This window comes from Streptomyces sp. NBC_01433, from assembly GCF_026340105.1.
In the GTDB taxonomy this organism is placed as follows: domain Bacteria; phylum Actinomycetota; class Actinomycetes; order Streptomycetales; family Streptomycetaceae; genus Streptomyces.
The window spans coordinates 115,344-230,686 of record NZ_JAPEPM010000001.1 but is presented as its reverse complement, the minus strand read 5'-3'; the positions used below and the strand labels follow the sequence as shown (position 1 = coordinate 230,686).

The 115,343-nt window shown below is 69.8% G+C and carries 87 protein-coding genes, 1 tRNA gene and 3 rRNA genes (2 of these 91 cut by a window edge); 55 read left to right on the top strand and 36 right to left on the bottom strand.

All coding sequences use genetic code 11. The features are described from left to right. The 7 genes from OG413_RS00915 to OG413_RS00885 form a co-directional block, all read left to right on the top strand. On the top strand, positions 1–223 hold the end of the coding sequence (locus tag OG413_RS00915) for a nucleotidyltransferase family protein (RefSeq protein ID WP_266802374.1). 272 nt of this gene lie to the left of the window's left edge; only the last 223 of its 495 coding nucleotides appear in the window; its start codon lies beyond the left edge, outside the window; its stop codon occupies positions 221–223. 222 nt (positions 224–445) lie between these two features. Continuing rightward, positions 446–1,699: a 1-deoxy-D-xylulose-5-phosphate reductoisomerase gene (gene dxr, locus OG413_RS00910; RefSeq protein ID WP_266802373.1), complete on the top strand. Its 1,254-nt coding sequence runs from the start codon at positions 446–448 to the stop codon at positions 1,697–1,699. After that, positions 1,696–3,006 (top strand): RIP metalloprotease, encoded by a 1,311-nt coding sequence (locus OG413_RS00905; RefSeq protein WP_266802372.1) that lies wholly within the window; start codon positions 1,696–1,698, stop codon positions 3,004–3,006. The genes dxr and OG413_RS00905 overlap by 4 nt, the downstream gene beginning before the upstream one ends. Before the next feature lie 221 nt (positions 3,007–3,227). After that, on the top strand, positions 3,228–4,382 hold the full coding sequence (ispG, locus tag OG413_RS00900) for a flavodoxin-dependent (E)-4-hydroxy-3-methylbut-2-enyl-diphosphate synthase (protein WP_073726742.1): 1,155 nt from the start codon (positions 3,228–3,230) through the stop codon (positions 4,380–4,382). 181 nt (positions 4,383–4,563) lie between these two features. Next, complete coding sequence (locus tag OG413_RS00895) at positions 4,564–5,406, top strand: GNAT family N-acetyltransferase (RefSeq protein WP_266809794.1); 843 nt, start codon at positions 4,564–4,566, stop codon at positions 5,404–5,406. Positions 5,407–5,435: 29 nt separating this feature from the next. Continuing rightward, a complete protein-coding gene (locus OG413_RS00890; RefSeq protein ID WP_266802371.1) occupies positions 5,436–6,008 on the top strand; it encodes a GNAT family N-acetyltransferase in 573 nt (190 codons plus the stop codon). A 69-nt stretch (positions 6,009–6,077) separates the two neighbouring features. Next, on the top strand, positions 6,078–7,781 hold the full coding sequence (locus tag OG413_RS00885) for a proline--tRNA ligase (protein ID WP_266802370.1): 1,704 nt from the start codon (positions 6,078–6,080) through the stop codon (positions 7,779–7,781). Positions 7,782–8,015: 234 nt separating this feature from the next. Here OG413_RS00885 and OG413_RS00880 read toward each other — a convergent pair whose 3' ends face one another. From OG413_RS00880 to OG413_RS00870, 3 genes are read right to left on the bottom strand one after another with little or no spacing between them, the layout of a single operon-like run. Next, positions 8,016–8,939, bottom strand: coding sequence for an aminoglycoside phosphotransferase family protein (locus tag OG413_RS00880; RefSeq protein ID WP_266802369.1), 924 nt, complete (start codon positions 8,937–8,939; stop codon positions 8,016–8,018). Between the two features lie 29 nt (positions 8,940–8,968). Then, positions 8,969–9,478 carry a ferritin-like domain-containing protein gene (locus tag OG413_RS00875; protein WP_266802368.1) on the bottom strand — a complete coding sequence of 170 codons (510 nt, stop codon included), beginning with the start codon at positions 9,476–9,478 and terminating at the stop codon, positions 8,969–8,971. Beyond that, positions 9,475–9,990 carry a hypothetical protein gene (locus tag OG413_RS00870; protein WP_266802367.1) on the bottom strand — a complete coding sequence of 172 codons (516 nt, stop codon included), beginning with the start codon at positions 9,988–9,990 and terminating at the stop codon, positions 9,475–9,477. Before OG413_RS00870 ends, OG413_RS00875 begins: the two co-directional genes overlap by 4 nt. Positions 9,991–10,167: 177 nt before the next feature. On the opposite strand from OG413_RS00870, the gene rimP reads away from it, so the two are divergent. The 10 genes from rimP (at position 10,168) to OG413_RS00820 (ending at position 23,627) form a co-directional block, all read left to right on the top strand. After that, the gene (rimP, locus tag OG413_RS00865) at positions 10,168–10,674 is read left to right on the top strand and encodes a ribosome maturation factor RimP (RefSeq protein WP_266802366.1); all 507 of its coding nucleotides are present in this window, start codon (positions 10,168–10,170) and stop codon (positions 10,672–10,674) included. A 2-nt stretch (positions 10,675–10,676) separates the two neighbouring features. Beyond that, the gene (gene nusA, locus OG413_RS00860; protein WP_073726694.1) at positions 10,677–11,717 is read left to right on the top strand and encodes a transcription termination factor NusA; all 1,041 of its coding nucleotides are present in this window, start codon (positions 10,677–10,679) and stop codon (positions 11,715–11,717) included. 113 nt (positions 11,718–11,830) lie between these two features. Continuing rightward, complete coding sequence (locus OG413_RS00855) at positions 11,831–12,109, top strand: YlxR family protein (protein ID WP_266802365.1); 279 nt, start codon at positions 11,831–11,833, stop codon at positions 12,107–12,109. Between the two features lie 148 nt (positions 12,110–12,257). Beyond that, positions 12,258–15,419 carry a translation initiation factor IF-2 gene (gene infB, locus OG413_RS00850; protein WP_266802364.1) on the top strand — a complete coding sequence of 1,054 codons (3,162 nt, stop codon included), beginning with the start codon at positions 12,258–12,260 and terminating at the stop codon, positions 15,417–15,419. A gap of 173 nt (positions 15,420–15,592) precedes the next feature. Next, the gene (locus OG413_RS00845; protein ID WP_266802363.1) at positions 15,593–15,886 is read left to right on the top strand and encodes a DUF503 domain-containing protein; all 294 of its coding nucleotides are present in this window, start codon (positions 15,593–15,595) and stop codon (positions 15,884–15,886) included. Positions 15,887–15,923: 37 nt separating this feature from the next. Next, a complete protein-coding gene (gene rbfA, locus OG413_RS00840) occupies positions 15,924–16,421 on the top strand; it encodes a 30S ribosome-binding factor RbfA (RefSeq protein ID WP_266802362.1) in 498 nt (165 codons plus the stop codon). Beyond that, a complete protein-coding gene (gene truB, locus OG413_RS00835) occupies positions 16,418–17,320 on the top strand; it encodes a tRNA pseudouridine(55) synthase TruB (RefSeq protein ID WP_266802361.1) in 903 nt (300 codons plus the stop codon). The genes rbfA and truB overlap by 4 nt, the downstream gene beginning before the upstream one ends. A 205-nt stretch (positions 17,321–17,525) precedes the next feature. After that, a complete protein-coding gene (locus tag OG413_RS00830; RefSeq protein ID WP_266802360.1) occupies positions 17,526–21,347 on the top strand; it encodes a trypsin-like peptidase domain-containing protein in 3,822 nt (1,273 codons plus the stop codon). A gap of 43 nt (positions 21,348–21,390) precedes the next feature. Then, complete coding sequence (locus OG413_RS00825; protein ID WP_266802359.1) at positions 21,391–22,347, top strand: bifunctional riboflavin kinase/FAD synthetase; 957 nt, start codon at positions 21,391–21,393, stop codon at positions 22,345–22,347. Between the two features lie 116 nt (positions 22,348–22,463). Further along, positions 22,464–23,627: an XdhC family protein gene (locus tag OG413_RS00820; RefSeq protein WP_266802358.1), complete on the top strand. Its 1,164-nt coding sequence runs from the start codon at positions 22,464–22,466 to the stop codon at positions 23,625–23,627. 29 nt (positions 23,628–23,656) lie between these two features. Here the strand turns inward: OG413_RS00820 and OG413_RS00815 are convergent, their stop codons facing one another. From OG413_RS00815 to eccE, 8 genes are all read right to left on the bottom strand, one after another. After that, complete coding sequence (locus OG413_RS00815; RefSeq protein ID WP_266802357.1) at positions 23,657–24,655, bottom strand: ABC transporter ATP-binding protein; 999 nt, start codon at positions 24,653–24,655, stop codon at positions 23,657–23,659. Continuing rightward, the gene (locus OG413_RS00810; protein ID WP_266802356.1) at positions 24,652–25,806 is read right to left on the bottom strand and encodes an ABC transporter ATP-binding protein; all 1,155 of its coding nucleotides are present in this window, start codon (positions 25,804–25,806) and stop codon (positions 24,652–24,654) included. Before OG413_RS00810 ends, OG413_RS00815 begins: the two co-directional genes overlap by 4 nt. Beyond that, positions 25,803–26,723: an ABC transporter permease gene (locus OG413_RS00805; RefSeq protein ID WP_266802355.1), complete on the bottom strand. Its 921-nt coding sequence runs from the start codon at positions 26,721–26,723 to the stop codon at positions 25,803–25,805. Before OG413_RS00805 ends, OG413_RS00810 begins: the two co-directional genes overlap by 4 nt. Further along, positions 26,720–27,811 (bottom strand): ABC transporter permease, encoded by a 1,092-nt coding sequence (locus OG413_RS00800; protein WP_266802354.1) that lies wholly within the window; start codon positions 27,809–27,811, stop codon positions 26,720–26,722. Before OG413_RS00800 ends, OG413_RS00805 begins: the two co-directional genes overlap by 4 nt. A gap of 3 nt (positions 27,812–27,814) precedes the next feature. After that, the gene (locus tag OG413_RS00795) at positions 27,815–29,692 is read right to left on the bottom strand and encodes an ABC transporter substrate-binding protein (protein ID WP_266802353.1); all 1,878 of its coding nucleotides are present in this window, start codon (positions 29,690–29,692) and stop codon (positions 27,815–27,817) included. Between the two features lie 198 nt (positions 29,693–29,890). Then, positions 29,891–32,791: an SCO5717 family growth-regulating ATPase gene (locus OG413_RS00790; RefSeq protein ID WP_266802351.1), complete on the bottom strand. Its 2,901-nt coding sequence runs from the start codon at positions 32,789–32,791 to the stop codon at positions 29,891–29,893. A 393-nt stretch (positions 32,792–33,184) separates the two neighbouring features. Next, on the bottom strand, positions 33,185–33,907 hold the full coding sequence (locus OG413_RS00785) for a hypothetical protein (protein ID WP_266802349.1): 723 nt from the start codon (positions 33,905–33,907) through the stop codon (positions 33,185–33,187). Then, on the bottom strand, positions 33,907–35,271 hold the full coding sequence (eccE, locus tag OG413_RS00780) for a type VII secretion protein EccE (RefSeq protein WP_266802347.1): 1,365 nt from the start codon (positions 35,269–35,271) through the stop codon (positions 33,907–33,909). The genes OG413_RS00785 and eccE overlap by 1 nt, the downstream gene beginning before the upstream one ends. Before the next feature lie 222 nt (positions 35,272–35,493). On the opposite strand from eccE, the gene eccB reads away from it, so the two are divergent. The 4 genes from eccB (at position 35,494) to OG413_RS00760 (ending at position 39,282) form a co-directional block, all read left to right on the top strand. Continuing rightward, positions 35,494–37,038, top strand: a complete 1,545-nt coding sequence (gene eccB / locus OG413_RS00775) for a type VII secretion protein EccB (protein WP_266802345.1) — start codon at positions 35,494–35,496, stop codon at positions 37,036–37,038. Positions 37,039–37,084: 46 nt separating this feature from the next. Then, on the top strand, positions 37,085–38,314 hold the full coding sequence (gene mycP / locus OG413_RS00770; protein ID WP_266802343.1) for a type VII secretion-associated serine protease mycosin: 1,230 nt from the start codon (positions 37,085–37,087) through the stop codon (positions 38,312–38,314). A 259-nt stretch (positions 38,315–38,573) separates the two neighbouring features. Continuing rightward, positions 38,574–38,924, top strand: a complete 351-nt coding sequence (locus OG413_RS00765; RefSeq protein WP_073726642.1) for a hypothetical protein — start codon at positions 38,574–38,576, stop codon at positions 38,922–38,924. A 52-nt stretch (positions 38,925–38,976) separates the two neighbouring features. Further along, the gene (locus OG413_RS00760) at positions 38,977–39,282 is read left to right on the top strand and encodes a WXG100 family type VII secretion target (RefSeq protein ID WP_073726640.1); all 306 of its coding nucleotides are present in this window, start codon (positions 38,977–38,979) and stop codon (positions 39,280–39,282) included. Between the two features lie 71 nt (positions 39,283–39,353). Here the strand turns inward: OG413_RS00760 and OG413_RS00755 are convergent, their stop codons facing one another. The 7 genes from OG413_RS00755 to eccCa all read right to left on the bottom strand — a co-directional run bounded on the left by OG413_RS00755 (position 39,354) and on the right by eccCa (position 49,725). Continuing rightward, positions 39,354–39,587 carry a DUF397 domain-containing protein gene (locus OG413_RS00755; protein ID WP_266802339.1) on the bottom strand — a complete coding sequence of 78 codons (234 nt, stop codon included), beginning with the start codon at positions 39,585–39,587 and terminating at the stop codon, positions 39,354–39,356. Positions 39,588–39,680: 93 nt separating this feature from the next. After that, positions 39,681–40,697: a hypothetical protein gene (locus OG413_RS00750; RefSeq protein ID WP_266802337.1), complete on the bottom strand. Its 1,017-nt coding sequence runs from the start codon at positions 40,695–40,697 to the stop codon at positions 39,681–39,683. Positions 40,698–40,823: 126 nt separating this feature from the next. Beyond that, positions 40,824–41,837: a hypothetical protein gene (locus OG413_RS00745; protein WP_266802335.1), complete on the bottom strand. Its 1,014-nt coding sequence runs from the start codon at positions 41,835–41,837 to the stop codon at positions 40,824–40,826. 40 nt (positions 41,838–41,877) lie between these two features. Further along, entirely contained in the window at positions 41,878–44,199 is a 2,322-nt protein-coding gene (locus tag OG413_RS00740) for a DUF6571 family protein (protein WP_266802333.1), read from the bottom strand. A gap of 90 nt (positions 44,200–44,289) precedes the next feature. Further along, positions 44,290–45,006: a hypothetical protein gene (locus OG413_RS00735; RefSeq protein WP_266802331.1), complete on the bottom strand. Its 717-nt coding sequence runs from the start codon at positions 45,004–45,006 to the stop codon at positions 44,290–44,292. A 71-nt stretch (positions 45,007–45,077) separates the two neighbouring features. Beyond that, positions 45,078–45,545, bottom strand: a complete 468-nt coding sequence (locus OG413_RS00730) for a hypothetical protein (RefSeq protein ID WP_266802329.1) — start codon at positions 45,543–45,545, stop codon at positions 45,078–45,080. A 220-nt stretch (positions 45,546–45,765) separates the two neighbouring features. Beyond that, a complete protein-coding gene (gene eccCa / locus OG413_RS00725; RefSeq protein WP_266802327.1) occupies positions 45,766–49,725 on the bottom strand; it encodes a type VII secretion protein EccCa in 3,960 nt (1,319 codons plus the stop codon). 184 nt (positions 49,726–49,909) lie between these two features. Between eccCa and eccD the strand changes: the two genes are divergently transcribed. The 6 genes from eccD (at position 49,910) to OG413_RS00695 (ending at position 56,970) form a co-directional block, all read left to right on the top strand. Further along, on the top strand, positions 49,910–51,388 hold the full coding sequence (gene eccD / locus OG413_RS00720) for a type VII secretion integral membrane protein EccD (protein WP_266802326.1): 1,479 nt from the start codon (positions 49,910–49,912) through the stop codon (positions 51,386–51,388). Positions 51,389–51,565: 177 nt separating this feature from the next. Next, entirely contained in the window at positions 51,566–51,856 is a 291-nt protein-coding gene (gene rpsO / locus OG413_RS00715; protein ID WP_003965855.1) for a 30S ribosomal protein S15, read from the top strand. A gap of 272 nt (positions 51,857–52,128) precedes the next feature. After that, positions 52,129–54,342, top strand: a complete 2,214-nt coding sequence (locus OG413_RS00710; RefSeq protein WP_266809792.1) for a polyribonucleotide nucleotidyltransferase — start codon at positions 52,129–52,131, stop codon at positions 54,340–54,342. Continuing rightward, a complete protein-coding gene (locus OG413_RS00705) occupies positions 54,339–55,718 on the top strand; it encodes a pitrilysin family protein (protein ID WP_266802324.1) in 1,380 nt (459 codons plus the stop codon). The genes OG413_RS00710 and OG413_RS00705 overlap by 4 nt, the downstream gene beginning before the upstream one ends. A gap of 19 nt (positions 55,719–55,737) precedes the next feature. Continuing rightward, positions 55,738–56,490, top strand: a complete 753-nt coding sequence (gene dapB / locus OG413_RS00700) for a 4-hydroxy-tetrahydrodipicolinate reductase (RefSeq protein ID WP_266802322.1) — start codon at positions 55,738–55,740, stop codon at positions 56,488–56,490. Positions 56,491–56,502: 12 nt separating this feature from the next. Next, positions 56,503–56,970: a tetratricopeptide repeat protein gene (locus tag OG413_RS00695; RefSeq protein WP_266802320.1), complete on the top strand. Its 468-nt coding sequence runs from the start codon at positions 56,503–56,505 to the stop codon at positions 56,968–56,970. A gap of 79 nt (positions 56,971–57,049) precedes the next feature. Here OG413_RS00695 and OG413_RS00690 read toward each other — a convergent pair whose 3' ends face one another. Beyond that, on the bottom strand, positions 57,050–57,610 hold the full coding sequence (locus tag OG413_RS00690; protein WP_266802318.1) for a hypothetical protein: 561 nt from the start codon (positions 57,608–57,610) through the stop codon (positions 57,050–57,052). 94 nt (positions 57,611–57,704) lie between these two features. Next, the gene (locus OG413_RS00685; RefSeq protein WP_266802316.1) at positions 57,705–57,944 is read right to left on the bottom strand and encodes a hypothetical protein; all 240 of its coding nucleotides are present in this window, start codon (positions 57,942–57,944) and stop codon (positions 57,705–57,707) included. Between the two features lie 187 nt (positions 57,945–58,131). Between OG413_RS00685 and thyX the strand changes: the two genes are divergently transcribed. The 9 genes from thyX (at position 58,132) to OG413_RS00640 (ending at position 69,491) form a co-directional block, all read left to right on the top strand. After that, positions 58,132–58,869, top strand: a complete 738-nt coding sequence (gene thyX / locus OG413_RS00680; protein WP_266802314.1) for an FAD-dependent thymidylate synthase — start codon at positions 58,132–58,134, stop codon at positions 58,867–58,869. Positions 58,870–59,021: 152 nt separating this feature from the next. Next, positions 59,022–59,921, top strand: coding sequence for a 4-hydroxy-tetrahydrodipicolinate synthase (dapA, locus tag OG413_RS00675; RefSeq protein ID WP_266802312.1), 900 nt, complete (start codon positions 59,022–59,024; stop codon positions 59,919–59,921). A 128-nt stretch (positions 59,922–60,049) separates the two neighbouring features. After that, entirely contained in the window at positions 60,050–61,735 is a 1,686-nt protein-coding gene (locus tag OG413_RS00670) for a ribonuclease J (protein WP_073726610.1), read from the top strand. 626 nt (positions 61,736–62,361) lie between these two features. Continuing rightward, positions 62,362–63,887: ribosomal RNA gene (locus OG413_RS00665) — 16S ribosomal RNA — on the top strand. A gap of 305 nt (positions 63,888–64,192) precedes the next feature. Then, positions 64,193–67,318 (top strand): 23S ribosomal RNA (locus tag OG413_RS00660). A gap of 79 nt (positions 67,319–67,397) precedes the next feature. Further along, a 5S ribosomal RNA gene (gene rrf, locus OG413_RS00655) occupies positions 67,398–67,514 on the top strand. Together the 16S, 23S and 5S rRNA genes with 1 tRNA gene alongside form the textbook arrangement of a ribosomal RNA operon. A 248-nt stretch (positions 67,515–67,762) precedes the next feature. Then, positions 67,763–67,835: transfer RNA gene (locus OG413_RS00650), tRNA-Thr, on the top strand. Positions 67,836–67,937: 102 nt separating this feature from the next. Continuing rightward, on the top strand, positions 67,938–68,723 hold the full coding sequence (locus OG413_RS00645; RefSeq protein WP_266802308.1) for a DeoR/GlpR family DNA-binding transcription regulator: 786 nt from the start codon (positions 67,938–67,940) through the stop codon (positions 68,721–68,723). 111 nt (positions 68,724–68,834) lie between these two features. Continuing rightward, a complete protein-coding gene (locus OG413_RS00640; RefSeq protein ID WP_266802306.1) occupies positions 68,835–69,491 on the top strand; it encodes an NUDIX domain-containing protein in 657 nt (218 codons plus the stop codon). Between the two features lie 9 nt (positions 69,492–69,500). Here OG413_RS00640 and OG413_RS00635 read toward each other — a convergent pair whose 3' ends face one another. Beyond that, a complete protein-coding gene (locus tag OG413_RS00635) occupies positions 69,501–72,128 on the bottom strand; it encodes a SpoIIE family protein phosphatase (RefSeq protein ID WP_266802304.1) in 2,628 nt (875 codons plus the stop codon). Between the two features lie 399 nt (positions 72,129–72,527). Here OG413_RS00635 and OG413_RS00630 point away from each other — a divergent pair, with 399 nt between their 5' ends. From OG413_RS00630 to OG413_RS00595, 8 genes are all read left to right on the top strand, one after another. Next, positions 72,528–77,975, top strand: coding sequence for a HAMP domain-containing protein (locus OG413_RS00630; RefSeq protein ID WP_266802302.1), 5,448 nt, complete (start codon positions 72,528–72,530; stop codon positions 77,973–77,975). A 244-nt stretch (positions 77,976–78,219) separates the two neighbouring features. After that, positions 78,220–78,903 (top strand): two-component system response regulator, encoded by a 684-nt coding sequence (locus tag OG413_RS00625; RefSeq protein WP_266802300.1) that lies wholly within the window; start codon positions 78,220–78,222, stop codon positions 78,901–78,903. 238 nt (positions 78,904–79,141) lie between these two features. Further along, positions 79,142–81,937, top strand: coding sequence for a DNA translocase FtsK (locus OG413_RS00620; RefSeq protein WP_266802298.1), 2,796 nt, complete (start codon positions 79,142–79,144; stop codon positions 81,935–81,937). A 313-nt stretch (positions 81,938–82,250) separates the two neighbouring features. Further along, a complete protein-coding gene (locus OG413_RS00615) occupies positions 82,251–83,051 on the top strand; it encodes a helix-turn-helix domain-containing protein (RefSeq protein WP_266802296.1) in 801 nt (266 codons plus the stop codon). A 228-nt stretch (positions 83,052–83,279) separates the two neighbouring features. After that, complete coding sequence (rimO, locus tag OG413_RS00610; protein ID WP_266802294.1) at positions 83,280–84,758, top strand: 30S ribosomal protein S12 methylthiotransferase RimO; 1,479 nt, start codon at positions 83,280–83,282, stop codon at positions 84,756–84,758. Next, positions 84,755–85,606 carry a CDP-diacylglycerol--glycerol-3-phosphate 3-phosphatidyltransferase gene (gene pgsA, locus OG413_RS00605; protein WP_266802292.1) on the top strand — a complete coding sequence of 284 codons (852 nt, stop codon included), beginning with the start codon at positions 84,755–84,757 and terminating at the stop codon, positions 85,604–85,606. Before rimO ends, pgsA begins: the two co-directional genes overlap by 4 nt. Beyond that, positions 85,603–86,112, top strand: coding sequence for a CinA family protein (locus tag OG413_RS00600; protein WP_266802290.1), 510 nt, complete (start codon positions 85,603–85,605; stop codon positions 86,110–86,112). The genes pgsA and OG413_RS00600 overlap by 4 nt, the downstream gene beginning before the upstream one ends. Before the next feature lie 109 nt (positions 86,113–86,221). After that, positions 86,222–86,605 (top strand): helix-turn-helix domain-containing protein, encoded by a 384-nt coding sequence (locus OG413_RS00595; RefSeq protein WP_266802288.1) that lies wholly within the window; start codon positions 86,222–86,224, stop codon positions 86,603–86,605. A gap of 909 nt (positions 86,606–87,514) precedes the next feature. On the opposite strand, the gene OG413_RS00590 is transcribed toward OG413_RS00595, so the two are convergent. From OG413_RS00590 to OG413_RS00580, 3 genes are all read right to left on the bottom strand, one after another. Continuing rightward, positions 87,515–88,279, bottom strand: a complete 765-nt coding sequence (locus OG413_RS00590) for an SDR family NAD(P)-dependent oxidoreductase (protein WP_266802286.1) — start codon at positions 88,277–88,279, stop codon at positions 87,515–87,517. Between the two features lie 36 nt (positions 88,280–88,315). Continuing rightward, positions 88,316–89,128 (bottom strand): Fpg/Nei family DNA glycosylase, encoded by an 813-nt coding sequence (locus OG413_RS00585; RefSeq protein ID WP_266802284.1) that lies wholly within the window; start codon positions 89,126–89,128, stop codon positions 88,316–88,318. A 197-nt stretch (positions 89,129–89,325) separates the two neighbouring features. After that, positions 89,326–94,035 carry a DEAD/DEAH box helicase gene (locus tag OG413_RS00580; protein WP_266802282.1) on the bottom strand — a complete coding sequence of 1,570 codons (4,710 nt, stop codon included), beginning with the start codon at positions 94,033–94,035 and terminating at the stop codon, positions 89,326–89,328. Between the two features lie 183 nt (positions 94,036–94,218). On the opposite strand from OG413_RS00580, the gene OG413_RS00575 reads away from it, so the two are divergent. The 3 genes from OG413_RS00575 to OG413_RS00565 are packed head-to-tail and all read left to right on the top strand — an operon-like array spanning position 94,219 to position 96,183. Beyond that, on the top strand, positions 94,219–95,082 hold the full coding sequence (locus tag OG413_RS00575; protein WP_266802280.1) for an AraC family transcriptional regulator: 864 nt from the start codon (positions 94,219–94,221) through the stop codon (positions 95,080–95,082). 10 nt (positions 95,083–95,092) lie between these two features. Further along, the gene (locus tag OG413_RS00570) at positions 95,093–95,881 is read left to right on the top strand and encodes an AzlC family ABC transporter permease (protein ID WP_266802278.1); all 789 of its coding nucleotides are present in this window, start codon (positions 95,093–95,095) and stop codon (positions 95,879–95,881) included. Further along, positions 95,878–96,183: an AzlD domain-containing protein gene (locus OG413_RS00565; protein ID WP_266802276.1), complete on the top strand. Its 306-nt coding sequence runs from the start codon at positions 95,878–95,880 to the stop codon at positions 96,181–96,183. Before OG413_RS00570 ends, OG413_RS00565 begins: the two co-directional genes overlap by 4 nt. A gap of 15 nt (positions 96,184–96,198) precedes the next feature. Here OG413_RS00565 and OG413_RS00560 read toward each other — a convergent pair whose 3' ends face one another. After that, positions 96,199–97,113 (bottom strand): hypothetical protein, encoded by a 915-nt coding sequence (locus tag OG413_RS00560; RefSeq protein WP_266802274.1) that lies wholly within the window; start codon positions 97,111–97,113, stop codon positions 96,199–96,201. Between the two features lie 80 nt (positions 97,114–97,193). Here OG413_RS00560 and OG413_RS00555 point away from each other — a divergent pair, with 80 nt between their 5' ends. The 4 genes from OG413_RS00555 to recX all read left to right on the top strand — a co-directional run bounded on the left by OG413_RS00555 (position 97,194) and on the right by recX (position 101,192). After that, a complete protein-coding gene (locus tag OG413_RS00555) occupies positions 97,194–97,388 on the top strand; it encodes a DUF3046 domain-containing protein (RefSeq protein ID WP_266802272.1) in 195 nt (64 codons plus the stop codon). A 249-nt stretch (positions 97,389–97,637) separates the two neighbouring features. Further along, the gene (locus OG413_RS00550) at positions 97,638–98,909 is read left to right on the top strand and encodes an AI-2E family transporter (RefSeq protein WP_266809790.1); all 1,272 of its coding nucleotides are present in this window, start codon (positions 97,638–97,640) and stop codon (positions 98,907–98,909) included. A gap of 381 nt (positions 98,910–99,290) precedes the next feature. After that, positions 99,291–100,445 carry a recombinase RecA gene (gene recA / locus OG413_RS00545; RefSeq protein ID WP_266802270.1) on the top strand — a complete coding sequence of 385 codons (1,155 nt, stop codon included), beginning with the start codon at positions 99,291–99,293 and terminating at the stop codon, positions 100,443–100,445. A gap of 3 nt (positions 100,446–100,448) precedes the next feature. Next, positions 100,449–101,192 (top strand): recombination regulator RecX, encoded by a 744-nt coding sequence (recX, locus tag OG413_RS00540; protein WP_266802268.1) that lies wholly within the window; start codon positions 100,449–100,451, stop codon positions 101,190–101,192. Between the two features lie 110 nt (positions 101,193–101,302). Here recX and OG413_RS00535 read toward each other — a convergent pair whose 3' ends face one another. Beyond that, positions 101,303–102,016 (bottom strand): hypothetical protein, encoded by a 714-nt coding sequence (locus OG413_RS00535; RefSeq protein WP_266802266.1) that lies wholly within the window; start codon positions 102,014–102,016, stop codon positions 101,303–101,305. A 220-nt stretch (positions 102,017–102,236) separates the two neighbouring features. Here OG413_RS00535 and OG413_RS00530 point away from each other — a divergent pair, with 220 nt between their 5' ends. Beyond that, positions 102,237–102,965, top strand: a complete 729-nt coding sequence (locus tag OG413_RS00530; RefSeq protein ID WP_266802264.1) for a helix-turn-helix transcriptional regulator — start codon at positions 102,237–102,239, stop codon at positions 102,963–102,965. Further along, on the top strand, positions 102,962–105,571 hold the full coding sequence (locus tag OG413_RS00525; RefSeq protein WP_266802262.1) for an FtsX-like permease family protein: 2,610 nt from the start codon (positions 102,962–102,964) through the stop codon (positions 105,569–105,571). Before OG413_RS00530 ends, OG413_RS00525 begins: the two co-directional genes overlap by 4 nt. A gap of 51 nt (positions 105,572–105,622) precedes the next feature. Here OG413_RS00525 and OG413_RS00520 read toward each other — a convergent pair whose 3' ends face one another. From OG413_RS00520 to OG413_RS00485, 9 genes are all read right to left on the bottom strand, one after another. Continuing rightward, on the bottom strand, positions 105,623–106,048 hold the full coding sequence (locus OG413_RS00520; RefSeq protein WP_266802261.1) for a rhodanese-like domain-containing protein: 426 nt from the start codon (positions 106,046–106,048) through the stop codon (positions 105,623–105,625). Further along, a complete protein-coding gene (locus OG413_RS00515) occupies positions 106,045–106,683 on the bottom strand; it encodes a cysteine dioxygenase (RefSeq protein WP_266802259.1) in 639 nt (212 codons plus the stop codon). The genes OG413_RS00520 and OG413_RS00515 overlap by 4 nt, the downstream gene beginning before the upstream one ends. Positions 106,684–106,756: 73 nt before the next feature. Beyond that, on the bottom strand, positions 106,757–106,843 hold the full coding sequence (locus tag OG413_RS46850; protein WP_311605579.1) for a putative leader peptide: 87 nt from the start codon (positions 106,841–106,843) through the stop codon (positions 106,757–106,759). 32 nt (positions 106,844–106,875) lie between these two features. Next, entirely contained in the window at positions 106,876–108,531 is a 1,656-nt protein-coding gene (locus tag OG413_RS00510) for an FAD-dependent monooxygenase (protein WP_266802257.1), read from the bottom strand. Between the two features lie 156 nt (positions 108,532–108,687). Continuing rightward, complete coding sequence (locus OG413_RS00505; RefSeq protein ID WP_266802255.1) at positions 108,688–109,683, bottom strand: amino acid ABC transporter permease; 996 nt, start codon at positions 109,681–109,683, stop codon at positions 108,688–108,690. Then, the gene (locus OG413_RS00500) at positions 109,680–110,327 is read right to left on the bottom strand and encodes an amino acid ABC transporter permease (RefSeq protein WP_073721870.1); all 648 of its coding nucleotides are present in this window, start codon (positions 110,325–110,327) and stop codon (positions 109,680–109,682) included. Before OG413_RS00500 ends, OG413_RS00505 begins: the two co-directional genes overlap by 4 nt. After that, on the bottom strand, positions 110,324–110,461 hold the full coding sequence (locus tag OG413_RS00495; protein WP_158074432.1) for a hypothetical protein: 138 nt from the start codon (positions 110,459–110,461) through the stop codon (positions 110,324–110,326). The genes OG413_RS00500 and OG413_RS00495 overlap by 4 nt, the downstream gene beginning before the upstream one ends. A gap of 78 nt (positions 110,462–110,539) precedes the next feature. Then, positions 110,540–111,463 carry a glutamate ABC transporter substrate-binding protein gene (locus OG413_RS00490; RefSeq protein ID WP_266802249.1) on the bottom strand — a complete coding sequence of 308 codons (924 nt, stop codon included), beginning with the start codon at positions 111,461–111,463 and terminating at the stop codon, positions 110,540–110,542. A gap of 32 nt (positions 111,464–111,495) precedes the next feature. Then, a complete protein-coding gene (locus tag OG413_RS00485; RefSeq protein WP_266802247.1) occupies positions 111,496–112,281 on the bottom strand; it encodes an amino acid ABC transporter ATP-binding protein in 786 nt (261 codons plus the stop codon). 382 nt (positions 112,282–112,663) lie between these two features. Here OG413_RS00485 and OG413_RS00480 point away from each other — a divergent pair, with 382 nt between their 5' ends. Both OG413_RS00480 and OG413_RS00475 read left to right on the top strand, forming a co-directional pair. Then, a complete protein-coding gene (locus OG413_RS00480; RefSeq protein ID WP_266802245.1) occupies positions 112,664–113,356 on the top strand; it encodes a response regulator transcription factor in 693 nt (230 codons plus the stop codon). Between the two features lie 15 nt (positions 113,357–113,371). Further along, positions 113,372–114,766, top strand: coding sequence for a HAMP domain-containing sensor histidine kinase (locus OG413_RS00475; RefSeq protein ID WP_266802243.1), 1,395 nt, complete (start codon positions 113,372–113,374; stop codon positions 114,764–114,766). Between the two features lie 30 nt (positions 114,767–114,796). Here the strand turns inward: OG413_RS00475 and OG413_RS00470 are convergent, their stop codons facing one another. Further along, a protein-coding gene (locus OG413_RS00470) for a TAXI family TRAP transporter solute-binding subunit (protein WP_266802241.1) crosses the window boundary here: on the bottom strand, positions 114,797–115,343 show its 3' portion. It continues 452 nt past the right edge of the window; 547 of the gene's 999 nt are visible here — the last part of the coding sequence; its start codon lies off the right edge, out of view — the gene reads right to left on this strand; its stop codon occupies positions 114,797–114,799.

Sequence of the window (115,343 nt, the reverse complement as noted above, 5' to 3'; positions counted from 1 at the left end):
GTTCGCTCCCGACGGCTCCGCGCTCCAGTCCTCGCTCGACCCCGCTGAGCCCTACCACTACCCGGCCGAGTGCTTCGTCACCGGCACCATCGGGGGAACCGAGGTGCGCTGCATCTCGGCCGAGCAGCAGGCGGTGTTCCACCAGGGGTACGAACCGTCCGAACGCGACCGCCACGACATGGAACAGCTGCGGCTGAGGTTCGGCATCGAGACCCCCGTCTGACCTCCCGCCGCCGGACCGCCGGGTCCCGCCGGCCCCGGCGGTCCGCTCAGGCCCGGCTCCACGGTCCGCTCAGGCCCGGCTCCAGGACCTGCTCCGGTCCGGCTCCACGCCCCGCGGCCGTGGAGGGGCGTACGGCGGGCGCGTAGCAGAATTTCCGCGCCGCGCGCAGCGGATCGGGACGCACTGTCCGACCGCACAGGTGAAGCGGCAACAATGGGGGGCATGAGCGACAGCCCTGCCCCCCTCGCCGACCCGCATCTCGTCTTCGACGCCGTTGAAGGACGCCGGGATCTCGTGATCCTCGGCTCCACCGGGTCCATCGGCACCCAGGCCATCGACCTGGTGCTGCGCAACCCCGACCGCTTCCGCGTCACCGCGCTCTCGGCCGCGGGCGGCCGGGTCGCCCTCCTCGCCGAGCAGGCGCGGAAACTGCGGGTGCGTACGGTGGCGGTCGCCGCCGAGGACGCGGTACCGGCCCTGCGCGAGGCACTGCGGGAGCGGTACGGGGCCGGCGAGCCCCTCCCCGAGATCCTGGCCGGACCCGACGCGGCCACCCGGCTCGCCGCGAGCGACTGCCACACCGTGCTGAACGGGATCACCGGCTCCATCGGGCTCGCCCCGACCCTCGCCGCCCTGAAGGCGGGCCGCACGCTCGCCCTCGCCAACAAGGAGTCGCTGATCGTCGGCGGCCCGCTGGTGAAGGCCCTCGCCGCCCCCGGCCAGATCATTCCGGTCGACTCCGAGCACGCCGCGCTCTTCCAGGCGCTGGCCGCCGGGACCCGCGCCGATGTCCGCAAGCTCGTCGTCACCGCCTCCGGCGGCCCCTTCCGGGGACGTACGCGGAGCGATCTGGCCGATGTCACCCGGGAACAGGCCCTCGCCCACCCGACCTGGGCCATGGGCCCGGTCATCACGATCAACTCCGCGACCCTGGTCAACAAGGGACTGGAGGTCATCGAGGCACATCTCCTCTACGACATTCCGTTCGACCGGATCGAGGTCGTGGTCCACCCCCAGTCGTACGTCCATTCCATGGTGGAGTTCACCGACGGCTCCACGCTCGCCCAGGCCACCCCGCCGGACATGCGCGGGCCGATCGCCATCGGCCTCGGCTGGCCGCAGCGCGTCCCGGACGCCGCACCGGCCTTCGACTGGTCGAAGGCGTCCAGCTGGGAGTTCCACCCCCTGGACAACGAGGCTTTCCCGTCCGTCGGACTCGCCAGGCACGTCGGTACGCTCGGTGGCACCGCGCCCGCGGTCTTCAACGCCGCGAACGAGGAGTGCGTGGACGCATTCCTGGCAGGACGGCTGCCCTTCAACGGAATCATGGATACGGTCACCGCTGTGGTGTCCGAACACGGCACCCCTGCCCCGGGAACTTCGCTGACGGTCGCGGACGTCCTCGATGCGGAGACCTGGGCCCGTGCCCGGGCCCGGGAACTCTCGGCGAAAGCGACAGCGGAGGCGCGCGCATGAGTCTGACCACGATCCTGTTGACGATCCTGGGGATCGTCATCTTCGCCGTGGGCCTGTTGTTCTCGATCGCCTGGCACGAGCTGGGACACCTCTCGACCGCCAAACTCTTCGGCATCCGGGTACCGCAGTACATGGTCGGCTTCGGCCCGACCGTCTGGTCGCGCAAGAAGGGCGACACCGAGTACGGGATCAAGGCCATCCCGGCGGGCGGCTACATCCGCATGATCGGCATGTTCCCGCCCGGACCGGACGGCCGCATCGAAGCGCGCTCCACCTCGCCCTGGCGGGGCATGATCGAGGACGCCAGGTCCGCCGCCTTCGAAGAGCTCGAACCGGGCGACGAGACGCGGCTCTTCTACACGCGCAAGCCGTGGAAGCGCGTCATCGTGATGTTCGCCGGACCGTTCATGAACCTGGTCCTGGCGATCGCGATCTTCCTCGGCGTGGCGATGACCTTCGGCTTCCAGACCCAGACCACCGAGGTCGCGGGCGTCCAGAAGTGCGTGATCTCGCAGAGCGACAAACGCGACACCTGCGAGAAGTCCGACCCCGTCTCACCGGCGCAGGCCGCCGGACTGCGGAAGGGCGACCGGATCGTCGCCTTCGACGGCAAGAAGGTCGACGACTGGGCGACGCTCTCCGACCGCATCCGCGAGACCATCGGCCCCGCCACGCTCACCGTGCGGCGCGACGGTCAGGAAGTGACCCTGCACGCGGTGCTGCGCGAGAACGCCGTGGCGAAGAAGAACTCCGACGGCGAGGTCGTGCCCGACCAGTACGTCAAGGCGGGCTACCTGGGCTTCGCCGCGCAGTCCGAGATCGTGCCGCTCTCCTTCGGCGACTCGGTCGTCCGCATGGGCGACATGATGGAGAACGGCGTCCACTCGATGATCGCCCTGCCCTCCAAGATCCCGGATCTGTGGGACGCGGCCTTCGGCGACGGCGCTCGCGCCGACGACTCCCCGGTCGGGGTGGTCGGCGCGGCCAGGATCGGCGGCGAGGTGATGACGCTGGACGTCCCGGCGCAGAACCAGATCGCGATGATGCTGTTCCTGCTGGCCGGATTCAACCTCTCGCTGTTCCTGTTCAACATGCTCCCGCTGCTCCCGCTGGACGGCGGACACATCGCGGGCGCCCTGTGGGAGGCCGTACGCCGCAATGTGGCCAAGGTCTTCAAGCGGCCCGACCCGGGCCCGTTCGACGTGGCGAAGCTGATGCCGGTCGCCTATGTCGTCGCGGGGGTCTTCATCTGCTTCACCCTGCTCGTCCTGGTCGCCGACATCGTGAACCCGGTGAAGATCTCCTGACCGCACCGTCCGTCCCATCCGCACCTTCCGCCCAGGCAGTCGCTCAGGTGGCCGCCGGACACACACAGGGTGTCCGGCGGGCCGTCACCGGATTGCCCTGGCGACGTGATGCGTCCCACCCGGCTCCGGTGCCGTAACCTCGAAGGCCGGGGCCCGCCGATCCCGGGACCCTGAACCACCTTGATCCGCACCTTGATCCACACCTTGGGGATGCTCAGCGCATGACTGCGATTTCTCTCGGAATGCCGGCCGTTCCGACCAAGCTCGCCGACCGAAGGGTCAGTCGAAAGATCCAGGTCGGATCGGTCGCGGTCGGCGGGGACGCACCCGTGTCCGTGCAGTCGATGACGACGACGCGTACGTCGGACATCGGCGCGACGCTCCAGCAGATCGCCGAGCTGACGGCCTCCGGCTGCCAGATCGTGCGGGTGGCCTGCCCGACGCAGGACGACGCCGACGCGCTGGCGACGATCGCGCGGAAGTCGCAGCTCCCGGTCATCGCGGACATCCACTTCCAGCCGAAGTACGTCTTCGCGGCGATCGACGCGGGCTGCGCGGCGGTCCGGGTGAACCCGGGCAACATCAAGCAGTTCGACGACAAGGTCAAGGAGATCGCGAAGGCGGCCGGTGACGCGGGTACGCCGATCCGGATCGGCGTGAACGCGGGCTCGCTGGACGCGCGGCTGCTGAAGAAGTACGGCAAGGCCACCCCCGAGGCCCTGGTGGAGTCCGCGCTGTGGGAGGCGTCGCTCTTCGAGGAGCACGGCTTCGGCGACATCAAGATCTCGGTGAAGCACAACGACCCGGTCGTCATGGTCAACGCCTACCGGCAGCTGGCCGCGCAGAGCGACTACCCGCTGCACCTCGGTGTGACGGAGGCGGGCCCGGCGTTCCAGGGCACGATCAAGTCGGCCGTCGCGTTCGGCGCGCTGCTCTCGGAGGGCATCGGGGACACGATCCGGGTGTCCCTGTCGGCGCCGCCGGTCGAGGAGGTCAAGGTCGGCCTGCAGATCCTCGAAGCACTGAACCTGAAGCAGCGGCGGCTGGAGATCGTGTCGTGCCCGTCGTGCGGCCGGGCGCAGGTGGATGTGTACAAGCTGGCGGACCAGGTCAGCGCCGGTCTTGAGGGCATGGAGGTCCCGCTGCGGGTCGCCGTGATGGGCTGTGTCGTCAACGGTCCCGGCGAGGCCCGTGAGGCGGACCTCGGTGTGGCCTCCGGGAACGGCAAGGGCCAGATCTTCGTGAAGGGCGAGGTCATCAAGACCGTGCCGGAATCGAAGATCGTCGAGACCCTCATCGAAGAAGCCCTGAAGATCGCCGAGCAGATGGAGAAGGACGGCATCCCGTCCGGCGAACCCGAGGTCTCCATCAGCTGACCCGTACCTCTCTCCCCCTGCCGCGCCCCGCCGGACCCCGTGTCCGGCGGGGCGCGGCCGTTCCCGGGAGGGCCCGTGTCCGGAGCACCGCCCGGCCCCGTACCCGCATGCGGGCGGCGCCCCACAGCCTTGTTCGGTACAGTGCGGAAATCAGCAGACCGTATGGTGAGGCCCCCTCGTGTTGACGCAGACCACCACCCGGGTCCTCGAACCCAGCGACCTCGGTGCCGCGCTCGCCATCCTGGAGAGCGAGCCCGTGGCCAATGCCTTTGTGACCTCGCGCGTACAGGTCGCCGGGCTCGATCCCTGGCGCCTCGGTGGCGAGATGTGGGGCTGGTACGCCGACGGCAGGCTGCGCTCGCTCTGCTACTCCGGCGCCAATCTCGTCCCCGTCTGCGCCGGACCGGAAGCCATCAGGGCCTTCGCCGACCGCGCCCGCAGGGCAGGCCGCCGCTGCTCCTCGATCGTCGGCCCCGCCGAGCCCACCGCCCAGCTGTGGCGCCTGCTGGAACCCGGCTGGGGCCCCGCCCGCGAGGTCCGGGCCAACCAGCCGCTGATGGTCACCGAGAGCCTGTCCGCCGATGTGGCGCCCGACCCCTTCGTACGCCGCATCCGCAAGGACGAGATGGACATCGTGATGCCGGCCTGCGTGGCGATGTTCACGGAGGAGGTCGGGATCTCCCCGCTGGCGGGCGACGGCGGGCTCCTCTACCAGGCACGCGTCGCCGAGCTGATCGGCTCCGGCCGCTCCTTCGCCCGTATCGAGGACGGCAAGGTCCTCTTCAAGGCGGAGATCGGCGCCGCCACCACCCAGGCCTGCCAGATCCAGGGCGTCTGGGTCGCTCCCGAATTCCGTGGCCGCGGCCTCTCCGAGACGGGCATGGCGGCCGTCCTGGCCCATGCGCTGGCCGATGTGGCACCGGTCGTCAGCCTGTACGTGAACGACTACAACACCCCCGCACGCAAGGCCTACAGCCGCGTCGGCTTCCGCGAGGTCGGCGCCTTCATGAGCGTGCTGTTCTGACCGTGCGACCGGGACAGTAGGGTTCGCGCATGGCAGCAGCAGTCCCCGGGAACGGCCCCGGAATCCCCGGCATCGTGATCGGTCCGCTCGATCTGGCCGCACGGGTCGACGAAGCCCTGCTCGTCCAGGCCGTCGCCTTCGGTCTCAGCCAGGACGAGATCGACGTGCGCCGCCACATCGTCCTCAGACACCTGGACCATCCCTTCGCGCGGGCCCTCGGCGCCACCACCCCCACCGGCCGGCTCGTCGGCTTCGTCTACGGCCTGCCCAACAGCCGGACCCACTGGTGGTCCACCGTCGTCGAGCCCTATCTCCGGGCCACCGGCTCCGACGGCTGGCTCGACGACTCGTTCGTGATCACCGAGCTCCATGTCCACCCGGACCAGCAGCAGCGCGGTATCGGCCGGGCCCTGATCACCACGATCACGGACGCCGTCGACCACCCCCGCTCCATCCTCTCCGCGATCGACACGGAGAGCCCGGCGCGCGGTCTGTACCGCGCGCTGGGCTACCAGGACCTGGCCCGTCAGGTGGTCTTCCCGAGCGCTCCGCTGCCGTACGCGGTGATGGGAGCACCCCTGCCGCTGCGCCGCCCGGACTGAATCGATTTCCGCCCGCACGGGCCGCCCGGCTAACCTCGGCCACACCACCCTTCCGAGCAGGAGTTCACCATGGCCCAGGTCCAGCGCATGTCCCGATTGATGATCAAGACACTGCGCGACGACCCGGCGGACGCCGAGACGCTCAACCACAAGCTGCTCGTCCGGGCCGGATACGTACGTCGCACCGCCGCCGGCATCTGGTCCTGGCTGCCGCTGGGCAAGAAGGTCCTGGACAACATCACCCGCGTCGTCCGCGAGGAGATGGACGCCATCGGCGGCCAGGAGGTCCTGCTGCCCGCGCTGCTGCCCAAGGAGGCGTACGACGCCAGCGGGCGGTACGAGGAGTACGGCGACCTGCTCTTCAAGCTGAAGGACCGCAAGGGTGCCGACTATCTGCTCGGCCCCACGCACGAGGAGATCTTCACCCAGGTCGTCAAGGACATGTGCTCGTCCTACAAGGACCTGCCCGTGATCCTCTACCAGATCCAGACCAAGTACCGCGACGAGGCCCGCCCCCGCGCCGGTGTGCTGCGTGGCCGCGAGTTCCAGATGAAGGACTCGTACTCCTTCGACACCACCGACGAGGGTCTGGCCGAGTCGTACCAGCTGCACCGCGACGCCTACATCCGGATCTTCGAGCGCCTCGGCCTCGACCACCGCATCGTCTCCGCCGTCTCCGGTGCCATGGGCGGCTCCGCGTCCGAGGAGTTCCTCGCCCCCGCCCCCGCCGGTGAGGACACCTTCGTCGACTGTCCCGCCTGCGACTACGCCGCCAACACGGAGGCCGTGACCTTCAAGGCCACCACCGTCGACAGCTCCGCGACCGGCCCCGTCGCGGAGCTGGACACCCCCGACACCCCGACCATCGAGACCCTGGCCGCCCACCTCGGCGTCCCGGCCTCCGCCACGCTGAAGAACCTCCTGGTCAAGGTCGACGGCGAGATCGTCGCCGTGGGCGTCCCCGGTGACCGCGAGGTCGACCTGGGCAAGCTCGGCGAGCACCTGGCCCCGGCCGTTGTCGAGCTGGTCACCGCCGAGGACTTCGTGGACCGCCCCGACCTGGTACGCGGCTACGTCGGCCCGCAGGGTCTGGAGAAGGTCCGCTACATCGCCGACCCCCGCATCGCCGCGGGCACCGCCTGGATCACCGGCGCGAACAAGCCCGGCACCCACGCGAAGAACGTCGTCGCGGGCCGCGACTTCGAGGTCGACGACTACCTCGACGTCGTCGTGGTCGAGGCGGGCGACCCCTGCCCCAACTGCGGCACCGGCCTCCAGCTGGACCGGGCCATCGAGATCGGCCACATCTTCCAGCTCGGCCGCAAGTTCGCCGACGCCTTCCAGCTCGACGTGCTCGGCCAGCAGGGCAAGCCGGTCCGGGTCACGATGGGCTCCTACGGCATCGGCGTCTCCCGTGCGGTGGCCGCGCTCGCCGAGCAGACCGCCGACGACAAGGGCCTGTGCTGGCCCCGCGAGATCGCCCCGGCCGACGTCCACGTGGTCGCCGCGGGCAAGGCCCTCCAGACGGAGCTGGCCCTCGACGTCTCCGAGAAGCTCAACGCGGCGGGTGTCCGGGTCATGGTCGACGACCGCGCGGGCGTCTCGCCCGGCGTGAAGTTCACCGACGCCGAGCTGATCGGCGTACCGAAGATCCTGGTCGCGGGCCGCCGCTCCGCCGAGGGCGTCCTGGAACTGAAGGACCGCCGCACCGGCGAGCGCGAGGAGCTGACCGTCGACGAGGCGATCGCCCGCCTCATCGCCGACCAGGGCTGATCCGACCGCCCGCACGGACGACGAAAGCCCCCGCGCACCTCAGGTGCGCGGGGGCTTTTCGCAGCGATCGGGCGGCAGCGGGGCCAGGACTCCGTCGGCAGGCAAGGCATCGGAAGCAGGGCTCACCGTCGGCCAACAAGGCATCGGGGCCAGGGCTCACCGTCGGTCAGCTCACCGTCGGTCAGTTCGCCTTCGGTCAGTTCGCCTTCGGTCAGTGCCCTGCCGGGTGGGTGCCTACAGCCACCCCGCGAACTCCAGCGTCAGCTCGCCCGTCTGCCGCCGTCCCTCGGACAGCGCCCGGGTTCCCGACTCCACCGCCCGGAACAGCGTCCAGCCGTGCAGCCGTTCCTGCTCCACGTCCAGCGACTCCGCGAGCTTCTTGACCCTCCGGCGGGCCGTCACGGGGCCGCCGGGCGAGGCGATCAGATCCTCCACCCGGTCGCGCACCAGCCGCGCCAGGTCATAGGCACGCTCACCCACCAGCGGCTCCGGGCCGACGGTCAGCCACGGCGCGCGCTCACCCGACAGCACCTTGCTCTGCCGGAAGTTGCCGTGCAGCAGCAGGAGTTCGGGGGAGTGGGCGACCAACTCCTCGCGAGCGGCCAGGGCCGCGGAGACGAGCGGGGCCAGCACCGGGTCCGCCTCGGCGGCGGCCCGCATCGGGCCCGCCTGACGGGCGGTCCGCTCGGCGACCGTCTCGAAAGCGTGCCCGGCGGGCGGTTCGACCCACAGCCGTCGCACCGTGCCCGCCGCCTCCAGCAGGGCCTTCGCCTCCGGCAGCGAACGCAGCGACACCTCGTGGTGCAGCCGCTCCAGCAGCAGCCCGCCGGCCGGTGCCGGGCCGGTGCCGGGAAGGTCCAGGAGCTGTACCGCGCCCCAGCCGTTCCAGTGGGCCAGCGCCGCCCGTTCGTGTTCGGGCCCGGCCGCGGGCGGGGCGATCTTCAGCACGGCCGGGGTTCCGTCGGGCCTTCGCACCAGCAGCACCAGGCCGCTGCGTCCACCGGGGGCGACCGCCCGTTCGACGGACAGCTCCCGTCCGTTCCCGGTCAGTGCCTCTTCGGTGAGTGCGGGGAGCCGGCCGAGCCAGTCGGCGGCGACAGCGTCCCCGTACATCTCGCCGAGCGCTCGCACCAGACGCTGCGGCGGTTCGAAACCCATACGTGCCTTGATCCCTTTCAGAGCCTTCTTCAGTGCGTCCCGTCGGCCCCGGCGGCCTCCACGGGCGCCGACGCGGCCGGTTCGCGGCCGGTGGCCCGCTCGGCAAGCCCAGGAAAGGCTACGCCGCTGCCCCGCCAGCGGGCCGCGCGCACGGCGGCCTCGCGCAGGGCGCCCGCGGCCTCCCGCCGCAGCGGCCCCTCGGCGGCGCGTACGAGATCGGAGTAGACACCGGCGATCCGGTCCTCCAGCACCGCGGCGAGCCGCACCGCCGACGCCGAGTCCGCCACCGCGAACGGCAGAGCGTACGCGGCGTCCGCCGCGACCGGCGCACCGCCCAGGTCGCGCACGGTGCGCACCAGCGCGTCGCGGCGGGCCCGGTGGCCGTCGTGCGCCGCCCTGGCCTCGTCGCGCCGCCTCCCGGCGACCCGGCCGCCCAGCGCCCCGTAGCCGTACACCGCGGCGTGCTCGGCGGCGAGCGCGGCCTGTGCGGCGGTCAGGGCGGGTGCGGGCCCGTCCTCGTTCCTGGCCTGCGTGGTCATGACGAGGTCTCCTTGGCCAGTTCGGTGAGCAGATACGCGTGGGCCGCGGCGGCCGCGGCGACCGAGGCCAGCAGCCGGGCCAGCTCCGGTTCCGCCGTCAGTAGCGCCTTGGTGTGCGCGTCGGCGGCCCGCCGTTCCGCCGCGGCCAGCTCCTTCACCGCACTCTTCGCGTCGGTCACGGGGGGCGTCCTGACGAAGGAGAGCGACTGCGCCTTCCCCGCGCCCTCCAGGAGGGCCTTCACGTGTTCCCGCACGGCCGCCCGCAGGGGCGCGAGCCCCGCCGCGGTCGCCGGATGGGCCGTGGCGACGTCCTCGTACCGGGCGAGCAGCTCGGCGCCGGTCCGGGCGGCCGTCGCCCGTTGGGTCCGCTCGGCCCGGACCGCGGCGGCGCTCACCGTGCCCCCACGGCCCTCGGTTTCGCTGTCGCCCCCGCAGCCGGTCAGCACCGCTCCCGCCGCCAGCGCCCCCGTCGCGGTGAGCGCCCCCCTGCGCGTCGTCCCCGTGCGCCGCACTTTTCTCCTTCGAGCCGGGACCGGTCCTGACCGGATCTGTCCTGAAGTGATCACCGCAGGCGAGCGTACCCGCGGGAGGCGGGGCCGGCGGACGGCAACACCCCTCGGGACCGGATACCCTTTGACCTGACGCACGACGATCCCCACAACAGCACACGCGGCCGAGGAGTCACCCGGATGAGCACCACCCAGAGCGAGAGGCTGCGCGGACTGCTCGAACCACTCGTCAGCGCGAAGCAGCTGGATCTCGAAGAGATCGAGGTTTCCCGGGCAGGCCGCCGTCGCGTGCTGCGGATCATCGTGGATTCCGACGAGGGCGTGGAGCTCGACACCTGCGCCGAGCTGAGCCGCGAGATCTCCGAGAAGCTCGACGAGTCCGACGCGATGGGCGAGGACGAGTACGTCCTCGAAGTGAGCTCTCCGGGCGCCGACCGCCCGCTGACCGAGCACCGCCACTACGTACGCGCCACCGGCAGGCTGGCCAAGTTCCAGCTGACCGCCGAAGCGGGCGCCGACGAGCTGGTCGCCCGCATCCTGGCCGTCGACGACGAAGGACTCGACCTCGAAGTGCCGGGCGTCAAGGGCCGCAAGCCCACGTCCCGCCGGGTCGCCTTCGCCGACATCGCCAAGGCGCGCGTGGAGATCGAATTCAACCGCAAGGACAAGAAGGAAGAGGAGGCGTAGCCGTGGACATCGATGTGAAGCTTCTGAAGGGCTTGGCGCAGAGCAAGGAGATCCCCTTCGAGGTGCTCGTCGGGGCGATCGAATCGGCCCTCCTCATCGCGTACCACCACACCCCCCACAGCCACCGCCGGGCACGCGTGAAGCTGGACGACTCCGGCCACGTCACGGTGTGGGCGAAGGAGGACCCGGCGGACCTCGAAGAGGGCCAGGAGGCCAAGGAGTTCGACGACACCCCGTCCGACTTCGGCCGTATCGCCGCGTCCACCGCCAAGCAGGTCATCATGCAGCGGCTGCGCGACGCGGAGGACGACAAGACCTTCGGCGAGTACGCGGGCCACGAGGGCGATGTCGTCACCGGCGTCGTCCAGCAGGGCAAGGACCCGAAGAACGTCCTGGTCGACATCGGCAAGATGGAAGCGATCCTGCCGGTGCAGGAGCAGGTGCCGGGCGAGGAGTACACCCACGGCCTGCGCCTTCGCACGTACGTCGTACGGGTCGCGAAGGGCGTGCGCGGTCCGTCCGTGACGCTGTCGCGCACCCACCCCAACCTGGTGAAGAAGCTCTTCGCGCTGGAGGTCCCGGAGATCGCCGACGGTTCCGTCGAGATCTGCGCGATCGCCCGCGAGGCCGGCCACCGCACGAAGATCGCGGTCCGTTCGACCCGTTCCGGCCTCAATCCCAAGGGCGCCTGCATCGGTCCGATGGGCGGCCGTGTGCGCAATGTCATGGCCGAGCTGCACGGCGAGAAGATCGACATCGTGGACTGGTCGGACGACCCGGCCGAGATGGTCGCCAACGCACTGTCGCCCGCCCGGGTGAGCGAGGTGGAGGTCGTGGACCTCGGTGCCAGGTCCGCACGGGTCACCGTCCCGGACTACCAGCTGTCGCTGGCGATCGGCAAGGAGGGGCAGAACGCCCGTCTCGCCGCCCGTCTCACCGGCTGGCGCATCGACATCCGGCCGGACACCGAGACGGACGCCGAGCGCGACATCGCCGACCGCGAGCGGGCCGAGCGGGCCCGGGAGCGCTCGGAAAGGCGTTGACCCGGACCTGCCCGAAGGAATAGATCTAGGTGGCAAGCCGCTGAGATCACGACAACATCCGTTCGATTCTTGCCCCAAACGGGTGGGGTCGGTACGGGGAGGTAGACTTAAACGTGTCTGGCCGGACGCAAGCCCGCGCTTGCCCCGAGCGAACCTGTGTGGGATGCCGGGAGCGAGTGGCCAAGAGCGAGCTGTTGCGCATCGTGGTGGACGAGGGAGTATGCGTCCCTGATCCACGCGGTACGCTGCCCGGCCGGGGTGCTTATGTGCACCCCGCATCTGTCTGTCTCGACCTGGCGGTTCGCCGCCGGGCATTCCCCCGGGCCTTCAAGGCCAAGGGGCCGTTCGACTCCGCCGCACTGCAGCGGTTCGTCGAGCGGGTGACACCGTAGGAAAGTGAACGGCACGGGTCCCCGTGCGGTCAGGTACCTCGCGAGTTGGAAGTAGGTCGAGATTGCGATGAGCACTCGATGAGTACGCGATGAGTACGCCCATGAAGTAGCGACGGTCCGGCGGTAACCCGGACCTAAAAGGAGCGAAGTGGCTAAGGTCCGGGTATACGAACTCGCCAAGGAGTTCGGCGTCGAGAGCAAGGTCGTCATGGCCAAGCTCCAAGAACTCGGTGAATTCGTCCGTTCGGCGTCCTCGACGATCGAGGCGCCGGTTGTACGCAAGTTGACTGACGCACTGCAGGGGCCCGGCGGCAACGCCGGCAAGTCCGCTGCCAAGCCCGGCGCGCCCCGCAAGGCCGCGCCCGTAAAGCCCGCAGCGCCCTCCCCGGCCGCCGCGGCACGTCCCGCCGGCCCGAAGCCCGGCGCCCCGGCCCCCAAGCCGGCCGCAGCCGAGGCCCCGGCGAGCAGCGCCCCCGCGAGTACCGCCCCGGCAGCGCCTTCCGCGCCGTCGGCCGGGCCGCGTCCGGGCCCGAAGCCCGCGCCCAAGCCCGCGCCGGTGACTCCGGTCCCCGCTGCCGAGTTCTCGGCACCGGCTCCGGCCCAGCAGGCCGCGCCCGCGCAGCAGCAGGCCCCCCGCCCCGCAGGCGCCACCCCCGGCCCGCGTCCCGCCTCCCGTCCGGCTCCGGCCGGCGGTCAGCGTGACGGCGGCCGCGACGGTGGTCAGCGCGAGGGCGGTCAGCGTGACGGCGGTCGCGGTGGCGAGCGTGGCGGCGACCGCCCCGCGCGTCCCGCAGGCCAGGGTGCCCCGCGCCCCGGTGGCGCACGTCCGGCGGGTCCCCGTCCGGGCAACAACCCCTTCACCTCCGGTGGCTCCACCGGCATGGCGCGTCCCCAGGCCCCCCGGCCCGGTGGCGCCCCGCGCCCCGGTGGCGGTCAGGAGCGCCCCGGCGCCCCGCGTCCGCAGGGCGGCCCCGGTGGCGCCCCGCGCCCGCAGGGTCAGGGTGGCGCACGTCCGAGCCCCGGCGGCATGCCCCGTCCGCAGGCTCCCCGTCCGGGCGGTGCCCCGTCCGGTAACCGTCCGAACCCCGGCATGATGCCGCAGCGTCCCGCTGCGGGCCCGCGTCCCGGCGGTGGCCCCGGCGGTGGCCGTGGTCCCGGTGGCGGCGGCGGCGGTCGTCCCGGTGGCGGTGGCGGCGCAGGCCGTCCCGGTGGCGGCGGCTTCGCAGGCCGTCCGGCCGGTCCCGGTGGCGGTGGCGGCGGCTTCGCCGGTCGTCCCGGTGGTCCCGGTGGCGGTGGCGGCGCAGGCCGTCCCGGTGGTGGCGGCGGCTTCGGCGGTCGTCCCGGCTTCGGTGGACGTCCCGGCGGCCCCGGTGGCCGTGGTGGCACACAGGGTGCGTTCGGCCGTCCCGGCGGTCCGGCGCGTCGTGGTCGCAAGTCGAAGCGGCAGAGGCGCCAGGAGTACGAGGCCATGCAGGCCCCGTCGGTCGGCGGCGTCATGCTGCCTCGCGGCAACGGGCAGGCTGTCCGGCTGTCGCGCGGTGCCTCGCTCACCGACTTCGCGGAGAAGATCAACGCCAACCCGGCGTCGCTCGTCGCCGTGATGATGAACCTCGGCGAGATGGTCACGGCCACGCAGTCCGTCTCCGACGAGACGCTTCGGCTTCTCGCGGACGAGATGAACTACGTCCTGGAGATCGTCAGCCCCGAGGAGGAGGACCGCGAGCTGCTCGAGTCCTTCGACATCGAGTTCGGCGAGGACGAGGGCGGCGAAGAGGCCCTGGTCTCCCGTCCGCCGGTCGTGACCGTCATGGGTCACGTCGACCACGGTAAGACCCGACTGCTGGACGCGATCCGCAAGACGAACGTCGTCGCGGGCGAGGCCGGCGGTATCACGCAGCACATCGGTGCGTACCAGGTCTCCTCCGAGGTCAACGGCGAGGACCGCCGGATCACCTTCATCGACACCCCGGGTCACGAGGCGTTCACCGCCATGCGTGCACGTGGTGCGAAGTCGACCGACATCGCGATCCTCGTGGTGGCGGCCAACGACGGTGTGATGCCCCAGACGATCGAGGCGCTGAACCACGCCAAGGCGGCCGAGGTGCCGATCGTGGTCGCGGTCAACAAGATCGACGTCGAGGGTGCCGACCCGACCAAGGTGCGCGGTCAGCTCACCGAGTTCGGTCTGGTGGCCGAGGAGTACGGCGGCGACACGATGTTCGTCGACATCTCCGCGAAGCAGGGCCTCAACATCGAGGCACTGCTGGAGGCCGTCGTCCTCACCGCCGACGCCTCGCTCGACCTGCGGGCCAACCCGGAGCAGGACGCGCAGGGTATTGCGATCGAGTCCCACCTCGACCGCGGCCGCGGTGCCGTCGCGACCGTCCTGGTCCAGCGAGGCACGCTGCGGGTCGGCGACACGATGGTCGTCGGCGACGCCTACGGCCGAGTCCGCGCGATGCTCGACGACAAGGGCGAGAACGTCGAGGAAGCGGGTCCCTCGACCCCCGTCCTCGTGCTGGGTCTCACCAACGTCCCGGGCGCCGGCGACAACTTCCTGGTCGTCGACGAGGACCGTACGGCCCGTCAGATTGCCGAGAAGCGTGCCGCTCGTGAGCGCAACGCCAACTTCGCCCGCAAGGGTGTCCGGTTCTCCCTGGAGAACCTGGACGAGGCGCTCAAGGCCGGTCTGGTCCAGGAACTCAACCTCATCATCAAGGGCGACGCGTCCGGTTCGGTGGAGGCTCTTGAGTCCTCGCTGCTCCAGCTCGACGTCGGTGAAGAGGTCGACATCCGGGTCCTGCACCGCGGTGTGGGTGCGGTCACCGAGTCGGACATCGACCTGGCGACCGGCTCCGACGCCATCGTGATCGGCTTCAACGTGCGCGCCGCAGGGCGTGCCGCGCAGATGGCCGAGCGCGAAGGCGTGGACGTCCGGTACTACTCGGTCATCTACCAGGCGATCGAAGAGATCGAAGCGGCCCTCAAGGGCATGCTCAAGCCGGAGTACGAAGAGGTCGAGCTCGGTACGGCGGAGATCCGCGAGATCTTCCGCTCGTCCAAGCTGGGCAACATCGCCGGTGTGCTGGTCCGGTCCGGCGAGGTCAAGCGCAACACCAAGGCGCGCCTGCTGCGCGATGGCAAGGTCATCGCGGAGAGCCTCAACATCTCCGGTCTGCGCCGCTTCAAGGACGACGTCACAGAGATCCGCGAAGGCTTCGAGGGCGGTATCAACCTCGGAAACTTCAACGACATCAAGATCGACGACGTCATCGCGACGTACGAGATGCGCGAGAAGCCGCGCGGCTGATCCGTACCTCAACAGTCGGGGCCGGTCGACGGGTCATATTTCCGTCGATCGGCCCCGGCCGTTCCGGTACGGTTCTGGTGTCCCGGCCGAGTACCGGCAGGGCACGCTGTGCCGGTCCGGGGGGTGGCCTCCGGGCATTTCCGAACCCGAACCGGCGGGATATCCGGACATACATGTATGTGGGGACACTGTCCTTCGATCTGCTCCTCGGCGACGTACGGTCGTTGAAGGAGAAACGCTCCATCGTCCGCCCGATCGTCGCCGAGCTGCAGCGCAAGTTCGCGGTGAGTGCGGCGGAGACGGGTGGGCAGGATCTCCATCGCAGGGCCGAGATCGGCCTTGCCGTGGTCTCCGGGGACACCGGACACCTCACAGATGTACTGGACCGGTGCGAGCGGCTGATCGCCGCGCGTCCCGAGGTGGAGCTGCTGTCGGTTCGACGGCGGCTGCACAGTGACGAAGACTGAACCGTAAGCAAAAACCAGAAGGAAGAGTGACGGACCGGTGACCGACAACGCGCGGGCCCGCAAGCTGGCCGATCGCATCCAGGTCGTGGTCGCGGAGACCCTGGACCGGCGTATCAAGGATCCGCGGCTCGGATTCGTGACGATCACGGACGCCCGTGTCACCGGCGACCTGCGGGAGGCCACGGTCTTCTACACGGTCTACGGCGACGACGAGGAGCGCGCGGCTTCCGCCGCGGCGCTGGAGAGCGCCAAGGGCGTCCTGCGCTCCGAGGTCGGCCGGCAGACCGGGGTCCGGTTCACGCCGTCCCTGGCCTTCGTCCCGGACGCCCTGCCGGACAACGCCCGCACCATCGAGGACCTCCTCGACAAGGCGCGGGCCAAGGACGCCGAGGTACGCGAGGTGTCGACCGGCGCGAAGTACGCGGGCGACGCCGACCCGTACCGCAAGCCGGAGGACGAGGACGAGGCTGCCGAGGCCGAGGGGTCCGACGAGCCCGAGCGCCCCAGTGGGAACGAGGGCTCGGCCTCCGCATGACACAGCAGAACAACAGGACGCCGGACGGCCTTGTCATTGTCGACAAGCCGTCCGGCTTCACTTCGCACGACGTCGTCGCCAAGATGCGCGGCATCGCCCGTACCCGCCGCGTCGGGCACGCCGGCACGCTCGACCCGATGGCGACCGGTGTGCTGGTCCTCGGCGTCGAGAAGGCCACCAAGCTCCTGGGCCATCTCGCGCTGACCGAGAAGGAGTACCTCGGCACGATCCGGCTCGGGCAGGACACCATCACCGATGACGCGGAGGGCGAGATCATCTCGTCCACCGACGCCTCGGGTGTGACGCGGGAGGGCATCGACGCCGGGGTGGCGGCACTGAGCGGCCCGATCATGCAGGTGCCGTCCAAGGTCAGCGCCATCAAGATCGACGGGAAGCGTTCGTACGCGCGGGTGCGCGGCGGCGAGGAGTTCGAGATCCCGGCCCGTCCGGTGACCGTCTCGTCGTTCGCCGTTCACGACGTCCGCGAGGCGGTCGCCGAGGACGGGACCCCGGTCGTCGACCTCGTCGTCTCCGTCGTCTGCTCCTCCGGTACGTACATCCGCGCCCTCGCCCGGGACCTCGGTGCCGGGCTCGGTGTGGGCGGGCACCTCACCGCGCTGCGGCGCACCCGGGTCGGCCCGTACGGGCTGGACGCGGCGAGGACGCTGGAGGCGCACCAGGAGGAGCTGACCGTGATGCCGGTCGCGGAGGCGGCCGCCTCCGCGTTCCCCCGCTGGGACGTGGACGAGAAGCGGGCCAAGCTGCTGCTCAACGGGGTCCGGCTGGACATGCCCGCGTATCCGCCGGGACCGGTCGGGGTCTTCGGGCCCGACGGGCGGTTCCTGGTGCTGGTCGAGGAACAGAAGGGCAAGGCCAAGAGCCTCGCCGTCTTCGCCTGACGGGCTCCGCCACCGCCTCCGTCGTGGAGCGGGCACAGCCCCCGGTGCCCGCTCCACGACCCCCCTCCCGCGATGAGCCCTGTCCACCCAGACCCGCGAATTCACCCCAATGGACGGGCGCTCGGAGTGAACGAGGGGTGCGCAGGGGGGCGCTTTCGTACCCTGCGCTTCTCGCACCGAACGTTGCCGACCTACCGTCTGAACCATGGGCAGCGGGGACCGGTCGAAGCTGGTAAAAATCTGCGATCGGGCCGGCCGGCCGAGAGGGACCGGATTCGTCGCGGACGATCGCGGAACGGTCGTCACCAGTCACCGGGCCGTCGCCTCCGACGCGCCTCTGGTGCTCCACGGGAGCGACGGCCGCACCTGTCCCGTCGGTCCCGACGACATCACCGCGCTGCCCGCGCTCGGCCTCGCCCTGGTGCGCACCGGCGGACCCGAAGCGCTCGGCACCGAACCGCTGCCCATCGCCGCTCGGGACCGGATCGAGGCGGGGACGTACGTCCGCATCGCCGCGCACGGCTGGCGCGAGGCCCGCGTGCTCGGTACGGCCCCCGCCACGTACACCGAAGGCGGCCGCGGCCACCCGGTCGGGGCGGCGCTGGAACTGGCCCTAGGCACGGACGGGCGCGACGCGCTGCGCTCGGGCGGGGCGGCCGTGGGCGGTCCGGTGACCGATCCCCGGACCGGTGCGGTCCTCGGCGTGCTCTGCACCGCCCTTCGCGCCGCCCACGAGGCGGCCGGGCTCGCCCTGCCGCTCGCCCCCGGCTCCGGCGGCGAGTTCGACGCCCTGCTGCGGCGCAACGCGATGAGCGTCCCCGGTTACGGACCCGACCTCAACCTCGCCGGTGCCCTCCAGCTCACCGCGACCTCGGTCGGCTCGGCGGGCGGCACGGGCGCCCGCACCGAACGGGTGGAGCGGGACGGGGTCCAGGCGGAGTTCACCGCCTTCGAGGACGGCACGGGGACGGTCCTCGGCCTCGTCGGTGCGCCCGGCACCGGCCGCACCACCGAACTGGCCGCCCTGGCCGCCCGCCGTGCCGGGGGCGAGGCACCCGCGCTCACCCTGTGGCTGCGCGGCGCCGATCTGCTGGCCGACGACACGTCCGTCGCCGAAGCCGTCGCCCGTACCCTCGCCCGGTCCGCACGGATCGTCACCGCCGCCGGGGCCCGGGGGGACATGGGGACGGCCACCCCCGAGCGGGTGGCCGCGCTGGCCGCGGCGGCGGGGCACCCGCTGCTCGTCGTGCTGGACGGCCCCGAGGAGATGCCCCCGCTGCTGGCCCACCGGCTCGCCGAGTGGACGGCGGGCACGGCCGACTGGCTGCGGCACCACGGGGCACGGCTGGTCGTCGCGTGCCGCCCCGAACACTGGGAGCGGGCCGGGTCGTTCCACCCGCCGGACACCCTGCACCGCCCCGTGCGGCCCGCCAGGGGGCTGCCGCCCGCGCTGCGCCTGGGCGACCTGACAGCGAGCGAGGCCGAGCGGGCCCGGGAGCGCTACGGCATCCCCGCCGGAGCCCTCGCCCCCGGCCACGACCGGCACCCGCTCACGCTCCGGCTGCTCGCCGAGGTGCGCGCGGCGCTGCCCCCGGACGTGGCGGGCCGGCCCGACACCGAGGACGTCTTCGGCGCCCACCTCGACCTCATGTGCGTCCGCGTCGCGGTCCGGATCGCGGCGGCGGCCGACCCGCAGCCCCGTGGCACCGCCGTACGCAGGCTGGCCGCCCGGGTGGCCGGGCAGGTCCACGAGGCGGCCCGGCGCTGTCTCGGACCGGGCCAGGGGGAGCTGGACCGGGCGGCGTTCGAGGAGATCTTCCCCTGGCGCACCGGCTGGGCCTCGGCGGTCCTCACCGAGGGCCTCCTGGTTCCGGCGGGCGCGGGCTACCGCTTCGCCCACGAGGAGCTGGGGGACTGGGTGCAGGGCGCGCACCTGGACCTGGACGCGGCGCTGCGGTCGCTGGTCCACCGTTGGCACACGGGGGAGGAGCGGACGGTGGCGGCGGTTCCGGCGGCCTCGCTGACCGCTTCGGCGGGCCCGGTCGTCCCGGTGGCCCCGGTGGCCCCGGTGGCCCCGGTGGTCTCCGGGCGGGGGTCCTTGCCGCGGCCCCGGCGGTCACGGCAGCCTCAGCCCCGTCAGCAGTCCCAGCAGCCCCGGTCTCTTCAGCGGTTCGGTGAGTCCCGTGAGTCCCGTGAGTCGGAGTCGGTGGGGTCGGCCCAGCAGCTCCATCGGCCCCCGTTGATCCAAGTGCCTCACCAGCCTCATCAGCCCCAGGCGCTCCACGAGTCCCCGGAGACGCTGGAGCCCCGCAGCCTGCCCGTGCCGAGGCATCGCATCGGACCGGTGATCCAGGCGATGCTGCTGCTGGGCCGCCGCCAGGGCACTTCCGCACTGGCGCACCGGATGGCCGACCTGATCGAGGCGCTGGACCGGCTCTCCCGCGACGACGGGCGGACGCGGGCGGACGAGGACGCGGGCTGGTGGGCCGCCCACCTCCTCGGCCAGTCACTGCTCGAAGTGCCCGACGCACGCCCCTATCTGGGCGTCCTGCGGGTGCTCGCCGGACGGATCACCCGGCGGTCCGCCGCCGGGGCAGGGCCGGCCGGGCTGGGGGCCTACACGGAGTTCGGGCCCTGGTTCTGGCGGCGGCTGCGGCTGCCCGAGGAGGACCGGATCGATCTGCTGCGGCGGCTCGTGCCCGCCGACGGAATCCCGCGCGCCGACGGGGACGAGCGGTACCTGGACGCCGTGGCCCGGCGGCTCGCCCTCGACCCGCCGACCGTGCAGAGGCTGCTGTGCCGCTGGTTCACCGACGAGCGCCCGCTGCCCGCCGGACAGGACGTGCCCCTGCGTCCCACGGTGGCCGCCGCCGCACAGGCTCTCCTGTACGCCCGCCGGGACCTGGCCGTGGACGAGCTGACCGACGCCCTGGTGGTGACGCCCCATCCGCGCGCCGCCGAACTCCTCGCCGCACTGGCCGAGGACGAGCCCGCCGCGCTCTGCCGGGCCGTGGAGCGCTGGGCGCGCGACGAGGACCGGCCCGCGCGGCGCCCGGCGGCCGCGCACTACGCCGCGCTGCTCGCGGAGCGCACCCTCGCCGACATCGACCGGGCCCTCCTGCGCGCCGCTGCCCTCGCCCTGCTGGCCCGCCGCTCGGACGGCGACCTGCACGGCCCGGCGCTCACCCTCCTCGTACGGGACCCGGAGACCCGGGACCGCCATATCGCCGAGGCCCTGCGGGTCTTCGCCGCGGGGGATCCCCGGCTGCCGGTGGCGCTGCTGGCCGAGGTGTTCCCGGCCCGCCCGGAGCCGGTGCTCGCCGCCCTGCGCGCCCGGCTGGTCCGGACCGGGGACGGCGCGGGTGAGGTGCTGCGGGAGCTGGCCGCGCTGGACGCGCCCGCCCTGGCGCTGCACGCCGCGGGGCTCGTACGGGCGTACATCGACAGCCACCCCGACGACGGCACGTACGCCGGCGAGTACGTGGACCTGCGGCTGGAGCACGGTCCCGCCGCCCGTGCCCTGCTGCTGCCCCTGGTGACCGGGCTGCTGCGGAACCGCCCCGTACCGCCAGTCGTGCGCGGCGCGCTCGCCCGGGTGCTCGCGGGGCCCGGAAGCACCGCTTCCAGGCCGCTGCGGGCCGAGCTGCTGGAGGTCCTGCTGGAGTTCGAGCAGGACAGGGGGCGGGACGCGGAGGTGCTCGACGCGCTGTTGCGGGCCGCCGCGACGGGATCGGGCCACCGGCCGGAAGTACGGACGAGAGCGCTGGTGCACCGCACCGGGATGCTCCTGGTGCGGACCCCGGAGGGTGCGGCCCGCTTCGACCGGAGCCTCGTCGAGCTCGCTCGTGACGTGCCCGGTTTCGCCGCACTGGTCATCGGCTGGCTGGCCGACGCCCCGCAGGAATGGGCGGCGGTCGTGGGCCCGAGCGCGCGGCGGACGGTGGAGGCGCTGGAGGCGTCTCGGCCCGCGATCCCGATGCCGATGCAGGCCGCGGGACGTGAGCATGGCAGTCTTAGACCTGCGTAATCGACATACACACGTACACAGGTTCGGGCGAGGAGCGGTCACAGTGCAGCGCTGGCGTGGCTTGGAGGACATCCCCCAGGACTGGGGACGCAGCGTCGTCACCATCGGCTCCTACGACGGCGTGCACCGCGGGCACCAGCTGATCATCGGCCGGGCCGTGGAACGGGCGCGCGAGCTGGGCGTTCCGTCCGTCGTCGTGACCTTCGACCCGCACCCCAGCGAGGTCGTCCGCCCCGGCAGCCACCCGCCGCTGCTCGCCCCGCACCACCGGCGTGCCGAGCTGATGGCGGAGCTGGGCGTGGACGCGGTGCTGATCCTGCCCTTCACGACCGAGTTCTCGAAGCTGTCGCCGACCGACTTCATCGTGAAGGTGCTGGTCGACAAGTTGCACGCGCAGGCCGTCATCGAGGGGCCGAACTTCCGTTTCGGCCACAAGGCGGCGGGGAACGTGGCGCTGCTCACCGAGCTGGGCGCCACCTATGACTACACCGTCGAGGTCATCGACCTCTATGTGAGCGGTGCGGCGGGCGGCGGTCAGCCGTTCTCCTCCACGCTCACCCGCCGTCTGGTCGCCGAGGGCGACGTGGCGGGCGCCGCCGAGATCCTCGGCCGGCCGCACCGGGTCGAGGGCATCGTGGTCCGCGGCGCGCAGCGCGGCCGTGAGCTGGGCTTCCCCACGGCGAACGTGGAGACCCTGCCGCACACCGCGATCCCCGCCGACGGCGTCTACGCGGGCTGGCTGCACGTGAACGGCGAGGCGATGCCCGCCGCGATCTCCGTGGGCACGAACCCGCAGTTCGACGCCACCGAGCGGACCGTCGAGGCGTACGCGATCGACCGGGTGGGCCTGGATCTGTACGGGCTGCACGTGGCCGTGGACTTCCTCGCGTACGTACGCGGCATGCTGAAGTTCGACTCGGTCGACGACCTCCTGGTGGCGATGGCCGCCGACGTGAAGCGTTGCAGCGAGCTGATCGCGGCGTACGACCGCGCTGTCTGACCGCGCGTACGGCCGCACCGCCTGATCGCGTGTACTGCCGGGCCATCTGATCCCCGTTCCGTCGTCGCGTGTCCCGTCGTCGCGCGTTCCGCCGCCGGGCGGCGGATGCTGGCAGGGTGCGTGACATCCTTCCCGAACTCCGCGACTGGCACGCGGCCGGTACGCCCTTCGCCCTGGCGACCGTGGTGGCCGTCCACGGCAGCGCGCCCCGTGAGCCCGGCGCCGTGATGGCGGTGAGCGCCGACGGCGCGGTGCTGGGCAGCGTGTCCGGGGGCTGCGTCGAGAGCGATGTGTACGAGGTGGCCGACGAGGTGCTCGCCTCGGGCCGACCGCGGCTGCGGTCGTACGGGATCAGCGACGGCGAGGCCCTGGGCGTCGGTCTGACCTGCGGCGGCACGATCGAGGTCCTGGTGCGGGCCTGCGTCTCGGCCGCCGACCGGGGCCGGTTGCGGGAGGTCATGGACCTCGTGGCCGCCCACGAGCCGGTGGCCGTGGCCACGCTCCTGCCGCGGGCCGCTCCGGTGGAGACCTCGGACGCGGTGCCGGGAGAGGCCGGGGCGCCCGCGGCCACCCTGGTGGTCCTGGGGGACCGTACGGCGGGCTCCCTCGGCGCCGAGGGGCTCGACGCGGCCGTCACCGACGACGCCCGCGGGCTGCTGGCCCAGGGCGCCACAGGGGTGCAGCGGTACGGGGCGCACGGCCAGCGCCGGATGCAGGAGGTGTCCGTCTTCGTCCAGACGTACGCCCCGCCGCCCCGCATGCTCGTCTTCGGTGCCATCGACCATGCCGCGGCCACCGCGCGGATCGGCTCGTTCCTCGGCTACCGGGTCACGGTCTGCGACGCCCGTCCGGCCTTCGCCACCCGGGAACGCTTCCCGTCCGCCGACGAGGTCGTCCGCGCCTGGCCGCACACCTATCTGGAATCGACCGCCGTCGACGCCCGCACGGTGATCTGTGTGCTCACGCACGACCCGAAGTTCGATGTCCCCCTGCTGATCGCCGCGTTGCGGACGCCCGCCGCCTACATCGGGGTCATGGGCAGCCGCCGTACCCACCTCGACCGGACCGCCCGGCTCCGCGAGGCCGGGGTGGGCGACGCGGAACTGGCCCGCCTCGCCTCACCCGTCGGCCTCGACCTCGGCGGCCGTACCCCGCAGGAGACGGCGGTCTCCATCGCCGCCGAGATCATCCAGCACCGCTGGGGCGGCACCGGCCGCCCGCTGGGCGAGCTGGCGGGCGCCATCCACCACGGAGCCCCGGACGGCCCGGACGACGGCTGAGGGGGCGGCCCAGCCTGCGTGCCGGTCAGTCAGGCCGGGGACGTCTCCTTCGAGCCCGCCGCGGCCCAGTGGCACGCCACCTGGGTGGCGGCACCCCCGTCGAGCACCGGCAGATCCTTCGTACGGCACGCGTCCGCCACCCCCGCCCGTTCGGCCTCGCCCGAGGCGAGGACCTGGCAGCGGGCGTGGAACCGGCAGCCCGACGGCACCTTCGACGGGTCCGGCGGCTCACCGGTCAGAATCACCGGCTCGCCCTCCGCCTCCGGCAGCACGGACAACAGGGCCTTGGTGTACGGATGCTGAGGGGTCGTCAGTATCTGTTCGACCGGGCCCGTCTCGACGATCCGGCCCAGGTACATCACCGCCACCCGGTCCGCGATGTTCCACGCCAGACCGAGATCGTGCGTCACGACCAGCGCGGAGAGCCCCAGTTCGTCGCGCAGCCGCAGCAGCAGGGCCAGGATCTCGCCGCGCACCGAGGCGTCCAGCGAGGCCACCGGCTCATCGGCGACGATCAGTTCGGGCTCCAGGACGAGGGCGCCCGCGATGACGACGCGCTGGCGCTGACCGCCCGACAGCTCGTGCGGGTAGCGCAGGAAGAACCGCTCGGGCGGTCGCAGCCCCGCCCGGGACAGCGCCTCGGCCACCGCGGCCCGCTCGTCACCGGCGTACCCGTGGATGCGCAGCCCCTCCGCCACCGCGTCGTACACCGTGTGCCGGGGGTTGAGCGAGCCGCTGGGGTCCTGAAGGACCAGCTGCACGCGTTTTCGGTACGCCTTGAGCGCGCGGCCCGAGTAGTCGAGCGGTGCGCCGCCGAACGTGACCCGGCCGGAGCTGGGCGGTACCAGGCCCAGCAGGGAGCGGGCCAGGGTCGTCTTGCCGCAGCCCGACTCGCCGACCAGGGCGACGATCTCGCCGGGCCGGATGTCCAGGTCGACGCCGTCCACGGCACGCGCGGTGGCCGCACCGCGCCGGCCGGGGAAGGTGACCTTCAGCGCCTCGGCGCTGAGCAGGGGGGTGATGGTCATGTCGTGCTCCCGACTTCCTCGGCTCCGGGCCGGCCGGAATCCGTACCCGGCGCCGCGGACTCGGTCACCGGCAGACCCGCCGGCCCTGCGGACTCGGCGACCGGTACCGCGCCCTCGGTCACCGGCAGGCCCACCGGCACCACGACGGCCCCCGGTGCCACCAGGACACAGGCCGCCCGCCGCCCGGCCCCGGCGTCCCGCAGCTCCTGGTCCCCGGTGGCGCAGGAATCCAGCGCCACCGGGCACCGCGGATGGAACGTACAGCCGGACGGCAGCGCCGCCGGGTCCGGCGGGTCGCCCGGCAGGCCGCGCGGGGCGTGCCGGGAGGCGAGGTCGCCGATCCTCGGGAACGCGGCCGACAGGGCCTTGCCGTACGGGTGCCGGGCGTTCTCGTACACCTGCTTGGCCGGGCCCTCCTCGACGACCCGGCCCGCGTACATCACGGCCAGCCGGTCACAGGTGTCGGAGAGCACCGCCAGGTCGTGGCTGATCATGATCAGCCCGAGGTCCTGTTCGGCGACGAGCTGTTCGATCAGCCGCAGGATCTGCGCCTGGATCATCACGTCGAGCGCCGTGGTCGGCTCGTCGGCGACGATCAGGCGCGGGTCGCAGGCCAGCGCCATGGCGATCATGACGCGCTGGCGCTGGCCGCCGGACAGCTCGTGCGGATACGCCTGCGCACGGGCCGCAGGCAGCCCCACCTGCTCCAGCAGTTCACCGGCCCGCTTCCTGGCCGCCGCGGCGGTGGACTTCTTGTGCAGCAGGATCGGCTCGGCGATCTGGTCCCCGACGCGGTGCACCGCGTTGAGCGAGTGCATCGCGCCCTGGAAGACGATCGACGCCCCGGCCCAGCGCACCGCCCGCAGCCGGCCCCACTTCATGGCGAGGATGTCCTCGCCGTCCAGCAGGATCTCGCCGGACAGGGAGGCCGAGGCGGGCAGCAGCCGCAGCAGGGCGAGCGCCAGCGTCGACTTCCCGCAGCCCGACTCCCCGGCGATGCCGAGCTTCTGGCCCGCCTCGACGCGCAGATCGATGCCGCGCACGGCGGGCACGGCCGAGGCCCCGGAGCCGTAGGTGACCCGCAGGTCCCGGACTTCGAGCAACGGCTGCCCGGTCGTGGGCTTCGTCGTGATGGTGGTCGTGGCGGTCAACGGGTCACCCCCAGCTTGGGGTTGAGCACGGTCTCGATGGTGCGGCCGCACAGCGTGAACGCGAGGGCGACGACCGCGATGGCGAGTCCGGGCGGGGCGAGGTACCACCAGTTGCCGGAGCTGACCGCACCGGCCTCACGGGCGTCCTGGAGCAGCCCGCCCCAGGAGACGATCGTGGGATCGCTGAGCCCGAGGAAGGCGAGGGTCGCCTCGGTGAGGATGGCGGTGGAGATGACCAGCGTGGTCTGGGCGAGCACCAGCGGCATCACATTGGGCAGCACATGGCGGGACATGATGTGGCTGTGGCCGCCACCGAGCGCCTTGGAACGCTCGATGTACGGCCGGGACTCGACGGACAGCGTCTGCGCCCGGACCAGCCGGGCGGTCGTGGGCCAGGTCGTCACGCCGATCGCGAGGATCGTCGTCCAGATGGACCGCGACAGGACCGTGGCCAGCGCGATGGCGAGGACCAGCGTCGGCATCACCAGGAACCAGTCGGTGATCCGCATGATGACGGTCCCGTACCAGCCCTTGAAGTGTCCCGCCGTGATCCCGACCAGGGTCCCGATGGCCACCGACAGGAACGCCGCGAGCAGTCCGACGGTCAGCGAGACCCTCGTACCCCACACCAGCAGCGCGAGCAGGCTGCGCCCGAACTGGTCGGTGCCCAGCGGGAACTGTCCGCTCGGTGACTCCAGGGGGCCGCCCGGCGCCTGGGTGACGCTCTGCGAGTCGGCGCCCACCAGCAACGGGGCGGCCAGCGCGATCAGGGCGATCAGCGCGAGGACGGCCAGGCCGACGAGGCCCGCCCGGTGGCTGCGGTACTGCTGCCAGAAGTCGGCCGCCGCCCGGCGCCTGCGGGCCCGGTTGAGTGCGCGCGGGCCGCTGTTCTTCACGGCATCGGTCGAAGTCGTCATCGGCCCACCCGGGGATCGAGCAGCGGATAGATCACATCGGCGAGCGTGTTCATGATGATCACCGCGGCGGCGAAGACGAAGAACAGCGCCTGCACCAACGGCAGATCGGGCACGCTCAGCGCCTGGTAGAAGAGCCCGCCGAGCCCCGGCCAGGAGAACACGGTCTCCACCAGGATGGCGCCCGCCACCGTCGTGCCCAGGTTCACGAAGAGCAGGGTCACGGTCGGCAGCATCGCGTTCGGCACGGCATGGCGGCGGCGTACGAGGTCGTCGCGCAGCCCCTTCGCGCGGGCCGTCGTCAGATAGTCGCTGCCCATCTCGTCGAGCAGCGAGGAGCGCATCACCAGCAGGGTGCGCGCGTACTCGACGGCGACGAGAGTGACGACCGGCAGCACCATGTGGTGGGCGACATCGAGGACGTAGTCGAAGCCGCTCGTGTTGCCGGACTCCATGCCACCGGTCGGGAAGAGCCCGGGAATCGGGCCGATGCCCACCGACAGCGTGATGATCAGCAGCAGGCCGAGCCAGAACGAGGGCACGGAGTAGAGCGTCAGCGCGAGGGCCGTGTTGGCGCGGTCCCCGACGGAGCCGCTGCGCCAGGCGGACCGGGCGCCCAGCCAGATGCCGATCACCGTGTAGAGCACGAAGGCGGTGCCGGTGAGCAGCAGCGTCGCGGGCAGCGCCTCGCTGATCTTGTCGATGACGGGGGCGCGAAACTGGTACGACGTACCGAAGTCCCCGGTGAGCGCCTTGCCGCAGTATTCGGTGAACTGCTGCCAGAGCGGCAGGTCGAGGCCGAACTCGCGGCGCATCGCGGCGATCTGCTCCGTGGAGACCTGTCGGCCGCCGGTCATCTGCTTGACCGGGTCGCCGGGAATCAGCCGGAACAGGAAGAAGCTGGTGACGAGTACGGCGAACAGGGAGACGGCCGCGCCGGCCAGCTTGCCCGCCACATAGCGGAGATAGGCGGTGGTGCTGCGGGATCGCGGACCGCGGGCCGACGGCCCGGCCGGAGCCGGGTCGTCGGATTCCGCACCGTCCACGCCCGCCGCGCCCTTCATGAGCGCGGGAGTGCTTTCTGTGCTCATGGACTATTCACGGTCTTCCGCGGTGGAACGACGACGCATGGCGAACAGGAGTCCGCCACCGGCGAGGACGACGACGGCGACACCGACACCGATGAGCACCCCGGTGGAGCTGCCACCGGAGTCGTCGGAGCCGGCGGAGGCGCCATCGGCCGGAACCGCCGACCACCAGCTCCAGTAACCGTCCTGGCCGTAGATGTTGCCCGCGTCCGAGGGCATCGTCGTGATCGACTTGATCTGGTCGGTGCGGTACGCCTCGACCGCGTTCGGGTACGCCATGACGTTCATGTACCCGGTGTCGTACAGCCGCGACTCCATCTGCTTGACGAGAGTGGCGCGCTTGGCCGCGTCGTACTCGACGTTCTGCTTCTTGTAGAGCTCGTCGAACTGCTTGTCGCAGATGAAGTTGTCGGTCGCGGCCGACTCCTTCGGCTTGGACGGCAGCGCGGCGCAGGTGTGGATCGACATCACGAAGTCGGGGTCCGGGTTGACGGACCAGCCGTCGAAGGCGAGGTCGTACTCACCGGCGTACCAGGGGTCGGAGACGTTGTCGAGACAGTCGACCTTCAGACCGATGCCGAGGTCGCCCCACCACTCCTGGAGGTACTTGCCGACCGCCTTGTCGTTCGGGTCGGTGGCGTGGCACAGGATGCGGAAGTCGAGCGGCTTGCCGTCCTTGCCGACGCGCTTGCCGTCGCCGTTCTTCTTGTAGCCGGCGTCGTCGAGCACGGCCGCGGCCTTCGCCGGGTCGTACGCCAGTTTCTGATCGGCGGCGGGCTTCCAGAAGTAGTCGGAGAAGCGCGGCGGGATGTAGCCCTCGCCCTCCACGGCGTGGCCCTGGAAGACCTTGTCGATGATGGTCGCGCGGTCTACGGCCATGAAGAGCGCCTGACGGACCTTCTGGTCGAGCAGGGCGGGGTGGCCGTCGCCGAACTTCTCGCCGTCCTTGGTGCGGGCGCCCGGGTTGACGGCCAGCGCGTAGAACCGCCTGCCCGGCGCGTCGTTCACCCTGATGTCGGGGGCGCTCTTGAGGGACGCCGACTGGGCGGGCGTCAGGCTGGGACTGCCCGCGACGAAGGAGACCTCACCCTTGCGCAGGGCGGCGACGGCCGCGTCCTGGTCCTTGTAGTAGCGGAAGACGATCTCGTCGAACTTCGGCGAACCGCGCCAGAAGTCCTTGTTGGCCTTCAGCTTCACAAAGCTGTCGACCTTGTAGTCCGTGAGGATGAACGGCCCGTTCCCGACGATCGGGAACTTGGTGTCGTTGTTGAACTTGGAGAAGTCGGAGACCTTCTCCCAGACGTGCTTCGGGACGATCGGCACATCGAGCGCGGCCATCGTGGCCTGCGGTTGCTTCAGTTGGATGACCAGCTTGTCCGCGCTGGGCGCGGTCACCTTCTGGAAGTTGGCGACGAAGTTGCCGTTGGCCGTGGCGGCGCCCTCGTCGGTCATCATCTTGTTGAAGGTCCACGCGGCGTCCTCGGCGGTGGCCTTCCGGCCGTCGGACCACTTCGAGTCCGACCGGATCGTGTACGTCCAGGTCAACTTGTCCGCGGACGGCTCCCACTTGGTGGCGAGCCCGGGGACCGCGTGATTGTCCTTGGGGTCGTAGTTGGTCAGGTAGTCGTACATAAGCCGGTAGACGCTCGTACTGACCAGGCGCTGAGCGAGGAATGGGCTCAGGGAGTCGACGCTCTGCGCGACCGCGACCGTGAGCGTCGTCCTGCCGCTGTCGGCGGCCTGCGCCTGCGAGGGCGCGGGTGTGAGGGGATTCCCGGGAACTACCGATCCGGCGGCGAGCGCCAGTGCGGCGGCGCCGGAGGCCAGAAGAACGCGCATGCGGCGGCGTGGCCGGGAGGAGCGTGGTGGAACTCTTGTGACCATGGGACGTGGACCTCGCGTCATGACTCGCTCGGAGAAGGCGGGTAGAGCTCTGGTTCGCCAGCTGGTGAAGCGAAGGTTTATCAGCGGTGGCCGAGTCGCGTCAACGGTCCGCCAAACCGTGTGTGGGCTGCGGGAATACGTGCAGGGCCCGCACCGTGGGAACGGTGCGGGCCCTCATTGGTTTAGACCTCTACTGCCTCACTGCTGAGGCGCCGGCGGCGGCTGCGGAGGAGTCTGCTGCCAGCCCGCGGGCGGTACGGGGCCCCGCAGTTCGTTCTGACCACCAGGCTGTCCGGCCGGCGGGGGCGGGCCTTCCGGGCTCGCGCCCGACTGGGCCTGCGAGGGCAGCGACTGCTGCTGCCAGCCGTTCTGCTGCCAGTTCTGCTGGGCGCCGGGGCCCGGCTGCGGGGGATACGGCTGCTGCGGGGGCCGCTGCTGGGGGGCCTGAGGTCCCCCGTACGGCGGCTGCCCGCCATAGGGCTGTTGGGGGTACGGCTGTCCCGGCTGCGGCTGCTGCGGCGGGTAGGGCTGCTGTCCCGGCATGGGCTGTCCCGGCTGCTGTCCGGGCATGGGCTGACCGGGCTGCTGCTGTCCGGGCATGGGCGGGGCGAACTGTGGCGGCATGGAGCCGTCCGACGTCCACAGCCCCTGCTGCTGCTGGGCGCGTGAGAAGTCCTCGGCGACCATCGCGGAGAGGTGGAAGTACGCCTCGCGGGTCTTCGGCCGCATCATGTCGAGGTCGACCTCGGCGCCCGCGGACAGATGTTCGTCGAACGGTACGACGACGACGCCCCGGCAGCGCGTCTCGAAGTGCTGCACGATGTCGTCGACCTTGATCATCTTGCCGGTCTCGCGCACCCCGGAGATGACCGTGATGGAACGCTGCACCAGATCCGCGTAGCCGTGCGCGGACAGCCAGTCCAGCGTGGTCGACGCGCTGGACGCGCCGTCGACGGACGGGGTCGAGATGATGATCAGCTGGTCGGCGAGGTCCAGCACTCCACGCATCGCGCTGTAGAGGAGACCGGTGCCCGAGTCGGTGAGGATGATCGGGTACTGCTTGCCGAGCACCTCGATCGCGCGCCGGTAGTCCTCGTCGTTGAACGTCGTGGAGACCGCCGGGTCCACGTCGTTGGCGATGATCTCCAGCCCGGAGGGCGCCTGCGAGGTGAACCGGCGGATGTCCATGTACGAGTTGAGGTACGGGATCGCCTGCACCAGGTCACGGATGGTGGCCCCGGTCTCGCGGCGCACCCGGCGGCCGAGGGTACCGGCGTCCGGGTTGGCGTCGATGGCGAGGATCTTGTCCTGCCGCTCGGTCGCCAGCGTCGAGCCCAGCGCCGTCGTCGTCGTGGTCTTGCCGACACCGCCCTTGAGGCTGATGACGGCGATCCGGTAGCAGGAGAGCACCGGAGTGCGGATCAGCTCCAGCTTGCGCTGACGCTCGATCTCCTCCTTCTTGCCGCCCAGCTTGAAGCGGGACACCCCGGACGGAGTGCGGCTGCTCTTGGCCTTCTGCTTGCCCCGGACCAGACGGTCGGAGGAGAGCTCGACGGCGGCCGTGTAACCGAGCGGTGCGCCGGGCACGGAACGCTCGCGCTGGTCATGGGTGACCGGCGTGGGCCAGCCGGTGCCGGTACGCGGGTCGACGGGCGGGGCCTGCGGACCGGGCTGCTGGGGTGTCTGTTGCTGCGGCGCCTGCTGCTGGGCCGGGAAGTGCTGCTGCGGCTGGTACGGCTGCGGCGCTGTCGGGGCGATCGGTGCGGGCAGGTTGGGCGAGCCCTGGACCGGCTGCTGCGCGGGGAGCGGGGCGGCCCCCTGGGCGGGGAACGAGGGGTGGGGCGCTTGGGGTGCCTGGGGCGCCTGTGGTGCTTGCGGGAACCCGTATCCGCCCTGCTGCTGCGGGAATCCGTACCCGCCGACGGCCTGCGGGGCCTGCGGCGGCAGCGGTGCGCCCTGGCCGGGGAACTGCTGCTGTTGCGGGGGCTGCTGGGGTTGCTGAGGGTGTTGCACCTGCTGGGCCGGGTGGGCCTGCGGTGCCTGGTGGGGTACGTGGGCAGCCTGGGCCGGCTGGGGGAAACCGTATCCGCCGGGCGCCTCGTTCGTGGGCCCCGGAGCGGGCCACTGCGCCGCGGACTGCGGTGCGGTGGGCTGTGGCGCCGCGGGCTGGAAGGCGGGCGGCAGTGGCGGCAGGGCGCCCGCGGCGGGCGGCGCGGGGGACCACGGCGCCGGAGCGGCGGCCTGCGGTACGTCCTGGGGCACCGCGTCCGTCACGGCGAGCGGGCGTGCGTCGGCCGGAGCCGTCGGGTCCGTCGGGTCTGTCGCGGCGGGGACCTCGTCCGCCGGGGCGTCGGGGCTGCCGGCGTTCCCGGGTTCCTCCGTGCCTCCCGTGTTCCTGGGGTCCTCGGCCACCGCGTCGGCATCCGGGCCCGCGTCAGGGGTGTTCTCGTCGCGGTCCGCGGCGCCCGTCGCGTCCGGCGCCTCGTTCTCCGGGGCACCGGCCTCGGCAGCCTCACGCGTACCGCTGTCAGGAGCACCGCTGTCAGGAGCACCGCCGTCCGGCCCGGAGTCACCGGCATCCGGTGACGGGGCGGCCGCCGCCTCGCGCTCCGCGATCTCCCGCTTCAGCGCGGCGGGGGAGAACCGCATCGTCGCGCCGCTCTCCAGATCGCCGCCACCGGCCCCCACCCCCGCGGAAGGCGCCGGCGCGGGCACCGGCGCGGCAGGAGGGGCGGCCTCGGGAGACGGCACCGACGGAGTCGGCACCGAAGAGGCAGGGGCCGAAGAGGCAGGGGCCGAAGGAGACGCGGGTGCCGAAGGAGGCGTCGCCGGAGCGGGCGGCGCGGGTGCCCAGTTGGGGTCGAAGCCTCCCGCGGCCGGCGGTCCCGGTACGGACACCGGCGCCCCGTGCGGCGGCGGAGGCGGCGCCAGATGAGAACCGGAACCGCCCGACGAATCCCCCGTCGCGTTCTGCGTGTACCAGGCGGGCGGGGTGTAGTCGATGGTGAACTCACCCGTCATCTCGGCGGGATCCGCGTCGGACGACTCGTCGACGGGCGTGTTCCATCCCCCGCGGATCTCGTCCCGATCGCCGTTCACTTTGCCTCCTGGTGTGGTCGAGCACCCGTGTGCCGTGGGGGGTGGGGGTGTCCGTTCCCGGCGTTCGTTCCGCCCGGCTCTCCCCCTGGGACGCGCAATGCCTGTCCGCAGGTTCTGCTGCCACGCCCGGACCCACCCTAATCGCCATCGGGCTCTCTACGGCAGGCCGTACGGCAAGGCAAGGTCTGTCCCGTACGTCACCCGCCGCCCCCGAGCGAACGGGGAGGGATACGGGGCACGAACCGAAAGCGGTACGAATGCGGAACGTTCCGTGCAAGCCGATCGCGTGAATCCACGCAGTGTCGTGCCGTACCGTGCCGTGTCGTGCGGCGAGGCACGACACGGCGCATCGCGGGCACATCACGGCGCGACAAGGCGCATCACGACGGACATTCAGTCCATCCGGCGGGCGCTGCCCAGCAATCCGGTCTCGGCATCGGTCGCCTGCGTCATCACGAACTGCCGGTCCCGGTCCGTGCACCACAGCGTGACGCCGTCGGCCAGCGTGGACAGCGCCTGAGCCTCGGCGGGCGCCAGATTCATGATCCGGCCGATCTGCGCCGCTTCGTCCGGGGACACCCGCTGGATGCCGACGAGCGCCGACTTCTCCATCAGCCGCGGTGCCACCGGGCTGAGATAGGGCAGCAGCGTCACCACCGACTGCCAGGGTCCCGACACCACCCGGCCTCGCGGCGGCCGCATTCCGCAGTCGCGCACCACGACGACCGGCGAACCGGCCGACGCGCCCTGCGGCGGCACCCGTCCCACGTCGTGCAGCGAGACGCAGGGCTGCCCGCCGCCCGCCGCCTGGGCGAGCCCGGTCCAGGCCTGGGCCCGGCCGGTCTCCACCGCGATCCGGGCACCGGTCGCGGCGGCGCGCAGCGCCAGTACCTGCGCCGTCCACAGACCGCCGATCAGCGTGACCTCGTACGGAGTGGGCCGGTTGATGCCCAGAACCGCCGGGCGTCCTTCGGCGTCGACCCCGATCACCGTGCCGTCGTCACCGACCGGCAGGCCGAGCGAGGCCAGTTGGTCGAAGGAGATGGCGTGCCGGCCGCGGCGCGGACCGATGAGGCCGAAACCCAGCCGGGTCCGATTGCCGGTAGAGGTGGACATCAGCGGGTACCTCCGAGCGGCAGGGTGGCCAGCACTCCGGGCAGCTGTTCACGGTCCAGCCGCACCAGCGCCGTCTTCACACCGCGCGCGGTGCGCTCCAACTCATGGCGGGAGGCCAGGAGTTCCTCGTCACTGCGGCCCGTGATCCGGATATGCCCGGTGACCGAGACCTCCGAGCGGTCCCCGTGCCCGAGCGTCAGGCTGAACGTGGTGGCCAGCGCCGGGATCGAGGTGAGCAGGGCCACCAGCTGCGGCATCGACGCACCGCCGCCGCCCAGCTGCGGCCAGCGGCCCACCCAGTAGGTGGTGTGCCGCCGGTCGTCGCAGCGCCAGGTGCGCGAGGTCTCCTCGGTGCGCCGTCCGGGCGTCTCCGCCCGGCTCGCCTGCGCCATCGCCAGCGGGCTGACACACGCCGACGTCGCGATGGCCGATGTCAGCTCCTGCTCGGTGAGCACCGTCGCCCGGAATCCGGCCCCGGTCAGCCGGCTGGCCAGCTGATCGGCTGCCCGCACCACGCACTTCTGGGCGCCGACGATTCCGCCGCCCCGCGCCTGGACGGCCTCCGGGCACAGCTCCGGGTCCAGCTTGAGCGCGATCCAGGTGATCCGGAGCGCCGGGGAACCCGTCTGGGCCTGCAACGGGGCGTAGTTGCGCGCGGCGACGGACTGCTGCGGCAGATGCGGCGCGGGCGCGGGCTGGGTGTGCTGGACGATCTGCGCGGACTCCAGCCGGATGCCGTCGACGTCCAGTACGTCCCGTACGAGCGTCAGGGGCAGCGGGTGTGCCGACCGGTCGGGCCGCAGCGCCGTGGCGGCCGACTCGACCTGGACGAGCGCCGTGACGAACGTACCGTCACCGATCATGCCGACCGGCCGCCGGTCGCGGTCGCTGAAGGAGTACGTACGCAGCGCCGGGTCGCACTCGACGGCGGGCGCGAGACCGGGCTCGGTGTCCGGGGGCAGCACGAGTGCGGCTGCCCGGCGGGTGCGGGCCCGCAGCGCGAGGACCGTACCCAGCCATTCCGGCAGCGAGCGGCGGTGTCTGCGGACCACGGCGAGCACCACCAGCAGCGCGGCGAGCACCCCGGCGGGGGCGAGCAGCAACGGCTCGATCACCCAGGCGGCGAGCAGCAGCGCGGCGGCGATTTCGATCAGTACGAACTGTTGCAATCGGAACGAACCGAAGTGTCCGGCGCGTCCGTTCAGTCGTGGTGCGGCCGGTCCGCCGGACCCCGGGGGGCCATCGGAGGACCTTCGGGACGGGGAGCGCGAACCCCTGCGCGAGGCCGGTGGCTCCCCTGCTCCGGGTGCCCCGGAGGGCCCCCCGTTCCCGGCCGGACGTGTCCGCGTCGCGGAAGCCATCATTCCGGCATTCCCCCGTTCATAAGGCCCCAACTCAACCCGATCGCCCCTGTACCACCGGGGGCTTGGAGGCTGGATCACCCTACCCGCCCCACAGGCACTCGACTTCAGCAGGCATAGTAGGGGCCGGTCCGGCACCAGGGTCCGGCATCGGGGGTCCGGCACGGCGGCAGGGGTGTGTCCGCTCCTGGGCCGCGCGGGGAGACACGGGAGACAGACAGACTCATGGCATCACGGCGGGATGAGCTCAACGCGTACACCTTTGCGAAGAAGCGCACGGTCGCGGCATTCCTCCAACCGTCGCCCACGGGTACCGAGGAGGGCGCCCCGCGGCCGTTGCGGGCGGTCCTCCCGAGCCTGATCGTCGGCGCGCTGATCCTCGCGGGATTCGGCGCCTGGGGCATGTTCAAGCCCACGGCACCCAAGGGCTGGGACAAGCCGGGCACCAAGGTGATCGTCGGCAAGAGTTCCACCACCCGCTACGTGGTGCTCCCCACGGGCAAGGGCAAGGACAGGAAGAACCTGCTCCACCCGGTGCTCAACCTCGCCTCGGCCCGGCTGCTGCTCACCCCGCAGCAGTTCGCCGTGATCCAGGTCGCCGACAAGATCCTGGACTCGGGCACGCCCCCGCGCGGGCCGATCCTCGGCATTCCGTACGCCCCCGACCGGCTGCCCGAGGCGACGGACGCGGGCACCGCCAAGCAGTGGGCCGTGTGCGAACAGCCCGGCGGCAAGGGCAACACCGTGCAGAAGGCGGCATTCGTCCTCGCCAAGCGCGACCACAAGCTGACCGAGGGCAAGAAGCAACTCGGCGGCGGACAGGTGCTGTACGTCCAGGGTCAGGACAAGACCCGCTACCTGGTCGACGCGGGCGGCACGAAGTACCGCGTCAACGAGGTGGCGACCGACAACGGACACCTGACCAACGCCCTGGTCGGCAGCAGGCAGCCGCAGTCCGTCACCGACGACTGGCTGGCCACCCTGCACGAGGGCAGCCCCATCGTCTTCCCGCAGATCCCCGGCACCATCGGCGCCCCCGCGCACATCGAGGGCCAGCTGTCCGCCGAGGAGAACAAGGTCGGGATGGTCCTCAAGACCCGTACCGGCGAAGGCACCGCCCACTACGTGGTGCTCCAGGGCGCGGTCCAGCCCATCTCCGAATTCACCGCCTGGCTGCTGATCAACTCCCCGCAGACCGCCACCCTGAACCTGGCCAGTGAGGCCCGCGCCGCCGACCTCCAGGACTTCGTCCCGGACGCCCGGACCTTCGCCGGACAGGCCCCGCGCTGGCCCGCCCACAAGGCCGAACAGGTCAACTCGACCGGGGGCGGCGGCAGTCGGGACACCGTCTGCAGTGTGCTGCGCAAGGTCGACGAGCGCGGCCGTACGACGCTGAGCACCTGGGCGGGCACCGAATACCCCGCCTCCATCAACGCCGGTGGCACCAGCACCTACGTCACCCCCGGCAGCGGCCTCCTCTACACCCAGGTCCAGGGCAAGCAGACCCGCCCCGACGGTTCGCTCTTCCTGGTCACCGACACCGGGCTGCGGTACGCCGTCCAGGCCAATGGCGACAGCGACGCGAAGCGCTCCGACATCGGCACCGGCGGCCAGCAGACCCAGGACGGCCGCCCCGAGGCCAGCCAGGCCCAGATCCGGCTCGGCTACGAGAAGGTCACCCCCTCGCTCGTACCCATCGAATGGTCGGACTTCCTGTCCAAGGGCCCCCGGCTCGACACCAACAGCGCCCGCCAGCCCCAGGGCTCGTAAGCCACCCGTTCGACAGTCGCTCGCGGGACTCGGGGGAGAGGAACAGATGTTGTACCGGAAGACCGTGCTGTTCACGGCGGCGGCCGCCGCGCTGGCCGTGCTGGCGGCGCCTCAGGCCGCCTACGCCGCCGGGGGCCCCGAAGCCCCGGGCGGCCTCGGGATAGACGGCAGCGGCGAATGCACCTTCCCGATGAAGGAGCAGTTCGAGGGCAGGCCCTGGCCGCTCCAGCGCGTCATGCTCGACGAACTGTGGCAGGACACCAAGGGCAAGGGCGTCCGGATCGCGGTCATCGACACCGGGGTGGACAACGCCAATCCGCAGCTCAAGTCCGCCGTGGACACCTCCGCCGGCCGTAATCTCCTCCAGGGCGGCAAGGCGGACGGGACCACCGACGAGGTCGGTCACGGCACCAAGGTCGCCGGCATCATCGCCGCGCGTCCCGCCAAGGGCACCGGATTCGTCGGACTGGCTCCCGAGGCCACCATCATCCCGATCCGGCAGAACGACGAGAAGAACAGCGGCAAGGACACCACGATGGCCACCGCGATCGAGCACGCGCTCGCGAAGAAGGCCGACGTCATCAACATCTCCCAGGACACCACCAAGCCGCTGACGCCCGACTCGGCGCTGGGCGTGGCCGTGGCCGAGGCGATCTCCCGGGGCGTCGTCGTCGTCGCCTCGGCGGGCAACGACGGCATGGACGGCAAGCGGAAGAAGACCTACCCGGCCGCCTTCGCCGGAGTCCTCGCCGTCGCCTCCTCCGACCGCAACAACGAACGCGCCGCATTCTCGCAAGCCGGTGAGTTCGTCGGCGTCGCCGCACCGGGCGTCGACATCGTCTCCACCGTCCCGGGCTTCGGCCAGTGCACCGACAACGGCACCAGTTTCTCCGCGCCGTACGTGGCCGGAGTCGTCGCCCTCCTGGTCGCCAAGTACCCCGCGTGGTCGCCCGCCCAGATCATCGCCCGCATCGAGCAGACCGCCGAGCGGTCCGTCACCGGCCACGACGCCTTCGTCGGCTGGGGCGTCGTCGACCCGGTCAGAGCTCTCGCCGGGGACAAGGACGACATCCCGCAGGAGGCGGCCCGCCCGGACCCGGCACCGCCCAGGGCGCTCGCTCCCGAGCCGGCGCACCTGGCCATGTCGGAGACCTCGCAGGAGCGCAGCGAGCGATACGCCACCTACGCGCTGGCCCTGGCGGCGGTTCTGGTCTCGGTGGTGGCGGGCACGGCGACGGTCGTCCGTGATGTCCGGCGACGACGCGTTTTGCGCTGAGAGCGCCGCCGCGTGAAGTAGATCTCTCCTATAAACCGCAGTTGGGGAGAGATGACGAAGTGACTAGGGTGGTAGCAGACTTCACGTGTGTGACGGGGGAACGAGAAGTGGCCGAGTCCGATTTCAGAGCGTGGGAACAGCGCCACGCGCTTCTTGGGCCTTGCATATACCCCACTCCTTATCCGGAGCACACGGGGGCAAGAGGAAGCCTGACCGCGCCCTGCGGACAGGCTCGGGAACTGAGAGATAGGACCTCCGGATGACCAACCCCGCCGCTGGTTTCGGACTCGCCGACGATCCGATCATCCAGGCGAAGAACAAGATCGTCGACACGGCCGACGCGGTGTCCAAGCAGGCCCGCGAACTGGCCGACATCCTGGCGACGGTCAGCGCGGGATGGACGGGTGTCGGTGCCTCGGGATTCACGACTGCGCAGGTCACGATCAACGAGGACCACGACGAGATCCGGCGCCTGCTCCAGGTGCTGCTCAACGCCGTGGGCCAGACCAAGAACCTCAGCAACGCCAACGACGACGAGGTCCGCGCGGCCTTCAACGCGGTGAAGGAGTCGGCGTCCTCCTCCAACACGTCCGGCCTGAACGGCGTCTGAGCAAAACCGCCGCACCCTTTACCGCACACGCTGAGCACAGAGGAGAACACTGATGGCTGGGGACCCGAACACCAAGGTCAGGTACGAGAGCGTTCAGGAGATGGCGAACCGCATCCGTGTGGTGTCGCGCAACATCATCAAGGACCTCGAAGAGATGGACGCCGCCCTCAAGGTCGTCACCGACACCTGGGACGGTGACGCCCACGGCGAGTACGTCAACCTGCAGAGCAAGTACAAGGGCCGGGCCGACCACATGCAGAAGCGGCTGGACCAGGTAGCCAAGATCATCGAGTCCGGCAAGGACAGCTACCGCTCCACCGACGTGAAGGCCTCGCGCTACTTCACCGAGGCGTTCTGACCCACGCGTCCACGCACGGACGAGAGGGGCACGCTCCCACCGGAGCGTGCCCCTCTCGCGTTGTCCGACCACTACTTCAGGTCGAACTCGCCGTCACGGGCGCCCAGAACGAACGCGGTCCACTCGGCCTCCGTGTACCGCAGCACGGTCTCCGGATCCAGTGAGGACCGCATCGCCACGGCCCCGCCCGGCAGATGCGCGATCTCGACGCGCTCCTCCGCCTGCTCCGTACCGGGGGCACTGAGCCACTCCACCCCCGAGATGTCGAGCGCGTACAGCTCGTCCTTCTCCGCTTGCGTGCCCATCAGTTGCCTTTCCTCTCGTGCGGCGGGAACGTGCTCCTCGCCCGTTGCAGGCTATCTCCGTACACCGGCAACGGGGGTGGAGTCGGACCCCGTTCACGGGGCCGTGGTGGAGCAGCCGAAGTTCTTGCCCGCGGTGGTGACGAAGTCGGCGAAGACGGCCTTGGGGGAGGGGGTGTCAGGCGATTCGAGGGCGGCCGTGTACGTGGGACCGAGCTCCATCGAGAAGTACGTCGGTGTGCCCGAGCAGTCGGCCACCACGTGCCTTTCGTCGAAGCCCGAGACGCGCAGGCCCGCGATCCGCGGCTGTTCCCCGAAGCCGGGGGAGGTGGTGATCGCTTCCAGGACGCGCGGTTCCCGCGTCACGGCGTAGGTGGCGTGCCCGCTCACCTCGCAGGCCCAGGTGGGGCCGGTCCGCCCCTGGACCCTCTGGCGTGCCGCTTCCCTTCCCGCGGCCGGGCCGGGGAAGGCCAGGCCCTTGATGCCGCACACCGCGTCCTCCGGGATCTTCTGGGCGGCCGGGACGGCCGGGAGGGTGCCGGGTGCGGTGAGCGGCCGGTCCGGCGCGCACCCCGCCCGTTCCGCCGCCCTGTTCGCCACGTCGGTCAGGAGCCCGGCCAGCGCCGTGGGGTCGGAGCCCTGGGGGGCGTAGCCCTCGATGATGGCCGGGGCCGCCTTCGCGCAGCCGGCCGGCAGGAGCACCCAGCCGTGGTCCCTGCCCACTCCGCCGGTCGCCGGTCCGGAGAAGAAGGACGCCGTGGCGGGAGAGGGCCAGCGGCCGTCGGTGAACGCGAAGTCGCCCCGCTCGTGGGTCCCCGAGATCCTCAGGCGCCCCTTGTCCGCCCCGGGCAGGAAGGACGAGGCCTCGACGGTGCAGGAGAACTCCACTGCGTCGCCCGGCCGGACGTCCGGGCCGTCCCCGTCGGAGATACGGCCGCCCCCGGACAGCACCGAGTCGGCCCGCGCCGTGGACACGAGGCCCCCGCACACGGCGTCGCCGGTGACGAGATTGGTATTCAGCCACACGTGGACGGCCGCGAGCACGACACCGAGCGCCAGTACCGGAGCGATCCACTTCCACCGGGGTGCCCGGTTGCCCTTGCCTCGCGTCATGTCCTACTTCCTCGTGCGCAGCGCCAGTACGCCCGCGATCCCTGCCGAGGCAGTGGTGCTCCCCTTGGCGCGGGCCGCGTCCTCAGCCTCGGAGGCGATGTCCTTCGAAGGGCTCCCGGTCGGGCCTCAGCCGCCCAACTCCTCGACGGCGTCGCCGTACGCGCCACGGGCGTTGTTGCGGCAGTTGAGAAGTGTCGAGTCCTGCTCCGCCGCAGGCAGCGCCCGGAGGTCGGCCCACCGGCTGAACAGCGTCCCGCTCCGCTCACGCAGCAGTCCCGGCCGGTCCTCCGGAGCGGTGGACCGCAATTGAGCCTTCCAGGTGCCGGTGAGGTGGCCGGCCAGGTCTGTCTCCGCTGCCGGCGTCCGCACGTTCCCCTTCAGCAGCGCGGTGAAGACATCGCGGTACCAGGCGTCGGAGTCCTTGCCCCGGCTCTCGGCCACGTGCGCGGCGACGCCGGCCAGCGCGCCCGTCACCCGTGCATCGCTCGCCGCGACGGCGGACGGGGCTTCTCCCGTCGCGCTGTCAGGCAGGGAAGCGAAGCGCTGAACGCCCTCGTCGTCGAGTGAGGTGCGCAAAGAGGTGTAAACGGCCGGATCGCCCGACGCGGCGCTCATGGCGGTGAGCGCCGTCGCGGAAGGCACCGAGAAGTGGGCACCCGAATCGTCCTGCCACGGGCTCTTGGCGGGGGCCGCCGTGTTGACATACGCGGGGTTCAGGCCGTGGAGAATTTCATAGAGGTCGTGGGCGTACCCTTCCATAGCCTCCCCGAGATGGCGGCGCAACCCTTCCGGTACGGTGCCGTCGCCCCGTCCGGTTCCGGTCCCGACAGCGAGCAGCACGTTCTTCATCGCCCGAGCCTGCTTCGGTGTATGCCGTCCGGCCTCGCTGCCCTTTGTCACCCGGACGATCGCCGCCCCCAGCTCCGCACAGTCGTCCCCCTCGGGCGCGGCCGCGCCGAGCGCCGTCCGCATCCGTTGCTGCTCCATCAGCCCCGCACAGTCCGGCGATCCGTTGTCGGAGCGAGGGATGAGCAGCCACAGCCCTGCCGCGGTTGCCCCGGCCACAAGACAGGAGACGACGAGCAGGGCCGTTCGCCGGGTGCGCGCGGGTCGGTCGGGTGAGGCTGAGGCGTCGGACATGGTTGCTTCCTCGGGTGGGACGGTCGTGAATCGGAGCCGGTCAACTGGTCGTATCGGCGAGGTACTTGTGAGCCGTTCCCTCGCCCCGGTCGGCTCCGCCGAGCATCGTCGTCTTGAGCGTGGTCACCGTGTTCTGATCGGTCTCGTCCGTGAGGTCGATGTCGCTGCGACCGGCGGCCCAGCCCTGGACGGTGTTGGTGATCTGGGTGGAGTCCTTGAGATGCAGATCGGCGATCTCCGCGTTCGCCTTGGCGTCCTCGCCGGCCTTCATGTCGTTGCCCCACTGCCAGGCCCAGACGTCCACCCCGCGCTGTAGGGCGTCGCCGACCACGATGGATCCGCCGGCTGTCGGAATCGCCAACGGCGTCACCGCGCCGCCGATGACGTGATAGGCGACCTTGGACTTCCAGTCCGCCTCGCTGTATCCGGCCATCCGCTCGTCGTTGATCACGTCCTCGCGTATCGCGGTGTATGTGCCGAGTACCGAACCGGCCTTGTCCCAGTTGCCGCTGTGCGCGAATCCGGTCGCGCCGTTCGGGATCCGGTCGAGCTCGTTGTTGAGGTGCCGTGCCTCCGCCTTGTGCAGGGCGGCGTAGGCGTCGGGGTTCTCGGAGAGCCCGCGCATCACTTGGATGAGGTCCTTGGGGTTGGTGGCCAGATGGCCGTTTCCGTCCTTGGCGAAGTGGCCCTCCCCGGAGGCGTTGGTGTATTCGTCGTTCACCGCACCGATGATCTCGTGGGTGTCCGAGGCGTATTCGGCCAGCGCGTCGGCGACGGGCGCACGGAGGTTGTCCGGCACAGTGGCCTCCGTTCCCTCCCCCTTGCCCGGCGCGAACTGTTCAAGGATCCCGTTCATCACGCGCGCCTGGGCCTCATCATGCTTGGCCTCGGGCCATGGGTCCCGTCCGGCCGGCAGCGGCTCGTGCCCGGTCGCGGCGGCCTCCAGCGCGGCGCCGAGTCCCATTCGGTTGGTCGGGTCGTCGAACGTCGAGTTGGCGTAACCGAGGACCACGTGCTTGGGCCAGTCGCGGGAGTCGCCGCCGTCCCCGACGAGGTATTCCAGGTGGTTGTTGCCGACGTGGTTGTTCTGCCCGCCGGAGTCGGCCCCGTTTCCGGCTGGGTCGAAGAACGCGGTGGCGGCGTCGGGGTTCTTGCTCATGACCCCGAGAAGACCGTCGATGGCGTCCGTCTCGATGCCCTTGTGTCCGGGACCCCACTCGGTGAAGAGACCGGGCTTGTCCTTCTCCGCCGCGATGAGCTTGTCGCCCATCTCGTACAGGAACTGGTCGTCGAAGTCGGTGTCGGCCTGCTGCATCAGGCTGACGAAGGACTGGTAACCGTAGAGCGGGTTGTCCTTGCGGGCGAAGTTCTCCGTGCCCGTCTCGTGCAGCTCCTTGGTGAACTCTCGGTAGAACCTGCCGTCGTCGCTCGCCACCCACCGCTTGAACGCCTCCGATCCGGGCGGTGCGTCCTTGACGCTTCCCGGCACCTGGGTGGCGGTGGCGGCGGAGTTGGCCAGGCCCTTCTGGATCTCCAGGTACTGGGCCTTGTTCTTCTTGTCCGAGTCGTAGGCGCGGTCGTTGAGCTTGTTGGTGACCTTGATCAGCCCGTCCGGGCCCAGCCCGTTGAGGAGTGTCTGGGAGAAGGTCTTGTCGTGCGAGTTGTCCCGCACCGAGCGCTGGAACTCCGCCATGTCGGCCGCGGAGACCTTGTCACCGTTGTTGATACGGGTGGCGATGTCCTTGGTGTTCTCCGCCTCGTACTTCTCCACGTCGCCCTGCGCGTGCGCGTTGAAGCCGGTGCCCAGCGTGTTGTCGTTCTTGTCCCCGTACCCGTCCCTGGTGACGGCCTCCAGCGCGATCTTCACGCCCTGGTCGGCGTCGTCCACCGCCTTGACGCAGTCGTCGATCGCCTTCGACCAGGACGCCACGGACTTGCGGATGCTCTCGGCGTAGTCCGGGTCGTGCCGGGTCGCGGCCAGTTCGCCTTTCGTGAGCTTCGCGTAGTCGTAGGTGACCACGCCGCTCTCGGAGATCTGCATGCCCGCCGTGACCGCCGCGGCGCACTGGTTCTCCAGGTTCTTCTTCAGCCGTACGAAGTCGTTGTGCGCGTCGCGCAGCAGCGAGGCTATGGCCTTGGCCTGGGTCTGCGCGGCCGCGTACTCGTAGCGGGTGGCGGCGAAGTTCATCTGCGCGGTGTTCGCGCTCAGCCCTGACCAGGACGGGCCGAGCGTGATGCACTGGACGCTGTCCTTGTACCGGTTCTCGACCTTCTTGATCTCCGCCGCCGCGTCGTCCCACTTGTCCGCGGCCGCGGTCAGCTTGCCCAGGTCGGTCGTCATGACCTCGCTGTAGGTGAGCATGTTTTCCCCCTGATGCTGTGTCTGTCGAAGCGGGCCGGGCACCGCGACGTGACCCGACGCGGCCCGGCCCCGCGCGGTGGCGGGCGGACCTCAGGCGAGTTGCGCGTGCAGGGCCAGGGCGAGGCCGGAGAGCTTCTCGCGGCCGGGCCCGGAGGTCCCGTCCTCGCCCGCCGTCACCACCAGCGACGCGTCGCCGTCATCGGTGGGCCTCACCCGCACGGTGACGCAGTCGCCGTTCTCGGAGGCCACCGCCTCACCCGGCGCGCCCGCCCCCGTGCGCTTGAGATACGCGGTCAGCTTCTCGGTCGAGAACCCCCCGGCGGACATGATCACCGGTGCCAGCAGGTTCTCGGCCGACGCCGATTGCGTGGCGATCGTGTGCACTTCCACGGTGCCGGCGCCCACGTGGAAGAGGCAGCTGACCAACGCCCCGGGGTTGGCCGCGAATCCGCCCGGCCCCTCCGCGTCGCGCCCGTTCTCGGCGGTGACGGCGGGCGCGTCCGCGTCGCCGCCCGCGGCACCACCGGCACCCGTCTCCCCGGACAGCCCCGCCGCCTTCGCCGCGCGGGTGATGTCGTACGGGAGCGGGCAGTCGTCCGCCCCGTCCGGCCCGACCTTGTCGGCGAGGGCCCGGAGCGCGGAGACGCTCACGGGACCGGCCGCCTTCCCCGCCCCCGCGTCGGAAGCGCCGGATCCATCGCCACCGCGACCGCCACCACCACCGTCGCCCTGCCCGCAACCGGTCAGCAGCGCCGTCGCGAGCAGCATCGCCAGGGCGCCGCCGCGCCGGAGTCGGGTGCGTTCCATGGGGCGGGGGCCTTTCGTCCTGCGGGTACGGGGGAGGGGCAACGGGTGCCTGGGCATGATCTGTTTCCGCCCTACATACCGCCGAGCCCGGACGCCCACGGCCCGTACTGCGGCTTGAGCAGCGGCGAGAACTGGGAATTGATGTCCAGGTCGTTGCGGGCGAAGCCGTTGGCCGTACCGCGCAGGCCGTTCTTCTCCGTGCTGAGCCGGCCCATCAGCGTCTTCACCTGCTTGTCCCAGGTCTCGCCCAGCTTGGCGATCGCCGGACCGGTGGCCCAGTCGGTGAACTCCCGGGCCGCCGCGGACGAGGCCTCGTCCGCCCAGTTGGTGGACTTGTTGGTACTGTCCTCCAGCTCGTTCTCGATGGTGTTCGCGGCGGCGGCCTTCTCCGCGGGCGTCGAGGCCAGGACCTGCCCGCCGGGACCGGACAGCGGGCCGTCGTCGGCGCCGTTCAGCCGCATACTCGTGCTCTGCCGTTGCGTGGCCTCCGCGCGCAGCGTGGCCCACTCGTCGTCGAAGCCCATGAGATTCCCCCGCATCGCATGCCTGTGGACGGTGCCGCCGTGTCCGGGCGCACCGATCGATCACCCACTCGACGCTAGTACATGGTGGTTACCGGCATCGGTCCGGCCCCGGCCTCTCGCCCTTGTCCCCCCTCGCGCGTACCCACAACACGCGACCGGGAACATCCCTGAACGCACCGGGGCCCCCGCGCACACACATCGCGCGGGGGCCCCGGCCGACACCGGCGGCACTGCCTCAGTGCTGCTCCGGCAACCGCCCGATCTGCACCAGCGGCGTACCGCGCCTGCGCGACGCGAAGTACCCGCGCCCCGGCGGCATCGCGTGACCGCGCACCGAACCGATCAGCTCGCCCTCGCCCGGATCACCGGCCAGCACCACGCCCTGCGCGCCCAGTTCCTTGATCCGCTGCATGAACGACTCGTACATCGACCTCGAAGCCCCCGCCGAGTTGCGGGCGATGATGAACCGCACCCCGGTGTCCCGGGCGAACGGCAGATACTCCGCCAGCGGAGCCAGCGGATTGCCCGCGTTCGTCGCCACCAGGTCGTAGTCGTCCACGATGATGAAGATCTGCGGACCGCTCCACCAACTGCGGTCCCGCAGCTGCTGAGGAGTCACATCCGTCGGCGGCTGGCGCCGCGCGAACACCCCCGACAACGCCTCCATGTGCATCTGCATGGAGCTGGCCATCGGCGCGTACTCCAGCAGATGGGACTCCGGCAGCGCGCCCAGCAGCGCCCGCCGGTAGTCGCCCACGACGAGCTTCGCCTCGTCGGGGGAGTACCGCTCCGCGATCTGCTTGGCGATCAGCCGCAGCAGGTTGGTCTTGCCGGACTCGCTCTCGCCGAAGACCAGGAAGAACGGGTCCGTCTCGAAGTTGACGAACACCGGCTCCAGCGCCGTCTCGTCGATCCCGATCGCGATGCCCCGCTCCGGGAACTCGAACCCCTTGGGCAGCTGGTCCGCGGGCAGCTTGCGCGGCAGCAGCCGCACCGCGGGCGCCGAGGGCCCCGCCCAGTTCGCCTTCACCGCCCCGACGAACGCCGCGGTGCCGTCGGAGAGATCCGCGCCGCTGCTGACGGAGTCGATACGCGGCAGAGCGCCCATGAAGTGCAGCTTCTCCGGCACCTGACCACGGCCGGGCACCCCCGCGGGCACGTTCGAGGCGACCTTGCGGTCGAACTCGGAGTCCATCACATCGCCCAGCCGCAGTTCGAGCCGGCCGAGGATCTGGTCCTTCAGCGCCGCCCGGACCTCCATGTACCTGGCCGCCGTGATGACCACGTGGATGCCGTACCCGAGACCGCGCGAGGCGATGTCGGTGACGGTCTGCTCCAGCATCTCGTACTCGGCCCGGAAGCCGCCCCAGCCGTCGATCACCAGGAACACATCGCCCCAGGGCTCGCCGGGCAGCTCACCCCGGGCGCGCTTGCGCCGGTAGGTGGCGATCGAGTCGATGGAGTGGGCGCGGAAGAACTCCTCGCGCCGATTGAGGACCCCGGCCACCTCGGCGACCGTACGGCGCACCCGCTCCGGGTCCAGCCGGGAGGCCATCCCGCCGACGTGCGGCAGCTCCGCCAGCGACACGAGACCGCCACCACCGAAGTCGAGACCGTAGAACTGCACCTCGTGCGGGGTGTGGGTGAGCGCGAACGAGGAGACCAGCGCCCGCATCATGGTCGACTTCCCGGACTGCGGACCGCCGACCACCATCATGTGCCCGGCCGCACCCGAGAAGTCCCGGTACAGCACCTCACGCCGCTGCTCGAACGGCTTGTCGATCAGCCCCAGCGGCACGGTCAGACCGCCCGGACGCGTGTACTCGGTCGAGGAGAACCCCCGGTCCGACGTCGGCGCGAGCCCCGGCAGCAACTGGTCCAGCGTCGGCGCCCGGTCCAGCGGCGGCAGCCACACCTGGTGGGCCGGCACCCCCTGGCCCTCAAGACGCCGCACGATCACATCGAGCACCGTGTCGGCCAGCGCGTCGTCGTCCGCCGCCGAACGGGCCGCCGCCAACTGCGCCGGGTCCGGGGCCGCGTACACCACCGGCACCGGAGCGGCACTGAACACCGCGGGCCGCCGTTCGATCGGCAGCTGCCCCACCGACAGATCGGGGCCGCCCGTGCGGTACGTCCCCGACACGTACGCCGCCTTGAACCGGGTCATCTCGTCCGTACCGAACTTGAGATAACCGGAACCGGGCACCGACGGCAGGTGGTACGCGTCCGGCACACCCAGCGCCGTACGCGACTCCGCGGCCGAGAAGGTCCGCAGACCGACCCGGTAGGAGAGATACGTGTCCAGACCGCGCAGCTTGCCCTCCTCCAGACGCTGCGAGGCCAGCAGCAGATGCACACCCAGCGAACGGCCGATGCGGCCGATCTGGATGAACATGTCGATGAAGTCCGGCTTCGCGGTGAGGAGTTCGGAGAACTCGTCGATCACCAGGACCAGCGAGGCCAGCGGCTCCAGCGCGGCCCCGGCGGCCCGCGCCTTCTCGTAGTCGTGGATGTTGGCGTAGTTGCCCGCCGACCGCAGCAGCTCCTGACGGCGCTGGAGCTCACCGCGGATCGCGTCACCCATGCGGTCCACCAGCGTCAGGTCGTCCGCCAGGTTGGTGATGACCGCCGCCACATGCGGCATCTGCGACATCCCCGCGAACGTCGCACCGCCCTTGAAGTCCGCGAGGACGAAGTTCAGCGTCTCCGACGAGTGCGTGACCGCGAGCCCCAGCACCAGCGTCCGCAGCAGCTCCGACTTGCCGGAACCGGTCGCGCCGACACACAGCCCGTGCGGCCCCATGCCCTCCTGCGCGGCCTCCTTCAGGTCCAGCATCACCGGCTGGCCGTCCTCGCCGATACCGATCGGCACCCGCAGCCGCTCCGACACCGAACGCGGCCGCCAGGTACGCGCCACATCGACCGAGCCCGCGTCCCCCAGATTCAGCAGATCAGTGAAGTCCAGGTTGGCCAGCAGCGGTTCGTCGTCGTCGCCCCCGCCCATCCGGAGCGGGGCGAGCTGCCTGGCCAGCGCCTCGGCGGCCGGCAACGACATCCCGTCCGGCAGCCCCTCGTACGCGAGCCTGGCACCGGACTCCAGCCTCAGCAGCCCCGGTCGTACCACCACCGAGAGGCCACCGCGCTGTTCGTCCAGCTCGCCGGAGACCACCTCGACGATCGTCACGCCCTGCAGACCCTCGGCCGCCGCGAACAGCGAGTCCGGCGGCACCATCCCGCCGTCCAGGACCACGACGACATGCGGCTGGTCCAGCACCGGCTGACTCTCCCGGCCGAACCGCGGCCGCCCGTCCAGCCGGCTCGCCAGCAACTGCTCCAGCTCGCCCAGATCATCACCGAACAACCGCTTCGTACCGGCCCCGTCGACCTGCCCGGGAACCTGCGTGTGCGGCAGCCACTTCGTCCAGTCCCAGCGCGCCACCGCACTCGGCGCCGCCACCACCGCGACCATCAGATCCTCGGGGGAGTGCAGCGTCACCAACTGCGCCACCAGCGAGCGGGCCGTCGACTGCGCCGCCTCCGGCTGCCCGGAGACCGTCACGTGGTAGAAGGCCCGCATCGAGACCGCCATCGGCAGCCCGTCCAACGACCCGTGCACCGCCAGGAACTGCTGCATCGCACCGGCGCACATCGGCTCCAGCTCATCCACCGGCGCGGTGTCCGGAGCGGCCAGCGGTGTCGACAGCTGCTGCGCCCCGAGCCCGACCCTGACCTGCGCGAAGTCCTTGTCCCCGACGCGCCGTTCCCAGACCCGGCTGCCCTCGGCGACCACTGACCACAGCTGCTCCGGCGCGGGGTGCAGATAGAGCTGTACGTCGCGCTGCGCGCGCGCCGTCCTGCGTACCGTCCGCCGCGTCTGCGCCAGGTACTTGAGGTAGTCACGCCGGACATCTGCCATTTGCCCCTGCGTACCGCGACGATGCCGGACAAGCTGGGCGACCACCATTCCGACGGTCGAGACCAGCATCAGCACACCCATGATCCGCATGAACGGAGGTGCCTGCGGCGAGAAGAAGAAGACCACCGACGAACCCATGCCGAGCACCGGCAGGATCTGCATCAGCATGCCCTCCTGCTGCCCGCGCGGCAGTTCGGGAGGAGCCTCCAACGTCAATTCATCCGTGGGTACTTCCGGCGGCAGAGACCGCGGAGGTCGTTTCACGACGATCTGGCTCACCGGAACATCAATCCCTCAATACGGACGGGCGGAAGGCCGGTCTGGTCCGCGCCGACGCCCCCGTGGCTGCGTGTGCGCGGACTTCCCTCCGCGCGACGGCGATCCTACTTGCAGATGACCCGCCCACCTCCCGGTAGGGTGGCGCGCGCACTGTGCGCAACCGCGAATCAGGGGGACCAGACACGTGAGTACGACCGCAGCGACGGGTTTCTGCCGCGTCACTGTCGTGGCGCCCGACAGCCGGATCGACGTCGCCCTGCCGGAAGACATCGCCGTCGCCGACGTCTACCCGGAGATCCTGCGTCTCACGGGCCAGACCCAGGCGGCCGGAACGCCGACCGGCTTTCACCTCGTACGCCGCGACGGCACGGTCCTGGACGGCGCCAGAACCCTCGCCGCCCAGCAGGTGCTCGACGGCGAACTGCTCAGCCTGCGCCCGTTCGCGCAGTCGCTGCCGCCCGCCGTCTTCGACGACGTCTCGGACGCCGTCGCCTCGGCCGTCACCCGCGACCGCCATCTGTGGAGCGACGAACTCCTGCGCGGCGCAGGGCTGGTCGGCGGCGTCCTGCTGCTCGTCCTCATGGGCTTCGTGCTCTGGTTCGCCGACCCGGTACGCCACGACATGCACAGCCTGCCCGGCATCATCGCGGGCTCCGCCGCACTGCTGCTGACCGCGTACGCCGGCGTACGCGCCCGGGTCTACGCGGACCGCGCCACGGCCGTCGCCCTCGGCCTGGGCGCACTCCCGCTCGCCCTCATCGCCGGCTCCGGCATCGTCGGCCCGGACGCCGGCCAGGGACCCGGCCGGCTCCAGTTCCTGCTCGGCTGCGTCGCCGTCCTGCTCGCCTCGGTCGTCCTGGTCGCCCTCACCCCCAGCGGTGACGCGCCCTTCGTCGCGGCCACCTTCCTGGCCACCGTGGGCACCCTGGCCACCTTCCTCGCGATCCTCACCGAGGCGTCGGCCACCCGGACCGCCGCCGTCTGCGCCCCGGTGGCACTCGGCCTCGTCGCCTTCCTGCCCGGCCTCTCCGCCCGCTTCGCCCGGCTGCCCATCGGCTACGCCTCACCGCGCACCGCCCCCGGCGGCTACGAGGACGACTTCGCCGACCCGAACGCCCCCGCGGGCGACCCGGAGCCCGTCGACGCCGAGCGCATCGCCGCCCAGGCCCGCCGAGGCCACGAGATGCTCCTGGGCCTGGTCGGCGGCTGCGCCGCCGTGGCCGTCGGGTCCGCCGCGGTCCTCGGCTTCTCGGACAACATCTGGGGCCAGATCCTCGCGCTCGCCGCCGGCCTCGCGATGCTGCTCCGCGCCCGCCTGTTCCGCTACACCTCCCAGGTCGCCTGCGTCCTGGTGGCCGGCATCGGCGCCATCGCCCTGCTCGTCCTCGGCCTCTCCCTGAACCCGCCGACGGACCTGCTGTACGACCTGGTCCGCTACGGCGACAGGGGCTCCCTGGACATCCGTACGATCTGGCTCTCCGCAGCCGTCGCCGCGGGCGCGGCCCTGTTCACCGCGATCGGCCTGGTCATCCCGCGCAAGGGACTCTCACCCTTCTGGGGCCGTCTCCTCGACCTCACCGAGAGCGCCCTGCTGCTCTCCCTGGTCCCGCTCTGCCTGGCCGTGCTCGACGTCTTCGCGAAGGCCAGGGCCCTCACCAGCTGAGGCCCGGCAGGGGTGCTCCGAATGGCTGGTACTCTGGCTGGTGGCCGTTTGTGTACGCGTCTCCGGATCATCCTGGGGGCTGCGCTCATCGGACCTTCGCCTCCGAGTCATGGAAGCTCTCCTGAGATCAAGACCAGGGGCACTCGTGGGCGCATCGAACATCAAAGAGGAGTACGCGTGCCGCTCGACGCCGCTACGAAGAAGCAGATCATGTCCGAGTTCGCCCAGAAGGAGGGTGACACCGGTTCCCCCGAGGTTCAGGTCGCCATGCTCTCCCGCCGGATCTCGGACCTGACGGAGCACCTCAAGACGCACAAGCACGACCACCACTCCCGTCGTGGTCTGCTGATCCTGGTCGGCCAGCGTCGCCGCCTCCTGCAGTACCTTGCCAAGAAGGACATCCAGCGCTTCCGTGCGCTCGTCGACCGCCTCGGCATCCGCCGCGGCGCGGCCGGCGGCGCCAAGTAAGGACGCTGTGAAAGGGAGCGGTTCCCGTCTTCTGGGGGACCGCTCCCTTTGCCGTACGTGCACGACCGGTGTCAAGCTCAGTAATCTGGGCGTACGACACCAGAACGAGGAGAGGCGCAGCGACGCCGCCGCCGGTCCTCGGTAGTGGCCCCCGGGACAATGCCCGGGAGCTTCGATCGAAGACCGGCCCGCACACACGGTGCGCTTCTCCTGCACCGTCCCCCGCCACACGGGCAGGGGGACGAAAGACGACGAGTATGGAGAAATCACTAGTGGAGAACGAGACCCACTACGCCGAGGCCGTTATCGACAACGGAACCTTCGGCACCCGCACCATCCGCTTCGAGACGGGCCGCCTGGCCAAGCAGGCCGCCGGCTCCGCCGTCGCGTACCTGGACGACGACACCATGGTGCTGTCGGCCACCACCGCTTCCAAGCGGCCCAAGGAAAACCTCGACTTCTTCCCCCTCACGGTGGACGTCGAGGAGCGGCAGTACGCGGCCGGCAAGATCCCCGGCTCCTTCTTCCGTCGTGAGGGCCGGCCCTCCGAGGACGCGATCCTCACCTGCCGCCTGATCGACCGCCCGCTGCGCCCCTCCTTCAAGAAGGGCCTGCGCAACGAGATCCAGATCGTCGAGACGATCATGGCGCTCAACCCCGACCACCTGTACGACGTGGTCGCGATCAACGCCGCCTCCTGCTCCACCATCCTGGCGGGCCTGCCCTTCTCCGGCCCGATCGGCGCCACCCGCGTCGCCCTGATCAAGGGCCAGTGGGTCGCGTTCCCGACGCACACCGAGCTCGAGGACGCAGTCTTCGACATGGTCGTCGCCGGTCGCGTCCTGGAGGACGGCGACGTCGCGATCATGATGGTCGAGGCCGAGGCCACCGAGAAGACCATCCAGCTCGTCGCGGACGGCGCCGAGGCTCCCACCGAGGAGATCGTCGCCGCCGGTCTGGACGCCGCGAAGCCCTTCATCAAGGCGCTCTGCAAGGCCCAGTCCGACCTGGCCTCCAAGGCCGCCAAGCCGGTCGGCGAGTTCCCGGTCTTCCTGGACTACCAGGACGACGTCTTCGACGCGCTCTCCAGCGCCGTCACCTCCGAGCTGACGCAGGCGCTCACCATCGCCGGCAAGCAGGACCGCGAGGCCGAGCTGGACCGCGTCAAGGAGATCGCCGCCGAGAAGCTGCTCCCGGCCTTCGAGGGCCGCGAGAAGGAGATCTCCGCCGCGTACCGTTCGCTGACCAAGAAGCTGGTCCGCGAGCGCGTCATCAAGGACAAGGTCCGCATCGACGGCCGTGGCGTCACGGACATCCGTACGCTCGCCGCCGAGGTCGAGGCCATCCCGCGCGTGCACGGCTCGGCGCTGTTCGAGCGTGGCGAGACCCAGATCCTGGGCGTCACCACCCTCAACATGCTCCGTATGGAGCAGCAGCTGGACACCCTTTCCCCGGTGACCCGCAAGCGCTACATGCACAACTACAACTTCCCGCCGTACTCGGTCGGTGAGACCGGCCGCGTGGGTTCGCCCAAGCGCCGCGAGATCGGCCACGGCGCACTCGCCGAGCGCGCGATCGTTCCGGTCCTGCCCTCGCGCGAGGAGTTCCCCTACGCGATCCGCCAGGTCTCCGAGGCGCTGGGCTCCAACGGCTCGACGTCCATGGGCTCGGTCTGCGCCTCCACCATGTCGCTGCTGAACGCCGGTGTGCCGCTCAAGGCCGCCGTCGCCGGTATCGCCATGGGCCTGATCTCGGAGGAGATCAACGGCAAGACGCACTACGTCGCCCTCACCGACATCCTCGGTGCGGAGGACGCCTTCGGCGACATGGACTTCAAGGTCGCCGGTACGAAGCAGTTCGTGACCGCGCTCCAGCTCGACACCAAGCTCGACGGCATCCCCGCCTCGGTCCTGGCCGCCGCGCTGAAGCAGGCCCGTGACGCGCGTCTGCACATCCTGGACGTCATGAACGAGGCCATCGACGTCCCGGACGAGATGTCCCCGAACGCCCCGCGGATCATCACCGTCAAGATCCCGGTGGACAAGATCGGTGAGGTCATCGGCCCCAAGGGCAAGATGATCAACCAGATCCAGGAGGACACCGGCGCCGACATCACGATCGAGGACGACGGCACCATCTACATCGGTGCCCAGCAGGGCTCGCAGGCCGAGGCCGCGCGCGCCACGATCAACGCGATCGCCAACCCGACCATGCCGGAGGTCGGCGAGCGTTACCTGGGTACGGTCGTCAAGACCACCACCTTCGGTGCGTTCGTCTCCCTGATGCCCGGCAAGGACGGCCTGCTGCACATCTCGCAGATCCGCAAGCTCGCCGGTGGCAAGCGCGTGGAGAACGTCGAGGACGTGCTCGGCGTCGGCGCCAAGGTCCAGGTCGAGATCGCCGAGATCGACTCCCGCGGCAAGCTCTCCCTGATCCCCGTGGTCGAGGGCGAAGAGGCCGACGAGAAGGACGACGCCGCCAAGTGACGTCCCGTAGTTCCGTGACGACGGCCCGCACCTCTTCCAAGGCGCGGGCCGTCGCCCGTACCCAGACGCTTCTCAAGGGCACCAACGGCATCGGCACGGTCCGCCGCACCGTCCTCCCGGGCGGCCTGCGCATCGTCACCGAGACGCTGCCCTCCGTACGCTCCGCCACCTTCGGGATCTGGGCCAACGTCGGTTCACGCGACGAGACCCCCACCCTGAACGGCGCGACGCACTACCTGGAACACCTCCTCTTCAAGGGCACCGCCAAGCGCAGCGCCCTCGACATCTCCGCCTCGCTCGACGCGGTCGGCGGCGAGATGAACGCCTTCACGGCGAAGGAGTACACCTGCTACTACGCGCGGGTCCTCGACACGGACCTGCCGCTGGCCATCGACGTCGTCTGCGACATGCTGACCGGCTCGCTGATCACCGCCGAGGACGTCGACGCCGAGCGCGGAGTCATCCTCGAAGAGATCGCGATGACGGAGGACGACCCGGGCGACTGCGTGCACGACCTGTTCGCGCACACCATGCTCGGCGACACCCCCCTGGGCCGACCGGTCCTGGGCACCGTGGACACGATCAACGCGCTGAACCGCGGCCAGATCGACCGCTTCTACAAGAAGCACTACGACCCCACGCACCTCGTCGTCGCCGCGGCGGGCAACGTCGACCACGCCACGGTCGTACGTCAGGTCCGCAGGGCCTTCGAGCGCTCCGGCGCCCTGTCCCGCACCGACGCCGTCCCGATGGCGCCGCGCGAGGGCTCACGCACCCTGCGCACCGCGGGCCGGGTGGAACTGCTCAACCGCAAGACCGAGCAGGCCCACGTCGTCCTCGGCATGCCCGGCCTCGCCCGCACCGACGAACGCCGCTGGGCGCTCGGCGTACTCAACACCGCCCTCGGCGGCGGCATGAGCTCCCGCCTCTTCCAGGAGGTACGGGAGAAGCGCGGCCTCGCCTACAGCGTGTACTCGTACACCTCGGGCTTCGCCGACTGCGGGCTCTTCGGCGTGTACGCGGGCTGCCGGCCCAGCCAGGTGCACGACGTCCTGAAGATCTGCCGCGACGAGCTCGACCGCGTCGCGGCCGACGGCCTCAGCGACGAGGAGATCGCCCGTGCCATCGGCCAGCTCTCCGGTTCCACGGTCCTCGGCCTGGAGGACACCGGCGCGCTGATGAACCGGATCGGCAAGAGTGAGCTGTGCTGGGGCGAGCAGATGTCGGTCGACGACATGCTCGGCCGGATCGCGGCGGTCACCCCCGACGACGTCCGAGCGGTGGCGGGCGACCTCCTGGGACACCGGCCCTCGCTCTCCGTCATCGGCCCGCTCAAGGACAAGCAGGCGGACCGCCTCCACGAAGCGGTCTCCTAACCCCTTAAGGAACAAAGCAATGAGCAAGCTGCGCGTAGCCGTTCTCGGCGCCAAGGGCCGTATCGGAGCCGAGGCGGTACGAGCCGTCGAGGCCGCCGACGACATGGAGCTGGTGGCAGCCCTGGGCCGGGGCGACAAGCTGGAGACCCTCGCGGACACCGGCGCCCAGGTCGTCGTCGAGCTCACCACCCCCGCATCGGTGATGGGCAACCTCGACTTCTGTATCCGGCACGGCATCCACGCCGTCGTCGGTACCACGGGCTGGACCGACGAACGGCTCGCGCAGCTCAACACCTGGCTCGACGGCTCCCCGGAGACCGGGGTGCTCATCGCGCCGAACTTCTCCATCGGCGCGGTCCTCACGATGAGGTTCGCCGAGCAGGCCGCCCGCTACTTCGAGTCCGTCGAGGTCATCGAGCTGCACCACCCGAACAAGGTCGACGCACCCTCCGGCACCGCCACGCGTACGGCCCAGCTGATCGCGGCCGCCCGCGAGAAGGCCGGCCGCGCCGCACAGCCGGACGCCACCACCACGGCTCTGGACGGTGCCCGTGGCGCGGACGTCGACGGGGTCCCGGTCCACGCGATCCGGCTCCGCGGCCTCCTCGCCCACCAGGAAGTGCTGCTCGGCGGCGAGGGCGAGACCCTCACCATCCGCCACGACTCCCTGCACCACAGCAGCTTCATGCCGGGCATCCTGCTCGGTACCCGCCGTGTGGTGACCACTCCCGGCCTCACCTTCGGCCTGGAACACTTCCTCGACCTGAACTGACTGAGCCCACCCATGCGCGCAAAGATCATCTACGTTGTCACCGCAGCCGTCCTGGTCTTCTACTTCGGCCTGGTCGGCAGCCGTGGCCTGCTCCTCATACGGCACGGCACGCTGCTGACGGTCGCGTTCGGCGTCTCGGTACTGGTGCTGCCGGTGATCGGCGTCTGGTTCCTCTGGAAGAACACCCAGTTCGTCCGCAGGGCCAACGCGCTGGCCGCCGAACTGGAAGCGGAGGGCGGGCTCCCGGTCGATGAACTGGTCCGTACCCCGGCCGGCCGTATCGACCGCGACTCCGCCGACGCGGTGTTCGCCCGTCGACGCGAGGAGACCGAGGACACCCCGGACGACTGGCGCTGCTGGTTCCGTCTGGCGGTCGCCTACCAGGACGCGAGGGACACCCCACGCGCCCGCAAGGCGATGCAACGGGCGATAGCACTGCACGGCCCGCGCCGGGCGGAATCAAGCCCGTCCGGCGGTTGAGGACACCTTTACACGCGTCAGGCCCGGCACGGGACACCCCGTACCGGGCCTGACGCTTGACGGCCACACGACCGCACGACTACACGGCTGCACCCTGGCGGTACTCGTCCCCCCAGGCCTCGATGGTGTCCGTCGCCCGCTCGAAGGCCTCGTCCCGTCCCAGGAAATCCGCGTTGTGGTCGGTCACCAGCGGCGGCAGTGTGTCGCCGCCCTGGCGGACCACGACGAGGGCCTGGCCCTGCACGGTACGGGGCAGACCGAGCCAGTTCACCGGCTGCTGGACGGTACGTACCGCCGCGGCCCGGTCCCACGGCACGGTGGTGGTCCGGAAGAACGCCACGCGCCGCACGCCGTGCCGGCTGACCCAGGCGCCGACCCGCAGCAGCCGAAGCGAGCCCGCGATCACCGCGGCGGACAGCCCCATACAGACAAGGGCTCCGGACGGCCCGCCGGTCAAACCGATGATCATGGCTGCGAGCAGCACGAACGACGCGAGCAACAACAGGGTGGCCGCGGCCGCGACCCGCCACGGGCCGGGGCGATAGGGCCGCCGCCAGCTGTCGTGGTCGTCGAACGGCAGCGCAACGTCCTCCGCGCTCGCGTCGAATGCGCGGTCGGCCGTCAGGAAGGGCAGGGGCACGACTGATCCTCACTCACAAGCACGCTCGATTGCTGTGCCCGGTGAGGCTACCGAGAGTGGCAGCGGCCCGACCACCCCAGGGGGTCCGTACGGGTCAGCGGCCCTGAGCGGCCTCGGACTGCTTCCCGTGGGCCGGGGCGTGCCCGGAGTCGAGGGCGGGAAGGCCGAAGAGCAGCGATCCGACGAGACCGGCGACCACGGTCAGCCCCACGAGGGAACGGCCCGCCAGTTCCGACACGCTGGCGCGGGTGCGGGGCGGAGGAGTGACATTACTGCGGAACCGGTCGGCCTCGGCTACGAACGAGAACGGGACGGATTCACGCCGGCGGAACATGAGGAAACTCTCCTTGATCTCTGTAACGGGTGCTGCTAATGAGTCAGACGCACGAAACACCCGATCGGTGCCCCGAATCGCCGAATCGACGCAAGATTTCCCCGTAAGGGCGGTCCCGGCCGCGTTGTCAGTGCCGGGCCGTAGAGTGGGCGCCGCCCGTGCGACGCCATTGGAAGGACCCCCGCCGGTGACCGACACCCCCGAACCCGCAAAGCCCCACTTCCGCAGCGATGTCACCGTTGACCTGGTGAAACATGCCGCAGGTGACTCCGACGTCCTGTTCGCCGCCCGTGTTTCCACGGCCGGTGAGCAGTCGCTGGAGGAGGTCACCAAGGACCCCGAACGGTCCAAGGGGCTCATCAACTTCCTGATGCGGGACCGGCACGGAAGTCCGTTCGAGCACAACTCGATGACCTTCTTCATCAGCGCCCCCATTTTCGTCTTCCGCGAGTTCATGCGGCACCGCGTGGGCTGGTCGTACAACGAGGAATCGGGCCGCTACAGGGAGCTGGAGCCGGTCTTCTACGTCCCGGGGGAGTCCCGCAAGCTCGTCCAGCAGGGCCGCCCCGGCAAGTACGAGTTCGTCGAGGGCACCCAGGCACAGCACGAGCTCACCGGCCGTGTGATGGAGGACTCCTACCGCCAGGCGTACGAGGCGTACCAGGAGATGCTCGCCGCCGGAGTGGCCCGCGAGGTCGCCCGCGCGGTCCTGCCCGTCGGCCTGTTCTCGACGATGTACGCCACGTGCAACGCCCGCTCGCTGATGCACTTCCTCGGCCTGCGCACCCAGCACGAGCTGGCGGCGGTCCCGTCCTTCCCGCAGCGCGAGATCGAGATGGTCGGCGAGCAGATGGAGGCCCACTGGGCGCGGCTCATGCCGCTCACTCATGCCGCCTTCAACAAAAATGGACGGGTCGCCCCGTAAGCGGTGTCCGTATTGCGGCGTTTCGTGAAGTTCATCTAGGCTGATCAAACGGACCCGGCACTGCTTGAACCCCCGAGCAGGCAGTGCCGGGTTCCACTTCCCCGTCCCCCCGAGGGGACACCGGGCGCTGAGCAACGAGTAGCGTGTTACCCATGGCTCCGATCTCCACTCCGCAGACCCCCTTCGGGCGGGTCCTCACCGCTATGGTCACGCCCTTCACGGCGGACGGCGCACTCGACCTCGACGGCGCCCAGCGGCTCGCCGCCCATCTGGTGGACGCAGGCAATGACGGCCTGGTCGTCAACGGCACCACCGGCGAGTCCCCGACCACCAGCGACGCGGAGAAAGACCAGCTCGTACGGGCGGTACTCGAAGCGGTAGGAGACCGGGCCCACGTCGTCGCCGGCATCGGCACCAACGACACCCGCCACAGCGTCGACCTGGCCCGCACCGCCGAGCGCACCGGCGCCCACGGCCTCCTCGCCGTCACGCCGTACTACAACAAGCCCCCGCAGGAAGGTCTCCTGCGGCACTTCACCGCCATCGCGGACTCCACCGGACTCCCCGTGATGCTGTACGACATTCCCGGCCGCAGCGGCGTGCCGATCGACACGGAGACGCTGGTCCGGCTCGCCGAGCACCCGCGTATCGTCGCCAACAAGGACGCCAAGGGTGACCTGGGCCGCGCCAGCTGGGCCATCGCCCAGTCCGGCCTCGCCTGGTACTCCGGCGACGACATGCTGAACCTGCCGCTCCTCTCGGTCGGCGCAGTCGGCTTCGTCTCCGTCGTGGGCCATGTGGTGACCCCTGATCTGCGGGCGCTGATCGAGGCGCATCTCGGCGGCGACGTCCACAAGGCCACGGAGATCCACCAGAAGCTGCTCCCGGTCTTCACCGGCATGTTCCGCACCCAGGGCGTGATCACCACGAAGGCCGCTCTGACCCTCCAGGGCCTCCCGGCCGGTCCGCTGCGCCTGCCCCTGGTGGAACTCACCGCACAGGAGACGGCGCAGCTCAAGATCGATCTGGCCGCCGGTGGGGTAGAGCTGTAACCACAGACTTCACAACTGAATAAGCGAGGAACACTCGCGAAGCACCATCCCAGACAACAGCAAGTGCACGAATGACACGCGCGCCACGTGCCTCAGCGGTACGTGGCGCGCGTGGTAAGGAGAGTCTTTTGAGTCATCCGCATCCTGAACTCGGTACCCCGCCGAAGCTCCCGAAGAACGGCCTGCGCGTCACGCCGCTCGGTGGTCTCGGTGAGATCGGCCGCAACATGACGGTCTTCGAGTACGGCGGCCGCCTGCTCATCGTCGACTGCGGCGTGCTCTTCCCCGAGGAGGAGCAGCCCGGGATCGACCTGATCCTCCCGGACTTCACCACCATCCGGGACCGTCTGGACGACGTCGAGGGCATCGTCCTCACGCACGGACACGAGGACCACATCGGTGGTGTCCCGTATCTGCTGCGTCTGAAGCCGGACATCCCGCTCATCGGCTCCAAGCTGACCCTCGCACTGATCGAGGCCAAGCTCCAGGAGCACCGGATCCGTCCGTACACCCTCGAGGTCACCGAGGGCCAGCGCGAGCGCATCGGCGTCTTCGACTGCGAGTTCATCGCGGTCAACCACTCGATCCCGGACGCTCTCGCGGTCGCCATCCGCACCCCCGCGGGCATGGCCGTCGCGACCGGTGACTTCAAGATGGACCAGCTCCCGCTGGACGGGCGTCTCACCGACCTCCACGCGTTCGCCCGGCTGAGCGAGGAGGGCATCGACCTGCTGCTCTCCGACTCGACGAACGCCGAGGTCCCCGGCTTCGTACCGCCCGAGCGGGACATCTCCAACGTCCTGCGCACGGTCTTCGCCAACGCCCAGAAGCGCATCATCGTGGCGAGCTTCGCCAGCCACGTGCACCGCATCCAGCAGATCCTGGACGCGGCCCACGAGTACGGCCGCCGGGTCGCCTTCGTGGGGCGTTCGATGGTCCGCAACATGGGCATCGCCCGTGACCTCGGCTACCTGAAGGTCCCCGCGGGCCTGGTCGTCGATGTGAAGACCCTCGACGATCTGCCGGACGACGAGGTCGTGCTCGTCTGCACGGGCTCGCAGGGCGAGCCGATGGCGGCCCTCTCCCGGATGGCCAACCGCGACCACCAGATCCGGATCGTTCCGGGCGACACGGTGATCCTGGCGTCGTCCCTGATCCCGGGCAACGAGAACGCGGTCTACCGCGTGATCAACGGCCTGACCCGCTGGGGCGCCAATGTCGTCCACAAGGGCAATGCCAAGGTCCACGTCTCGGGCCACGCCTCGGCCGGCGAGCTGCTGTACTTCTACAACATCTGCAAGCCGAAGAACCTGATGCCGGTCCACGGCGAATGGCGCCACCTGCGTGCCAATGCCGAACTGGGCGCACTCACGGGTGTTCCCAAGGACCACATCGTCATCGCCGAGGACGGCGTGGTCGTCGACCTGGTCGACGGCAAGGCGAGGATCGTCGGCAAGGTTCAGGCGGGTTACGTCTATGTCGACGGCCTCTCGGTCGGCGACGTCACCGAGACCTCCCTCAAGGACCGCCGCATTCTCGGCGACGAAGGCATCATCTCGGTCTTCATCGTGGTCGACAGTTCCTCGGGCAAGATCGTGGGCGGCCCCCACATCCAGGCCCGGGGCTCCGGCATCGACGACGCGGCCTTCAGCGCCGTCGTTCCGAAGGTCGAGGAGGCTCTCAACAAGTCGGCACAGGACGGTGTGATGGAGCCCCACCAGCTCCAGCAGCTCGTCCGCCGCTCGGTGGGTAAGTGGGTCTCCGACACCTACCGCCGGCGCCCGATGATCCTTCCGGTCGTCGTCGAGGTCTGATCCTCACGACCGCCGACCTGGAGCGGGGCGCCTCGATTTGCATCGGGGCGCCCCGCTCCAGTACGTTTACGGCTCCGCCTGACCGGGAAGCACCCGCGCACTTGTGCGCAGGAAGCACCTGAACAGGGCGGGAATTCCGACTCAGAATCTCTGATAAAGTCGGGTGCGCCGAAAGGCAAAGGCCACTCCACAGGCCGCCGGAATCAAATTCGGACCGGAAACGGAACGAATGAAGAGTCTGGTAAAGTTGGAACCGCCGGAAAGGGAAACGCGAAAGCGAAGAACTGGAAAGCGAAAACTGCTTGACCCGCTTCGGCCGGGAATCGGACACGAAAGAGTCTGATAGAGTCGGAAACGCAAGAACACGAAGGGAAGCGCCCGGAGGGCCCCGGTGAAACGGGACCGAAGGAAGCGTCCGTTCCTTGAGAACTCAACAGCGTGCCAAAAGTCAACGCCAGATATGTTGATACCCCGGCCTGCTTCGGCAGGTTGGTGGTTCCTTTGAAAGTCCTACCGGGCCTTACGGCTCCGGTGGGCAATTACACAGCGAGGACGCTGTGAACGACTGGTCTTATTCCGACCGGTCGTTCCGCTCTCGTGATGTGTGTCCCGATTACGGGAAAACATTCACGGAGAGTTTGATCCTGGCTCAGGACGAACGCTGGCGGCGTGCTTAACACATGCAAGTCGAACGATGAAGCCTTTCGGGGTGGATTAGTGGCGAACGGGTGAGTAACACGTGGGCAATCTGCCCTTCACTCTGGGACAAGCCCTGGAAACGGGGTCTAATACCGGATAATACTTCTGCCTGCATGGGTGGGGGTTAAAAGCTCCGGCGGTGAAGGATGAGCCCGCGGCCTATCAGCTTGTTGGTGGGGTAATGGCCTACCAAGGCGACGACGGGTAGCCGGCCTGAGAGGGCGACCGGCCACACTGGGACTGAGACACGGCCCAGACTCCTACGGGAGGCAGCAGTGGGGAATATTGCACAATGGGCGAAAGCCTGATGCAGCGACGCCGCGTGAGGGATGACGGCCTTCGGGTTGTAAACCTCTTTCAGCAGGGAAGAAGCGAGAGTGACGGTACCTGCAGAAGAAGCGCCGGCTAACTACGTGCCAGCAGCCGCGGTAATACGTAGGGCGCAAGCGTTGTCCGGAATTATTGGGCGTAAAGAGCTCGTAGGCGGCTTGTCACGTCGGATGTGAAAGCCCGGGGCTTAACCCCGGGTCTGCATTCGATACGGGCTAGCTAGAGTGTGGTAGGGGAGATCGGAATTCCTGGTGTAGCGGTGAAATGCGCAGATATCAGGAGGAACACCGGTGGCGAAGGCGGATCTCTGGGCCATTACTGACGCTGAGGAGCGAAAGCGTGGGGAGCGAACAGGATTAGATACCCTGGTAGTCCACGCCGTAAACGTTGGGAACTAGGTGTTGGCGACATTCCACGTCGTCGGTGCCGCAGCTAACGCATTAAGTTCCCCGCCTGGGGAGTACGGCCGCAAGGCTAAAACTCAAAGGAATTGACGGGGGCCCGCACAAGCAGCGGAGCATGTGGCTTAATTCGACGCAACGCGAAGAACCTTACCAAGGCTTGACATATACCGGAAAGCATCAGAGATGGTGCCCCCCTTGTGGTCGGTATACAGGTGGTGCATGGCTGTCGTCAGCTCGTGTCGTGAGATGTTGGGTTAAGTCCCGCAACGAGCGCAACCCTTGTTCTGTGTTGCCAGCATGCCCTTCGGGGTGATGGGGACTCACAGGAGACTGCCGGGGTCAACTCGGAGGAAGGTGGGGACGACGTCAAGTCATCATGCCCCTTATGTCTTGGGCTGCACACGTGCTACAATGGCCGGTACAATGAGCTGCGATGCCGCGAGGCGGAGCGAATCTCAAAAAGCCGGTCTCAGTTCGGATTGGGGTCTGCAACTCGACCCCATGAAGTCGGAGTTGCTAGTAATCGCAGATCAGCATTGCTGCGGTGAATACGTTCCCGGGCCTTGTACACACCGCCCGTCACGTCACGAAAGTCGGTAACACCCGAAGCCGGTGGCCCAACCCCTTGTGGGAGGGAGCTGTCGAAGGTGGGACTGGCGATTGGGACGAAGTCGTAACAAGGTAGCCGTACCGGAAGGTGCGGCTGGATCACCTCCTTTCTAAGGAGCACTTCTTACCAGGCTTCGGTTTGGTCAGAGGCCAGTACACCGGCGAATGTTCGGTGCTGGTTGCTCATGGGTGGAACGTTGACTACTCGGCACGACAGGTTGTTTTTCACTAGTACTGCTTCGGCGTGGAACGTGGGGAATGGTCGGTCGGGTCGGGCACGCTGTTGGGTATCTGAGGGTACGGACTCGTTTGAGTCTGTCCTTCGGTTGCCGGCCCCAGTGAACTCGTCGTATATGACGGGGTGATGGGTGGCTGGTCGTTGTTTGAGAACTGCACAGTGGACGCGAGCATCTGTGGCCAAGTTTTTAAGGGCGCACGGTGGATGCCTTGGCACCAGGAACCGATGAAGGACGTGGGAGGCCACGATAGTCCCCGGGGAGCTGTCAACCAAGCTTTGATCCGGGGGTTTCCGAATGGGGAAACCCGGCAGCCGTCATGGGCTGTCACCCGCTGCTGAACACATAGGCAGTGTGGAGGGAACGAGGGGAAGTGAAACATCTCAGTACCCTCAGGAAGAGAAAACAACCGTGATTCCGGGAGTAGTGGCGAGCGAAACTGGATGAGGCCAAACCGTATGCGTGTGATACCCGGCAGGGGTTGCGCATTCGGGGTTGTGGGATCTCTTTTTCATGGTCTGCCGGCTGTGAGACGAGTCAGAAACCGTTGATGTAGGCGAAGGACATGCGAAAGGTCCGGCGTAGAGGGTAAGACCCCCGTAGCTGAAACATTAACGGCTCGTTTAAGAGACACCCAAGTAGCACGGGGCCCGAGAAATCCCGTGTGAATCTGGCGGGACCACCCGCTAAGCCTAAATATTCCCTGGTGACCGATAGCGGATAGTACCGTGAGGGAATGGTGAAAAGTACCGCGGGAGCGGAGTGAAATAGTACCTGAAACCGTGTGCCTACAAGCCGTGGGAGCGTCGCTGTGTGTGCTTGCACATGCAGTCGTGACTGCGTGCCTTTTGAAGAATGAGCCTGCGAGTTTGCGGTGTGTTGCGAGGTTAACCCGTGTGGGGAAGCCGTAGCGAAAGCGAGTCCGAATAGGGCGGTTTAGTAGCGCGCTCAAGACCCGAAGCGGAGTGATCTAGCCATGGGCAGGTTGAAGCGGAGGTAAGACTTCGTGGAGGACCGAACCCACCAGGGTTGAAAACCTGGGGGATGACCTGTGGTTAGGGGTGAAAGGCCAATCAAACTCCGTGATAGCTGGTTCTCCCCGAAATGCATTTAGGTGCAGCGTCGTGTGTTTCTTGCCGGAGGTAGAGCACTGGATAGGCGATGGGCCCTACCGGGTTACTGACCTTAGCCAAACTCCGAATGCCGGTAAGTGAGAGCACGGCAGTGAGACTGTGGGGGATAAGCTCCATGGTCGAGAGGGAAACAGCCCAGAGCATCGACTAAGGCCCCTAAGCGTACGCTAAGTGGGAAAGGATGTGGAGTCGCAGAGACAACCAGGAGGTTGGCTTAGAAGCAGCCACCCTTGAAAGAGTGCGTAATAGCTCACTGGTCAAGTGATTCCGCGCCGACAATGTAGCGGGGCTCAAGCGTACCGCCGAAGTCGTGTCATTCGTACATATATCCCCAACGGGAGTACGGATGGGTAGGGGAGCGTCGTGTGCCGGGTGAAGCAGCCGCGGAAGCGAGTTGTGGACGGTTCACGAGTGAGAATGCAGGCATGAGTAGCGATACACACGTGAGAAACGTGTGCGCCGATTGACTAAGGGTTCCTGGGTCAAGCTGATCTGCCCAGGGTAAGTCGGGACCTAAGGCGAGGCCGACAGGCGTAGTCGATGGACAACCGGTTGATATTCCGGTACCCGCTTTGAAACGCCCAGTACTGAATCAGGCGATGCTAAGTCCGTGAAGCCGGCCCGATCTCTTCGGAGTTGAGGGTAGTGGTGGAGCCGATGAACCAGACTTGTAGTAGGTAAGCGATGGGGTGACGCAGGAAGGTAGTCCAGCCCGGGCGGTGGTAGTCCCGGGGTAAGGGTGTAGCCCGTGTGGTAGGTAAATCCGTCACACATATAAGGGTGAGACCTGATGCCGAGCCGATTGTGGTGAAGTGGATGATCCTATGCTGTCGAGAAAAGCCTCTAGCGAGTTTCATGGCGGCCCGTACCCTAAACCGACTCAGGTAGTCAGGTAGAGAATACCGAGGCGTTCGGGTGAACTATGGTTAAGGAACTCGGCAAAATGCCCCCGTAACTTCGGGAGAAGGGGGGCCATCACCGGTGAGGGAACTTGCTTCCTGAGCTGGGGGTGGCCGCAGAGACCAGCGAGAAGCGACTGTTTACTAAAAACACAGGTCCGTGCGAAGCCGTAAGGCGATGTATACGGACTGACGCCTGCCCGGTGCTGGAACGTTAAGGGGACCGGTTAGTGCACTTTCGGGTGTGCGAAGCTGAGAACTTAAGCGCCAGTAAACGGCGGTGGTAACTATAACCATCCTAAGGTAGCGAAATTCCTTGTCGGGTAAGTTCCGACCTGCACGAATGGCGTAACGACTTCTCGACTGTCTCAACCATAGGCCCGGTGAAATTGCACTACGAGTAAAGATGCTCGTTTCGCGCAGCAGGACGGAAAGACCCCGGGACCTTTACTATAGTTTGATATTGGTGTTCGGTTCGGCTTGTGTAGGATAGGTGGGAGACTTTGAAGCGGCCACGCCAGTGGTTGTGGAGTCGTCGTTGAAATACCACTCTGGTCGTGCTGGATGTCTAACCTGGGTCCGTGATCCGGATCAGGGACAGTGTCTGATGGGTAGTTTAACTGGGGCGGTTGCCTCCTAAAGAGTAACGGAGGCGCCCAAAGGTTCCCTCAGCCTGGTTGGCAATCAGGTGTTGAGTGTAAGTGCACAAGGGAGCTTGACTGTGAGACCGACGGGTCGAGCAGGGACGAAAGTCGGGACTAGTGATCCGGCAGTGGCTTGTGGAAGCGCTGTCGCTCAACGGATAAAAGGTACCCCGGGGATAACAGGCTGATCTTCCCCAAGAGTCCATATCGACGGGATGGTTTGGCACCTCGATGTCGGCTCGTCGCATCCTGGGGCTGGAGTCGGTCCCAAGGGTTGGGCTGTTCGCCCATTAAAGCGGTACGCGAGCTGGGTTTAGAACGTCGTGAGACAGTTCGGTCCCTATCCGCTGTGCGCGTAGGAATATTGAGAAGGGCTGTCCCTAGTACGAGAGGACCGGGACGGACGAACCTCTGGTGTGCCAGTTGTCCTGCCAAGGGCATGGCTGGTTGGCTACGTTCGGAAAGGATAACCGCTGAAAGCATCTAAGCGGGAAGCCTGCTTCGAGATGAGTATTCCCACCCTCTTGAGGGGTTAAGGCTCCCAGTAGACGACTGGGTTGATAGGCCAGATGTGGAAGCCCGGTAACGGGTGGAGCTGACTGGTACTAATAGGCCGAGGGCTTGTCCTCAGTTGCTCGCGTCCACTGTGTTAGTTCTGAAATAACGAACGGCCGTGTTGTGTTCCGGTGTTGGTTAATTTCATAGTGTTTCGGTGGTCATTGCGTTAGGGAAACGCCCGGTTACATTCCGAACCCGGAAGCTAAGCCTTTCAGCGCCGATGGTACTGCAGGGGGGACCCTGTGGGAGAGTAGGACGCCGCCGAACAATTTTTCCGGGAAAGCCCCGTACCGCAAGGTACGGGGCTTTTCTGCGTTCACGGGTCTTTCGCCGACACTCATAGGCCCCTCCGGTGTTGTTCCCGGTGCTACGGGTGGGCCGGCGCGGCCGGTCCGTGGGGGAGTTCCGTGGCGCTCGTGAGAATCGGCCGGGAATCGGCCGGGAATCGGTGCGTCCGGTGGTTAACAGCACCCTTGGATTCAGGGTATGCTTTATCTCGTTGCACAGCGCGACAGGCCCCAATAGCTCAGTCGGTAGAGCGTCTCCATGGTAAGGAGAAGGTCTGCGGTTCGATTCCGCATTGGGGCTCAGGCAGAAGGAAGGCCCCCGCCACTCGGCGGGGGCCTTTTTTGCGTTCCAGGTCATCACATGCTGATGTTCAAATGAACATCAGCATGATAGAAATGGTTCATGGGTGTTGCTGATCGTCTGGACCTGACCCTGCGGCTGGTCCAGGGCTCCGACCGTGTCTCCGTCTCGGAACTCTCCCAGCGTCTGGGGGTGTCCGAGATGACGGTCCGCAGGGACCTCGACGTGCTGGAGCGCCAGGAGCTCGTCCGCAGAGTGCACGGCGGTGCCGTGGCCACGAAGGCACGTGAAGAGGGCGCGGGCTTTGTCGCACGCGAAGCCTGGCAGTCCGCCACGAAGGACCGGCTGGGCGCCCGGGTGGCCGCGATGGTCGAGCCGGGGTCCCGTGTGCTGCTGGACGCGGGGACCACGACCGTGCACGTCGCGGAGCACCTCGCCGCTCGAAGGCCCCTGACGGTGGCGGTGCTGAGCCTGCAGGCGGCGATGTGCCTGGCGGACCGCCCCGGTATCGACCTGCTCGTCGTCGGTGGGCGTTCACGGCCCGGAGAACGGTCCCTGGTCGGCCCGTTGGCCCTGCGCACGCTGGAGTCGTTGGCCTTCGACTGTTTCGTCATGTCCATCGGGGGTGCGCACGCCGAGCACGGCTGGTCCGAGTTCTCCTTGGAGGACGCGGCCGTCAAACAGGCCGGGCTGGCGCAGTCCGCCCGGACCATCGCGGTGGCCGATGCCACCAAGCTCGGGGTCCGGGCGTTCAGCCAGGTCGCCCCGCTCGGCGCGGTGGACAGCTTCGTGACCGACACCGGTGCGGAGGACTCCGAAACCCATCCCAACGGCCCGCACACGCTGAAGGCTCTCCGGACGGCGGGCGTGCCTGTCCTCCTGGCCTGAAGCCCGCCCTTCGAACCCCCGTCCTCCGAAACACGCCCATCGCCACTGAGGTGACGCCATGAACGCTGTTCCCCGTACGCAGATGAACCTCGACGCCGTTCCGGCCCCGCGATGACCGCCGGCATCGATACCCCCGACCGCCGCGGCCGCACCGGCCTCGACCGGCAGGGCCGTGACCTGACCGGCAACCCGCGGGTGCGGATCGTCGATGTGGAGGTGCTCTCCTGCGACTGGTACGTCCTGCGCAGGACGACCTTCGACTACCGGCACAGCGACGGACACTGGAGCCGGGAACAGCGTGAGACCCATGACCGCGGCGACGGCGCCACCATCCTGCTCTACGATCCCGACCGCCGTACGGTGCTGCTGACCCGGCAGTTCCGTCTCCCGGCCTACGTCAACGGCCACCCCGACGGGATGCTCATCGAAACGGCGGCGGGCCTGCTGGACGGGGACAGTCCCGAGGAGGCCATCCGCAGGGAGGCGGCGGAGGAGACGGGGCACACCGTCGGCGCGGCCGAGCGCGTCTTCGACGTCTACATGAGCCCCGGCTCCGTCACCGAGCGGCTGCACTTCTTCGCCGCCCCGTACACTCCGGCGACCGCGACCGGCGGCGGAGGTGGCATCGCCGCCGAGGGCGAGGACATCGCCACCGTCGAGCTGCCCTTCACCGAGGCACTCGCGATGATCCGCGACGGGGCGATCGCCGACGCGAAGACCATCATGCTGCTGCAATGGGCAGCCCTGGACGGCCCGTTCGGCTCCTGAGCGCCGACGTCAGACGAGCGGCGGTTCGGGGACGCGCATGGCCAGGATGGCCATGTCGTCGGAGGCCGGCTCGGCCGCGAAGCGTTCGACGGCGCGCAGGATGCGGGCGGCGACGGCCCCGGCCGTCAGGCCCGTACACGTGGCGAGGACGTCCGCGAGGCCGTCGTCGCCGAGCATGCGGGCGCCTTCACGGCGTTCGGTGACACCGTCGGTGACGCACAGCAGGACATCGCCCGGGTCGAGGGTGACCTCCTGCTCGTACAGTTCCAGGTCCTCGATGACGCCGAGCAGCGGCTGAGGCTCGGCGGCCGCCTCGACGGAGCCGTCCTGGCGCAGACGCAGCGGCAGTGGGTGCCCCGCGCACACCACCTTCAGGAGAGCGCTGCCGTCCTCCTGGGGCCACAGCTCCCCGTACAGCAGCGTGAGGAAGCGGCTGCGTGTGCCCTCGTCGAGGATCGCGGCGTTGAGCCGTTCCAGCACGGCCGGGCCGCCGAAGCCCTCACGGGCCAGCAGACGCAGGGCGTGCCGGGCCAGGCCGGTGACGGCCGCGGCTTCCGGTCCCGTACCGCAGACGTCACCGATGGCGAAGCCGTACGCACCGTCGCGGATGGGGAAGACGTCGTAGAAGTCGCCGCCGACCTCGTTGCCCTCGCCCGCCGCGCGGTAGATGACCTCGATCTCGACATTGGGTACGTCGGGCAGGCCCGGAGGCAGCAGGCTGCGCTGCAGGGACTGACTGATCGCCGTGCGCTCCGAATACAGGCGGGCGTTGTCGAGGGCCAGCGCGGCCCGTCGGGAGAGGTCCTCGGCCAGTTCCAGGATCTCCTGGCGGAAGTGGTCGTCGGAGGGCTTCCCGAGCGTGAGCATGCCGATGACGCGGTTGCGGGCGACCAGGGGGAGTACCACCGTCTCCCCGCCCACGGCCGAGGCCGTGGCCAGTGTGGTGCGGGTGGCCACGCCCATGCTCAGCGGCGCGTCGCGGTCGAGGCTGCGCATGGAGGTGAGGAGCGCCGCCTGGTGGGCCGCTTCGGACGGGGCGGCCCAGACGCGGGCGCCGGGGGTCGGCACCGGATCCGGCGGGTCGATCTTGGAGAGCAGGGCCTTGAGCCCGTCGATGAGGTCCTCGTCCTCATGGAGGACATAGGAGAGATACGGCTCCGAGGACTGGTCCGCGATGGTGTAGACGGCGCACCAGGTGGCGAGCGTGGGCACCGTCATCTGGGCCATGAGCGCGAGGGTCTGGTCCCGGTCGAGGGTGCCGGCGAGGAGGTCGGACGCCTCGACGAGGAAGGACAGGGAGCCGCGGCGCAGACGCTCCAGCTCGCCCAGGCGGGCGGATTCGACGGCGAGGGCGATGCGGTCGGCGGCGAACTGGAGGCGCAGGGCTTCCTCGTTGGAGTACCGGCCCGCCGCTTCGGCCGCGACGCCGAGGGAGCCGGTGAGGCGGCCCTCGACCTTCAGCGGGACCGTGACGACGGAGCGCATGCCGGTGTCGCCGAGCAGGGGGACGGCGCCGGGGACCGCGGTGAGGTCTTCGTGGACGGCGGGCATCCGGGCGGAGCCGTAACGTCCCGTTCCGGCTTCGACGGGGACCCGGGCGAAGCGCTGGCGGGCCGAGGGGAGGCCGGTCGTGGCGCGGACCTCAAGTTCGGTCTCGTCGTCGGTGGCCAGCAGGAGGAAGGCGGCGTCGGCGTCGAGCATGTCCCGGGCGCGTTCGACGGTGCGCTGGAGCAGGCCGTCGAGGTCGTCGGGGGCGGGGGAGCCGATGAAGACCTCGAACGGGTCCGCGGCGCGGTTCTCGGCGCTCGTGTCGGAGACGGGGGTGCGTACGGGGGAGAGGAGCACGGCGCGTTCGTATTCGCGGACGAGGAGGCAGACGGTGGACGGTTCGCCCTCGGTGTCGCGTACCCGTAGGTGCGAGGCGTAGACCGGGATGACGCGGCCGTCGGAGCCGCGGATTCCGTAGCTGCCCTCCCAGCGGGAGAGCTGGAGCGCGTCGGCGATGCCGGTGTTGGTGCCCGGGGTGTGCGGCCAGGCCACGAAGTCGGTGAGCTGTTTCCCGGTGACCTGGTCGGCCGCGTGACCGAAGAGGAACCCGGCGTCGTCGTTCCACGCGGAGATGGAGCCGGAGCGGTCGATCTGCACGACGGCGACGCGTACGCGTTCGTCGGTGACGGGGAGGAGCGCGGTCGGCAGCACCGGGCCCGCGGAGCGGATGCCCACCGGGCGTTCGGGGAGGTCGAGCTGGAACCAGACGTGCTTGCGCGTCGGGGTGTACTCGACGCCCCAGCGGACGGCGAGGGCGGCGCAGAGCAGCAGGCCGCGGCCGCTCTCGCGGTCGGGGCTGCCGAAGTCCAGAGCCGTGCTCTGGAGCGGGACCTCGCGTTCCGGATAGTGGTCGGAGACCTCGACGCGTACGCCGTCCTCGGTGCGCAGGCACAGCACGTCGGCCGCGGTTCCCGCGTGCACCACGGCGTTGGTCACGAGCTCGCTGGTGAGGACGACCGCGTCGTCGACGACATCGTTGTACCCCCACCCCTGGAGGGTGTCCCGGACAAAGGCGCGGGCGGTCGCGACCGAACGCCCGACCGGGTCGAAGGTGGCAGCCGCGCGCGCGGTGATCACAGCACTCCCCATATGGTGTCTCGTCGCTTCCCCGAGTCCTGTGCCCGATTCTCGCCACTTCGATTCGCTTGCCAGGCTAGACGCTCGTTCACTGTCGCGGGTACACGAGGGCCGACTTCGGGACCGGATACCCCGGCGGTTCCGCGCGGGCGCACAACCATGGGCTCCCAAGGGAGGGATGTGCTGCAACCACTGGAGGTTCCACCCCGACCGGTTCCGGCCTGGTACGTTTCAACGATTTGACGTCCGCATGGTCACCCGTCAACGGTGTGCTGTGGACGTGAGCCAAAGTGGAACTGGGCAAGCTTCCGGATAAGCCCGAGCGATACGGTCAAACCCTGCGGGAGGGACACGGTGGAGTCTGGCGTGGCGGCGCGGGGTTCAGGAACGCGCACAAAAGGCGGACAGTCCGTGAAAAAACAGCGCAATGGGGCCATCGATGTGGACGCGGCGGCTCTGAACAGACTGCTCGCGGCCCTCGTGGCGATGCGGGACGGCAATTTCCGCAGGCGGCTGACCGTCTCGGGCGACGGCGTGATGACGGAGATCGCGGCGGTCTTCAACGAGGTCGCCGACCGCAATCTTCATCTCACCGGTGAGCTGGCCCGCGTGCGGCGTGTGGTGGGACGTGAGGGAAAACTCACGGAACGGCTGGAGACGGGGGCCTGCGAAGGTTCCTGGGCGGCCGCGATCGATGCCTCCAACGAGCTGGTCGATGATCTCGCGCGACCGGTGTCCGAGGTCGGCCGGGTGCTCTCGGCGGTCGCCGACGGTGATCTTGAGCAGCGGATGGAGCTGCGCTCGCACACGGCGGACGAGACGGTACGGCCGCTGCGCGGCGAGTTCCTGAAGGTCGCCCGTACGGTCAACAACCTGGTCGACCAGCTGTCGGCGTTCACCGAGCAGGTGACGCGGGTCGCGGTCGAGGTGGGGACCGAGGGCAAGTTGGGCGGGCAGGCCCAGGTGCGCGGCATGTCCGGGTCGTGGAAGGACCTCACGGACTCCGTCAACACCATGGCGTACCGGCTGACGGCGCAGGTGCGGGACATCGCGCTGGTGACGACGGCGGTCGCCAAGGGGGATCTGTCACGGAAGGTCACCGTCCATGTGGCCGGTGAGATGCTCCAGCTGAAGAACACCGTCAATACGATGGTCGACCAGCTGTCCTCGTTCTCCTCCGAGGTGACCCGTGTCGCGCGTGAGGTGGGTACCGAGGGTGAACTGGGCGGCCAGGCGACGGTGCCCGGTGTGGCCGGGGTGTGGAAGGACCTGACCGACTCCGTCAACACGATGGCGGGCAACCTCACCTCCCAGGTGCGTGGCATCGCGGAGGTGACGACGGCGGTCGCCAATGGCGACCTGTCGCAGAAGGTCACGGTGAGCGCGCGTGGCGAGGTCGCCCAGCTCGCCGAGACGATCAACCAGATGACCGAGACGCTGCGGACGTTCGCGGACGAAGTGACGCGTGTGGCCAGCGAGGTCGGTGGCGAAGGTCTGCTGGGCGGTCAGGCCCAGGTGCCGGGGGCGGCGGGGACGTGGAAGGACCTCACCGACTCGGTGAACACGGTCTTCCGGAACCTGACGACCCAGGTGCGCGACATCGCCCAGGTGACCACCGCGGTGGCCAGCGGGGACATGACGCAGAAGGTCACCGTCAACGTGGCCGGCGAGATGCTGGAGCTGAAGAACACCGTCAACACGATGGTGGACCAGCTTCAGTCGTTCGGTTCGGAGGTGACCCGGGTAGCCCGGGAGGTCGGTGTCGAGGGCCGGCTCGGCGGTCAGGCCGAGGTGCCGGGGGCCGCGGGGACGTGGAAGGACCTGACCGACTCCGTCAACACGGCGTTCCGGAACCTGACCGGTCAGGTGCGGGACATCGCGCAGGTGACGACGGCGGTCGCCAACGGCGACCTGTCGCAGAAGGTCACCGTCGATGTCGCGGGCGAGATGCTGGAGCTGAAGAACACCGTCAATACGATGGTGGCGCAGCTGTCGTCCTTCGCCGACCAGGTGACGCGGATGGCGCGGGACGTGGGCACGGAGGGCCGTCTCGGCGGCCAGGCGCGGGTCGACGGCGTGCTGGGGACCTGGAAGGAACTCACCGACTCCGTCAACTTCATGGCGGGAAACCTGACGTCACAGGTCCGCCAGATCGCCCAGGTGACCACGGCCGTGGCGCGGGGTGACCTGTCGCAGAAGATCGACGTGGATGCCCGGGGCGAGATCCTGGAGCTGAAGAACACCATCAATACGATGGTCGACCAGCTGTCCGCCTTCGCCGATCAGGTGACCAGGGTGGCCCGCGAGGTGGGCACGGACGGGCGGCTCGGCGGCCAGGCACAGGTGCCCGGTGTGGCCGGGGTGTGGCGTGATCTGACCGACTCGGTGAACGGCATGGCGGGGAACCTCACCGCTCAGGTACGTAACATCGCGCAGGTCGCCACGGCGGTGGCGCGGGGTGACCTGTCGCAGAAGATCGACGTGGACGCCCGGGGCGAGATCCTGGAGCTGAAGAACACCCTCAACACCATGGTCGACCAGCTTTCCAACTTCGCCGAGCAGGTGACCCGGGTCGCCCGTGAGGTGGGTACGGAAGGCATCCTCGGCGGTCAGGCCGAGGTACAGGGGGTGTCCGGTACGTGGAAGGACCTCACCCAGTCCGTCAACGGCATGGCGAACAACCTGACCCTGCAGGTCCGCAATATCGCCGAGGTCACCACCGCGGTCGCCAAGGGTGATCTCTCCAAGAAGATCACCGTTGACGCCAAGGGCGAGATGCTCGAACTGGTGACGACGGTCAACACGATGGTCGACCAGCTGCTGAACTTCGCCGACGAGGTGACGCGGGTCGCCCGCGAGGTGGGTACCGAGGGCATCCTCGGCGGTCAGGCCAGGGTGCGCGGCGCGACCGGCATCTGGAAGGACCTCAGCGACAACGTCAACCTGATGGCCAGCAACCTCACCAGTCAGGTGCGCAACATCTCCCGGGTCTCGTCCGCGGTCGCCAACGGCGATCTGACGAAGAAGGTCACCGTCGAGGCGCGCGGTGAGGTCGCCGAACTCGCCGACACCGTCAACACGATGGTGACGACACTGTCCTCGTTCGCGGACGAGGTGACGCGAGTCGCCCGCGAGGTGGGTACCGAGGGCGAGCTGGGCGGACAGGCCAGGGTGCCGGGAGTCGCCGGTACCTGGAAGGACCTCACCGAGTCCGTGAACTCGATGGCCTCCAACCTGACCGGCCAGGTGCGCCAGATCGCCACGGTCACCACGGCGATCGCCAAGGGCGATCTCACCAAGAAGATCGACATCGACGCCCGCGGTGAGATTCTGGAGCTGAAGAACACCATCAACACGATGGTCGATCAGCTGTCGTCGTTCGCCGAGCAGGTGACCCGGGTGGCCCGTGAGGTGGGCACGGAGGGGCAGTTGGGCGGTCAGGCCCGCGTCCGGGACGTCGACGGCACCTGGCGCGACCTCACCGAGTCGGTGAACGAGATGGCCGGGAACCTGACCCGTCAGGTGCGCGCCATCGCGGCCGTCGCCACCGCGGTGACCCGCGGCGATCTGAATCTCAAGATCGATGTGGACGCGGCCGGCGAGATCCAGGTGCTGCAGGACAACGTCAACACGATGATCGCCAACCTGCGGGACACCACTCTCGCCAACAAGGAGCAGGACTGGCTCAAGGGCAACCTCGCCCGGATCTCCGGTCTGATGCAGGGCCGTCGCGATCTGGACGATGTCGCTTCGCTGATCATGAGCGAGCTGACCCCGGTCGTCTCCGCGCAGCACGGCGCGTTCTTCCTGGCCATGGTGCCGGGCGATACGGGAGAGGTCGGCTCGGACAGGGGTGAGGACCCCTCGTACGTGCTGCGCATGCGCGGCAGTTACGGCTACTCGGCGGGCTCGATGCCGACCTCCTTCCGCCCCGGCGAGACGCTGATCGGTACGGCGGCCGAGGAGAAGCGGACCATCCAGGTGGACAACGTGCCGCCGGGTTATCTGAAGATCTCCTCCGGGCTCGGTGAGGCGCCGCCCGCGCATGTGATCGTGCTGCCGGTGCTCTTCGAGGGCAAGGTTCTCGGCGTGATCGAACTGGCCTCGTTCCAGCCGTTCACGCACATTCAGCGGGACTTCCTCAATCAGCTCGCCGAAATGATCGCGACGAGTGTCAACACGATCAGCGTCAACACGAAGACCGAGAAGCTCCTCGAACAGTCCCAGGAGCTGACCGAACAACTTCGTGACCGCTCACAGGAGTTGGAGAACCGGCAGAAGGCGCTCCAGGCGTCCAACGCCGAACTGGAGGAGAAGGCCGAACTGCTGGCCCAGCAGAACCGGGACATCGAGGTGAAGAACACCGAGATCGAGGAGGCCCGGCAGGTCCTGGAGGAGCGCGCCGAGCAGCTCGCCGTGTCGATGCGCTACAAGTCCGAGTTCCTGGCGAACATGTCGCACGAGCTGCGTACGCCGCTCAACTCGCTGCTGATCCTCGCCAAGTTGCTCGCGGACAACGCCGAGGGCAACCTCTCGCCCAAGCAGGTGGAGTTCGCCGAGACGATCCATGGGGCCGGTTCCGATCTGCTCCAGCTGATCAACGACATCCTCGACCTGTCGAAGGTCGAGGCGGGCAAGATGGACGTCAGCCCGACCAGGATCGCGCTGGTCCAGCTGGTCGACTACGTGGAGGCGACGTTCCGGCCGCTCACGGCGGAGAAGGGGCTCGACTTCTCCGTACGGGTGTCCCCGGAGCTGCCCGCCACGCTGCACACGGACGAGCAGCGACTGCTCCAGGTGCTGCGCAACCTGCTGTCCAACGCGGTGAAGTTCACCGACAGCGGCGCGGTGGAGCTGGTGATCCGGCCGGCCGGTGCCGATGTGCCGAACGCGATCAGGGAGCATCTGCTGGAGGCGGGATCGCTGCGTGACGCGGATGCCGATCTGATCGCCTTCTCGGTCACGGACACCGGTATCGGCATCGCGTCCAGCAAGATGCTGGTGATCTTCGAGGCGTTCAAGCAGGCGGACGGGACGACCAGCCGCAAGTACGGCGGTACGGGCCTGGGCCTCTCCATCAGCCGCGAGATCGCCCGGCTGCTCGGCGGCGAGATCCATGCGGCGAGCGAGCCCGGACGGGGCTCGACGTTCACGCTGTATCTGCCGCTGCACGCCAGCGAGCTGCCGCCGCAGGGCTACCCGCAGTTGGGCCCCGGCCCCATCGAGGTCCACGGCATGGCGGCCGAGCACGCCCTGCACGCGGAGGCCGTCCAGCGGGCCGGGCAGGCTCCGCTTGGCGATCCGGCCAACTCGGCGGGGATGTTCCGGCGGCGCCGCAAGGCGCTGGGGGATGCGGCGCGACAGCCCGCGTTGCCGGCCGGTACGCCTGCCCGCGGAGGTGCGGGCGGCGTCGGGGGCGGCGCGCAGGAGGAGTGGGTGCAGGGAGCGCAGGAGGAGCCTGAGGTCCGGCGGACATTCCGGTTCCGGGGCGAGAAGGTGCTGATCGTCGATGACGACATCCGCAATGTCTTCGCGCTCACCAGCGTGCTGGAGCAGCACGGCCTCTCGGTTCTGTACGCGGAGAACGGCCGCGAGGGCATCGAAGTCCTGGAGCAGCATGATGATGTGACGGTCGTACTGATGGACATCATGATGCCGGAGATGGACGGCTACGCGACGACGACGGCGATCCGCCGGATGCCGCAGTTCGCCGGGCTGCCGATCGTCGCGCTCACCGCGAAGGCGATGAAGGGTGACCGCGAGAAGGCCATCGACTGCGGGGCTTCCGACTATGTCACCAAGCCGGTCGACCCTGATCATCTTCTTGCGGTCATGGAGCAATGGATGCACGGAGAGTGATCGAGGATTGGGTGAATCGCAGTGAATTGCTGACCGACTGTGGCCGAACGGGTGTGAGCGCGGGATTTCCGGGGAACTTTCTGGTCTCCCACCGCGTTTGGGCTACGTGCACAGTGACATCGCGGTGACAGGGTGTGGTGACGGGCGGGGTGCGGCTACCATGACCGGCACAAGGACGGACGGCGTAAGGGAGTCGTCCCCTGGGGCGGCACCCGGTGCGATTCCGGGGCGAGGAGGACGGGCCATGGTGCAGAAGGCCAAGATCCTCCTGGTCGATGACCGGCCGGAGAATCTGCTGGCGCTGGAGGCCATCCTCTCTGCGCTCGATCAGACACTGGTACGGGCATCGTCAGGGGAGGAAGCGCTCAAAGCGCTGCTGACGGACGACTTCGCGGTCATTCTGCTGGACGTCCAGATGCCAGGCATGGACGGTTTCGAAACCGCCGCGCACATCAAGCGTCGGGAGCGGACCCGGGACATCCCGATCATCTTCCTCACCGCGATCAACCACGGTCCCCATCACACCTTCCGGGGCTATGCGGCCGGTGCGGTGGACTACATCTCCAAGCCGTTCGACCCGTGGGTTCTGCGCGCCAAGGTCTCGGTCTTCGTCGAGCTGTACATGAAGAACTGTCAGCTCCGTGAGCAGGCCGCGTTGCTGCGGCTCCAGCTCGAAGGCGGCGGCCACTCGGGCGGGCAGCACGAGAGGGAGCCGGCCGGCCTGCTGGCCGAACTCTCCGCGCGGCTCGCGGCGGTGGAGGAGCAGGCGGAAGCCCTCTCCAAGCAGCTCGACGACGAGTCCGCGGATGCCGGTGCCGTGGCGACCGCCGCCCATCTCGAACGCAAGCTCACCGGGCTGCGTCGCGCGCTCGACGCGCTGGAGCCGGGCACGAGCGGCAACGCCGGTGTCCTGCCCGCGCAGCACTAGTCGCACCGGCCGGGCGCAGGGACGCCGGCGCCCGGGGAACCGGGGCGGGCGGCGGCCCTCGTGGGGAATCTGCCGGGGCATCCGCGGCTTCTCTTCCGGGGCACCTGGTGCTTCCGGGCTGTCCTGCGGCGCCTACGGCGTGAGTGCGCGTCAGCTTCCGGCCCCGGTAGGGCGACACGGTCGGGTGAACCTGTAGGCACGCGTGTTCACTGGCGTCGACAACGGTAACCTCGGACCCATGGCCTCACGTACGTCCGGCAAGGGTTCCCAGGGCACGGCGGGCACCGCGAAGCGCGTCGGCCGTACCGCGGGGCCGGCGAAGAAAGCCGCGCCCGCCAAGAAGTCCGTGCCGAACAAGCCCCCGGCGAAGAAGTCCGCGCCCACGAAGAAGGCTCCCGCCAAGAAGTCGGCGGCCAAGAAGCCCGTGCCCAAGCCTGCCCCGTCCCCCACCGGCGGTGTGGTGTGGCTCGTGCGCACCGTGTGGCTCGGTGCCGCGCACGGCGTCGGCGCACTGTTCCGCTCGATAGGGCGTGGTGCGAAGGGCCTCGACCCCGCACACCGCAAGGACGGCCTCGCGCTCCTCCTCCTCGGCCTGGCGCTGATCGTGGCCGCGGGCACCTGGTCGAATCTGCGCGGACCGGTGGGCGATCTCGTCGAGATGCTGGTGACCGGAGCGTTCGGCCGGCTGGATCTGCTCGTCCCGATACTGCTGGGCGCCATCGCCGTACGGCTGATCCTCTATCCGGAGAAGCCGGAGGCGAACGGCCGGATCGTCATCGGGCTCTCCGCCCTCGTCATCGGCATCCTCGGACAGGTCCACATCGCCTGTGGAGCCCCGGGGCGCGAGGACGGCACCGAGGCGATGCAGGACGCGGGCGGTCTGATCGGCTGGGCCGCCTCCAAACCGCTCATCTTCACGATGGGCGAGGTCCTCGCCGTACCGCTTCTGCTGCTGCTCACCGTCTTCGGGCTTCTCGTGGTCACGGCCACCCCCGTCAACGCCATTCCCCAGCGGCTGCGGATGCTCGGCGTCAAGCTGGGCATCGTCGACCCGGTGTACGAGCCCGGCGCGGACGACGCCGTCGACGACGACCGCTACGACGAGCAGTGGCGCGAAGCGCTCCCCGACCGCTCGCGCCGCGGCTCCGCGCGCCGTTCGGAGGCGGACGGGGAGTACGACCCGGACCACGTCGAGTCGGAAGCGCTCTCCAGGCGCAGGAGGCCGCGCAGGCAGTCCGTACAGCCCGCGATGAACCGGCCCATGGACGCCGTGGATGTCGCGGCGGCCGCCGCCGCGGCGCTCGACGGAGCGGTGCTCAACGGAATGCCGCCCTCGCCGATCGTCGCCGACCTGACCCAGGGCGTCTCCGCGGACCGGGACCGGGCGGGGACGCCCGTACCCGGAGCCCGGGAGGCGGAGAAGAGCGGTGCCGGGGCGAAGGGCCGGGGCACCGGGAGGACGGGGTCGCCCTCCGGCGGCGTACCCGATCTGACGAAGCCGGCCCCGGAGCACTCCCAGCCGTTGCCCGCCCGCGCCGAGCAGCTCCAGCTCTCCGGGGACATCACGTATGCGCTGCCCTCGCTCGACCTGCTGGAGCGGGGCGGGCCCGGAAAGACCCGCAGCGCCGCCAATGACGTGGTCGTCGCCTCGCTGACGAACGTGTTCACGGAGTTCAAGGTCGACGCGGCCGTCACCGGCTTCACCCGCGGCCCGACGGTCACGCGGTACGAGGTCGAGCTCGGCCCGGCCGTGAAGGTCGAGCGGATCACCGCCCTGACCAAGAACATCGCGTACGCCGTCGCCAGCCCGGACGTCCGGATCATCTCCCCGATCCCCGGCAAGTCCGCGGTCGGCATCGAGATCCCGAACTCCGACCGCGAGATGGTCAACCTCGGTGACGTACTGCGTCTCGCGGACGCGGCGGAGGACGACCACCCGATGCTCGTGGCGCTCGGCAAGAACGTCGAGGGCGGCTACGAGATGGCCAACCTCGCGAAAATGCCGCACGTCCTGGTGGCCGGTGCGACCGGATCCGGCAAGTCCTCCTGCATCAACTGCCTGATCACCTCGGTCATGGTGCGGGCGACACCGGACGACGTCCGGATGGTCCTGGTCGACCCCAAGCGGGTCGAGCTCACGGCGTACGAGGGCATCCCGCACCTGATCACGCCCATCATCACCAACCCGAAGAAGGCCGCCGAGGCCCTTCAGTGGGTCGTACGGGAGATGGACCTGCGCTACGACGACCTCGCCGCGTACGGGTACCGGCACATCGACGACTTCAACCACGCCGTGCGCAACGGCAAGGCCAAGGCGCCCGAGGGCAGTGAGCGGGAGCTGTCGCCGTACCCGTACCTGCTGGTCATCGTCGACGAGCTCGCCGACCTCATGATGGTCGCTCCGCGTGACGTCGAGGACTCGATCGTCCGCATCACCCAGTTGGCCCGCGCCGCCGGTATCCATCTGGTGCTCGCCACCCAGCGGCCCTCGGTCGACGTGGTGACCGGTCTGATCAAGGCCAATGTGCCCTCGCGGCTGGCCTTCGCGACCTCCTCCCTCGCCGACAGCCGCGTCATCCTCGATCAGCCGGGTGCCGAAAAGCTCATCGGGAAGGGTGACGGGCTGTTCCTGCCGATGGGGGCGAACAAGCCCACGCGTATGCAGGGCGCCTTCGTCACCGAGGACGAGGTCGCGGCCGTCGTCCAGCACTGCAAGGATCAGATGGCCCCGGTCTTCCGCGAGGACGTCGTGGTCGGAACGAAGCAGAAGAAGGAGATCGACGAGGACATCGGCGACGACCTGGATCTGCTCTGCCAGGCAGCTGAGCTGGTCGTCTCCACGCAATTCGGGTCGACCTCGATGCTCCAGCGGAAGCTTCGGGTCGGCTTCGCCAAGGCCGGCCGGCTTATGGACCTGATGGAGTCCCGCAACATCGTCGGGCCCAGTGAGGGGTCCAAGGCGCGCGATGTGATGGTGAAACCGGATGAGCTCGACGGGGTGTTGGCGGTAATCCGGGGGGAAACTGCTCCGTAGAGGTTCTGTGGGCAACCGTTTCGGCCGGTCGTACGTCAAGTTGAGGGAGGGACAGCGGATGCTTCTTCTACAGCGTTTTCCGCTGGTTCAGCCCGATCCTCCGCTTCCCCCGTCGCTCAATCCTCCGCTTCGCCCGTTGCTCAGTCGAATGATCAGTTCCGTGCTCCGCCCCCCGCTCCGTTCGCGGAGCTTTCGGTGGGGCTGTCCGGCGAACCCGATGGCGTACAAAGTCGTCGCTCCCGGTTGCCCCACCCTTTCGTACCCCCCCTAGACTGAACATCCAGCAGGTGGCTCACGCTCGAAAGGCGCCCCCGTGTCCATCGGCAACTCCCCCGAAGACGACCGGCCTTCGATCGGTCGCGTGCTTCAGCAGGCTCGTATCGCCGCAGGTCTGACGGTCGAGGAAGTCAGCAGCTCCACCCGGGTGCGCATCCCCATCGTGCACGCGATCGAGGAGGACGACTTCTCGCGCTGTGGCGGCGACGTGTATGCGCGCGGCCACATCCGTACGCTCGCCCGTGCCGTCGGTATCGACCCGGAACCCCTGGTCGAGCAGTACGACGCCGAACATGGCGGCCGTCCTGCGCCCACCCCGGCGGCACCGCTGTTCGAGGCGGAACGCATCCGTTCCGAACCCCGACGGCCCAACTGGACCGCGGCCATGGTCGCGGCCATCGTCGCCGTGGTCGGCTTCGTCGGCTTCACGCTCTTCAACGGCGACGACGAGCCTTCGAACACCGCTCAGGTGGCGGAGGGCTCGACCCCCGACAAGGCCACCGCCAAACCGGCCGCCAGCAAGCCGGCCGACCCCAAGCCCGTGCCCTCCGAAAGTGCCATCGCGGCGGCCCCCCGGGACAAGGTGACGGTCAAGCTCAGCGCCACCCAGGGCAAGAGCTGGATCTCGGCCAAGGACCACAACGGCCGCCTGCTCTTCGACGGCCTGCTGCTCCAGGACGAGTCCAAGACCTTCCAGGACAAGGAGCGCATCGACCTCGTCCTCGGCGACGCCGGGGCGATCGAGCTCTTCGTGAACGGCAAGAAGGTCGAGGATCAGTTCGAGCCGGGTCAGGTCGAGCGGCTCTCGTACACGAAGGGTGATCCGGAAGTCGGCTGACCGTCGGCCCGGTACCTCGGTGCCCCTGGGGCCTTCGGGCTCCTCGGGCTCCGCGGTGTCGTGGGTTTCTCGGCCTTTCCACTTCTCGATCCGCTTCACCGCTTTTCGGTTCTCGATCCGCTTGGATGGGCGCCCGGCACACGTGCCGGGCGCCCATTCTGTGTTACTCCCTGTAGCAGGTAACCCTGCACGGCAGGGTGCGTGCCGCGACGAAGTAGTCTTGAGTCCATGCCCGAACGCCGTACCGTCGCCCTTGTCACTCTCGGCTGCGCCCGTAACGAGGTGGACTCGGAGGAGCTTGCAGGCCGCTTGGCAGCGGACGGCTGGGAGCTCGTCGAGGACGCCTCCGACGCCGATGTCGCCGTCGTCAACACCTGCGGGTTCGTCGAAGCCGCCAAGAAGGACTCCGTCGACGCCCTGCTCGAAGCCAACGATCTGAAGGATCACGGCAAAACCCAGGCCGTGGTCGCCGTCGGCTGCATGGCCGAGCGCTACGGCAAGGATCTCGCCGAGGCCCTGCCGGAGGCGGACGGAGTCCTCGGATTCGACGACTACGCCGATATCTCCGACCGGCTCCAGACCATCCTCAACGGTGGCATCCACGCCTCGCACACCCCGCGCGACCGGCGCAAGCTCCTGCCGATCAGCCCCGCCGAGCGGCAGGACGCCGCGGTCGCCCTGCCGGGCCACGCGCAGGAGGCCGCTCCCGCCCCCGAGGACCTTCCGGACGGCGTCGCCCCGGTTTCCGGTCCGCGGGCACCCCTGCGGCGGCGACTGGGCACCAGTCCGGTCGCCTCGGTGAAGCTCGCCTCCGGCTGCGACCGCCGCTGCTCCTTCTGCGCCATCCCGTCCTTCCGCGGCTCCTTCATCTCACGGCGGCCCTCGGACGTCCTGGGGGAGACCCGCTGGCTGGCCGAGCAGGGTGTCAAGGAGGTCATGCTGGTCTCCGAGAACAACACCTCGTACGGCAAGGACCTCGGCGACATCCGCCTCCTGGAGACGCTGCTGCCGGAGCTCGCGGACGTCGAGGGGATCGAGCGGATCCGGGTCAGCTACCTCCAGCCCGCCGAGATGCGCCCCGGGCTGATCGACGTCCTCACCTCGACGCCGAAGGTCGCTCCGTACTTCGACCTCTCCTTCCAGCACTCCGCCCCCGGTGTGCTCAGGGCGATGCGCAGATTCGGTGACACGGACCGTTTCCTGGAACTCCTGGACACCATCCGTAACAAGGCTCCGCAGGCCGGTGCCCGCTCCAACTTCATCGTGGGCTTCCCCGGCGAGACCGAGGCCGACCTCGCGGAGCTGGAACGCTTCCTCACCGGGGCGCGGCTGGACGCCATCGGCGTCTTCGGCTACTCCGACGAGGAGGGCACCGAAGCGGTCGGTTACGAGAACAAGCTGGACGCCGATGTCATCGCGGAGCGGCTGGCGCACATCTCGCAGCTGGCCGAGGAGCTGACCTCGCAGCGGGCCGAGGAGCGGCTCGGCGAGACCCTCCAGGTTCTCGTGGAATCCGTCGAGTCCGAGGACGACGGACCGGTCGCGGTGGGCCGCGCGGCGCACCAGGCCCCGGAAACGGATGGACAGGTGGTCTTCACCACACGCGAGGGGCTCGTGCCGGGCCGTATGGTCGAGGCAAAGGTGGTGGGCACCGAGGGAGTGGACCTGGTGGCCGAACACCATGAGCTCGCGGAGGTGGCCAGATGACCGGAGCCCCGGCATCCGCGGCAGGCGGCACCGGCGCGAAGCCGGTCCGCGGCGGCAAGCTGGGCACTGCGGCCGTCAATCAGGCCAGCCTCTGGAACATCGCCAATATCCTCACGATGCTGCGGCTGCTGCTCGTCCCCGGCTTCGTCATGCTGCTCCTGCACAACGGTGGTGACGACCCGGTCTGGCGGGCCTTCGCCTGGGCGGCGTTCGCCGTGGCCATGATCACCGATGTGTTCGACGGGCATCTGGCGCGTACGTACAACCTCGTCACGGACTTCGGGAAGATCGCCGACCCGATCGCCGACAAGGCGATCATGGGCGCGGCGCTGATCTGCCTCTCCTCGCTCGGTGATCTTCCGTGGTGGATCACCGGTGTGATTCTCGCCCGTGAGCTGGGGATCACGCTGATGCGGTTCTGGGTGATCAGGCACGCGGTGATCCCGGCCAGTCGTGGCGGGAAGATAAAGACGCTCACTCAGGGCGTCGCGGCCGGCATGTACGTCCTGGCGCTGACCGGTCCACTGGCCACCTTGCGCTTCTGGGTGATGATGGCCGCCGTCGTGCTGACGGTCGTGACCGGGCTCGACTACGTACGCCAGGCCGTCGTCCTGCGCCGCAAGGGCGTCGCTGCCGAGCGTGCCGCCGGGGCGGAGGCGGACGCGGGGGCGGACGAAGCTGCCGGGGACGTTGCGGATGGCGGGGGTGCCGGGGGTGCCGCAGACGTTGCGGACGTCTCCGGTGGAACGGGTGCGGTGGATGTCTCCGGTGTGGCGGATGTCTCCGGTGTGGCGAGGGATGCTCGTACCACGGCTGATGCGCGTGGTGGCGCGGAGGCCGAGCGGTGACAGTAGCGGCGCGCGTACTGCGTCGGCTGGTGGAGCGCGGTGAGACGCTTGCTGTCGCCGAATCGCTGACCGGCGGTCTCGTCGCGGCGGAGCTCACCTCCGTACCCGGAGCCTCGCAGTCCTTCCGAGGGGCCGTGACGGCCTACGCCACGCCCCTGAAGAGGGACGTGCTCGGCGTCGACGGGACCCTTCTGGCGGAGCGCGGCGCGGTCGATCCCGATGTGGCCCGGGGGATGGCGGCCGGGGTGCGGCGGGTCCTGGGCGCCGACTGGGGTGTGTCGACCACCGGCGTCGCGGGTCCTGAGCCGCAGGACGGCAAGCCCGTCGGAATGGTCTACGTGGCACTTTCGGGGCCGTTCGGCATCGAGAAAGTCACCGCGCTGCGATTGAACGGCGATCGCGCGGACATCCGTCGAGAGACTGTGCGGAGCGTGCTTGAGCTGCTTTCGGGCGAACTCGGTGAAAACGTGGGGGCACAGGATACGGAACAGAACGGGGGGAATTGATGTTTGCAGCCCTGAGTGAACACGACATCGCTCCCCGCACGGCCGCAGCACAAGGCGGTACGGTAGGGCGTGAAGGATGCGGCTACGCGGTCCGAGGAGGGAGCCACCGATGATTCTGCTCCGTCGCCTGCTTGGTGACGTGCTGCGTCGGCAGCGCCAGCGCCAAGGCCGTACTCTGCGCGAAGTCTCCTCGTCCGCCCGGGTCTCGCTCGGTTATCTCTCCGAGGTGGAGCGGGGGCAGAAGGAGGCATCCTCCGAACTGCTCTCCGCGATTTGCGACGCGCTTGACGTACGGATGTCCGAGCTCATGCGTGAAGTGAGCGATGAGCTGTCCCTGGCCGAGCTGGCCGAGTCGGCAGCGGCCGGCGATCCGGTACCTGTACCGGTACGGCCAAGGCTCAATTCCGTCTCTGTGTCGTCGGTGGCAGGTGTGCCGTCGGGACGGGTGACCATCAAGGCGCCCGCGGAAGCGGTGGATGTCGTCGCCGCCTGATCTGCGCGGTTCGGTGTGACCGGGAGCCCCGGTCGACCCCCTGGAGGGGTCGACCGGGGCTTTTGCGTGTGAGGGAGTCGGACCTTGGCGCGGTACGGGGTACGAGTACGGAGGGTGTGGGGGGTGCGGGTGTCCGTGTTCTGGTTCCGCCACCTTCACCCGGTCGTTCCGGTCGCCTGCTCTGGATGCAGCGGGGCCGGTGCCAGGGGAAACTGCCGGAAAGGCGCCCCGGTCACCGGGGCTCCCTTTCGAGCGGTGCGCCTGCCGCGGGGAGTGCGGGTTTGTGCCTGGTCGTGCCGTGCGCGCCGGTACTGCACCGGTACTGCGCCGGTACGCCCTCCCGTCGGGTGAGCGAGCCGGTCTAGCGTCGGCCGGAGGAGGCAGCCATGGTGCGTCGATGGGTGCCGGCGTTCGTCCTCGGCGGGCTGTGGTGGTGGGCGGTGCTCCGGCTGGTGCTGGAGCCGGAGCACGCCGGGCTGGTGGAGGGGGCGGTGGCGGCGGGCGGATGGGGGCTGAGCCTGCTGCCCGTCCATGTGGGGGCGGTGGCGAGGCCCGGCAGAGCCCTTTCCGGGGCGGCGGATGCGCCGTCGTGGGAGGGGGCCGGTGAGGCCGGTGGCCGTTCGGGGCCTGCTGGTACGGGGCCTGCTGGTACGGGGCCTGCCGGTACGGGGAGTGGCGGTCCGGGGAGCGGCTGTCCGGAGGGCGCCGGTTCTGCCGGTCCGGGAGATGCGGACGGGGTGGACGACGCAGGACGTGGCACTGCCCGCCGAAGCTCGGAGCGGTGCCGGTGGTGGTAGTCCGGCCGGACTAGGGGGCGGCGCTGCTGGTGGCAGTCCAGCCGGTCGTGGTGGCGGTGGGCCGGTCGGTGGCGGGGGCCGTGGTCCGGCCGGTGGCGGCGGCCGTGGTGGTCTACCAGGGCATGGCGACGCCACCGTTCGGGCGGAGGATCTGACCGGTCATGAAGGACGACGCGTCCGACGCGAGATGCAGCACGGTGTGAGCGACGTCCTGGGGCTCGCCGACCCGGCCGAGCGGGGAGATCCGCACCATCACGGCCTCTGCCCGATGCTGCTGGTCCGCGTCGTGCCGGTCGGTCATCGGCGTGCGGATCCAGCCGGGAGCGACGGCGTTCACCCGAATGGAGTGCGGGCCGAGCTCCGTGGCGAGGGTCCTCGTCAGCTGGACGACAGCCGCCTTCGCGGCGCTGTAGCAGAGCAGGCCCGGACTCGCGGCGTCCACCGCGCCCGAGGCCATGGTGATCAGCGAACCGGGGGCGGAGCGCGCGATCATGCCGCGGGCCACCTCCTGGCAGGCGTACAGGACTCCCTTGAAGTTGACCGACAGGACGCGGTCCAGATCCTCGTCGGCCGTCTCCAGGACGCTGCTCGTATGCATGATTCCGGCGACGGCGACCAGGATGTCGATGGCCCCCGCTTCGGTCACGGCGCCCTTGATCTGGCTACGGTCCGTTACGTCGAGCAGGTGGGCGCGGGCCGAGCCGCCGAACTCGGTGATCAGATCGCAGGTCTCCGACAGGCCCTTCTCGTCGCGGTCCGCGCAGTGAAGCGTGGCCCCGGCCTCGGCGAGCAGGACCGCGCTCGCCCGGCCGATGCCGCTTGCGGCGCCGGTCACGAACGCGGACCGGCCGGTGAGGTCGTACGCGGTGAGGGGCATGACCGGACCGTACGACCGGATCTGACGATGCGTCAACTACTCGGTAGGGCCTGATTGGCAGCGCGGGCACCAGTAGGTGGGGCGGCCGTTCCGCTCGGCGACGCGGATGGGTGTGCCGCAGCGCAGGCAGGGGCGTCGCGCCCGGCCGTAGACGTAGAGGCGGTCACGGGCGTGGGCCCGGGTGTGGGCCGCGGTGGTGCTGAAGTTGGTGGTGGTGCGGTTGGGGCGGTCGCGGTTGGCTTCGAGGAGTCGTTTGGCGGTGGCCACCAGCCGGGCCGCGGTGGTGTCCGGAAGCGCGCCCACGGTGGTCCAGGGGGTGACTCGGGCCAGGAAGCAGAGCTCGCACGCGTAGACATTGCCGATACCGGCCAGGTTGCGCTGGTCCAGGAGGGCATCGTCGATGGGGCGGCCCGGGTCGGCGATCAGGTTGCCCAGAGCGGTGTCGGGGTTCCAGTCGGGGCCCAGCAGGTCGGGGCCGAGGTGGCCCACGGCCTTGTCCTCGTCGCGGGTACGGAGAAGTTCGAGCACGGGGAGCCGGTAGCCGACGGCGGTGTGTTCCGTGTTGGCCAGGACGGCGCGGATCTGGTGCGTGGGGCCGCCGCGCCAGCGCTCGTCCGGGGCGTAGACGCGCCAGGCGCCGTCCATCCGGAGATGGCTGTGGAGGGTGAGACCGTCGTCGAGACGGGTGAGGAGATGCTTGCCGCGCGCGGTGACGTCGAGAACGGTGCGGCCGGTGAGGTCGGCGGTGGCGAACCTCGGAACGCGCAGGTCGGCCTGGGTGAGGGCCCGGCCTGCGAGCGCTGTGTGCAGACGCTTGGCGGTCTGCAGGACGGTGTCTCCTTCAGGCATGCCTCCATGATGCGCGGTACGGATGGCGGACGCGGGGCGGCGAGGGCGGGACTCGTGGGGTGGCTGGCACGGGCGTCCGGGTGGTGGGGCGGGGGCTCCGGGGCGTGGCTCGGGCGGCGGGGAGGGCCGGGTGGCTTCGGCGGGCGGCGGGCGGCGGGTGGCGGGCGTCGTGGCGGTGGGGAGCTGTGCCGGGCGGGTCAGGCGCGCAGGCGCAGCCCTCTCGGGGTGGCGAGGAATCCGGCGGCTTCCAGGGTGCGGCCCAGGGGTGAGGTGAGGGAGGAGGTGCCATTGGTGCGCTCCACCGTGACGGTGCCGAGAGCGCCCGCGCGCGCCGCCGAGGCCAGCGCCTCGGCCGCCGCTCTCAGTGCGGGGGAGTCGGGGTCCGAGGGCCAGGCCAGCAGCGTCTTGCCGCCCCGCTCCATGTAGAGCGTCAGCTCACCGTCGACGAGCACCACGAGCGCCCCCGCCTTGCGGCCCGGTTTGTGGCCCGCCCCGTCCGGGGGTTCGGGCCAGGGCAGGGCGGCTCCGTAGGCATTGGCCGGGTCGGCTGCCGCGAGGACCAGGGAACGGGGCGCGGTTCCCGGGTCCGTACGGTCACGGGCGGTGGACGCGGCCCGCAGCCGGTCGACGGCTCCGTCCATCGCGAACTGGGCGGCCCCCAGTCCCTCGACGACATAGCCGCGTCGCGCCTGACCGTTGTCCTCGAAGGCGGCGAGGATGCGGTACGTCGCGGAAAAGCCGCCCTCGACGCCTTCTGCCTGCACCGCTCCACGGGTCACCACGCCGTGGCGGTCGAGCAGGGTACGGGCGAGGGCGTGGGCGCGGTGGGTCGGCTCCGGTTCGGCCGGGGGCAGCAGGGACCAACGGCCCGAGACGGTGGGCGGGCCCGTACGGGACGCCGGCCGGGCGGCCGCGGTGAGTGATCCGTACCGGCCGCGCGGAACGCTGCGTCTGGCCCGGTGGGCGGTCGAGCCCGCCGTGCGTCCTGAGCCCAGGAGCGAGCGCAGCGGGGCGAGGGTGTCGTTGGTGAGGCGCCCGGACCAGGCCAGGTCCCAGAGGGCGTCGGCCAACTGCGGGTCCGTGCAGTCCGGGTGGGTGGTGGCGCGGACCTGGTCGGCGATCTGCCGGAAGAAGAGGCCGTAACCGCCGGAGAGGGTGGCGAGGACCGATTCGTGCAGCGCGGACTGCTCCAGCGCATGCGGTGGCGGCAGCAACAGGGGTGCGCTGTCCGCCGGGTAGAGGGAGAGCCAGCCGTCCTTGCCCGGGAGAGCGCCCGCACCGGCCCAGACGACCTCGCCGGTTGTCGTCAGCTCGTCGAGCATCGCGGGGGTGTAGCCCGTGACCCGGCTCGGCAGGATCAGCTTTTCCAGCGCGGATGCGGGGACCGGGGCGCCCTGCAACTGCTCGATGGCGCGGGCCAGTCCGTCGATTCCGCGCAGGCTGTTGCCGCCCAGGTGCTGCCACTGCGGGAGGAAGGACGCGAGTGCGGCCGGGGGCACCGGCTCCAGCTCGTGGCGGAGCGCGGCGAGCGAACGACGGCGCAGTCGGCGTAGAACGGTCGCGTCGCACCACTCCTGTCCGATGCCCGCCGGATGGAACTCGCCCTGGACGGTCCGGCCCGACGCGGACAGCCGTTGCAGCGCTCCGTCGGTGACGGCGGTGCCGAGCCCGAAGCGCTCGGCGGCCCGGGTCGAGGTGAACGGGCCGTGCGTACGGGCGAAGCGGGCGAGGAGGTCGCCCAGAGGGTCCTTCACCGGTTCGGTGAACGCCTCGGGGACGCCGACGGGAAGGGCGGTGCCCAGGGCGTCGCGCAACCGGCCCGCGTCCTCGATCGCCGCCCAGTGGTCGGCGCCGGCGATGCGGACCTTGATGGCGCGGCGGGCCGATGCCAGCTCGGTCGCCCACTGAGGCTGGGCGCCCCGGTCGGCCAACTCGGCTTCGGTGAGCGGGCCGAGGACGCGGAGGAGGTCGGCGACGCCCTCGACATCCTTGATCTTCCGGTCCTCGGTGAGCCACTGGAGCTCCTGCTCCAGCTCGGTCAGCACATCGGCGTCGAGCAGTTCGCGCAGCTCTGCCCGGCCGAGCAGTTCGGCCAGGAGATGGGAGTCGAGGGAGAGCGCGGCGGCCCGTCGCTCGGCGAGCGGGGAGTCGCCCTCGTAAAGGAACTGCGCGACATAGCCGAAGAGGAGCGAGCGGGCGAACGGCGAGGGCTCCGGTGTGGTCACCTCGACCAGCCGGATACGGCGCGCTTCCAGGTCGCCCATCAGCTCGGTGAGTCCGGGAACGTCGAAGACGTCCTGGAGGCATTCGCGGACCGCTTCGAGAACGATCGGGAACGAACCGAACTCGGACGCGACCTGGAGCAGTTGGGATGCGCGCTGGCGCTGCTGCCAGAGCGGGGTGCGCTTGCCGGGGCTGCGCCGGGGCAGGAGCAGAGCCCGTGCCGCGCACTCGCGGAACCGCGAGGCGAACAGTGCCGAGCCGCCCACCTGATCGGTGACGATCTGCTGGATCTCACCCTTGTCGAACACGACATCGGCCGCGCCGACCGGGGCCTGCTCACTGTCGAACGCGCCATCGGGGAGTGCCGGGCCCGGCCCGGCACCGCCGCCCGCCGCCTCCGGGCCCCGGGAGGGATCGAAGTCGAGTAGATCCAGGCCCATCAGATCGGCGTCGGGCAGCCGCAGCACGATGCCGTCGTCGGCATGCATGACCTGGGCGTCCATCCCGTACCGCTCACCCAGCCGGGCGGACAGGGCCAGTGCCCAGGGGGCGTGCACCTGGGCACCGAAAGGGGAGTGCACCACGACCCGCCAGTCACCCAGCTCGTCCCGGAACCGCTCGACCAGGATCGTCCGGTCGTCCGGGACATGGCCGCAGGCACGCCGCTGCTCGTCCAGGTACGACAGGATGTTGTCCGCGGCCCAGGCGTCGAGCCCGGCGGCGAGCAGCCGGAGCCGGGCGTCCTCCTCCGACAGCCCGCCGATCTCCCGGAGGAACGCGCCCAGCGCACGGCCGAGCTCCAGCGGGCGGCCCAATTGGTCGCCCTTCCAGAACGGCAGCCGGCCCGGAACGCCTGGCGCGGGCGAGACGAGGACCCGGTCGCGGGTGATGTCCTCGATCCGCCAGGACGTGGTGCCCAGCGTGAAGACATCGCCGACCCGGGACTCGTACACCATCTCCTCGTCCAGCTCGCCGACCCGGCCGCCCCCCTTCTTCGGGTCCGCCCCGGCGAGGAAGACACCGAAGAGCCCGCGGTCGGGAATGGTGCCGCCTGAGGTGACGGCGAGCCGTTGTGCGCCGGGGCGGCCGGTGACCGTTCCGGCGACCCGGTCCCACACCACCCGCGGCCGGAGCTCCGCGAAGGCATCGGAGGGATAGCGTCCGGCGAGCATGTCGAGCACGGCGGTGAACGCCGATTCGGGGAGCGAGGCGAACGGGGCCGCCCGGCGGACGAGGGCCAGCAGGTCATCGGCCTGCCAGGTGTCCAGCGCGACCATGGCGACCAGCTGCTGGGCGAGCACGTCCAGGGGATTGGCGGGGACGCGCAGGGCCTCGATGGCGCCTTGGCGCATCCGCTCGGTGACGACGGCGGCCTGCACCAGATCGCCGCGGTACTTCGGGAAGACGACTCCGGTGGAGACCGCGCCCACCTGGTGCCCGGCCCGGCCCACCCGCTGCAGCCCGGAGGCGACGGACGGGGGCGACTCGACCTGGACCACCAGATCGACCGCGCCCATGTCGATGCCCAGCTCCAGGCTGGAGGTGGCGACGACGGCCGGCAGCCGTCCCGCCTTGAGGTCCTCCTCGACCTGGGCCCGCTGCTCCTTGGAGACCGAGCCGTGGTGCGCGCGGGCGAGCAGCGCGGGGGCACCCTTCGCCGCGCCGGACTGGGCCATGACCTCCGCCGGGGAGTGGGCTTCCGGCAGGGTCTCCGGGAGGGGCGCACCGGAGCCGTGCTCATCGAACACGGCTCCGGTCGCGCGCTCGTACGCGATCTCGTTGAGCCGGTTGCAGAGCCGCTCGGCCAGTCGCCGGGAGTTGGCGAAGACGATGGTGGAGCGGTGCGACTGGACGAGATCGGCGATGCGCTCCTCGACATGCGGCCAGATCGACGGCTTCTCCGCCTGGTCGGCACCGCCGTCGGTGGCGGGGGAGCCGCCCAGCTCACCCAGGTCCTCGACGGGGACGACCACCGACAGGTCGAATTCCTTGGTGGACGGAGGCTGGACGATCTCCGCCCTCCGACGCGGTGAGAGGAAGCGCGCCACCTCGTCGACGGGCCGGACCGTCGCGGACAGACCGATCCGCCGGGCGGGCCTGGGCAGCAGCTCGTCCAGCCGCTCCAGGGAGACGGCGAGATGGGCACCGCGCTTCGTACCGGCGACGGCGTGCACCTCGTCGAGGATCACGGTCTCGACACCAGCGAGGGCGTCCCGGGCCGAGGAGGTGAGCATCAGGAACAGCGACTCGGGTGTGGTGATCAGGATGTCCGGAGGCTTGGTCACCATGGAGCGCCGCTCGGCCGGCGGGGTGTCGCCGGACCGGATCCCCACCCGCACCTCCGGCTCGGGGAGTCCGAGCCGCACCGATTCCTGGCGGATACCGGTCAGCGGTGAGCGGAGATTGCGCTCCACATCGACGGCGAGCGCCTTGAGCGGTGACACGTACAGCACACGGCAGCGCTTCTTCGCCTCGGCGGGCGGCGGGACGGCGGCCAGCCGGTCCAGTGAGGCCAGAAACGCGGCGAGGGTCTTGCCGGAGCCGGTCGGCGCGACGACCAGCACATCGCTGCCTTCACCGATGGCGCGCCAGGCGCCCTCCTGCGCGGCCGTCGGCGCGCTGAAGGCACCGGCGAACCAGCTGCGGGTCGCGGGCGAGAACGAATCGAGTGCGGAGCCGACCATGTCCCCCATCGTGCACCCCGCCACTGACAACGGCCGGTGACGGCGTGTGCCGAGGGCGGGCGGCCAGGCGGGCGGGAGGCGGTGCGGGAGGCGGTGCGCACGTGCGTGCGGAAGGCGTGCGGCGGGGGCGCGGCGATCTTGCCGGGGCTGTGGGAAGCGGCCGGGACCTGCGAGAATTCGATTATGGCGGGAGGGGACGAGGCTAAGGAGTGGGCGAGGTACTGGCAGCACGCGGAGCTGCCCGACCTCGATCTTCTGCGCGCCCGGTACGTCCGCCACACGTTCCCCCGGCACAGCCACGAGGGCTACGTCTTCGGCACGATCACCCGCGGCGTCGAGGACGTGGGACTGCCCGGCGGCACGGTGCACGCGGGCCCCGGCATGGTGGTCATGATCAATCCGGAGGTGCCGCACACCGCCCGCGCCGGAGTCCCCGAGGGCTGGGTGTACGCCACGCTCTATCCGTCCGCCCAGGTGATCAACGACATCGCGGCCGACGTGACGAACCTGCGCGGCACCGTCGGGTTCGCCGAGACCAGCGCGGCCGACCCCCGGGCGGCCCGGTTGATCACCGAGATACACCGTGCCGCGGAGGAGGGCAACGCGCTGGCCGCCGACAGCCTGCTGCGGGTCATGGTGGCCCGGCTGCTGAACCGGCACGGCAGCCCCTTGCCCACCCTGGCGCCGCACGCCGCAGGCGCCGACGACGCCGCCCGTGCCCGGGCCGTGTTGGAGGACCGGATGACCGGGCCGCCCACCCTGGAGACGCTGGCCGCCGAGCTGGGTACCAGCCCGTTCGCGTTGCTGAGGGCCTTCAAGAAGCGCTACGGGATGCCGCCGCACACCTGGCTCACCGATGCGCGTGTGCGCCGGGCGCGGCGCATGCTCGACGCGGGTGTCACCCCCGCCGACGCCGCGGCCGCCGTCGGTTTCACCGATCAGCCGCATCTCAACCGTCACTTCACCCGGATCGTGGGGGTGCCACCGGGCGCGTACCAGCGCGAGCGCGCAAGAACGTACAAGACCGGCCCGGACCTCTCCCCGTAACGTTCCGGGCGTGGCAGAACAGACAGCATCCCCTCAGAGCGCGGACCCGGGCGGCGTCCCATCCGGCGTCCCACCCTGCGGGCAGACCGGCCGGGCGGACGTCGGCGCCGCGCGGGAGAAGCCGGACACGGCGGTCGTACGGGACGCGCTCGGCGTCGGGATCGCCGTCGGGCTCTCCGGCTTCGCGTTCGGCGTCACCTCGGCAGGATCCGGACTCACGGTTCTCCAGACCTGCGCGCTCAGCCTCCTCGTCTTCACCGGAGCCTCGCAGTTCGCTCTCGTGGGGGCGCTCGCGGCGGGCGGGAATCCGTACACCGCGGCGGCCGGAGCGTTCTTTCTCGGCATACGCAACGTTTTCTACGGCCTGCGCCTGTCGCAGCTGCTCTCCCTGCCGCGCGCCGTACGTCCCTTCGCCGCGCAGTGGGTCATCGACGAGACGACGGCTGTCACGCTGCCCCAGCCCACCCGGCGGGCCGCGCGGATCGGCTTCACGGTCACCGGGCTCACCCTGTACGTGCTGTGGAACCTGACCACGCTGGTGGGCGCGCTGGGTGCCGAGGTGCTCGGCGACACCGACGCCTGGGGGCTGGACGCGGCGAGTCCCGCGGTGTTCCTGGCGCTGCTCGCGCCGATGCTGAAGAGCACCACGGAACGCGTCACGGCGGCACTCGCGGTGCTGCTGGCCCTGGCCCTGCTGCCCGTACTGCCCGCGGGGCTACCGGTTCTCCTGTCCGCACTCGCCGCACCCGTGGTCCTGTTCCTGATGGGGCGCTCGAAGAAGACCGAGGAGCGTCGATGAACGTCTGGATCGCCATCGGACTGACCGCGGTCGGCTGCTACCTGGCAAAACTCCTGGGGCTGGTGGTCCCCGCCGGAGTGCTGGAACGGCCACTGGTGCAGCGCCTGGCCGCACTCCTCCCGGTGGCGCTGCTCGCCGCCCTCACCGCACAGCAGACCTTCGGGGACGGCCGGCAGCTGGTGCTCGACGCCCGAGGCGTGGGCCTCGCCGCGGCAGCGCTCGCGCTGGCTCTGCGGGCCCCCTTCCTGGTCGTGGTAGGCGCCGCCGTCGTGGTGACGGCGGGCGTACGAGCGCTGGGCTGAACGGCACCGGCCCGGTCAGCTGAGCCTGCGGCCGTACGCCCGCAGGGTGTGCAGTGCCTTCAGCGTCACCAGGGGACGGCCTTCCAGCTCCGTGCCCGGTGCCCACCGGCGCCAGCTCACCGGCCAGCCGCCGTCCTCCTGCTGCTCGGCCGCCAAGTGGTCGAGCGAGCGGTCCAGCTCCTCGTCGGTGAACCAGCGCCGTGCCAGCGACCCAGGTGTACGGGCGTAGTCGTACGGGAAGTGGTGCTCACCCGGCGCGTAGCCGGGCGAGCCCGGATACTCCGCCCGCCGCTCCGGGTCCAGCACCGCCAGCCGTTGCTCGCGTACCAGCCGTCCCAGTCGGCCCGCGGCGGCCTCGGCGCGGGCGCGGTCCGGAGCACCGTCCAGGAAGGCGACCGCCGCCTCGATCTCGTACGGATGTGACTGCTCCAGGGTGTCGACGGCATCCCAGCAGAAGTCCGTGGCCCGGAACAGCCAGGCGTGCCACACCTGATTGCGGTGCAGCAGTCCGACGATCGGACCGGTGGCCAACAGCTCGGCGGGCGGGTCGTCGACGATCGGGATGAATGGCGCGGCGGGATAGCCACGCTGTGTGGGCAGGAGCGCGGGCAGCGCGCCCTCCTTGGTCGATACTTCGGTCAGATAGCGACAGATCCGCTCTACCCGCGGTCCGTTGCAGCGGCCGATCGAGTCGAGAACGTTCAGCGCGTGGGCGGTGTGCAGCGGCTGGCTCACAGGGCCGCGGAGGTCGGGTTCGAGGGCGTGGCCGTAGCCGCCGTCCTCGTTCAGATAGGCGGCGAGTGCCGTCTCGACCGCGTCCGTACTTCCTTCGAGGAAGTCGTGGGCGAACCGCCGCTGTTCGAGGACGCGGGCGGTGAGCCAGATGAACTGCTCGGCGCGGGCGAGTGGGTTTGCTCTGGTTCCAGCCATGAACCGACCGTAGAGCGGAAAGTGCCGTTGGCAGATGCGTAGCGGCCCGGCTGCACTCTCAGGAGCGGGATACTGGTGGCATGCGGTTGACGATTTTCTGGGAACGGATGGCGGACCACTTCGGTGAGGGGTACGCGGATTCGTTCGCGCACGACCACGTGATGGCCGAACTCGGCGGCCGTACGGTGCACCAGGCCCTCGCCGCCGGATGGGACGCCAAGGACGTCTGGCGAGGAGTCTGCAAGGCCGTGGACGTACCCGCCCATAAGCGCTGAGAAGCCTGTGGACGTATCCCGCCCATAAGCGCTGACAGGTCCGTGGACATCCCCGCTCACAAGCGCTGACGGGCCCATGGACGTCGCCGCGACCAGTGCTCACGGGGTGGGCGGCCGACTGTCACCGGCGTAGGCGAGACTTGTTCCGTGGCACCGACAGACGAGACCGCCCAGACCCAGCCATCCGCCTCCCCGCCCGTCCCGACGGACGCGCCGCCGACGCAGCCGTCCGGCACGGGGCCGGTTCGCATGCCCGGCTGGCTGCCGCGCGCGATGGTGCTGGCACTGGCGCTCTATGCCTGCTTCCGGCTCGGCAGCTGGGCGTTCGACCAGCTCATCGGGCTGCTGATCAATGTGCTCATCTCGTTCTTCCTCGCGCTCGCCATCGAGCCCGCGGTGAGCCGGATGTCGGCCCGTGGCATGCGCCGCGGCCTCGCCACGTTCCTCGTCTTCCTCGGCGTGCTGATAGCCGGTGTCGGCTTCATCGTGCTGCTGGGCTCGATGCTCGCCGGTCAGATCGTCGACATGGTCGATGAATTTCCCAAGTACCTCGACTCGGTGATCAGCTGGGTCAACCAGACCTTCAACACCGACCTCTCGCGCGTCGAGGTGCAGGACAGCCTGCTCCACTCCGACTGGCTGCAGAAGTACGTCCAGAACAGCGCGACCGGCGTGCTGGATGTTTCCACGACGGTGCTCGGCGGACTGTTCCGGCTGCTGACGATCTTCCTGTTCTCCTTCTACTTCGCGGCCGACGGCCCCCGGCTGCGGCGTGCTCTGTGCTCCGTTCTCCCGCCCGCCCGGCAGGCCGAGGTGCTGCGGGCCTGGGAGATCGCGGTCGACAAGACCGGCGGCTACCTCTACTCGCGCGGTCTCATGGCCCTGATCTCCGGCATCGCGCACTACGTCCTGCTGGTGATCCTCGGAGTGCCCTACGCCCCGGCTCTCGCGGTCTGGGTCGGCCTGGTCTCGCAGTTCATCCCCACCATCGGTACGTATCTGGCGGGCGCCCTGCCGATGCTGATCGCCTTCACCGTCGACCCCTGGTACGCCGTGTGGGTGCTCGGGTTCGTCGTGGTCTACCAGCAGTTCGAGAACTATGTGCTCCAGCCCAAGCTCACCTCCAAGACCGTGGACATCCATCCCGCGGTCGCCTTCGGCTCGGTGATCGCGGGTACGGCGCTGATGGGCGCCGTCGGCGCGCTGATCGCGATCCCGGCCGTGGCCACACTCCAGGCGTTCCTCGGCGCCTATGTGAAGCGGTACGACGTGACGGACGACCCGAGAGTGCACGGCCGCCATCGCTGGGGGCGTGGCGAATCGGTGCTCTCACGGATTCGCCGTGCCGCATCCGCCCCGGGCAGCGGCGACGGAAACAGCGGACCGCCGGACCGGTCGGCCGGATCCGATGGTTCGGACCGGTCCGATGGGGCTGAGGGGTCCGATGGGTCCGATGGGGCTGATGAGCCAGGGGGTGCCGGCGGCTCGGGTTGTGCCGCCGGGGCGGGCGGTCGCGGCTGACACCTCGCGGCCCGGAGCGGGCCGCGGTGTCGCAGCGGTATCCGGTGACGTCGGCGGGCCGCCCTGGAACCTGTGCCGCCGGGATCCGAAAGGCTTGAGTGAAATGACCCTTTATGGGTCGAATTTGGCGTGAGAATCGGCGCTCAGTGTTGACTTGTGGGATGTCGACTGATATAAGGCGCTACTCTCGGTTGCGCGGGCCCGGCGTGGTGCGCTTGACACTGAAATCGAACATCCATTCTCATGGGATTCCGGCCGGGTTTTCCCGGGCTCGACCGTGGAGTTGTCCACAGGCCGGGAGGACGTCGAGGCCCATTGTCAGTGGCAGGGGTTAGCGTCTTTGACGTGAAGCGATCGACTCAAGCAAATCGGGTGGAACCCATGGCAGGAAACGACCGCGAGAAGGCGTTGGACGCCGCACTCGCACAGATTGAACGGCAATTCGGCAAGGGCGCGGTGATGCGCCTCGGTGAGCGGCCGAACGAGCCGATCGAGGTGATTCCCACCGGGTCGACCGCACTCGACGTCGCACTCGGCGTCGGCGGCCTGCCGCGTGGCCGTGTGGTGGAGGTGTACGGGCCGGAGTCCTCCGGCAAGACGACGCTGACGCTGCACGCCGTGGCGAACGCGCAGAAGCTCGGCGGCACGGTGGCGTTCATCGACGCCGAGCACGCCCTCGACCCCGAGTACGCGAAGAAGCTCGGCGTCGACATCGACAACCTCATCCTGTCCCAGCCGGACAACGGTGAGCAGGCGCTGGAAATCGTGGACATGCTGATCCGCTCCGGTGCCCTCGACCTCATCGTCATCGACTCCGTCGCGGCCCTGGTGCCCCGTGCGGAGATCGAGGGCGAGATGGGTGACTCGCACGTGGGTCTGCAGGCCCGTCTGATGAGCCAGGCCCTCCGTAAGATCACCAGCGCGCTCAACCAGTCCAAGACCACCGCGATCTTCATCAACCAGCTCCGCGAGAAGATCGGTGTGATGTTCGGCTCCCCGGAGACCACGACCGGTGGCCGGGCCCTGAAGTTCTACGCCTCGGTGCGCCTCGACATCCGCCGGATCGAGACGCTGAAGGACGGTACCGACGCCGTCGGTAACCGCACCCGCGTCAAGGTCGTGAAGAACAAGGTCGCGCCGCCCTTCAAGCAGGCCGAGTTCGACATCCTCTACGGCCAGGGAATCAGCCGCGAGGGCGGCCTGATCGACATGGGCGTGGAGCACGGCTTCGTCCGCAAGGCCGGTGCCTGGTACACGTACGAAGGCGATCAGCTCGGCCAGGGCAAGGAGAACTCCCGCAACTTCCTCAAGGACAACCCCGATCTCGCCAATGAGATCGAGAGGAAGATCCTGGACAAGCTGGGTGTCGGCGTCCGGCCGGACAAGGACAAGGACAAGGACAAGGACAAGGACAAGGCCAAGACGGAGGCCGAGCCGGCTGCGGATGCGGCGGCGGCCACCGACGGTGCGGCGAAGGCGGCACCCGCGTCGGCCGCCAAGGCCAAGCCGACCAAGGCTGCGGCGGCAAAGAGCTAGACCGTGACGCGCCGTACGGAGTGGCCGGGCAGCGCCGACGAATCCGGCGCGGGACCCGGTCCCGAGTTCACCGGCGGACCCGGCGAAGGGTTCGTGTCCGAACCGGGGGACGGTCCCGCAGGACGTTCCCGTTCCCGGTCCCGCGGGGGAGCGGGAACGGGGTTCGGCGAAGGGGCGGGCCGACGTGGCCGCTCCGGCACCAGAAGCAGCGGTTCCCCCTCCTCGTCGAGGGCCGAGACGGGGGAACCGCGAGACCCGGTCGAGCAGGCGCGCAACATCTGTCTGCGTCTGCTCACCGGGACCCCTCGAACGCGCAAGCAACTCGCGGACGCCCTGCGTAAGCGGGAGATCCCGGACGAGGCGGCGGAAGAAGTGCTGTCGCGCTTCGAGGACGTCGGGTTGATCGACGACGCGGCGTTCGCGGGTGCCTGGGTGGAATCCCGGCACCACGGACGAGGGCTCGCACGCCGCGCCCTCGTCCGCGAACTGCGCACCAAAGGGGTGGATTCCGCCCTTATCGACGAGGCGGTCGGTCGGCTCGACTCGGAGCAGGAGGAGGAGACCGCCCGCGAGCTCGTGGCACGCAAGCTCCGCTCCACTCGGGGCCTGGACCGCGACAAACGTCTGCGCCGCCTGGCGGGCATGCTCGCGCGCAAGGGGTACGGGGAAGGCATGGCCCTGCGCGTGGTGCGACAGGCGCTGGAGGAGGAGGGCGAGGACACGGAAGGCTTGGACGAGTCCTTCTGAACCGGGCGGTGGTCCGTCCACGGGGGCGGGGGAGGGGGCGCGGTCGGGACGGGGTGGGGCAAGGTTTTCGGTCGGTGGTCGGGGGTCGCCTTTGTGGGTGGCGGGGCGGATCAGTGTCCGGCGGACGATGCCCGGCGGATGGTGGCGTCGATCAGGGCCAGGGCGTCGGTGGCGGTGCGGCCGGGGTGCCGGTTCCAGGGGCCGATCAGTCCGGGCCAGCCCTGGGAGCGGAGTTCGGTGATCAGCCAGGCCCCGGCCCGGTTCACGGTGCCGAGGGACCCGTAACCGAGTCGGTGCGCGGTGAGCAGGGCGCCGCAGACGCAGCGGGCGCCACGGGCGTTGCGCAGCCGGTACGGGGTGTTCTGCCAGCCCCACTCGGTCAGGACCTGTCGTGCGTAGCCGAGCTGGGTGGAGGGGCGCAGGTCCGGCTGCCCGACGCGCCGCCAGGCATGGACGCGGTCGGGCAGCACCGCACCCAGCCGTCCGGGGAGCGGGCGTTCGCGCGGCGGGGCGGCGGGCAGTGTCCGCATCGAATCGTCGATGAGCTGACCGACGGGTACGGACAGCAGGCTTCGCCAGTCGGCCGAGTCCCGCGCCGAGTCCCGCGCCGCGCCCCGAGCCGGGTTCACCGCCGCGGCCGGATCCTCTGCCCATTCCTCCGCAGATTCCTCGGCCGGTTGTGCCGACGACGCCGACGCCGGGGGGAACGCGGGCGCGGGGGCGGTGTACTCCCAGCCTGTGACGATCTGCTGCCACGCCTCCGTTTCATGAAGGCGGGCAGCCTGGAGGTCGAGCTGATCAGGGGTGAGGGCAGCGGTTTCCATCAGTGCGACATCTCCGTACATTTCGGTCCTCTGTATGAGGCGAATGTCGGTCGCGCACGGCGATTGCTCCACTGGAGTGTGGCGTTCGGGTGTGGTGAAGGGCGTAGGGGGCGGACCAGGGAGTGGGTGAGGAGCGCGTTGGTACGGGGGCTAACCCCCGTACCAAGACGCAGGCGCGCTCCAGTGCACAGATATCTGTGCACAGAACAGTGTGTACGCCATGGCAGAGAAGCCCGGCGGTACCGAGACCACCGAACTGGCGGCGCTCAAGGCGCTCGCCCAGCCGCGACGCCAGCGGATCTTTCAGCACCTCACCCTGCACGGCCCGGCGACGTCCGCGAGCCTGGCCCGTGCTCTCGGTCTGAACACCGGAGCCACCAGCTATCACCTGCGTGAACTGGCCCGGTACGGGTTCGTCGTGGAGACCGAACCCGCGAGGACCGAACGCGAGGACACCGGGCCCCGAGACGCGGAAGCGTCCGGTTCCGGGGCCGAAGCCCCAGGGGCCCGCCGCCGCAGATGGTGGCGTGCGATTCCGGGCGACCGGCGCTTCCCGTTCAGGTCCCGCCAGAACCCCGAGACGCGGCTCGTCATGGACGAGCTCAACCACCATGCGTACGCCGAGGACCTCGCCCTCTTCGAACGGCTCCAGCGCGACGCCCCGCTGCCCGCCCGTGAAAGCGGACAGCCGACGGCCCCAGGGCAGGCGGAAGGGGCGGGAGAGCCGGACGAGGGCGAGTGGGCCGACGCCTTCGCGTACTCGCGCGGTTCTCTGCGGCTGACCCTCCCCGAACTCCGTGAGTTCTTCGAGGAGTACATCGCTCTGATGAACCGCTACAAGCGGCCCGAGGACGATGTCCCACCCGCGTCCCGCACGGTCCACACCCGCCTGCTCGCCTTCCCGGCCCCCGCCTCCACGATCGACCGGACAGAGACGGACGCACGATGATGCCGCGCTACGCACTCCAGACGATCCGGGACCGGAAGGGAGGATTCCTCGGTGCCCTGTTGGCTCTGATGTGCGCCGCCGCTCTCATCACCGCCTGCGGAACTCTTCTGGAGACCGGTCTGCGCGGAAGGATCACCACCGAGCGCTACGCGGCCACCCCGCTGATCGTCTCGGCCGACCAGAACGTCCACCGGACCACGGTCAAGCACAAGGGCAACGGGAAGACGAAGACCAAACACAAGGCGAAGCCCGTCGCCGAGCGTGCCTGGCTGCCCGCCGCCACCGCCGACCGGGTACGCGCCCTCGACGCCGTCCAGGCGGTGATCCCCGAGCTCACCTTCCTGGCCCGGCCTTTGTCCGGCGGCCGGAAGCACATGTCCGCGGACCGCCCCTCGTACGGCCACTCCTGGGCCTCCGCACCGCTCACGCCGTTCGGGATCATCGCAGGCAGGGCCCCGTCCTCGGCCGCCGACGTGGTGATCGACCGCGGGCTCGCCGAGCGGGCCGGACTCCAGCCCGGGGACCGGCTCACCGTGCAGTCCACCGGCGCTCCGCGCCCGTACCGCGTCAGCGGAATCGCCGCTCCCACGTCTTCCGGCGGCGAGGGCCGCACCGACGACGCGCATCGCGCCGACGACGCGCATCGCGCCGACCTCAAGCAGCAGACCTCACTCTTCTTCGCCGCCGCCGAGGCAGAACGGCTCGCCGCTCGCCCCGCCCAGGTGTCCGCCCTCGGCGTGATCCCCGCGCCCGGCACGGACCTCGGCCGGCTGGAACGGCGGGTCGAGCGGGCGCTCAAGGGCACGACGGCGCAGGTCGCCACGGGAGACGAACGAGGGCCGGTCGAGTTCCTGGACGCCGCGGGCGCCCGTATCAAACTCATCTCCATGGGAGGCGCGATGGGCGGTACCGCGCTTCTCGTCGCCGTCCTCGTCGTCGTCGGTACATTCGCGCTCTCCATCCAGCAGCGCCACCGCGAGTTGGCCCTGCTGCGCGCCATCGCCGCCACTCCGCGCCAGGTCCGCCGACTGCTCGGCCGCGAAGCGCTGCTGGTGGGAGCCGTGGCCGGGGTGCTGGGCTCGCTCGCCGGGCTGCCGCTCGCGGGCCGGCTGCACAGTCGATTCATCGACATGGGTGCCGTCCCCGCCTCCTTGGAACGCACCACGGGCATTTTCCCGCTGTTCGCCGCGGTCGCCATCACTCTCGTCGGTGCCTGGGCGGCCGCGAGGATTTCGGGTCGCCGGATCTCCCGTATCCGACCTGCGGAGGCCATGGCCGAGGCCGCGGTCGAGGGGGACCGCCCGGCGTGGGGCCGGATCGCCGCGGGGCTGGTGCTGCTGGCGGGCGGTCTCGTCCTTGTCGCCGTACTGGGAATCCTGCGCACCGAGGCGGCCTCGACCCCGGTCACCTTCCTCGCGGTGGTCGTGCTGGCCACCGCCGTTTCCCTGCTGGGGCCGCTCCTGGTCAGGGCGACGGCCGCGCTGCTCGCCGGACCGTTGCGACTGGCGGGTCCGGGCGGTCGCCTCGCCACCGCCAACCTGCGCGGCCACGCCGCCCGGATGGCCGCTGTCGTCACCCCCCTCACCCTGCTCATCGGGATGACCTGCACCGTTCTCTTCGTCCAGCCGACGCTCGGTGACGCCGCCCGTACGCAGGCCCGTGAAGGCACCCGCGCCACCGCGGTCCTGGTCGGTCAGGGCCCCGGCGTCCCGTCCGCCGCCGCCCGGAAGATCCGGGCGACGCCCGGGGTCTCGGCCGCCACCGAAGTCGTACGCACCACCGTGCGCGTGGGCCTCGACAAGTACACGGCCCAGGGCGTCACCCCTGCCGGTCTCAGCCACACCTGGGACCCCGATGTCACCAGTGGTTCGCTCACCGGTTTCACCGCGACCGCTCATCCTGCGGCGATCAGCGAACTCGCGGCCGACCGGCTGGGTCTCGGCCCCGGCGACGGGCTGACACTGCACCTCGGCGATGGGGCCCCGGCGACCTTCACCGTCGTCGCCGTGTACGCCCGTGGGCTGGGCTTCGGTGATCTGACCCTGCCGCACGACGAGCTCGCCCGCCACATGGACAACCCGCTGGCCGCCAAGGTCCTGGTGGCCTCGGACCTGGACCGCGACGAACTCGCCACCGGGATCGCGGAGTTTCCCGGGATCGCCGTTCTCGAACCGGCCGCGGTCGACCGGCTCCAGGCCGACCGCGCGCAGGCGAACGCCGAAGTCAACTATCTGGCCATGGGCCTCGTGCTGGCCTTCACCGCCATCGCCGTCGTGAACACCCTCGCCATGTCGGTCTCCGAACGGATCAGGGAGTTCGCGATGCTCCGGCTGGCCGGGGCAACCCGCCGACAGGTCCTGCGGATGCTCCGGATCGAAGCACTGGCGGTGCTGCTCCTGGCCACCGTCCTCGGCACCGGTATCGCGCTGGCCGTACTGACCGCGTTCAGTGTCGGCATGACCGGCAGCGCGGCGCCCACTGTGCTGCCTTTGGTGTACGCGGAAGTGGTGGGAGCGGCCGCCCTGTTGGTCTTGGTCGCGACCGCTCTTCCCGGTCGGCTGGCGCTGAAAACCCGACCGGTGGAGGTGGCCACATCCAGGCAGTAGCCACCCCTTTCGGACACGCGAGGGCGCTCCCGGTCACGAGGGTGCTTCCGGTCAGACGTCGACCGGGAGCCCGTGCGCGCGCCACGCCTGGAATCCGCCGATCAGATCGGTGGCCCTGTGCAGTCCCAACTGCCTCAGCGACGCGACCGCGAGACTCGACGCGTACCCCTCGTTGCAGATCACCACGATCCGGAGGTCGTGGCTGACCGCCTCGGCCGCGCGGTGGCTTCCCCACGGATCGAGCCGCCACTCCAGTTCGTTGCGCTCCACGACCAGCGCTCCCGGAATGAGGCCGTCCTTCTCCCGAAGCGCCGCATAGCGGATGTCCACCAGGAGTGCTCCGTCCGCCGCTGCCGCCGCCGCGTCCTGCGGCCCGATCCGGTCATAACCGGCCCTGGCCCGTTCCAGCAACTCGTCGATGCCCACCCGCTCCGCAGCGTTCGTGACGCCGTCGGTACCGCTGCTGCCCGCGCTCACTGCCAGTCCTCCGGACGTTCGGTCTGCTCAAGACGGAGTACCGCGCCCGCCCGGCTGTACCTGCGGATCCGTGGCAGCGGCGGATAGTAGGCATGCACCGAGACGGCGTGTTCGCTGTCGGACTCGTTCAGGACCTCATGCACATGGTGCTGTCCGAACGCCCGGCCCTGACCTGTCGTCAACTCGCGCGCCCGGTCGACCCCTTCGCTCAGTTCCAGGGTCTTCCAGCCGTCGGTGGGCAGCCGTGCGGCCAGCGAGTGTTCCCTGAGGGTGCCCGCCGCGGTGGTGAAGGCACCGATCGAGTCGGCGTGATCGTGCCAGCCGGTGCCGGTGCCGGGGGGCCAGCCGATCAGCCATGCCTCACTGCCGCCGGGGCCGGCGAGCCGGACCCAGGTGCGGCCCTCGGGGTCGAGGGGCAGGGAGCCGATGAGGGCCGTGTCCTGAGCGGTCCGGCGGACGAAGTCGAGCAGTTCCGTGACGCCCGGCCCGGCGGGGGTTCCGGACGCGGAGACAGCGGAGACAGCGGAACCCGAGAGGTCGGTTGCGCCGGAGGGAGAATCGGAGACGTGCGGGGAACCGGCGCCGGAGGGGGAATCGGAGGCAGCCGTGGTTACGGAAGCGGAGGGTGCAGACACAGGGACCGTCCTGAGAGTTCGCGCGAAGGCACAGCCGTGCGGAAAGCGGCACGGGCCGGCAAGGGAAGGCGATTCAGCAGGACGGACGACACACGCAGCCCGCGTAACGGACGAGGTCCATATGGACCCTCCGCCACAGGCGCACATCGGTGTCGGTCATGATCTGGAGTACACCATGTGCGCCTGCGACGGTCAATTGATGTCGACGGTCCGGTCGGAGCCGACGGAGGCACGCACCGAGTGCGCCGTCTCCGTATCGTGGCCGGTCCCGTCCTCGGAACGACCGCCGCCGCGTGCCGCGTCCGCCGCCGCGAACAGCTCCGCCGGCCGCACACCGCCGAAGGCCGCCACCAGGTGCCCGTCCGGCCTGACCAGCAGCACGGTGTGGGCCGATGCCCCCGGGTACCTCTCGGCCACCAGCAGCTCGCTCCTCACCGGCAGCGCGTCGACGGCCTCCACGAGCCGTGGCATGACACCCGCGGTCAGCCAGTGGCGCCGGTCCCACACCCCGGTGCCCGGTGCGATCAGGATCACCAGAAAGTGCCCGCGCCCCTGCCGTTCGCGCAAGCGCACGGTCTTCCCGTCGGGCGCCGTCACCCCGACATCGGTGACCGGCGCACCGGGGGGCGTACCCACAGGGGTGTGCGCCTCGTCGTGCTGCGGCGAAAGGGGGGAGTGCGAGTACGAAGGGGGTGCGCCCAGCGGTCCGCACCCCAGGTGACCGTCGGCGAGCAGGGTGTCGTGTCCTCGCGCACCGCCCGGCACCAGTGTCCGCAGCCCTCCACCGCCGCGCAGTATCGGCAGCGACTGGTCGGCGGCGCGCAGCCGTGCGGCGACCGCGGCCCTGCGCTCGGCCTGGTAGCTGTCCAGCAGCAGGTCAGCGGCGCCGTGGTGCCAGGACTGCGCCAGCTTCCAGGCGAGGTTCTCCGCGTCCCGGAGCCCTTCGTCGAGACCCTGGGTGCCCAGTGCCCCCAGCAGATGGGCGGCGTCGCCCGCCAGGAAGGCGCGCTTCACCCGCCAGCGCCGGGCGAGCCGGTGATGCAGCGTGTACACCCCGGTGTCCAGCAGTTCGTACGCCGGTGTCTCACCGCACCACCCCGCCAGGGTGTCCCGGATCCGGGTGATCAGAGCATCGGGGGTGACCAGTTCGCCGCGCGGCGGAAGGAGCCAGTCCAGCCGCCAGACGCCGTCCGGCAGCGGTCGCGCGGTCACTTCGGCGCCACCATTGCGCCAGGGCGGCATCCGGTGCAGTACGGCTCGGTCCGGCCACGGAAGTTCGGCGCGCAGCGCGGCGACAGCGTGCCGTTCCACCGCCGTACGACCGGGAAACCTGATGTCGAGGAGTTTGCGCACGGTGGACCGGGCGCCGTCGCAGCCGACCAGATAACTCCCGCGCCACCACGTCGAACCGGGCTCCCTGGTGTGCACCGTGACCCCGTCGGGGTCCTGCTCAAGGGTGTCGATCCGGCTGAACGGCACCAGCCGCACCAGATCCTGCGCGCCGACCGCGTCCCGCAGGCCGGCGGTGAGGGCGTGCTGCGGCAGATGGACCGGGGCGGACAGTGGCGCTCCGCCCTCTTCCCCGCCGAGCGGTACGTCACGCACCACCTGCTTGCGTCGCATCGAACGCCAGCCGGTCCACCGCAGGCCCGACTCGTCCAGGCTTGTGCAACCGAGCCGTTCCACCAGGTCGGCGGTGTCCTCGCGCAGCACGACGGTGCGTGCGGGGCGCGGCTCCTGCTTGCCCGGACCTTCGTCCAGGAGGACGGAGGGGACGCCCTGCGCGGCGAGGGCGAGCGACAGCGTCAGACCGACGGGTCCGGCGCCGACGACGATCACCGGGTCCACGGCGCGTGCCCTCCGGCCCGTACGGTCGTGCGGAACGTGGCGGTCGAAGCCGGGTGCGTGATCACAGAACGTATGCAACCCACTGGGGGTGCTTGCGTCAAGTGACCGAGGCAGCGACGCGTGCGCCGCTGCCTCGAATGATCCTGGTGGGAAGGGTCAGTCCTTGCCCACTCCGGCCCCGTCACCACCACCGATCTCGTCCGTGCCATCCGTAGCGGTGGTCTTGGCGATGCCTGCGCCCCCTGCGCCCCCCGTGCCCGTTCCGATGCCCCCCGTGCCGGGGGCGGACGGGCCGCCGGGTGCGTCGAGCACGTCCGTGGTCCCGGTGGCGGCGGCCACCGGGATGCCGGTCTTGGCGCGCCGCCCGCGCTTCTCGATCCAGGTCGCGAGCGCCGACAGCAGCAGACACATCGCGACGTAGATGGTGCCGATGACCGCGATCGTCGAGACGTACGGGTACTGGCCGTTGACCTGAGTGTTGGAGGCGATCAGGCGGGCCGTCTGGAGCAGCTCCGGGTACAGGATGATGAAGCCCAGCGAGGTGTCCTTGAGGGTCACCACGAGCTGGCTGATGATCGTCGGCAGCATGGCCCGGACGGCCTGCGGGATCAGCACGCTGACCATGACCTGGGTCTTGCTCATGCCCAGGGCGTACGCCGCTTCGCTCTGTCCCTTGGGCACCGAGTTGATGCCGGCCCGCAGCACCTCGGCCTGCACACAGCCGTTGTAGACGGACAGGCCGAGCGCCAGGGCCCACATCGAGTAGTCGGTGAGGAAGCCGACCCAGATGGCGTAGATGGTGATCAGCAGCGGGATCGAGCGGAACAGCTCGATGAACGTGGCGGACACCCAGCGGACCGGCTTGTGGTCGGAAAGCCGTCCGACGGCGAGCACCACACCCAGGACCAGCGAGCCGATCGCGGCCAGGCCGAAGGCCTTGAGGGTGGCGACCAGGGCGTCGGCGATGTTCTGCCGGATGCCCGAGTAGTTGAAGATGTCCCACATCTCGGGGGCGAGATGGCCCTTGTCGGACAGCCGCATGATGCTGACGGCGAGCAGCGCCAGGATGGCGAGGCTGCCCAGGACCGCGTAGATCCGGTTGCGTGCGGCGGCCTTGGGTCCCGGTGCGTCGTAGAGAACGCTGGCGCTCATCGGGCGACCTCCATGCGACGCTCCAGCAGCCGGAAGAGGCCGCTGATGACAAAGGTGACGACCAGGTAGCCCAGGGCCACCCAGATGAAGACGGGAGTGATCTCGTAGCCCCTGTCGCTCATCAGCTTCTGCCAGCCGAAGAGTTCGGTGACGCTGAAGGCGCCCGCGATCGCCGAGTTCTTGGTGAGGGCGATGAAGATGCTGCTCAGCGGCGGGATCACGGTCCGGGTGGCCTGCGGGAGCACCACGATCCGCAGTGTCTGGGCGAACGTCATGCCGATCGAGCGCGCGGCCTCCGCCTGTCCCAGCGGAACGGTGTTGATGCCCGAACGGACCGCCTCGCAGACGAACGAGGAGGTGTAGAAGCCGAGCGCCAGCGATCCGAGCAGGAACGGGCTCATGCCCGGGAAGAGGATCTCCGGGACGACGAAGTAGAAGATCAGGAAGAGCAGGGTCAGCGGGGTGTTGCGCAGCAGCGTCACCCAGGCGGTGCCGAAGATCCGCAGCGGCGGCACGGGCGAGACCCGGAAGCCGGCGATGGCGACACCGAGGACCAGGGCGATAACCGAGCTGACGGCGGTGATCGACACTGTTCCTATGAAGCCGTCGCGGAACTCTGGGAAATTGTCGAGCAGTACGTTCATGAGGTCTCCGCGTCGGCGGTCAGCGGCATCAGGGCAGGGGAAGGGGCGCCCCGTACACACACCGCGTCCGCGAGGGGCGGCAGCGGCGGCGTACGGGACGCTTCGATCACGCGTACGGCGTCAGGGCCGGTCACCCGCGCCGCATCGGTGACGAGACGTCAGCGGCGCGGAACCGGCGGTGGGGCAGGACGCTTTCGGCGACGAGGCCGCGGTCAGTAGCGCTCGATGGCCGGCGGCTCGGTGTACTTCGAACCGGACAGGCCCAGCGTCGCCTCGTAGATCTTCTTGTAGGTGCCGTCCGTGACGTGCTTCTCCAGCGACTTGTTGATCGCCTCGCGCAGCGCCTTGTCGTCCTTGTTCATGCCGACGCCGTAGGGCTCGTCGGTGAACGGCTTGCCGACGACCTGGAGCTTGCCGGAGTTCGCGGCGGCGTAGCCCTTGAGGATCGAGTCATCGGTGGTGACGGCGTCGATCTGCTTGGTCAGCAGCTGCTGCACGCAGTCCGAGTACTTGGCGAGCTCGACGACGCTCGCACCGTACTCGGGCTTCTTGATCTCCTGGAGGGGAGTGGAGCCGACGATCGAGCAGACCTTCTTGCCCTTCACCGACTCCTTGCCGGTGATGGAGGTGTCGCCCTTGCGCACCAGCAGGTCGGCGCCCGCCTTGTAGTACGGGCCCGCGAAGCCGACCTGCTTCTTGCGCTCGTCGTTGATCGTGTACGTACCGACGAAGTAGTCGACCTGGCCCTTGGAGATCGCCGTCTCGCGGATGCCGGAGTCGACGGTCTTCCACTCGATCTGCTTGTCGGAGAAGCCGAGGTCGGCGGCGATCATCTTGGCGATCTCGATGTCGAAGCCGGAGCGCTCCTTCGTCGACTGGTCCTCGAAGCCCAGGTACGGCTGGTCGGCCTTGGCGCCGATGACCAGCTTGCCCCGCTTCTTCGCCTCCTTGAAGGCCGGAGAGTCCAGGTCGACACCCGTCGCGACGGTGTACGTCGGCAGCTTCGGGGCCTCGGAGGAACCGGGCTTGGTCCCGGACGGCTTGTCGCCGGCCGAACCCTCCTTGCCACCACAGGCGGTCGCGGTCAGGGCGAGCACAGCGATGGCCGCGACAGCGGCCGACTTGCGGAGCTTCATGTGAACTTTCCTTATGTCGTAGGTCGTTGTCGTCAGTGGTGAAGGATCTTCGACAGGAAGTCCTTGGCCCGGTCGCTGCGCGGATTGCTGAAGAACTGGTCGGGCACCGCCTCTTCGACGATCTTCCCGTCCGCCATGAAGACGACACGGTTGGCGGCCGAACGGGCGAAGCCCATCTCATGGGTGACGACGACCATCGTCATCCCGTCCCGGGCCAGCTGCTGCATGACTTCGAGGACCTCGTTGATCATCTCGGGGTCGAGCGCCGAAGTGGGCTCGTCGAAGAGCATGACCTTGGGATCCATCGCCAACGCCCGCGCGATGGCGACGCGTTGCTGCTGGCCGCCCGAGAGCTGCGCCGGGTACTTGTCGGCCTGCACCCCGACGCCCACCCGGTCGAGCAGGGCCCGGGCCTTCTCCTCCGCGGCCTTCTTGTCGGTCTTGCGGACCTTGGTCTGGCCCAGCATGACGTTCTCCAGCACGGTCTTGTGCGCGAAGAGATTGAACGACTGGAAGACCATGCCCACATCGGCGCGCAACCGGGCGAGCTCCTTGCCCTCCTGGGGCAGCGGCTTGCCGTCGATCGAGATCGCGCCCGAGTCGATCGTCTCCAAGCGGTTGATGGTGCGGCACAGCGTGGACTTGCCGGACCCGGAAGGCCCGATGACGACCACGACCTCGCCACGGGCGATGGTCAGGTCGATGTCCTGGAGCACATGCAGCGCGCCGAAGTGCTTGTTGACGTTGCTCAGTACGACAAGGTCGTTCGCCGCAGGCGCGGCATCCTCGGCGGCCTTGGTCACTGAAACTCCGCTCATCGGCTTCTTGCTCCGTCCTCCTCGGTTGGCAAGGACACTAGTGACGCAGTGCGACCAGAGTCATTACATCTGAGCGGAAATTGAGCATAACGATCCGGCGGCAACCGGACACTCCGCGTGAACGGGACGCCTGGAGCAGCGCCGGGGCGTACCGGGTGCATAACGGAAACCCTGCTGTAACCGGCAGGCCCTTGACTGACGTGCCCGTCATCGGAGTGGATGCCTTGAAGAGATCGGACGTGAAACGCCGCTGAACGGGAAGCCTCACAGAGGCCACGCGGAGTGAAACGCCATGTATCGGTACGTAACAGCACGTAATGCCATGCGACATCAGCAAGTAGCCCGGAGGCCCGTAAGGCCCGGGGAGACGGAAAGGAGGGCCATGAGACTGCTGCTCGTCGAGGACGACGACCACGTCGCGGCGGCCCTGTCCGCCGTGCTCGCCCGGCACGGCTTCCAGGTGGTGCACGCCCGCAACGGCGAGGAGGCGCTGCGCGCCCTGCTGCCCGCGGAGAAGGAGCCCTTCGGGGTCATCCTCCTCGACCTCGGGCTGCCCGACCAGGACGGGTACGAGGTGTGCGGAAAGATCCGCAAGCGGACCGCGACCCCGGTGATCATGGTGACCGCGCGCGCCGACGTGCGCTCGCGCATCCACGGCCTCAACCTCGGCGCCGACGACTATGTCGTCAAGCCCTACGACACCGGTGAGCTGCTCGCGCGTATCCACGCCGTCGCCCGGCGCACCACAACCGGCGAGGACACCGCGCCGACACCCGTTGCCTCCCTGCGGCTCGGACCGGTTCATATCGAGCTGCCGACCCGCCGGGTCAGCGTCGACGGCGAGGAAGTCCAGCTCACCCGCAAGGAGTTCGACCTCCTCGCGCTGCTGGCCCAGCGGCCCGGTGTGGTCTTCCGCCGGGAGCAGATCATCAGCGAGGTGTGGCGCACCAGCTGGGAGGGAACGGGGCGCACACTGGAAGTGCATGTCGCCTCCCTGCGCTCCAAACTGCGGCTGCCTGCACTGATCGAGACCGTGCGGGGCGTCGGCTACCGGCTCGTCTCGCCGTCCGCGTAAGGGCGTACGTTCCCGGTGCGCACCCGCCTGCTTCCACTGCTCATCGTCCTCATGGCGGCCGTTCTGCTCGCCCTGGGCTTCCCGCTCGCGGTGAGCGTGGCCGCCGCCGAACAGCAGCGCGTCGTCATCGACCGTATCGATGACACTGCGCGCTTTGCTGCGCTGGCACAGTTTGTCAGCGAGCCGATCCCGGAGAACGACGAACGCAGACGCACCCTCCAGGCGGAGCTGGAGGCGTACGACTCCGTGTACGGGATCCGGGTGGGCGTCTTCTTCCGCGACGACAGACCGCTGGCGAAGGCCCCCTCCGACTGGCTCCTGCCCGTCGAGGGGGAGGGGCGTGCGGCGTTCAAGGAAGCACTGCTCGGCCGCCGTTCCCACGATCCGCCCCAGGTCTGGCCGTGGCAGAACGGCCGTGTCGTCGTCGCCTCGCCCGTCGTACGGGACGGTGACGTCGTCGCCGTCGTCGTCATCGACTCACCTACCGGTGAGATGAGGTCCCGAACGCTGAACGGCTGGCTGCTCATCGCCCTCGGCGAGGCCCTCGCGATGCTGGTGGCCGTCGGCGCGGCGTTCCGGCTCACGGGCTGGGTGCTGCTGCCCGTACGGATCCTGGACGCGGCGACCCACGACATCGCCAGCGGCCGCATGCGGTCACGGGTCGCGGCCTCCGGCGGCCCGCCGGAACTCAGGCGCCTGGCCCGCTCGTTCAACGAGATGGCCGACAACGTGGAGGATGTGCTGGAGCAGCAGCGCGCCTTCGTCGCCGACGCCTCGCACCAACTGCGCAACCCACTGGCCGCGCTGCTCCTGCGCATTGAGCTCCTCGCCCTCGAACTCCCCGAGGGGAACGAGGAGATCGCCTCGGTGCGGACGGAGGGCAAGCGCCTGGGCCAGGTCCTCGACGATCTCCTCGACCTCGCGCTGGCCGAGCACACCGAGGCCGACCTCCAGCTCACCGACATCGGCGCGCTCACCGCCGAGCGGGTCGCTTCCTGGCGCCCGCTCGCGGAGGAGAAGGGCGTGATCCTGACGCTGGACGGGGCGGCGGCGGTCACCGCGTGGGCCGACCCCATCGCCCTCTCCAGCGCCCTCGACGCCGTGATCGACAACGCCCTGAAGTTCACGCCGCCGGACCAGGACGTACGCGTCACGGTCGCCGCCGAGGCCGACCGGGCCACGGTCGTGGTCGCCGATCGCGGACCGGGGCTCACCGAACAGGAACTGGAACGTATCGGCGACCGCTTCTGGCGCAGCAACCGGCACCAGAACGTCAAGGGGTCGGGCCTGGGGCTGTCCATCTCACGGGTGCTGCTCGCGGCGGGCGGCGGCTCGATCGCGTACGCCCCGCACGAGCCGCACGGGCTGCGGGTGACCGTGTCGGCGCCACGGAACACTCCGCACAGCTGACCGGGCGGGCCACCTCATGGGACCAGGCGCTCAGGGCTTGACCGACCGGTAGTAGCGCCCGGCCCCCTCGTGCAGCGGGAGCGGGTCGGTGTAGATCGCCGTCCGCAGGTCCACCAGCTGCGCCGCGTGCACCTCGCGCCCGATCCGGTCCCTGCTGTTGATCACGGTCCGGGTGAACGCCTCGGTCATCGCCGGATCCGTACGGTCCGTGGTGACCAGCAGATTGGCGACGGCGACCGTGGGCACGGACTGCCCTTGCTGCGCGTCCAGGTAGGCGTCGGCGGGCATCACCGCCGAGCGGTAGTAGCGGGTGGATCCACCCGCCGCCTGCAGCTGCGCGATCAGCGCATCCTCCAGCGGTACCAGCCGGATGGCGAACCGGTCCGACAGCTCCTGCACCGCGCCGGTCGGCAGACCGCCCGACCAGAAGAACGCGTCGAGCAGTCCGTTGGCCAGCCGGGTCGGCATCGTGTCGATGCCGGCCGACACCGGAGTGATCCCGGTCCTCGGATCGATGCCCCCCGCGTTCATCAGCCGGTCGGCGACCAGCCGGACGCCGGACCCCTGCTGCCCCACG

Bases quoted from the DNA above. Each gene is read 5' to 3' on its own strand.
- dxr (WP_266802373.1), top strand. From the start codon at position 446: ATGAGCGACAGCCCTGCCCCCCTCGCCGACCCGCATCTCGTCTTCGAC.
- OG413_RS00905 (WP_266802372.1), top strand. From the start codon at position 1,696: ATGAGTCTGACCACGATCCTGTTGACGATCCTGGGGATCGTCATCTTC.
- ispG (WP_073726742.1), top strand. From the start codon at position 3,228: ATGACTGCGATTTCTCTCGGAATGCCGGCCGTTCCGACCAAGCTCGCC.
- OG413_RS00890 (WP_266802371.1), top strand. From the start codon at position 5,436: ATGGCAGCAGCAGTCCCCGGGAACGGCCCCGGAATCCCCGGCATCGTG.
- OG413_RS00885 (WP_266802370.1), top strand. From the start codon at position 6,078: ATGGCCCAGGTCCAGCGCATGTCCCGATTGATGATCAAGACACTGCGC.
- OG413_RS00880 (WP_266802369.1), bottom strand. From the start codon at position 8,939: ATGGGTTTCGAACCGCCGCAGCGTCTGGTGCGAGCGCTCGGCGAGATG.
- OG413_RS00875 (WP_266802368.1), bottom strand. From the start codon at position 9,478: ATGACCACGCAGGCCAGGAACGAGGACGGGCCCGCACCCGCCCTGACC.
- rimP (WP_266802366.1), top strand. From the start codon at position 10,168: ATGAGCACCACCCAGAGCGAGAGGCTGCGCGGACTGCTCGAACCACTC.
- OG413_RS00845 (WP_266802363.1), top strand. From the start codon at position 15,593: ATGTATGTGGGGACACTGTCCTTCGATCTGCTCCTCGGCGACGTACGG.
- truB (WP_266802361.1), top strand. From the start codon at position 16,418: ATGACACAGCAGAACAACAGGACGCCGGACGGCCTTGTCATTGTCGAC.
- OG413_RS00830 (WP_266802360.1), top strand. From the start codon at position 17,526: ATGGGCAGCGGGGACCGGTCGAAGCTGGTAAAAATCTGCGATCGGGCC.
- OG413_RS00815 (WP_266802357.1), bottom strand. From the start codon at position 24,655: ATGACCATCACCCCCCTGCTCAGCGCCGAGGCGCTGAAGGTCACCTTC.
- OG413_RS00805 (WP_266802355.1), bottom strand. From the start codon at position 26,723: ATGACGACTTCGACCGATGCCGTGAAGAACAGCGGCCCGCGCGCACTC.
- OG413_RS00800 (WP_266802354.1), bottom strand. From the start codon at position 27,811: ATGAGCACAGAAAGCACTCCCGCGCTCATGAAGGGCGCGGCGGGCGTG.
- OG413_RS00795 (WP_266802353.1), bottom strand. From the start codon at position 29,692: ATGGTCACAAGAGTTCCACCACGCTCCTCCCGGCCACGCCGCCGCATG.
- OG413_RS00785 (WP_266802349.1), bottom strand. From the start codon at position 33,907: ATGTCCACCTCTACCGGCAATCGGACCCGGCTGGGTTTCGGCCTCATC.
- eccE (WP_266802347.1), bottom strand. From the start codon at position 35,271: ATGATGGCTTCCGCGACGCGGACACGTCCGGCCGGGAACGGGGGGCCC.
- eccB (WP_266802345.1), top strand. From the start codon at position 35,494: ATGGCATCACGGCGGGATGAGCTCAACGCGTACACCTTTGCGAAGAAG.
- mycP (WP_266802343.1), top strand. From the start codon at position 37,085: ATGTTGTACCGGAAGACCGTGCTGTTCACGGCGGCGGCCGCCGCGCTG.
- OG413_RS00765 (WP_073726642.1), top strand. From the start codon at position 38,574: ATGACCAACCCCGCCGCTGGTTTCGGACTCGCCGACGATCCGATCATC.
- OG413_RS00760 (WP_073726640.1), top strand. From the start codon at position 38,977: ATGGCTGGGGACCCGAACACCAAGGTCAGGTACGAGAGCGTTCAGGAG.
- OG413_RS00755 (WP_266802339.1), bottom strand. From the start codon at position 39,587: ATGGGCACGCAAGCGGAGAAGGACGAGCTGTACGCGCTCGACATCTCG.
- OG413_RS00750 (WP_266802337.1), bottom strand. From the start codon at position 40,697: ATGACGCGAGGCAAGGGCAACCGGGCACCCCGGTGGAAGTGGATCGCT.
- OG413_RS00745 (WP_266802335.1), bottom strand. From the start codon at position 41,837: ATGTCCGACGCCTCAGCCTCACCCGACCGACCCGCGCGCACCCGGCGA.
- OG413_RS00740 (WP_266802333.1), bottom strand. From the start codon at position 44,199: ATGCTCACCTACAGCGAGGTCATGACGACCGACCTGGGCAAGCTGACC.
- OG413_RS00735 (WP_266802331.1), bottom strand. From the start codon at position 45,006: ATGGAACGCACCCGACTCCGGCGCGGCGGCGCCCTGGCGATGCTGCTC.
- OG413_RS00730 (WP_266802329.1), bottom strand. From the start codon at position 45,545: ATGCGGGGGAATCTCATGGGCTTCGACGACGAGTGGGCCACGCTGCGC.
- dapB (WP_266802322.1), top strand. From the start codon at position 55,738: ATGAGCAAGCTGCGCGTAGCCGTTCTCGGCGCCAAGGGCCGTATCGGA.
- OG413_RS00695 (WP_266802320.1), top strand. From the start codon at position 56,503: ATGCGCGCAAAGATCATCTACGTTGTCACCGCAGCCGTCCTGGTCTTC.
- OG413_RS00685 (WP_266802316.1), bottom strand. From the start codon at position 57,944: ATGTTCCGCCGGCGTGAATCCGTCCCGTTCTCGTTCGTAGCCGAGGCC.
- dapA (WP_266802312.1), top strand. From the start codon at position 59,022: ATGGCTCCGATCTCCACTCCGCAGACCCCCTTCGGGCGGGTCCTCACC.
- OG413_RS00645 (WP_266802308.1), top strand. From the start codon at position 67,938: ATGGGTGTTGCTGATCGTCTGGACCTGACCCTGCGGCTGGTCCAGGGC.
- OG413_RS00640 (WP_266802306.1), top strand. From the start codon at position 68,835: ATGACCGCCGGCATCGATACCCCCGACCGCCGCGGCCGCACCGGCCTC.
- OG413_RS00635 (WP_266802304.1), bottom strand. From the start codon at position 72,128: ATGGGGAGTGCTGTGATCACCGCGCGCGCGGCTGCCACCTTCGACCCG.
- OG413_RS00625 (WP_266802300.1), top strand. From the start codon at position 78,220: ATGGTGCAGAAGGCCAAGATCCTCCTGGTCGATGACCGGCCGGAGAAT.
- OG413_RS00620 (WP_266802298.1), top strand. From the start codon at position 79,142: ATGGCCTCACGTACGTCCGGCAAGGGTTCCCAGGGCACGGCGGGCACC.
- rimO (WP_266802294.1), top strand. From the start codon at position 83,280: ATGCCCGAACGCCGTACCGTCGCCCTTGTCACTCTCGGCTGCGCCCGT.
- pgsA (WP_266802292.1), top strand. From the start codon at position 84,755: ATGACCGGAGCCCCGGCATCCGCGGCAGGCGGCACCGGCGCGAAGCCG.
- OG413_RS00595 (WP_266802288.1), top strand. From the start codon at position 86,222: ATGATTCTGCTCCGTCGCCTGCTTGGTGACGTGCTGCGTCGGCAGCGC.
- OG413_RS00590 (WP_266802286.1), bottom strand. From the start codon at position 88,279: ATGCCCCTCACCGCGTACGACCTCACCGGCCGGTCCGCGTTCGTGACC.
- OG413_RS00585 (WP_266802284.1), bottom strand. From the start codon at position 89,128: ATGCCTGAAGGAGACACCGTCCTGCAGACCGCCAAGCGTCTGCACACA.
- OG413_RS00580 (WP_266802282.1), bottom strand. From the start codon at position 94,035: ATGGTCGGCTCCGCACTCGATTCGTTCTCGCCCGCGACCCGCAGCTGG.
- OG413_RS00575 (WP_266802280.1), top strand. From the start codon at position 94,219: ATGGCGGGAGGGGACGAGGCTAAGGAGTGGGCGAGGTACTGGCAGCAC.
- OG413_RS00565 (WP_266802276.1), top strand. From the start codon at position 95,878: ATGAACGTCTGGATCGCCATCGGACTGACCGCGGTCGGCTGCTACCTG.
- OG413_RS00560 (WP_266802274.1), bottom strand. From the start codon at position 97,113: ATGGCTGGAACCAGAGCAAACCCACTCGCCCGCGCCGAGCAGTTCATC.
- OG413_RS00555 (WP_266802272.1), top strand. From the start codon at position 97,194: ATGCGGTTGACGATTTTCTGGGAACGGATGGCGGACCACTTCGGTGAG.
- OG413_RS00550 (WP_266809790.1), top strand. From the start codon at position 97,638: ATGCCCGGCTGGCTGCCGCGCGCGATGGTGCTGGCACTGGCGCTCTAT.
- recA (WP_266802270.1), top strand. From the start codon at position 99,291: ATGGCAGGAAACGACCGCGAGAAGGCGTTGGACGCCGCACTCGCACAG.
- OG413_RS00535 (WP_266802266.1), bottom strand. From the start codon at position 102,016: ATGGAAACCGCTGCCCTCACCCCTGATCAGCTCGACCTCCAGGCTGCC.
- OG413_RS00530 (WP_266802264.1), top strand. From the start codon at position 102,237: ATGGCAGAGAAGCCCGGCGGTACCGAGACCACCGAACTGGCGGCGCTC.
- OG413_RS00525 (WP_266802262.1), top strand. From the start codon at position 102,962: ATGATGCCGCGCTACGCACTCCAGACGATCCGGGACCGGAAGGGAGGA.
- OG413_RS46850 (WP_311605579.1), bottom strand. From the start codon at position 106,843: ATGACCGACACCGATGTGCGCCTGTGGCGGAGGGTCCATATGGACCTC.
- OG413_RS00505 (WP_266802255.1), bottom strand. From the start codon at position 109,683: ATGAGCGCCAGCGTTCTCTACGACGCACCGGGACCCAAGGCCGCCGCA.
- OG413_RS00500 (WP_073721870.1), bottom strand. From the start codon at position 110,327: ATGAACGTACTGCTCGACAATTTCCCAGAGTTCCGCGACGGCTTCATA.
- OG413_RS00490 (WP_266802249.1), bottom strand. From the start codon at position 111,463: ATGAAGCTCCGCAAGTCGGCCGCTGTCGCGGCCATCGCTGTGCTCGCC.
- OG413_RS00485 (WP_266802247.1), bottom strand. From the start codon at position 112,281: ATGAGCGGAGTTTCAGTGACCAAGGCCGCCGAGGATGCCGCGCCTGCG.
- OG413_RS00480 (WP_266802245.1), top strand. From the start codon at position 112,664: ATGAGACTGCTGCTCGTCGAGGACGACGACCACGTCGCGGCGGCCCTG.